General features: G+C 69.6%; 106 protein-coding genes, 2 tRNA genes and 1 pseudogene (1 of these 109 only partly in view). 43 read left to right on the top strand and 66 right to left on the bottom strand.

All coding sequences use genetic code 11. From position 1 onward, the window contains the following. Together ACLQ2O_RS28520 and ACLQ2O_RS28515 are read right to left on the bottom strand one after the other, a co-directional pair. Nucleotides 1–256, bottom strand: partial view of a MerR family transcriptional regulator gene (locus ACLQ2O_RS28520; RefSeq protein WP_425837822.1) — the 5' portion only. The gene continues 104 nt to the left of window position 1, outside the view; only the first 256 of its 360 coding nucleotides appear in the window; its start codon is at nt 254–256; the stop codon falls past the left edge of the window. Between the two features lie 41 nt (nt 257–297). Beyond that, complete coding sequence (locus ACLQ2O_RS28515; protein WP_425837046.1) at nt 298–1,071, bottom strand: SDR family NAD(P)-dependent oxidoreductase; 774 nt, start codon at nt 1,069–1,071, stop codon at nt 298–300. An 87-nt stretch (nt 1,072–1,158) separates the two neighbouring features. Here ACLQ2O_RS28515 and ACLQ2O_RS28510 point away from each other — a divergent pair, with 87 nt between their 5' ends. Continuing rightward, nucleotides 1,159–2,349 (top strand): mandelate racemase/muconate lactonizing enzyme family protein, encoded by a 1,191-nt coding sequence (locus ACLQ2O_RS28510; RefSeq protein ID WP_425837043.1) that lies wholly within the window; start codon nt 1,159–1,161, stop codon nt 2,347–2,349. Between the two features lie 158 nt (nt 2,350–2,507). Beyond that, nucleotides 2,508–4,730, top strand: coding sequence for a bifunctional SulP family inorganic anion transporter/carbonic anhydrase (locus tag ACLQ2O_RS28505; RefSeq protein ID WP_425837040.1), 2,223 nt, complete (start codon nt 2,508–2,510; stop codon nt 4,728–4,730). A 264-nt stretch (nt 4,731–4,994) separates the two neighbouring features. Here ACLQ2O_RS28505 and ACLQ2O_RS28500 read toward each other — a convergent pair whose 3' ends face one another. After that, on the bottom strand, nt 4,995–6,962 hold the full coding sequence (locus ACLQ2O_RS28500; RefSeq protein ID WP_425837037.1) for a S41 family peptidase: 1,968 nt from the start codon (nt 6,960–6,962) through the stop codon (nt 4,995–4,997). Between the two features lie 141 nt (nt 6,963–7,103). On the opposite strand from ACLQ2O_RS28500, the gene ACLQ2O_RS28495 reads away from it, so the two are divergent. The 3 genes from ACLQ2O_RS28495 (at nt 7,104) to ACLQ2O_RS28485 (ending at nt 9,608) form a co-directional block, all read left to right on the top strand. Next, the gene (locus tag ACLQ2O_RS28495; protein WP_425837034.1) at nt 7,104–8,297 is read left to right on the top strand and encodes a hypothetical protein; all 1,194 of its coding nucleotides are present in this window, start codon (nt 7,104–7,106) and stop codon (nt 8,295–8,297) included. A 9-nt stretch (nt 8,298–8,306) separates the two neighbouring features. After that, the gene (locus ACLQ2O_RS28490) at nt 8,307–8,702 is read left to right on the top strand and encodes a hypothetical protein (RefSeq protein ID WP_425837032.1); all 396 of its coding nucleotides are present in this window, start codon (nt 8,307–8,309) and stop codon (nt 8,700–8,702) included. 201 nt (nt 8,703–8,903) lie between these two features. Next, a complete protein-coding gene (locus ACLQ2O_RS28485; protein WP_425837030.1) occupies nt 8,904–9,608 on the top strand; it encodes a M50 family metallopeptidase in 705 nt (234 codons plus the stop codon). A 112-nt stretch (nt 9,609–9,720) separates the two neighbouring features. Here ACLQ2O_RS28485 and ACLQ2O_RS28480 read toward each other — a convergent pair whose 3' ends face one another. Beyond that, on the bottom strand, nt 9,721–10,752 hold the full coding sequence (locus ACLQ2O_RS28480; protein WP_425837028.1) for an aldo/keto reductase: 1,032 nt from the start codon (nt 10,750–10,752) through the stop codon (nt 9,721–9,723). A gap of 116 nt (nt 10,753–10,868) precedes the next feature. Here ACLQ2O_RS28480 and ACLQ2O_RS28475 point away from each other — a divergent pair, with 116 nt between their 5' ends. Then, nucleotides 10,869–11,369, top strand: coding sequence for a mycothiol transferase (locus ACLQ2O_RS28475; protein WP_425837025.1), 501 nt, complete (start codon nt 10,869–10,871; stop codon nt 11,367–11,369). Here the strand turns inward: ACLQ2O_RS28475 and ACLQ2O_RS28470 are convergent. The 3 genes from ACLQ2O_RS28470 to ACLQ2O_RS28460 all read right to left on the bottom strand — a co-directional run bounded on the left by ACLQ2O_RS28470 (nt 11,358) and on the right by ACLQ2O_RS28460 (nt 14,137). Next, complete coding sequence (locus ACLQ2O_RS28470) at nt 11,358–12,458, bottom strand: hypothetical protein (RefSeq protein WP_425837022.1); 1,101 nt, start codon at nt 12,456–12,458, stop codon at nt 11,358–11,360. The two genes, ACLQ2O_RS28475 and ACLQ2O_RS28470, sit on opposite strands and share 12 nt — an antisense overlap. After that, nucleotides 12,458–13,336 carry an exodeoxyribonuclease III gene (locus ACLQ2O_RS28465; RefSeq protein WP_425837019.1) on the bottom strand — a complete coding sequence of 293 codons (879 nt, stop codon included), beginning with the start codon at nt 13,334–13,336 and terminating at the stop codon, nt 12,458–12,460. Before ACLQ2O_RS28465 ends, ACLQ2O_RS28470 begins: the two co-directional genes overlap by 1 nt. A 78-nt stretch (nt 13,337–13,414) precedes the next feature. Continuing rightward, complete coding sequence (locus ACLQ2O_RS28460) at nt 13,415–14,137, bottom strand: class I SAM-dependent methyltransferase (protein ID WP_425837016.1); 723 nt, start codon at nt 14,135–14,137, stop codon at nt 13,415–13,417. A gap of 325 nt (nt 14,138–14,462) precedes the next feature. Between ACLQ2O_RS28460 and ACLQ2O_RS28455 the strand changes: the two genes are divergently transcribed. Further along, nucleotides 14,463–15,725, top strand: coding sequence for an alpha/beta fold hydrolase (locus tag ACLQ2O_RS28455; RefSeq protein ID WP_425837013.1), 1,263 nt, complete (start codon nt 14,463–14,465; stop codon nt 15,723–15,725). A gap of 1 nt (nt 15,726) precedes the next feature. Here the strand turns inward: ACLQ2O_RS28455 and aac(3) are convergent, their stop codons facing one another. Next, nucleotides 15,727–16,527 carry an aminoglycoside 3-N-acetyltransferase gene (aac(3), locus tag ACLQ2O_RS28450; RefSeq protein ID WP_425837819.1) on the bottom strand — a complete coding sequence of 267 codons (801 nt, stop codon included), beginning with the start codon at nt 16,525–16,527 and terminating at the stop codon, nt 15,727–15,729. A 73-nt stretch (nt 16,528–16,600) separates the two neighbouring features. On the opposite strand from aac(3), the gene ACLQ2O_RS28445 reads away from it, so the two are divergent. From ACLQ2O_RS28445 to argG, 3 genes are all read left to right on the top strand, one after another. Continuing rightward, nucleotides 16,601–17,485, top strand: coding sequence for an alpha/beta hydrolase (locus ACLQ2O_RS28445; RefSeq protein WP_425837010.1), 885 nt, complete (start codon nt 16,601–16,603; stop codon nt 17,483–17,485). Nucleotides 17,486–17,550: 65 nt separating this feature from the next. Continuing rightward, a complete protein-coding gene (locus tag ACLQ2O_RS28440) occupies nt 17,551–18,099 on the top strand; it encodes a GNAT family N-acetyltransferase (RefSeq protein ID WP_425837007.1) in 549 nt (182 codons plus the stop codon). A gap of 64 nt (nt 18,100–18,163) precedes the next feature. Further along, on the top strand, nt 18,164–19,603 hold the full coding sequence (argG, locus tag ACLQ2O_RS28435; protein ID WP_425837004.1) for an argininosuccinate synthase: 1,440 nt from the start codon (nt 18,164–18,166) through the stop codon (nt 19,601–19,603). 39 nt (nt 19,604–19,642) lie between these two features. On the opposite strand, the gene ACLQ2O_RS28430 is transcribed toward argG, so the two are convergent. Both ACLQ2O_RS28430 and ACLQ2O_RS28425 read right to left on the bottom strand, forming a co-directional pair. Further along, complete coding sequence (locus ACLQ2O_RS28430) at nt 19,643–19,984, bottom strand: hypothetical protein (protein WP_425837001.1); 342 nt, start codon at nt 19,982–19,984, stop codon at nt 19,643–19,645. A 222-nt stretch (nt 19,985–20,206) separates the two neighbouring features. Continuing rightward, the gene (locus tag ACLQ2O_RS28425; RefSeq protein ID WP_425836998.1) at nt 20,207–20,890 is read right to left on the bottom strand and encodes a uridine kinase family protein; all 684 of its coding nucleotides are present in this window, start codon (nt 20,888–20,890) and stop codon (nt 20,207–20,209) included. A 17-nt stretch (nt 20,891–20,907) separates the two neighbouring features. On the opposite strand from ACLQ2O_RS28425, the gene ACLQ2O_RS28420 reads away from it, so the two are divergent. From ACLQ2O_RS28420 to ACLQ2O_RS28410, 3 genes are all read left to right on the top strand, one after another. Continuing rightward, complete coding sequence (locus ACLQ2O_RS28420) at nt 20,908–21,588, top strand: nucleotidyltransferase domain-containing protein (RefSeq protein ID WP_425836995.1); 681 nt, start codon at nt 20,908–20,910, stop codon at nt 21,586–21,588. 43 nt (nt 21,589–21,631) lie between these two features. Continuing rightward, nucleotides 21,632–22,207, top strand: coding sequence for an ArsR/SmtB family transcription factor (locus ACLQ2O_RS28415; RefSeq protein WP_425836992.1), 576 nt, complete (start codon nt 21,632–21,634; stop codon nt 22,205–22,207). 87 nt (nt 22,208–22,294) lie between these two features. Then, nucleotides 22,295–23,239, top strand: coding sequence for an AraC family transcriptional regulator N-terminal domain-containing protein (locus tag ACLQ2O_RS28410; protein ID WP_425836989.1), 945 nt, complete (start codon nt 22,295–22,297; stop codon nt 23,237–23,239). On the opposite strand, the gene ACLQ2O_RS28405 is transcribed toward ACLQ2O_RS28410, so the two are convergent. Genes ACLQ2O_RS28405 through ACLQ2O_RS28395 form a run of 3 tightly spaced genes read right to left on the bottom strand, consistent with a single transcriptional unit; the run spans nt 23,236 to nt 25,579 of the window. After that, nucleotides 23,236–23,997: an ABC transporter permease gene (locus ACLQ2O_RS28405; RefSeq protein WP_425836986.1), complete on the bottom strand. Its 762-nt coding sequence runs from the start codon at nt 23,995–23,997 to the stop codon at nt 23,236–23,238. The genes ACLQ2O_RS28410 and ACLQ2O_RS28405 overlap by 4 nt on opposite strands. A 2-nt stretch (nt 23,998–23,999) precedes the next feature. Next, a complete protein-coding gene (locus ACLQ2O_RS28400) occupies nt 24,000–24,773 on the bottom strand; it encodes an ABC-2 family transporter protein (protein WP_425836983.1) in 774 nt (257 codons plus the stop codon). Beyond that, a complete protein-coding gene (locus tag ACLQ2O_RS28395) occupies nt 24,770–25,579 on the bottom strand; it encodes an ABC transporter ATP-binding protein (protein WP_425836980.1) in 810 nt (269 codons plus the stop codon). Before ACLQ2O_RS28395 ends, ACLQ2O_RS28400 begins: the two co-directional genes overlap by 4 nt. 131 nt (nt 25,580–25,710) lie before the next feature. Between ACLQ2O_RS28395 and ACLQ2O_RS28390 the strand changes: the two genes are divergently transcribed. Next, nucleotides 25,711–26,271 carry a dihydrofolate reductase family protein gene (locus ACLQ2O_RS28390; RefSeq protein ID WP_425836977.1) on the top strand — a complete coding sequence of 187 codons (561 nt, stop codon included), beginning with the start codon at nt 25,711–25,713 and terminating at the stop codon, nt 26,269–26,271. Here the strand turns inward: ACLQ2O_RS28390 and ACLQ2O_RS28385 are convergent. Further along, nucleotides 26,241–27,419: an MFS transporter gene (locus tag ACLQ2O_RS28385; RefSeq protein ID WP_425836974.1), complete on the bottom strand. Its 1,179-nt coding sequence runs from the start codon at nt 27,417–27,419 to the stop codon at nt 26,241–26,243. The two genes, ACLQ2O_RS28390 and ACLQ2O_RS28385, sit on opposite strands and share 31 nt — an antisense overlap. A gap of 153 nt (nt 27,420–27,572) precedes the next feature. Here ACLQ2O_RS28385 and smpB point away from each other — a divergent pair, with 153 nt between their 5' ends. The 3 genes from smpB (at nt 27,573) to ACLQ2O_RS28370 (ending at nt 30,208) form a co-directional block, all read left to right on the top strand. Next, nucleotides 27,573–28,052: an SsrA-binding protein SmpB gene (smpB, locus tag ACLQ2O_RS28380; RefSeq protein WP_425836971.1), complete on the top strand. Its 480-nt coding sequence runs from the start codon at nt 27,573–27,575 to the stop codon at nt 28,050–28,052. Between the two features lie 91 nt (nt 28,053–28,143). Beyond that, nucleotides 28,144–29,082 (top strand): aldo/keto reductase, encoded by a 939-nt coding sequence (locus ACLQ2O_RS28375; protein ID WP_425836968.1) that lies wholly within the window; start codon nt 28,144–28,146, stop codon nt 29,080–29,082. 901 nt (nt 29,083–29,983) lie between these two features. Further along, a complete protein-coding gene (locus ACLQ2O_RS28370; RefSeq protein ID WP_425836965.1) occupies nt 29,984–30,208 on the top strand; it encodes a hypothetical protein in 225 nt (74 codons plus the stop codon). On the opposite strand, the gene ACLQ2O_RS28365 is transcribed toward ACLQ2O_RS28370, so the two are convergent. The 4 genes from ACLQ2O_RS28365 to ACLQ2O_RS28350 all read right to left on the bottom strand — a co-directional run bounded on the left by ACLQ2O_RS28365 (nt 30,188) and on the right by ACLQ2O_RS28350 (nt 32,833). After that, entirely contained in the window at nt 30,188–31,186 is a 999-nt protein-coding gene (locus ACLQ2O_RS28365) for a hypothetical protein (RefSeq protein ID WP_425836962.1), read from the bottom strand. The genes ACLQ2O_RS28370 and ACLQ2O_RS28365 overlap by 21 nt on opposite strands. Next, a complete protein-coding gene (locus tag ACLQ2O_RS28360; protein WP_425836959.1) occupies nt 31,168–31,905 on the bottom strand; it encodes a hypothetical protein in 738 nt (245 codons plus the stop codon). Before ACLQ2O_RS28360 ends, ACLQ2O_RS28365 begins: the two co-directional genes overlap by 19 nt. Beyond that, the gene (locus tag ACLQ2O_RS28355; RefSeq protein WP_425836956.1) at nt 31,869–32,435 is read right to left on the bottom strand and encodes a hypothetical protein; all 567 of its coding nucleotides are present in this window, start codon (nt 32,433–32,435) and stop codon (nt 31,869–31,871) included. The genes ACLQ2O_RS28360 and ACLQ2O_RS28355 overlap by 37 nt, the downstream gene beginning before the upstream one ends. A gap of 324 nt (nt 32,436–32,759) precedes the next feature. Further along, nucleotides 32,760–32,833 (bottom strand) — tRNA-Ile (locus tag ACLQ2O_RS28350). Between the two features lie 217 nt (nt 32,834–33,050). Between ACLQ2O_RS28350 and ACLQ2O_RS28345 the strand changes: the two genes are divergently transcribed. Further along, on the top strand, nt 33,051–33,953 hold the full coding sequence (locus ACLQ2O_RS28345) for a sigma-70 family RNA polymerase sigma factor (protein WP_425836953.1): 903 nt from the start codon (nt 33,051–33,053) through the stop codon (nt 33,951–33,953). Nucleotides 33,954–33,959: 6 nt separating this feature from the next. On the opposite strand, the gene ACLQ2O_RS28340 is transcribed toward ACLQ2O_RS28345, so the two are convergent. Next, on the bottom strand, nt 33,960–34,706 hold the full coding sequence (locus ACLQ2O_RS28340) for a hypothetical protein (protein ID WP_425836950.1): 747 nt from the start codon (nt 34,704–34,706) through the stop codon (nt 33,960–33,962). A 1,384-nt stretch (nt 34,707–36,090) separates the two neighbouring features. Between ACLQ2O_RS28340 and ACLQ2O_RS28335 the strand changes: the two genes are divergently transcribed. Together ACLQ2O_RS28335 and ACLQ2O_RS28330 are read left to right on the top strand one after the other, a co-directional pair. Then, nucleotides 36,091–36,390, top strand: coding sequence for a hypothetical protein (locus ACLQ2O_RS28335; protein ID WP_425836947.1), 300 nt, complete (start codon nt 36,091–36,093; stop codon nt 36,388–36,390). 116 nt (nt 36,391–36,506) lie between these two features. After that, nucleotides 36,507–36,579, top strand: a tRNA-Asn gene (locus ACLQ2O_RS28330). 776 nt (nt 36,580–37,355) lie between these two features. On the opposite strand, the gene ACLQ2O_RS28325 is transcribed toward ACLQ2O_RS28330, so the two are convergent. Beyond that, the gene (locus ACLQ2O_RS28325) at nt 37,356–37,496 is read right to left on the bottom strand and encodes a hypothetical protein (protein WP_425836944.1); all 141 of its coding nucleotides are present in this window, start codon (nt 37,494–37,496) and stop codon (nt 37,356–37,358) included. Between the two features lie 763 nt (nt 37,497–38,259). Further along, nucleotides 38,260–40,167 carry a DNA primase gene (dnaG, locus tag ACLQ2O_RS28320; RefSeq protein ID WP_425836941.1) on the bottom strand — a complete coding sequence of 636 codons (1,908 nt, stop codon included), beginning with the start codon at nt 40,165–40,167 and terminating at the stop codon, nt 38,260–38,262. A 475-nt stretch (nt 40,168–40,642) separates the two neighbouring features. On the opposite strand from dnaG, the gene ACLQ2O_RS28315 reads away from it, so the two are divergent. Next, a complete protein-coding gene (locus ACLQ2O_RS28315; RefSeq protein ID WP_425836938.1) occupies nt 40,643–41,080 on the top strand; it encodes a GNAT family N-acetyltransferase in 438 nt (145 codons plus the stop codon). A 14-nt stretch (nt 41,081–41,094) separates the two neighbouring features. On the opposite strand, the gene ACLQ2O_RS28310 is transcribed toward ACLQ2O_RS28315, so the two are convergent. Genes ACLQ2O_RS28310 through ACLQ2O_RS28300 form a run of 3 tightly spaced genes read right to left on the bottom strand, consistent with a single transcriptional unit; the run spans nt 41,095 to nt 43,437 of the window. Further along, nucleotides 41,095–42,324, bottom strand: coding sequence for a deoxyguanosinetriphosphate triphosphohydrolase (locus tag ACLQ2O_RS28310; RefSeq protein ID WP_425836935.1), 1,230 nt, complete (start codon nt 42,322–42,324; stop codon nt 41,095–41,097). 41 nt (nt 42,325–42,365) lie between these two features. Next, nucleotides 42,366–42,767, bottom strand: a complete 402-nt coding sequence (locus ACLQ2O_RS28305) for a nuclear transport factor 2 family protein (protein ID WP_425836932.1) — start codon at nt 42,765–42,767, stop codon at nt 42,366–42,368. 58 nt (nt 42,768–42,825) lie between these two features. Further along, nucleotides 42,826–43,437: a dihydrofolate reductase family protein gene (locus tag ACLQ2O_RS28300; protein WP_425836929.1), complete on the bottom strand. Its 612-nt coding sequence runs from the start codon at nt 43,435–43,437 to the stop codon at nt 42,826–42,828. 73 nt (nt 43,438–43,510) lie between these two features. Between ACLQ2O_RS28300 and ACLQ2O_RS28295 the strand changes: the two genes are divergently transcribed. Beyond that, nucleotides 43,511–44,053 (top strand): ArsR/SmtB family transcription factor, encoded by a 543-nt coding sequence (locus ACLQ2O_RS28295; RefSeq protein ID WP_425836926.1) that lies wholly within the window; start codon nt 43,511–43,513, stop codon nt 44,051–44,053. Beyond that, a complete protein-coding gene (locus ACLQ2O_RS28290) occupies nt 44,050–45,312 on the top strand; it encodes an MFS transporter (RefSeq protein ID WP_425836923.1) in 1,263 nt (420 codons plus the stop codon). Before ACLQ2O_RS28295 ends, ACLQ2O_RS28290 begins: the two co-directional genes overlap by 4 nt. Nucleotides 45,313–45,461: 149 nt before the next feature. Here ACLQ2O_RS28290 and ACLQ2O_RS28285 read toward each other — a convergent pair whose 3' ends face one another. Further along, entirely contained in the window at nt 45,462–46,988 is a 1,527-nt protein-coding gene (locus tag ACLQ2O_RS28285) for a helix-turn-helix domain-containing protein (protein ID WP_425836920.1), read from the bottom strand. Between the two features lie 155 nt (nt 46,989–47,143). On the opposite strand from ACLQ2O_RS28285, the gene ACLQ2O_RS28280 reads away from it, so the two are divergent. Then, complete coding sequence (locus tag ACLQ2O_RS28280) at nt 47,144–48,367, top strand: hypothetical protein (RefSeq protein ID WP_425836917.1); 1,224 nt, start codon at nt 47,144–47,146, stop codon at nt 48,365–48,367. Here the strand turns inward: ACLQ2O_RS28280 and ACLQ2O_RS28275 are convergent. The 8 genes from ACLQ2O_RS28275 to ACLQ2O_RS28240 all read right to left on the bottom strand — a co-directional run bounded on the left by ACLQ2O_RS28275 (nt 48,364) and on the right by ACLQ2O_RS28240 (nt 59,231). Further along, nucleotides 48,364–48,639, bottom strand: a complete 276-nt coding sequence (locus tag ACLQ2O_RS28275) for a YciI family protein (protein WP_425836914.1) — start codon at nt 48,637–48,639, stop codon at nt 48,364–48,366. The genes ACLQ2O_RS28280 and ACLQ2O_RS28275 overlap by 4 nt on opposite strands. Nucleotides 48,640–48,791: 152 nt before the next feature. After that, nucleotides 48,792–49,583, bottom strand: a complete 792-nt coding sequence (locus ACLQ2O_RS28270; RefSeq protein WP_425836911.1) for a class I SAM-dependent methyltransferase — start codon at nt 49,581–49,583, stop codon at nt 48,792–48,794. A 576-nt stretch (nt 49,584–50,159) separates the two neighbouring features. Beyond that, nucleotides 50,160–52,937, bottom strand: a complete 2,778-nt coding sequence (gene ppdK / locus ACLQ2O_RS28265) for a pyruvate, phosphate dikinase (protein WP_425836907.1) — start codon at nt 52,935–52,937, stop codon at nt 50,160–50,162. Nucleotides 52,938–53,084: 147 nt separating this feature from the next. Further along, nucleotides 53,085–55,046 carry a vWA domain-containing protein gene (locus ACLQ2O_RS28260; protein ID WP_425836904.1) on the bottom strand — a complete coding sequence of 654 codons (1,962 nt, stop codon included), beginning with the start codon at nt 55,044–55,046 and terminating at the stop codon, nt 53,085–53,087. Between the two features lie 30 nt (nt 55,047–55,076). Beyond that, nucleotides 55,077–56,474 (bottom strand): ATP-binding protein, encoded by a 1,398-nt coding sequence (locus tag ACLQ2O_RS28255; protein ID WP_425836901.1) that lies wholly within the window; start codon nt 56,472–56,474, stop codon nt 55,077–55,079. Between the two features lie 43 nt (nt 56,475–56,517). Further along, complete coding sequence (locus ACLQ2O_RS28250; RefSeq protein WP_425836898.1) at nt 56,518–57,213, bottom strand: MerR family transcriptional regulator; 696 nt, start codon at nt 57,211–57,213, stop codon at nt 56,518–56,520. Further along, entirely contained in the window at nt 57,210–58,508 is a 1,299-nt protein-coding gene (locus ACLQ2O_RS28245; RefSeq protein ID WP_425836895.1) for a serine hydrolase domain-containing protein, read from the bottom strand. Before ACLQ2O_RS28245 ends, ACLQ2O_RS28250 begins: the two co-directional genes overlap by 4 nt. A 9-nt stretch (nt 58,509–58,517) precedes the next feature. Next, nucleotides 58,518–59,231: a Clp protease N-terminal domain-containing protein gene (locus ACLQ2O_RS28240; RefSeq protein WP_425836892.1), complete on the bottom strand. Its 714-nt coding sequence runs from the start codon at nt 59,229–59,231 to the stop codon at nt 58,518–58,520. 96 nt (nt 59,232–59,327) lie between these two features. On the opposite strand from ACLQ2O_RS28240, the gene mug reads away from it, so the two are divergent. Next, on the top strand, nt 59,328–59,879 hold the full coding sequence (mug, locus tag ACLQ2O_RS28235) for a G/U mismatch-specific DNA glycosylase (protein ID WP_425836889.1): 552 nt from the start codon (nt 59,328–59,330) through the stop codon (nt 59,877–59,879). 36 nt (nt 59,880–59,915) lie between these two features. Here mug and ACLQ2O_RS28230 read toward each other — a convergent pair whose 3' ends face one another. Next, nucleotides 59,916–60,497 (bottom strand): alpha/beta hydrolase, encoded by a 582-nt coding sequence (locus tag ACLQ2O_RS28230; protein WP_425837816.1) that lies wholly within the window; start codon nt 60,495–60,497, stop codon nt 59,916–59,918. A gap of 144 nt (nt 60,498–60,641) precedes the next feature. Here ACLQ2O_RS28230 and ACLQ2O_RS28225 point away from each other — a divergent pair, with 144 nt between their 5' ends. Next, nucleotides 60,642–61,616 carry a small ribosomal subunit Rsm22 family protein gene (locus ACLQ2O_RS28225; protein ID WP_425836886.1) on the top strand — a complete coding sequence of 325 codons (975 nt, stop codon included), beginning with the start codon at nt 60,642–60,644 and terminating at the stop codon, nt 61,614–61,616. A 26-nt stretch (nt 61,617–61,642) separates the two neighbouring features. Next, nucleotides 61,643–65,047: a HEAT repeat domain-containing protein gene (locus ACLQ2O_RS28220; RefSeq protein WP_425836883.1), complete on the top strand. Its 3,405-nt coding sequence runs from the start codon at nt 61,643–61,645 to the stop codon at nt 65,045–65,047. Nucleotides 65,048–65,081: 34 nt separating this feature from the next. On the opposite strand, the gene ligD is transcribed toward ACLQ2O_RS28220, so the two are convergent. Beyond that, a complete protein-coding gene (ligD, locus tag ACLQ2O_RS28215; protein WP_425836880.1) occupies nt 65,082–66,053 on the bottom strand; it encodes a non-homologous end-joining DNA ligase in 972 nt (323 codons plus the stop codon). A 52-nt stretch (nt 66,054–66,105) separates the two neighbouring features. Here ligD and ACLQ2O_RS28210 point away from each other — a divergent pair. Next, nucleotides 66,106–66,635, top strand: a pseudogene (locus tag ACLQ2O_RS28210) (DUF1028 domain-containing protein); the annotation flags it as partial. A 147-nt stretch (nt 66,636–66,782) separates the two neighbouring features. Continuing rightward, the gene (locus tag ACLQ2O_RS28205) at nt 66,783–66,935 is read left to right on the top strand and encodes a putative peptidoglycan binding domain-containing protein (RefSeq protein ID WP_425837813.1); all 153 of its coding nucleotides are present in this window, start codon (nt 66,783–66,785) and stop codon (nt 66,933–66,935) included. Nucleotides 66,936–66,942: 7 nt separating this feature from the next. On the opposite strand, the gene dusB is transcribed toward ACLQ2O_RS28205, so the two are convergent. From dusB to ACLQ2O_RS28175, 6 genes are all read right to left on the bottom strand, one after another. Beyond that, nucleotides 66,943–68,064: a tRNA dihydrouridine synthase DusB gene (dusB, locus tag ACLQ2O_RS28200; RefSeq protein ID WP_425836877.1), complete on the bottom strand. Its 1,122-nt coding sequence runs from the start codon at nt 68,062–68,064 to the stop codon at nt 66,943–66,945. Nucleotides 68,065–68,067: 3 nt separating this feature from the next. Further along, complete coding sequence (locus tag ACLQ2O_RS28195) at nt 68,068–68,766, bottom strand: hypothetical protein (protein WP_425836874.1); 699 nt, start codon at nt 68,764–68,766, stop codon at nt 68,068–68,070. A gap of 2 nt (nt 68,767–68,768) precedes the next feature. Continuing rightward, nucleotides 68,769–70,154, bottom strand: a complete 1,386-nt coding sequence (locus ACLQ2O_RS28190; protein WP_425836871.1) for a glycine--tRNA ligase — start codon at nt 70,152–70,154, stop codon at nt 68,769–68,771. Nucleotides 70,155–70,245: 91 nt separating this feature from the next. Beyond that, a complete protein-coding gene (locus ACLQ2O_RS28185) occupies nt 70,246–70,545 on the bottom strand; it encodes an antibiotic biosynthesis monooxygenase family protein (RefSeq protein ID WP_425836868.1) in 300 nt (99 codons plus the stop codon). Between the two features lie 453 nt (nt 70,546–70,998). After that, nucleotides 70,999–71,721 (bottom strand): hypothetical protein, encoded by a 723-nt coding sequence (locus ACLQ2O_RS28180; protein ID WP_425836866.1) that lies wholly within the window; start codon nt 71,719–71,721, stop codon nt 70,999–71,001. A gap of 13 nt (nt 71,722–71,734) precedes the next feature. Further along, nucleotides 71,735–72,232 (bottom strand): hypothetical protein, encoded by a 498-nt coding sequence (locus ACLQ2O_RS28175; RefSeq protein ID WP_425836863.1) that lies wholly within the window; start codon nt 72,230–72,232, stop codon nt 71,735–71,737. Between the two features lie 76 nt (nt 72,233–72,308). On the opposite strand from ACLQ2O_RS28175, the gene ACLQ2O_RS28170 reads away from it, so the two are divergent. Continuing rightward, on the top strand, nt 72,309–72,617 hold the full coding sequence (locus ACLQ2O_RS28170) for a DUF6703 family protein (RefSeq protein WP_425836860.1): 309 nt from the start codon (nt 72,309–72,311) through the stop codon (nt 72,615–72,617). Nucleotides 72,618–72,788: 171 nt separating this feature from the next. On the opposite strand, the gene ACLQ2O_RS28165 is transcribed toward ACLQ2O_RS28170, so the two are convergent. The 3 genes from ACLQ2O_RS28165 to ACLQ2O_RS28155 all read right to left on the bottom strand — a co-directional run bounded on the left by ACLQ2O_RS28165 (nt 72,789) and on the right by ACLQ2O_RS28155 (nt 76,514). Continuing rightward, nucleotides 72,789–73,370, bottom strand: a complete 582-nt coding sequence (locus ACLQ2O_RS28165; protein WP_425836857.1) for a DUF305 domain-containing protein — start codon at nt 73,368–73,370, stop codon at nt 72,789–72,791. A gap of 148 nt (nt 73,371–73,518) precedes the next feature. Beyond that, nucleotides 73,519–74,781 carry a DUF1996 domain-containing protein gene (locus ACLQ2O_RS28160; RefSeq protein WP_425836854.1) on the bottom strand — a complete coding sequence of 421 codons (1,263 nt, stop codon included), beginning with the start codon at nt 74,779–74,781 and terminating at the stop codon, nt 73,519–73,521. Continuing rightward, on the bottom strand, nt 74,778–76,514 hold the full coding sequence (locus tag ACLQ2O_RS28155) for a discoidin domain-containing protein (protein WP_425836851.1): 1,737 nt from the start codon (nt 76,512–76,514) through the stop codon (nt 74,778–74,780). Before ACLQ2O_RS28155 ends, ACLQ2O_RS28160 begins: the two co-directional genes overlap by 4 nt. Before the next feature lie 205 nt (nt 76,515–76,719). On the opposite strand from ACLQ2O_RS28155, the gene ACLQ2O_RS28150 reads away from it, so the two are divergent. Further along, a complete protein-coding gene (locus ACLQ2O_RS28150) occupies nt 76,720–77,715 on the top strand; it encodes a LacI family DNA-binding transcriptional regulator (protein WP_425836848.1) in 996 nt (331 codons plus the stop codon). On the opposite strand, the gene ACLQ2O_RS28145 is transcribed toward ACLQ2O_RS28150, so the two are convergent. The 8 genes from ACLQ2O_RS28145 to ACLQ2O_RS28110 all read right to left on the bottom strand — a co-directional run bounded on the left by ACLQ2O_RS28145 (nt 77,707) and on the right by ACLQ2O_RS28110 (nt 85,951). Then, on the bottom strand, nt 77,707–79,077 hold the full coding sequence (locus ACLQ2O_RS28145) for an alkaline phosphatase family protein (protein ID WP_425836845.1): 1,371 nt from the start codon (nt 79,075–79,077) through the stop codon (nt 77,707–77,709). The two genes, ACLQ2O_RS28150 and ACLQ2O_RS28145, sit on opposite strands and share 9 nt — an antisense overlap. After that, nucleotides 79,074–80,222 carry a metabolite traffic protein EboE gene (eboE, locus tag ACLQ2O_RS28140; RefSeq protein WP_425836842.1) on the bottom strand — a complete coding sequence of 383 codons (1,149 nt, stop codon included), beginning with the start codon at nt 80,220–80,222 and terminating at the stop codon, nt 79,074–79,076. Before eboE ends, ACLQ2O_RS28145 begins: the two co-directional genes overlap by 4 nt. Further along, nucleotides 80,219–81,070: a TatD family hydrolase gene (locus ACLQ2O_RS28135; protein WP_425836839.1), complete on the bottom strand. Its 852-nt coding sequence runs from the start codon at nt 81,068–81,070 to the stop codon at nt 80,219–80,221. The genes eboE and ACLQ2O_RS28135 overlap by 4 nt, the downstream gene beginning before the upstream one ends. Nucleotide 81,071: 1 nt before the next feature. Continuing rightward, nucleotides 81,072–81,584, bottom strand: a complete 513-nt coding sequence (locus ACLQ2O_RS28130; protein ID WP_425836836.1) for an EboA domain-containing protein — start codon at nt 81,582–81,584, stop codon at nt 81,072–81,074. 17 nt (nt 81,585–81,601) lie between these two features. Beyond that, nucleotides 81,602–82,417 carry a sugar phosphate isomerase/epimerase family protein gene (locus ACLQ2O_RS28125; RefSeq protein WP_425836833.1) on the bottom strand — a complete coding sequence of 272 codons (816 nt, stop codon included), beginning with the start codon at nt 82,415–82,417 and terminating at the stop codon, nt 81,602–81,604. Next, entirely contained in the window at nt 82,414–83,253 is an 840-nt protein-coding gene (locus ACLQ2O_RS28120) for an SCO3242 family prenyltransferase (RefSeq protein WP_425836830.1), read from the bottom strand. Before ACLQ2O_RS28120 ends, ACLQ2O_RS28125 begins: the two co-directional genes overlap by 4 nt. After that, on the bottom strand, nt 83,247–84,461 hold the full coding sequence (locus ACLQ2O_RS28115; RefSeq protein WP_425836827.1) for an inositol-3-phosphate synthase: 1,215 nt from the start codon (nt 84,459–84,461) through the stop codon (nt 83,247–83,249). Before ACLQ2O_RS28115 ends, ACLQ2O_RS28120 begins: the two co-directional genes overlap by 7 nt. 143 nt (nt 84,462–84,604) lie before the next feature. Beyond that, nucleotides 84,605–85,951 (bottom strand): YibE/F family protein, encoded by a 1,347-nt coding sequence (locus tag ACLQ2O_RS28110; RefSeq protein WP_425836824.1) that lies wholly within the window; start codon nt 85,949–85,951, stop codon nt 84,605–84,607. Nucleotides 85,952–86,003: 52 nt separating this feature from the next. On the opposite strand from ACLQ2O_RS28110, the gene ACLQ2O_RS28105 reads away from it, so the two are divergent. The 4 genes from ACLQ2O_RS28105 (at nt 86,004) to ACLQ2O_RS28090 (ending at nt 89,271) form a co-directional block, all read left to right on the top strand. Continuing rightward, on the top strand, nt 86,004–86,993 hold the full coding sequence (locus ACLQ2O_RS28105; RefSeq protein ID WP_425836821.1) for a metal ABC transporter substrate-binding protein: 990 nt from the start codon (nt 86,004–86,006) through the stop codon (nt 86,991–86,993). Continuing rightward, nucleotides 86,990–87,748, top strand: coding sequence for a metal ABC transporter ATP-binding protein (locus ACLQ2O_RS28100; protein WP_425836818.1), 759 nt, complete (start codon nt 86,990–86,992; stop codon nt 87,746–87,748). Before ACLQ2O_RS28105 ends, ACLQ2O_RS28100 begins: the two co-directional genes overlap by 4 nt. After that, a complete protein-coding gene (locus tag ACLQ2O_RS28095; RefSeq protein ID WP_425836815.1) occupies nt 87,745–88,749 on the top strand; it encodes a metal ABC transporter permease in 1,005 nt (334 codons plus the stop codon). Before ACLQ2O_RS28100 ends, ACLQ2O_RS28095 begins: the two co-directional genes overlap by 4 nt. 129 nt (nt 88,750–88,878) lie before the next feature. Then, entirely contained in the window at nt 88,879–89,271 is a 393-nt protein-coding gene (locus ACLQ2O_RS28090) for a Fur family transcriptional regulator (RefSeq protein WP_425836812.1), read from the top strand. A 47-nt stretch (nt 89,272–89,318) separates the two neighbouring features. On the opposite strand, the gene ACLQ2O_RS28085 is transcribed toward ACLQ2O_RS28090, so the two are convergent. Then, on the bottom strand, nt 89,319–90,098 hold the full coding sequence (locus ACLQ2O_RS28085; RefSeq protein WP_425836809.1) for a class I SAM-dependent methyltransferase: 780 nt from the start codon (nt 90,096–90,098) through the stop codon (nt 89,319–89,321). A gap of 150 nt (nt 90,099–90,248) precedes the next feature. Here ACLQ2O_RS28085 and ACLQ2O_RS28080 point away from each other — a divergent pair, with 150 nt between their 5' ends. Continuing rightward, nucleotides 90,249–91,508 (top strand): DUF222 domain-containing protein, encoded by a 1,260-nt coding sequence (locus ACLQ2O_RS28080; protein ID WP_425836806.1) that lies wholly within the window; start codon nt 90,249–90,251, stop codon nt 91,506–91,508. A gap of 656 nt (nt 91,509–92,164) precedes the next feature. Then, on the top strand, nt 92,165–92,854 hold the full coding sequence (locus tag ACLQ2O_RS28075; protein ID WP_425836803.1) for a hypothetical protein: 690 nt from the start codon (nt 92,165–92,167) through the stop codon (nt 92,852–92,854). A 9-nt stretch (nt 92,855–92,863) separates the two neighbouring features. Here the strand turns inward: ACLQ2O_RS28075 and ACLQ2O_RS28070 are convergent, their stop codons facing one another. The 10 genes from ACLQ2O_RS28070 to ACLQ2O_RS28025 all read right to left on the bottom strand — a co-directional run bounded on the left by ACLQ2O_RS28070 (nt 92,864) and on the right by ACLQ2O_RS28025 (nt 103,085). Beyond that, nucleotides 92,864–93,646, bottom strand: a complete 783-nt coding sequence (locus ACLQ2O_RS28070) for an aminoglycoside 6-adenylyltransferase (protein WP_425836800.1) — start codon at nt 93,644–93,646, stop codon at nt 92,864–92,866. 87 nt (nt 93,647–93,733) lie between these two features. Then, nucleotides 93,734–94,924, bottom strand: coding sequence for an MFS transporter (locus ACLQ2O_RS28065; protein WP_425836797.1), 1,191 nt, complete (start codon nt 94,922–94,924; stop codon nt 93,734–93,736). Next, nucleotides 94,921–95,556, bottom strand: coding sequence for a GntR family transcriptional regulator (locus ACLQ2O_RS28060; protein ID WP_425836794.1), 636 nt, complete (start codon nt 95,554–95,556; stop codon nt 94,921–94,923). The genes ACLQ2O_RS28065 and ACLQ2O_RS28060 overlap by 4 nt, the downstream gene beginning before the upstream one ends. 75 nt (nt 95,557–95,631) lie before the next feature. Then, nucleotides 95,632–96,651 carry a LacI family DNA-binding transcriptional regulator gene (locus tag ACLQ2O_RS28055; protein ID WP_425836791.1) on the bottom strand — a complete coding sequence of 340 codons (1,020 nt, stop codon included), beginning with the start codon at nt 96,649–96,651 and terminating at the stop codon, nt 95,632–95,634. Nucleotides 96,652–96,699: 48 nt separating this feature from the next. Continuing rightward, nucleotides 96,700–97,575, bottom strand: a complete 876-nt coding sequence (locus ACLQ2O_RS28050; protein ID WP_425836788.1) for a carbohydrate ABC transporter permease — start codon at nt 97,573–97,575, stop codon at nt 96,700–96,702. Further along, nucleotides 97,572–98,483 carry a carbohydrate ABC transporter permease gene (locus ACLQ2O_RS28045; protein ID WP_425836785.1) on the bottom strand — a complete coding sequence of 304 codons (912 nt, stop codon included), beginning with the start codon at nt 98,481–98,483 and terminating at the stop codon, nt 97,572–97,574. Before ACLQ2O_RS28045 ends, ACLQ2O_RS28050 begins: the two co-directional genes overlap by 4 nt. After that, nucleotides 98,480–99,736 (bottom strand): ABC transporter substrate-binding protein, encoded by a 1,257-nt coding sequence (locus tag ACLQ2O_RS28040; protein ID WP_425836783.1) that lies wholly within the window; start codon nt 99,734–99,736, stop codon nt 98,480–98,482. Before ACLQ2O_RS28040 ends, ACLQ2O_RS28045 begins: the two co-directional genes overlap by 4 nt. Before the next feature lie 30 nt (nt 99,737–99,766). Then, a complete protein-coding gene (locus ACLQ2O_RS28035) occupies nt 99,767–101,236 on the bottom strand; it encodes a sulfatase-like hydrolase/transferase (protein WP_425836780.1) in 1,470 nt (489 codons plus the stop codon). Between the two features lie 149 nt (nt 101,237–101,385). Beyond that, entirely contained in the window at nt 101,386–101,991 is a 606-nt protein-coding gene (locus tag ACLQ2O_RS28030) for an MBL fold metallo-hydrolase (RefSeq protein WP_425836777.1), read from the bottom strand. Then, nucleotides 101,991–103,085 (bottom strand): S-(hydroxymethyl)mycothiol dehydrogenase, encoded by a 1,095-nt coding sequence (locus ACLQ2O_RS28025; protein ID WP_425836775.1) that lies wholly within the window; start codon nt 103,083–103,085, stop codon nt 101,991–101,993. The genes ACLQ2O_RS28030 and ACLQ2O_RS28025 overlap by 1 nt, the downstream gene beginning before the upstream one ends. Nucleotides 103,086–103,236: 151 nt before the next feature. On the opposite strand from ACLQ2O_RS28025, the gene ACLQ2O_RS28020 reads away from it, so the two are divergent. From ACLQ2O_RS28020 to ACLQ2O_RS28005, 4 genes are all read left to right on the top strand, one after another. Next, nucleotides 103,237–104,115, top strand: a complete 879-nt coding sequence (locus tag ACLQ2O_RS28020) for an ABC transporter ATP-binding protein (RefSeq protein WP_425836772.1) — start codon at nt 103,237–103,239, stop codon at nt 104,113–104,115. Continuing rightward, a complete protein-coding gene (locus ACLQ2O_RS28015; protein ID WP_425836769.1) occupies nt 104,112–104,936 on the top strand; it encodes an ABC transporter permease in 825 nt (274 codons plus the stop codon). Before ACLQ2O_RS28020 ends, ACLQ2O_RS28015 begins: the two co-directional genes overlap by 4 nt. A gap of 40 nt (nt 104,937–104,976) precedes the next feature. Next, nucleotides 104,977–106,197, top strand: coding sequence for a sensor histidine kinase (locus tag ACLQ2O_RS28010; protein WP_425836766.1), 1,221 nt, complete (start codon nt 104,977–104,979; stop codon nt 106,195–106,197). Nucleotides 106,198–106,303: 106 nt separating this feature from the next. Next, complete coding sequence (locus tag ACLQ2O_RS28005) at nt 106,304–106,951, top strand: response regulator transcription factor (RefSeq protein WP_425836764.1); 648 nt, start codon at nt 106,304–106,306, stop codon at nt 106,949–106,951. A gap of 96 nt (nt 106,952–107,047) precedes the next feature. On the opposite strand, the gene ACLQ2O_RS28000 is transcribed toward ACLQ2O_RS28005, so the two are convergent. Beyond that, nucleotides 107,048–107,884: an isoprenyl transferase gene (locus ACLQ2O_RS28000; protein WP_425836761.1), complete on the bottom strand. Its 837-nt coding sequence runs from the start codon at nt 107,882–107,884 to the stop codon at nt 107,048–107,050. A 190-nt stretch (nt 107,885–108,074) separates the two neighbouring features. Here ACLQ2O_RS28000 and ACLQ2O_RS27995 point away from each other — a divergent pair, with 190 nt between their 5' ends. Together ACLQ2O_RS27995 and ACLQ2O_RS27990 are read left to right on the top strand one after the other, a co-directional pair. Continuing rightward, a complete protein-coding gene (locus ACLQ2O_RS27995) occupies nt 108,075–108,680 on the top strand; it encodes a hypothetical protein (RefSeq protein ID WP_425836759.1) in 606 nt (201 codons plus the stop codon). A gap of 284 nt (nt 108,681–108,964) precedes the next feature. Next, entirely contained in the window at nt 108,965–109,654 is a 690-nt protein-coding gene (locus ACLQ2O_RS27990) for a hypothetical protein (protein ID WP_425836756.1), read from the top strand. A gap of 134 nt (nt 109,655–109,788) precedes the next feature. On the opposite strand, the gene recO is transcribed toward ACLQ2O_RS27990, so the two are convergent. Both recO and ACLQ2O_RS27980 read right to left on the bottom strand, forming a co-directional pair. Beyond that, nucleotides 109,789–110,556 carry a DNA repair protein RecO gene (gene recO / locus ACLQ2O_RS27985; protein ID WP_425836753.1) on the bottom strand — a complete coding sequence of 256 codons (768 nt, stop codon included), beginning with the start codon at nt 110,554–110,556 and terminating at the stop codon, nt 109,789–109,791. Between the two features lie 29 nt (nt 110,557–110,585). Further along, a partial coding sequence (locus ACLQ2O_RS27980) for an SDR family oxidoreductase (RefSeq protein WP_425836751.1) occupies nt 110,586–111,587 on the bottom strand: 1,002 nt, incomplete at its 5' end.

Below are 111,587 nucleotides of genomic sequence, written 5' to 3'. Positions count from 1 at the left end.
GCCGGATCTGCTCGTCGAGGCGAGCGTGCTGCTCGGCCAGTACGGCGCGCCGCGCGGGCCCGTCGGGCGCTTCGAGCATCTCGCGGAGGCGAGCCAGCGACAGCCCGGCGGCCTTGCCGCGGCGGATCATCACCACCCGCGCGACGTGCGAGTCGTCGTACCGGCGGCGGCCGGAGACGCGCGTCGTCGGCGTGAGCAGGCCGGCGTCCTCCCAGTGCCGCAGGACGTGCGTGGCGACACCGCAGCGAGCACCCAGCTCGCCGATGCTCAGCAGTCTCTCCGGAGGCCTGGCCGACGTCAGATCGCGGATGTCGCGCCACCGTCCATCGGGACGACGGCGCCGGTGACGTAGCTGGCTCGGGGCGACGCGAGGAAGACAGCCAGGTTCGCGATCTCGGCCGGCTCCGCCGCGCGGGCCAGCGGGATCTCGGCGACCATCTCGCTGAGCAGCTCGTCCTTGGGGCGACCGGTCGCCCGTACGGCGGCCTCGAGGCCCTCGTCGACGCGGCCGGTGCGGGTCAGGCCGGGATTGATCACGTTCACCCGGACGCCGCGCCCGGCGTACGCCTTCGCGTAGCCGACCGACGCGAGCATCAGCGCCGCGTTGGCCGCGCCGCCGCCGATGTGCAGCGGGTTCGCCTGCCGGCCGCCCTGGCCGACGATGTTGACGACCGTGCCGCTGCCGCGCTCGGCCATCCCGCGGATCACGGCCTCGGTGGCGTGCATGTACGTGAAGTACTTGGCCTCCATCGCCGCGTGCAGCGTCGTGCTGTCGAGCTCGTCGACCGGCGTACGGCGCGCCGCGCCCGCGCAGTTGATCAGGATGTCCGGTACGCCGATCCGCGCGAAGACGGCGGTGGTCGCGTCGGCGTCGGTCAGGTCCACGGCCTCCACGGCGTACTCGAGGCCCTTCGCCTTCAGCTCGGCCTGCGCCTTCGCGAGGTTGCCCGGGTCGCGGGAGATGCCGGTGACGCGCACCCCTTCCCAGGCCAGCGCCTCGGCGCAGGCCAGCCCGATTCCCTTGCTGGCCCCGGTGACGACCGCGGTCTTGCCCGACAACTGAAGATCCATCGACTCTCTCCTGACTCGGCTGCCTCGATCGTAGTTTCCGGACGGCCGGGAACAGGTAAGGGACCAGCTGACGAGAAGGGACCTGCGATGAGGATCACTGCGGTCGAGACGGTCAGGCCGAGCATCCAGCCGAACCTGGTGTTCGTGCTGCTGCACACCGACGACGGGCGGACCGGTCTGGGTGAGGCGTTCTTCGGCGGCCGCACGGTCGAGTCGTACCTGCACGAGTCGGCCGCCGAGGTCCTGCTCGGCGCGGTCGACCCGACGCCGGAGTCGATGGCCCGCGCGCTCGCGTCGTACACGGGCTTCGCCGGGGCCGGGGTCGAGACGCGCGGGAACGGCGCGGTCGACCTCGCGCTGTGGGACCTGGTCGGGCAGGAGGCCGGGCTGCCGCTGGTCCGGCTGTTCGGCGGGCCGGTGCAGGAGTCGGTGCCGACGTACAACACGTGCGCGGGACCGGGCTACATCAGTACGAGTACGAGGCAACGATCGGACAACTGGGGTGTGCCGGCAACGACTCCGGATCGCTGGGACGATCTCGAGGCCTTCCTCAACCGTCCGGCCGCGCTCGCGCGCGACCTGTGGGACGAGGGCATCACCGGGATGAAGGTCTGGCCGTTCGACCGCGCCGCCGAGGCGACCGGCGGGACGGACATCTCGCCGGCCGAGCTGAGCCGCGGGCTGGCGGTGATCGACGCCATCCGCTCGGAAGTCGGCTTCGACCTGAAGCTGATGGTCGAGCTGCACGGCCTGTGGAACCGACGGGGTGCGACGACGATCCTGCAGGCGCTGACCGAGTACCGGCCGTACTGGGTCGAGGACCCGATGCGCCCCGACGCCGTCGACGCCTTGGCCGCGCTTTCGGCCGACGTCGACGTCCCGATCGCGACCGGCGAGACGCTCGTCGGCCGGCGCGGCTTCCTGCCTCTGCTGGACAGAGGAGCCGTCGACGTCGTCACGGTCGACGTCCAGTGGACCGGCGGACTGACCGAGGCCCGCAAGGTCGCGGCGCTCGCCGACACGTACGGCGTACCGGTCGCTCCACACGACTGCACCGGCCCGGCGACGCTGGCCGCGTGCGTACACCTGACCCAGTCGGTGCCGAACGGCCTGATCCAAGAGACCGTTCGCGCCTTCCTGCGGACCTGGTACGCCGAGCTGGTGGACGGTCTGCCGCCGATCGTCGACGGCCGGATCGCCGCGACCGATGCCCCGGGCCACGGTGTCGTGCTGAAAGCCGGCGTGGCCGCCGAGCGCCGGGTCTCAACGCTGCCTTAGGCAACGATTTCGGCACTACTCCGGGCGATCTGAGCCCAGGGCAACAAATCGAGGGTCGTCGGCCCTTGAACGGCTGGGTACTATGAGTAACGAGATCGACACTCTTTGTTTCGACGCCTGATGCACTCGCACCGACGCCGGAGGGACCCGTGCCGACCATGTCCACAACGCAGTCCAAATCCCATTCCCCGCCTTCGCGCGAGCCTGCTGTCGAACAGGCCGCGTGGAGGTCCATCGTCCGTCATGACCTACCGGCCTCGCTGGTGGTCTTCCTGATCGCAATCCCTTTGTCCTTGGGGATTGCCGCAGCATCCGGGGCGCCGCTGATCGCGGGCCTCGTCGCTGCCGTCGTCGGCGGCGTGGTCGCCGGCGCGCTCGGCGGCTCCCCTCTCCAGGTCAGCGGCCCGGCCGCCGGCCTCACTGTTGTCGTCGCCGGACTGGTCAGCCAGTTCGGCTGGGCCGCCACCGCGGGCATCACCTGCGCGGCCGGCCTGGTGCAGATCCTGCTCGGTGTCACCCGCGTCGGCCGGCTCGCGCTCTCCCTTTCTCCCGCGGTCGTGCACGGCATGCTCGCGGGCATCGGTGTCACGATCGCCGTTCAGCAGCTCCACGTCGTTCTCGGTGGACGGGCGCAGAGCTCGCTGATCGCCAACCTGGCCGGGCTTCCCGACCAACTGCTCGCACACCACGCCGGGTCGGTCCTCGTCGGTGTGCTGACAGTCGTGATCCTGCTGGTGTGGCCGCGGATCCCGAAGGTGAAGGTCGTTCCGGCTCCGCTGGTCGCGGTGGTCGCGGTCACCGCCCTGGCCGCTCTGTTCATGGTCGACGTCACCCGCGTCAACCTGCCGGACAACCCGTTGCAGGAGCTGATCCTGCCGGTGATGCCGTCCGGCAGCGTGCTCGACATCGGGACCGCGGTGCTGACCGTTGCCCTGGTCGCCAGTGTCGAGTCATTGCTCTCGGCCGTTGCCGTGGACAAGCTTCATCGCGGCAAGCGCAGCAACCTTGACCGCGAGCTGATCGGCCAGGGGGCCGCGAACGCGGTCTCCGGAGCGCTCGGCGGGATGCCGGTCACCGGCGTCATCGTCCGCAGCTCGACCAACGTCGCGGCCGGCGCGAAGTCCCGCGCCTCGGCGATCATGCACGGCCTGTGGATCGCGGTCTTCGTGCTCGCGGCCGGGGCCATGCTGGAGCTCATCCCGATGGCCGCTCTCGCGGGCGTGCTGCTCGTCACCGGGCTCCGGCTGGTCCAGCTCGCCCACATCCGCACGTTGCGCCGCCACGACGAACTGCTCGTGTACGTCGTGACCGCCGCCGGTGTTGCCGCGCTCGGCCTCGCCGAAGGTGTGCTCGCCGGACTGCTGCTCGCGCTCGGCCGGGTGCTCTACCGGTTGGCCAGAGCCACCGTCACGGCCACCGAGGACGGCGGCGTCTGGACCGTGCGCATCCAAGGGACGTTGGTGTTCCTTGGCGTCGCATCACTGGTCCGGACGCTGCGCACGGTCCCGGCCGGCGCCGACGTCCGCGTGAAGCTCCAGGTCGATCACCTGGACCACGCGGCGTACGAGGCGATCGAGGACTGGCGGCGCGGACACATCGCGCGCGGCGGCACGGTCGAGCTCAACCGGTCGGCATTCCGGGCGGCCCTGCAGGGTGACGCCAAGCGCCGGCTGCCCTGGCAGAACGAGCTGGTCGTACCCGCGCCGGACCAGCGCGCCTCGATGCTGGACGGGATCCGCGAATTCGAGGAGTCGGCCGATCTGATCCGGCCGATGATGGCGCAACTGGCCGCCGACGGGCAGAAGCCGACGCAGCTGTTCATCACCTGCGCGGACTCCCGGATCGTGCCGAACCTGATCACCACTACGGGTCCCGGCGAGCAGTTCTGCGTCCGCAACGTGGGCAACCTGGTCCCGCCGTACGGGTCGAACAGCAACTCGGTCGACGCCGCGGTCGAGTACGCCGTCGACGTGCTCGGCGTCACCTCGATCGTCGTCTGCGGCCACTCCCACTGTGGCGCCGCCGGCGCCGCGCTGGACAGCGTCGACGACGACGGCTCAGGTCTCCGCACCTGGCTACGCCACCTGGAACCGTCCGTACGCCGGGCAGTCGCCCTGCCGGACATCGTCGACCCGGCCACCGGCGTCAAGCTCGGCCCCGCGGACAAGTTGTCGGTGGCAAACGTCGCCGTCCAGCTGGAGAACCTGCGCAGCTTCGCCTGCGTCCGCAAGGCCGAGGAAGAAGGTCGCCTGGAACTGGTCGGCCTCTGGTTCGACATCGGCGCCACAGCAGCCCGCCTCGTCCTCGAACGCGACCCCTACCTGGTCCGAGCCGACGAGGAGCTGGCCACCGCCAGCACCCCGGCCGACGCCGACCGCTGACACCAGCCGCCACCCCGGCCCGGCGGCGAACCCACCGCGGCCTTGCCAGCCGCAACTCCCCGGCCCGGCGACCGGCACCCCACCGTTCGCCGGCGCCTCGGCGGAGTCCACCGGTCCGGCACCGGTGGGCGCGTTGTCCCGACGCGCCCACCGGCTGCCGAGTCCAGCCCCGCGCCCCCACCCCCGGCCTCTACTCTTCCTCTTTCCGGCCGCACCGGCGCCCGGCCCGTACGACCTTTCCGGCCGCATCACGGCGACAGCAAGTCAGACCTGCACCCGTCGAGAAGCGACCAGGTGACCAGCAGAGAAGGCGTCGGCCCGCAGCACCTGACCCGCCGAAACATCGACGATCTCGATCGTCACCGGCGCACCCACCAGATCCTCCGAGCTGATCGGCCGCCCCTCCAAGTACAGGTCGACCCGATCGATCCCCTCCACCTCGATCCCGACCGTCAACGTAGAACCAGCCATCGACGTACTGACGTCCAGCCGCCGCCGAGGCATCCCCGCCAGCAACTCCCCCGCCGCCTCCAGCAGATCCGCATTGCCCGCCAGCAGATCCTCCCGAGTCATCCGATGGACAGCATCCGGCCGCACGCCGACGTCCTCCACCGGCGTCCCCGACAGCTCCCCCACCCGCAGCGTCCGCCGAATCGCCACCCGCAGATTCGCCCCGTTCGGCAGTGCGACGTACGGCGAAGTCGGGTCAGCCGGCGGCGGCTCGTTCAGCAGCGTCGCCAGCAACCCGTGCGTCCACACGTTCGCCCCGCCGGCACCCGTGTTGTCGTCCACGCCAAGGATCATCCCGACCTCATGATCCGCAAACCCGGCAGCGAAGATGTCCGTCGCCGAGTAGCACCGAGCATCCGTCACCAGCACCACCGGCCCGTAGTACGTCTGCCCGACCTCGTTCGCCCCGTCCTCCGGCGTGATCGGCTTGGCCGCCGAGTACGTCGCTCCGGTCTCGGTCGCCAGATCCAACGAGTCGAACCACGGACCGAGGTCGATCCCGGCCGGGTTGTCCTTGTGCCGCCGGCAGATCCGCAGGTTCAGCGCCGTGCTGATGAACTGCACCGGCTCCGGCGCGATCCGCCGCGGCGTCATCGTCTGCAACGTGAACTCACTCGCGTAGATGTGCCCACCACCGTTGTCCCGCACGTCAACGATCAACCCGTCCTGCGGCAACGACGCAGCCAACCGAACGAACTCGTCCCGGAACCCGACCGGATCCGTCACGCTGAACGTGAAGATCCGCAGATGCCCGAACGTCCCACTCGACGTCGCCACCGAACGAGCCCGGAACACCCCCGGCATCGTCGTCGGCAGATCCGCCGCCCCGACCGCGACCGGCGCGGCCAGCGCGGCCGAGCTCTCGCCCCGCTCGAGATCAACCACGTCCCGTACGTACAAGGTCTTTTTCGCCCGCGACTTCTCGTCGGAATCCAGATCAAGCCCCATCGACGCCGACGCCTCGGTGATCGCGTCCAGATCCGTCATCGGCGGCAGGTTCGTGGTCACCTTCCACTGCTCACGCAGCTCCTGCGCCGCCCCGTCCAGACCGGTGTAGGTCAGCGTGACCCAGTCCTCGTCCGGCGGCGCCTGGATCACCAGCGGCCGCAGCGTCAGCGACTCCAGCCCGCGCGCGAGGTTCGCCGCGTCATTGCTCCCCGCGAACACAGTCCCGTTGAGCGCGACGGCCCGCGCGATCGGCGTACCGTTCCAGTGCGTCACCTCCGCACCCGGCCCGAACTGCGGCGCGCTGTACCCAGCAACCACCCGGGTGATCAGGTAGTGCTCGCCGACACTGTCGAAGCACTTCTCGATCGTGAACGGCAGGTACGCGACCTGGCCGGCGAACGGCGCGGGCAGCAGGTAGTTGGTGTGCAGGTCGCGGACCGAGTGGAAGATGCTGGACATCTGCCGGTGGAAGATCCACTCGGCCTCCATCGTCGCGTCGCTCTGGCGTTCCATCCTGGCCCGCAGCACGCGGAGCCGCTGCAACGGGTTGACCGCGTGCATCGCGGCCTTCAACGGCAGGTGCACGTAGTTCTCGCCGAGCAGCAGCAGCGACTGGTCGACCAGCAACTTACGCTGGGCCAGTGTCAGCGTGCCGGCTCCGGCGAGGAACTGCGGCAACGGTACGGCGGCCGCCTGCTGAGCTCGGGTTCCCTTACGGGCAACGGCTTTCCGAGTCGCCGGCTTCTTGGTAACGGTCTTGCGCGGTTCGGTCATGACATCCCCCAACAGGCGCGCCCCTCCCCTGGGCGTCGCGATCTGTCCACCGTCCGCCGCGACCCCTTCCGTGTCAACGCCTCGGATCCCGACCCGTTGTCCTGGTGGCCAACGGCCGTGAAGCCGGTCAGCATCGACAGCATGCGGATCAGTCGTTTGTTGGTCGCGATCGCCCTCGTCACCGGCCTGCTCGGCGTACCGCCGGCCCTGCTCGGCGGACCTCCGGCTCAGGCCGCCGCCACCTTCCCGCGGATCGACGCGTCCGGGTTCCAGCTCGTGCAGGGCAGCACGTTCACGACGTACGGCGCGAGGATCACCGCGCTCGAGACGAAGCCGCAGCTCGCGCCGGTCGGCGTACCGGAGGTGCTCGCGGCGTCGAACCGGACCGGGCGCGCGCTCTGCCACCCGACGTACCTGAACACCGCGCTGACGCCGCAGGGGTTCTGCTGGCAGGACGGCGAGGACGACGACGAGAACGTGTGGATCCCGCAGGGTGTGACCGGGTCGGGCGACGCGCAGCCGGCCGGTGGCGCGCGGCGGGTGATCGCGGCGACCTGGCACAACGCGGACGACACGGCGATCCGGGTCTCGTTCCTGGACGTCGCCACCAACAAGTACCGGCACGTGCTGCTGGTCGAGCCGACGTCGGACACCAACTTCTCCGCGATCACCGGGCACGGGCACGGCCTGTACTGGTCGGGCAACTATCTCGTGGTCGCGACCAGCGGATCCGTGCTGCGCGTCTTCGACCTGCGACACCTGTGGCGCACGGACACCAGCAGCGAGACCGTCGGATTAGGTGCTAACGGCAAGTACCACGCGCGCTGGCACGCGTTCGCGCTGCCGCAGATCGGGGCCTACTGGTACGCCGGTGGCGGAGGCTGCGCCGCGTCGACCGGCAACCGGCCGTGCTTCTCGAGCCTCGCGCTCGACCACACGGGATCGTTCGTCAGCGCCGAGCACACCGCCCGCGGCGGCGGCCGGATCGTCCGCTGGCCGCACGACCCGGCGACCGGGCTGCCGCGGACGAACGCGGCGGGCGTCGTACAGGCTGTGGAGGCACTTGCCTCTCCCGTGTGGGGCATGCAGGGCGCGGTGTCTTCGGGCGACAACTTCGTCATCACCGGGGTCTGTCCCGAGTACGCCGACAACATCGGCGACGGCGTCGACTACCCGAGCTGCCTGCACCGCGGTACGGCGGGCGGAGCGACCAGCGTCTGGACCAAGGCGCCGAAGAACACCGAGAACCTGTCGCACTGGCCGGCGACCAACGAGCTCTGGCTGATCAGTGAGCAACTTCGCGAACGCGTGACCGTGCACATCCCGTGGAGCTAGCCTGCCGGTGTGCAGCCACCCTTTGTCGACGAGCACTCCCTCAGCCTCGCCTGTCCGCGGGACGTGGTCTGGCAAGCGCTCAACCAGCACGCGACCGGTGACCTGCTGATCGGTCCGCGCAACCCGCTGGCGTTGATCCTCGGCACCAAACCGCGCGGAGGCTTCGAGATCGCCGACAGCATCGACGGTCAACGCCTCGATCTGACCGGCCGCCACCACTTCTCCAACTACCTGCTCCGGTTCGAGCTCGAAGGCAGCACCACGCTGAGAGCACTCACGTACGCCGCCTTTCCCGGACCGCACGGACGGATCTACCGACTGCTCGTGATCAGCTCAGGCGCGCACGCGATCGCAACCCGCGGCATCCTCCGCTCGGTCGCGCAGCTCGCCGAGCAAACGAACTGAACAACGCAGTCCCCACCGTCAAGGCAGCAAGTAGTCGCCAAATCCCCACCCAGCTGCCCATCAGCACTCCCCCGCGCCGAGTCCAAAACCCAAACCCACCTCACCTAGCAGCGCGCCCGAACCCCCGCGGCGGCGCCCGCACGGACCTCCCCCCATCCACGCCCCGTCGCCGCATCACCACCTACCTGCAAAGATGTCCCGGTGATTGAGGTTTGGGACAACATCACGTCCGTGCAGGCCGATCCGCCGCTCGAGGTCGTGATCGGCACCGGCATTGTCGCGTTGCTGCTGATCGGGTGGCGACCGGTCTGGAGGCACACCCGCCAGGTGGTGACGATCGCGCACGAGGGCGCGCACGGGCTGATCGCGCTGCTGGCCGGCCGCAAGCTCGCGGGGATCCGGCTGCACTCGGACACGTCCGGCGTCACGGTCTCGCGCGGCAAGCCGGACGGCCTGGGCATGGTCGCGGTCCTGCTGGTCGGTTACCCCGGTCCGGCCTTGTTCGGCCTCGCCGCCGCGTTCGTCCTCAGTCGCGGGTACGCCGTGGGCCTGCTCTGGGGCCTGCTGCTCGCCCTGGTGATTCTGCTGCTCCAGATCCGCAACCTGTTCGGTCTCTGGTCCGTGGTCGCCTTCGGCGCCGTCGTGTTCGGCGTTTCGTGGTGGGGATCGGAGCAGGTGCAGTCCGCGTTCGCCTACCTGCTGACCTGGTTCCTGCTGCTCGCCGCGCCGCGCGCCGTCCTCGAGCTGCAGCGCTCCCGCCGTCACGGCGCCGGCCGCAACTCCGACGCCGACCAGCTGCGGCGGATCACCGGCGTGCCGGCGATCCTTTGGGTCGGCGTCTTCGGCTTGGTCACGCTGGCCTGCCTGGCACTGGGCGTGCTCTGGTCGGACGTCCTGCCGACCTGACCACACCCAGTTCTGAGCTTCGCCTCAACCGACTCGAGCCGGTCGGGGCGGCCCGCCTAGAGCCGCCCCTGCCGTCGCCGCGGTGCGCGTGCTCCCGCCGCCACCTGCCTACTTAGCCGCGGCCGCCGGTGATCGGGCGATCACGCTGGTTCACACCCGGTACGCCGTACGGGTAGTCCGCCGCGCCCGGGTCGCTCGCCTCGTCCAGCTGCTTGGTCTCCTCCTCGGTGAGGTGCAGATCCGCGGCCGCCAGGTTGTCGTCCAGCTGCTCGGTCGTCCGCGCCCCGAGGATCACCGACGTGATCGCGGGCCGGTCCACCAGCCAGGCCAGCGCGATCTGCGCCATCGAGATCCCGCGCGCCTCGGCGATCGCCCGCACCGCGTCGACCACCGCGCGCACCCGCTCGTTCTTGCTCCGCCGGGCCCACGCCTCGACGCCACGATCCGGGTTCTCCCCCAGGCGCGTCGAGCCGGTCGGCGCCTCGTCGAACGAGTACTTCCCGGTGAGCCAGCCACCACCGAGCGGCGACCACGGCAGCAGGCCGAGCCCGTTCTCCTGCGCGGCCGGAACGATCTCCCACTCGATCTCACGAACGAGCAGGTTGTACTGCGGCTGCAGCGTGACCAGCGGCGACCAGCCCTGCCGGTCGATCAGGTCGCATGCCTTCTGCAGTTGCCAGCCGGTGAAGTTCGACAGGCCGCCGTACGCGATCTTGCCGGACCGGACGGCGTCCTCGAGGAAGCTGAGCGTCTCCTGGAGCGGGGTGATCGGGTCCCACGCGTGCAGCTGGTACAGGTCGATGTGGTCGACGCCGAGCCGCTGCAGCGACTCGTCGAGCGCGCGCCGCAGGTGCCGGCGGGACGTGCCGACGTCGTTCTGCCCGTCGCCGGTCGGGAACCGGCCCTTGGTGGCCAGGACGACGTTGTCGCGGGCGGAGCTCTTGGCCAGCCAGGTGCCGACGATCTGCTCGGACACGCCCGCCGAGTACACGTCGGCGGTGTCGATCAGCGTGCCACCGGCCTCGACGTACCGGTCGAGCTGCTGGTGCGCGCCGGCCTCGTCGGTCTCGTTCCCGAACGTTATGGTGCCGAGCGCGTACGTCGAGACGACGGTGCCGCTCGCACCGAGGGTGCGGTATTCCACAGCTGCTCCTTCACGGGTCTGGTAGCGCTCACAGTAGAACGTTTCAGCCCGCCGTGCGCGAGGCTGTCCACAGGCCGGAGTACGGTGTCAGGAGTTCGCGTGACGAAGGGGAAAAGATGAACACCAGCGCAGTTCTGCTCGACGCTTTCGGCCGGATCCAGGAGGTCGTGCACGAGGCCGCCGAGGGTCTGGCGGACGACGTCCTGAGCACCCGCCCGGACGGCAAGGGGAACTCGATCGCCTGGCTGGTCTGGCACCTGACCCGGATCCAGGACGACCACCTGGCCGGTGCCGGCGGCTACGAGCAGGTGATCACCGCCGACGGCTGGCACGACCGCCTCGGCCTCCCCTTCGATCCGTCCGACACCGGCTACGGGCACACCCCCGAGGACGTTGCCGCGGTCAAGGTGTCCGCCGAGCTGCTGATCGGGTACTACGACGCCGTGCACGCCCGCTCACTGGAGTACCTGAAGACCCTGGCCGACGACGACCTCGAACGCGTCGTCGACAAGCACTGGGACCCGCCGGTCACCCTCGGCGTCCGGCTGAACAGCGTGCTGTCCGACGACCTCCAGCACGCCGGCCAGGCGGCGTACGTCCGCGGTCTACTCGGCTGACTTCCAGAGCGTGCTGCCGGCGATCAGGTAGAGCGAGCGGCCGACCAGCCGGGCGTCGGTGACCTCACCGGTCGGACCCTCCGAGGTCTTGACCGTCCAGCTGCCGTCGGTGCCGCGCAGCACCTTCACCTGATTGCCGTCAGCAACTACTTGGACGATCTGGTCGCCGTCCAGGACCGGCGGCGGCACCGGGGTCTTGTCGCCGACGGCGATCTCCGGCAGCCCCTTCAGCCTGTGCGCACTGTCCGGCTTAGCAGGGTCGAACTGCCACAGCGCGAGCTTGCCCTCGACCCATCCCGCGACCGTGCACAGCTGCTCCCCGCAGGCGACCCGCAGGCCCTGGCTGCGCGCACCCACCTCAGGCAGCGCGAACCCCGACCACCCGTCGTTGAGCCGCCGCGACACCCACACCGCAGCCTCTTGCTGTACGACGTCCTTCGCCAGCCGCACCTGCGACCCGGTCTGCACGATCGCATCGCCGTGGACCGTCGCATCGCCTGGACCCACCAGCAGCGACGGCTGGCTCCGCAGCACTGTCCCGGTCGAGTCCTGGCGGGTCCACTTCGTGCCAGTTGGCAGCCAGACCGCTGCGTCCAGCCCGGACGTCTTGCTCGCCCACGCGCCCAGCAGCGCCTGGCCGGCTGGAGCGATCACGGCGGAGTACACCCTGCCCGCATCCGGCCCGCCGAAGGTGGTGAACACCTGCGGCAACTCCTTGAGCGAGGCGGTGTCGCCGGTCCACACCGTCCAGCGCACGTTGGAGTGGGCGCCGCCCGCCGCACCACCGAGTGCGAGGACCTGGCGGCCGTCGTACGCGATGGACTTCCAGACGGCGTGGAACGAGTACGGGCTGCTCGGACTGAGTTTGACCTCGCTCTGCTTGTCCCCCTCGACCAGCAGAAGGCGTGGGACCACCTTGGCGTTGCGGTCGCGCAGTCCGACCAGCAGCTGGTCGTCGTGGCCGGTGAGCACGACCGGCTCGGCCGGCAGCTTCACCTGCGACCAGCTGACCGGCTGAGCCTGCGGCTTGTCCTCACTGCAGGCTGCTGTGAACAACAGCAGGACGACCAGCAGCAGGGCTCTGCGCATCAGCGGTTCTGCGGCAGCTTGGTGGTCCGCTTGCGAGCACCGCGCGGGTTCGACGGCGGCGGTACGACGGGACCGAGGTCGCCGTCCGGTGCGACGTCCAGGTCGATGATCACCGGCGCGTGGTCGCTCGGCCCGGTGCCCTTGCGCGCCTTCCGGTCGATCCAGGCCGCCTTGACCCGCTCGGCGACCGGGTCCGACGCGAGCATCAGGTCGATCCGCATCCCCAGGTCCTGGTGGAACATGCCGGCGCGGTAGTCCCAGTAGCTGAACACGCGCTCCGTCGGCCACCGGTCCCGGACGACGTCGTGCAGCCCGGTCGCCAGCAGCGCGGCCAGAGCCTCGCGCTCCGGCACGGTCACGTGCGTCGAACCGACGAACGCCGCCGGGTCGAACACGTCCGCGTCGGTCGGCGCGATGTTCATGTCACCACACACGATCTGCTCGGCCGGCCCGGACGCCACCACGTCCCTGAGCGCCTTCAGCCACGCCAGCTTGTACACGTAGTGGTCCGAGTCCGGCTCCCGCCCGTTCGGCACGTACAGCGAGTGGATCCGGATCCCGCCACACGTCGCCGCCACCGCCCGAGCCTCCGGCTTCGGGAACCCCGGCGCGCCCGCCACGCCGGTCACCACGTCCTCGATCCCGACCTTCGACAACAGGGCGACACCGTTCCACTGCACCTCGCCGTACAAGGCGGTCTCGTACCCCCGCGCCGCCAGCTCCTTGCCCAGCAAGGCCGTGAACGCGTCGTCGGCCAGCTTCGTCTCCTGCAGGCAGACGACGTCCGGCTCCCGCTCGTCCAGCCAGTCGAGCAACCGAGGCATCCGCTGCTTCACCGAGTTCACATTCCACGTCGCTATCCGGGTCCCGTGCGCCATGCGGTGAGCGTACTCAGGCAGCGTCCTACTGAGCGCCATGGGTCGCAATGAGAACCGACAGTCCGGCCGGCTCTCGGGTCAGTCCGGAGCGCAGACGTAGAGTTGGAGCGCCGCATCTGCGGTGAGTGGCGCACGGGACCAGTCGCCGAAGCGTTCAACAACCCGAAGGCCGCCGAGCGAGAGCAGCAGCGGCAACTCCTGGGGGAAGATGCTTCTCATCTCGAGCGGCGCGACACTGAAGTCGGCCTCGGAATCGGTCGAGAAGTACCACCTGCCGCGAGTCACCTGCGCGGCCGCGTCGTAGGTCTCCGCGACATCGACATGGACCACGCCACGCTCGGGATCCACGAACGACAAGGCGTCGTGCCTGCGTCGAACGCCGTCGGCCTGCGCGAGCATGCGGACGCTCGGGTTGAAGACGTCGAAGATGAGCCGAGCTCCGGGCGCCAGGTGCTTTCGCACCGACCGGAAGCAGTCCACCAAGTCCTCAGCTTCCTGCAGATGGAGCAGTGAATTGGCGGCGATGACCACGAGATCGAACGTTCTTCCCAGGTCGAACTCGCGCATGTCGCCCTGCACCCACTGCACCTCCACGCCACGCTCGTCTGCCTTGCGCTGAGCCTCGGCAAGCATGTCCGGCGAGAGCTCCAGGCCCGTGCACGGATGCCCGTCGGACGCGATCGGGATCAGCTTGTGCCCGGTGCCGCACCCGAGTTCCAAGACAGACCCGCCTTGCCGGTCGGCCTCGGTCTTGTAGAAGTCGACGGCCTTCTCGCCTCCGGGGAACAACCGGTCGTACAACCTCGCGTCCGAGTAGAACTGCTCGCACATGAGACGCACGCTCCTTGCCGGATCTTGGGCAGCCTGCCTTTCGGCCAACAAACACTTGGGCCATTGTCGCGATCAGGCCGAGATCCTTCCAGTGATTATGGCGACACCCCGTATCTCCTTCTCTGCAGAGGGTGCGGGGTGTTGCCTTGCTAGTCCGATGGCACTGTTGGTGCCGTGCGCGCGGCCGACTCGCTGGCATGACCGACTGGCTTTGGTGGCCGAAGTCCGGCCTTGAGCTCGGCGGGCTTGTGGAAAACCATGGGGCTTGCGTGCGCTGATGCGGGACAATGGGCGCGTGGCCAGAATCCCAGGACTTGTGCTGACCGATCACACCTTCACCGTGCCGCTCGACCACGCGCGGCCGGACGGTCCGACGATCGAGGTGTTCGCGCGGGAAGCCGTCGCGCCGACCAAGGTGGTCGACGACCTGCCCTGGCTGGTGTTCCTGCAGGGCGGGCCGGGCGGGGCCTCACCGCGGCCGACCAGCGGCAGCGGCTGGCTCGAGCGCGCGACGCGGGAGTTCCGGGTGCTGCTGCTCGACCAGCGCGGGACCGGTCGCAGTACGCCGGTCACTCGTCGTACGGCCTTGTCGATGGGCGCCGAGGAGCTTGCGGCGTACCTGAAGAACTTCCGCGCCGATTCGATCGTGGCCGACGCCGAGTTCATCCGCGGTCAGCTCAGCCCGGGCAAGCCGTGGTCCACGCTCGGCCAGTCGTACGGCGGCTTCATCACGCTGACCTACCTGTCGAAGGCGCCCGAGGGACTGAAGGCCTGCTACGTCACCGGCGGGCTGGCCGGGATCGACGCGACCGCGGACGACGTCTACACGCGGACGTACCCGCGCGCCAAGGCCAAGACGCTGCGCTACTACCGCCTGTTCCCCGAGGACGTCTCGAAGGTCCGCCGCATCGTGGACCACCTGACGGCGTCCGACGTCCGCCTTCCCAACGGTGACCGCCTGACCGTCGAACGCTTCCAGACGCTCGGCTTCGGCCTCGGCATGAGCGAGTCCGCCGAGTCGCTGCACTGGCTGATCGACGAGGCGTGGGACGGCCCCGAGCTCTCCGACGCCTTCCTGCACGGCGCGATGGCGCGTACCGACCACACGCTCAGCCCGCTGTTCGTCGTACTGCACGAGTCGCTGTACGGCCAGGACGACCGCCCGACCGACTGGGCCGCGTCCCGCGTGATGCCGACCGAGTTCGCGCCGACCGCCGAGCCGTTCCTGTTCACCGGCGAGATGATCTACCCCTGGATGGTCGAGGACCTGGCCGGCCTGCGCCCGTTCGCCGAAGCCGCCAACCTCCTCGCCGCGGCGATCGACTGGACCCCGCTCTACGACCCAGCCGTGCTGGCCGACAACCGCGTTCCCGTCGCCGCCGCGATCTACCACGACGACATGTACGTCGACGCGTCGCTGTCGCTCGACACGGCCTCCCGCGTCGGCAACGTCACCACCTGGATCACCAACGAGTACGAGCACGACGGCGCCCGGGCATCCGGCGGCGGAGTCCTCGACCGCTTGATCAAGCTGGCCAACGACCTGCCCCCGGCCTGAGTCAGAAGTTGGCCTCGATCCACCCCCGAACCGCCCTGACCGTCGCACCCGCGTCGAACACCCAACTCTCCGCCGCCCCGACCCGCCCGCTGCGCCCTGCGCCCGCGGCGACGGCCTGCTGCGCGAGATTGCCCACGGCGCTCTCCACGTCGTACGGCAAAGCGCCGTAGAAGGTGTCGAGCGTCGTGCAGTCCCGCCACACATCGCCTCCGCTGGTCCGAACGGGCATCCGGTAACTGTGGTACCGCTTGCCCTCGACCGCCGCGATCGCCTCCGCGTGATGGCACAACGTCAACGTCTTCAACGGCGCACCGAGCATCAGCACCTTCCCGCCGTACGACGTGAGCCGCCCCAACGTCCCGCCCACTCCCCACGGATCCTCAACGTCCGCGATCAGCTCACCGGCCCGCGCGCCGAGCGCAGCGAAGCTCACCTCCGGATGCGGGCTCCGGACTGCGCCCGGCCAGGTCCGGAGCCGCTCCGGGAACCGCCCGAAGTCCCGCCGCGCCGACGACACCGCCGGGTCGAACCCCGGCAGTTCGTCGTACGCCGTCTGCCACCGCCGCGGCCAGAACGCGACGTGATACGGGCTGTCGTCCCACCCGCAGAACGCCACCAAGGTGCCCTCGGCCCCCACCACGTCCCGCAGCGCCCGCACGACCGTGTCGATCCCGCCAACCACCCATCCCAACGCCGACAACCGCACGTGCACCATCAGCACGTCCCCCGCCCCGACCCCCAAGGCGCCAACGCCCCGCGCGATCTCCCCTCGCGTCACCGGCGAGAACTCCACGTCATCCAGCAACTCAGCCCCAGGAAATGCCATACCTCAGCATCCACCGTTTGTTTCGCTCGGCGACGGCAACCTGGGGTACATGACCGCACCGAGCATCCAGGAGTTCGAGACCCTCACTGTGAGTGTCGACGGGCGGGCGACCAGCTGCGAGGTCGGCGGGACCGGCAGTCCGCTCCTGTTGCTGCACGGCTTCCCCGAGACCCGGCTGACCTGGCGCCAGGTCGCCCCACTCTTGGCCGACGGTTTCCGGGGGATCTGCCCGGACCTTCCCGGGTACGGCGACAGCGATCGCCTCGGCGACGGCCCGGAAGGCTTCGACAAGGCCCGCGTCGCCGCGCACTTCGTCGCGCTGATGCGGGAGCTCGGGCACGACCGGTTCGCCGTCGTCGGGCACGACCGCGGCGGCCTGGTCGCGTTCCGCATGGCCCTCAACCACCCCGGCAGCGTCAGCCACGTCGGCATCCTCGACATCCTGCCTTCGGCCGACAACTGGGCCGCGCTGCAAGGACCGGCCGGCGTCTTCGCCTTCCACCTCTACCTGCTCGCGCAGCCCACCGACCTCCCCGAGCGCCTGATCGCCGCCGATCCCAGCACGTTCTTCGGCCACTTCCTCGACACCTGGACCAAGGTCCCGGACGCGATCCCGGACGCCGTCCGCGCGCACTACCTCGAGGTGTACAGCCGCCCCGAGGTGATCCACGCGGTCTGCGACGACTACCGCGCGAGCGCCTTCGTCGATCCCGCCCAGGACACCGAGAACCAGGAAGCCGGCCACACCCTGTCGATGCCGACCCTGGCCGCCTGGCAGGCCCCCGGCGACACGCCGCTCCCGTTCGATCCCCAGGAGATCTGGTCGAGCTGGGCCGCCGACCTCCGCACCGAGGTCCTGCGCTGCGGCCACTTCCTCCCCGAGGAGAACCCAGCCGCAGTCGCCGCCGCGATCAGGACCCTCGCCACCACCTGACCGCCGGCAGTCCCGTCGGCACAGGCGATCCACAACGCGCACCGCCCGCCCGGCACACTCGCAGTATGTCGACCACCCCAACGGCGCCCGCCATCCTCACGGCCCCCGCCACCGCAACCGGCGCCGCGCTGACGCTGCGCCCCTGGCGGCTGGACGACCTCGCCGCTCTGATCGAGGCCCACCAGGATCCGGCCCTGCACCGCTGGACGCGCTCGGGTCCGCGCCAGGAGTCGGACGGCGAGGAATGGTTCAAGACCCAGCAGGAGAACTGGGCCAGCGGCAAGCGCCTCGCGTTCGCCGTACTGGAGGCCGGCAAGCTGCTCGGCAGCGTCGTACTGAAAGAGGTTGCTCCGGGGAAGCCGACCGCCGAGGTCGGGTACTGGACCGCTGCCGCGGCTCGCGGTCGCGGTGTCGCTCCCCGGGCGCTGGAGTCGCTGACCCAGTGGGCCTTTCGGAGCGTTGGCATCGAGGCGATCGACCTCATCCACCAGGTCGACAACCCCGGGTCCTGCCGCGTGGCCGAGAAGACCGGCTACCCGCTCGACAGCACGCTGCCCGCGTTGCCGCCGGAGTACCCGCTGGCCGGCCATCTTCATCGGCGCCGCGCGGCCTAGGCGTCGGCGCCGCGCTTCCCGCTCCGGCTTGCATGATCATGCAGGAGACTGCATACTTATTCTCATGTCCAAGGTGATCTCTTCTCTGCCCGTCGGCGAACGCGTCGGCATCGCCTTCTCCGGAGGGCTCGACACGTCGGTCGCGGTCGCCTGGATGCGCGACAAGGGCGCCGTCCCCTGCACGTACACCGCCGACATCGGCCAGTACGACGAGCCCGACATCGGCTCGGTCCCGGGCCGGGCCCAGGCGTACGGCGCCGAGATCGCCCGCCTGGTCGACTGCCGGGCGGCGCTGGTCGAGGAGGGCCTGGCCGCGCTGACCTGCGGCGCGTTCCACATCCGCTCCGGCGGCCGGGCGTACTTCAACACGACCCCGCTGGGCCGCGCCGTCACCGGCACGCTGCTGGTCCGCGCGATGCTCGAGGACGACGTCCAGATCTGGGGCGACGGCTCGACGTACAAGGGCAACGACATCGAGCGGTTCTACCGCTACGGCCTGCTCGCCAACCCGAACCTGCGGATCTACAAGCCGTGGCTCGACCCGGCGTTCGTCACCGAGCTCGGCGGCCGCAAGGAGATGAGCGAGTGGCTGCTCGCCCACGAGCTGCCGTACCGCGACAGCACCGAGAAGGCCTACTCCACCGACGCCAACATCTGGGGCGCCACCCACGAGGCGAAGACGCTGGAGCACCTCGACACCGGGATCGAGACCGTGCAGCCGATCATGGGCGTCGCGTTCTGGGACCCCGAGGTCGAGATCCCGGCCGAAGACGTCACGATCGGGTTCGAGCAGGGCCGGCCGGTGACGATCAACGGCAAGGAGTTCGGCTCCGCGGTCGACCTGGTGATGGAGGCCAACGCGATCGGCGGCCGGCACGGCCTGGGCATGTCCGACCAGATCGAGAACCGGATCATCGAGGCGAAGTCCCGCGGCATCTACGAGGCGCCGGGCATGGCGCTGCTGCACGCGGCGTACGAGCGGCTGGTGAACGCGATCCACAACGAGGACACCGTCGCGTCGTACCACAACGAGGGCCGGCGGCTCGGGCGGTTGATGTACGAGGGCCGCTGGCTCGACCCGCAGTCGCTGATGCTGCGGGAGTCCCTGCAGCGCTGGGTCGGCGCCGCGATCACCGGCGAGGTCACGCTGCGGCTGCGGCGCGGCGAGGACTACTCGCTGCTCGACACCACCGGCCCGTCGTTCAGCTACCACCCCGACAAGCTGTCGATGGAGCGCACCGAGGACTCCGCGTTCGGCCCGCTGGACCGGATCGGCCAGCTGACGATGCGCAACCTCGACATCGCCGACTCCCGCGCCAAGCTCGAGCAGTACGCCGGCCTGGGCATGATCGGCACCGCCCACGCCGAACTGATCGGCACCGGCATCCCCCAGCTGATCGGCGAAATGCCCGAAGGCGGCGCCAACCTGATCGCCTCCCGCGGCGAGGTCGACGAAGAGGCGGCCCTGCTCGACCGGGCAGCAATGGAGTCCGGCACCGACTGACTCACGGCCCAGCCGCTTCCCGGAAACGGCTGGGCTGCTTCAGCGCGTGGCGAAAAGTACCTCCGGGCCCCACTGCCAGGTGCCCCGAGGAAGGCGTTCCACGGGCTCGATCGCACTCGACGTCGCATTCCCGGGAACCAGCGCGGCCATTCCCGAGGTCCCCTCCGCGTCGGCCATCAACGGAAACGCCTTGTAGGCGCCCGGCCCATCGAAGGTGATCGCCCGGCAGGACCACTTGTTCCCGTCGACCGCACACGGACCGACCGCCGGGTAGTACCGCCGCGGGACGGGCTCCGTCAGCACGATCCACAGCGTCTCGCCGGGCTGCAGCCCGGTCACCGTGCCCGCGAACTCCACCACTCCCTGCCCTGTCGCGCCCATCCGTGGCTGAGTAATCACCGCGGTCTGCACTGGCCGCTCGGAAGCCGGTACCGGAGTCACCTCGACCGAGTCCCGGCTGCGCACGAGAAGCACCACACCAACGGCCAGTACGGCGAGCGCAACCACCAACGCTCCAACCCGCCGCCTCACAGTCCGCCCTTGCAGCAGGCGCCGAGCAGGATCGGACCTGCTGCAGCACGAACTGGTCCACCAAGGCGCCGCTCACTCATTCCCGACACCGAACCGGTCGGATCCAGCGGACGATGGCTCACCAGAGGCGGCATCGAATGCAACCATCACGGCCGCAGGATCCCCACCGATCCCCGCGACGACGAAGTCCGCCCGGTCCCACGGGCGATCGTGCTGCAGGAACGGGATCTCCGACGCCATCCACTCGTGCCAGAACGCGGTCGTCGTCCGGGCGTCACCGTTCACCCCCGACGCGATGTCCCGTGCGATCCCCCGTCGCTCGGCCTCGGCGAAGTCCGACTGCACCCACACCAGTCCGTCGATCAGCCCGGCCAACTCCCGCCGCCCGGCGCCAACTCCCTCGACGAGCACCAGCGAAGCACCCGCCGGTACGTCGATCGATCCCGCGCGGCCGTGCTCGTCCCAAGCGGGCGGCCGATACGCCACAGCCTCGCCCCGTCGTACGGGCTCCAGTACGCCGTGCGCCAGCAATTCGCTCCACCCGAACATCGGCGCGTTCCACGCCACATCGTCGACCTGGACCACCGCGGCGCCCAGGAGGCCGGCCAGCCGGTCGGTCAGCGTCGACTTGCCGCCGCCGCTCCGCCCGTCGACGGCGACCACGCGCGGGCGCGTGCTCAGCAGCCGCTCGACGAACTCGTCGAGCGGAATCGTCTGCCAGTTGCCGAAAACTGGTTCGCCAGGACCGGGTCGCATGACTGCATGATGTCCTCATGGATCCCCTCGAGACCACCCGCCGCCTGGCCGCGGACCTCTTCCCGACCGCGCTCTGGGTCGTGCTCGGCGGCAGCGTCCTGACCTCGGCGCGGACGCCGGCCTCCGACCTCGACGTCGTCGTCCTGCTGCCCGATGCAACGCCGGGCGCACCCCGTCGCGAGTCGATCCAGTACGACGGCTGGCCCGTCGAGTTGTTCGTGCACGACCGGGCCAGCCTCGCCCACTACCTCGCCGGGGACGGCCGCCGGCCCGCGCTCCACCGGATGGTTGCTCTCGGCACCGCAGCGCTGGGAGATCCGGCCGACGACCAGAAGGCCGCCCGCGAGCACCTCGACGCCGGCCCGCCGCCGCTCGGCCAGGCCGAGAAGGACAGCCTGCGCTACGCCCTCACCGACCTCCTCGACGACCTCGAGCACGCCCCGCCGGACGAGCAGGCTGTCATCGCGACGTACACCTGGATCCGTACCGCCGAGGCGATGCTGCACTTCCGCGACCACTGGGTCGGGACCGGCAAGTGGTTGCTCCGCGAGCTGCGCGATCTCGATCCCGCGTACGCCGACCGCTGGCTGGCCGCGCGGACCAGCACCGCGGCGATCCGCGACCTCGCCGAGCAGGCGCTGACGCTTGCCGGCGGCCCCCTTTTCGCGGGCTACCAGGCGGCCGGCGAGCGGCACTGATCCAGCCGGGCCGAATGATCGGCGGTGCTAGTCTGACCCGATCATGGCCAGTGATTCCGCCGTTCCTGACTACGAGCTCGAGGAGACGATCGAGCTCACCACGGCCGAGCAGGTGCGGGCGATCAGCGACCCGCTGCGGACCACGATCCTCGGCCTGCTGCACGAACGCGCAGCGACCGTCACCGAGCTGGCCGCCGCGGTCAAACGCCCGAAGAGCACCGTCGCGCACCACGTGAAGGTGCTCGCCGACGCCGGCATCCTGCGCGTGGTCCGGACCCGGAAGGTGCGCGCGATCGACGAGCGGTTCTACGGCCGCGCGGCCCGGATGTTCTACGTCGGCCTCGGCCGCCGCGTCGACGGCGTCGAGCTGCCGCCGGACTTCAACGACTTCGAGGTCGCGATGACGGAGTCGGCCGGCGCGTACGACGCCGGCCAGTTGCGCTCGTTCATCCGGCACGCGCGGATCCCCGACGAGCGGGTCGGCGAGTTCTGGGACCGCGTCGAGCAGTTGGTGCACGAGTTCGACACGCTGCCCCGCTCGGGCGACACGACGTACGGGTTCGTCACCGGGGTCTATCCAATCTTCGACTACCCGGCACTGCCGCCGCGCAAGGACTAAGACCGATCCGCTCGGGGTCTTGCCTGTTCCTCTCAGCCGTTCACGGATCGGGTTGTCCTGGTTTCGCGGTCGTGCTTGGCTGAGGAGGTGCCCCGAGACCAGCTGACCGAGCTCCGCGACCGCATCGCGGCTCACGCGCGTCCCGACCTGAGGACGGCCGTCGACGGCTTGACGCTGTCGAAGGTCGAGTCCTCGGCGCCGGACTACTCGCTGACCGAACCGCTGCTGGTCGTGATGGCCCAGGGCGCCAAGCGCCTGCTGCTCGGCGACGAGATCTTCGACTACCACGCGGGCGACCTGTTCATCGTCACCACCGATCTCCCGGTCTCCGGGCACTTCGTCGGCGCGAGCGTCGAGAAGCCCGCGCTGGGGATGGGCATCACGCTGCGCGCGGAAGCGATCGCCCCACTGCTGCTCCAGGCTCCGCCTGTACGCCGTACGAGCGCGCCGGACCGCCGCGCCGACACCGCCAGCGCCGGCGCCAACGCCGGCGATTCGCCCGTACGCCGTACCGGCGCCCCGCCCGCGATCGCCACCGGCCCGGCCGGCCCGGAGATCCTCGACGCCGCCCTCCGTCTGCTGCGCCTGCTCGACACCCCGGCCGACCTCCCCGTCCTCGCGCCGCTGATCGAGCGCGAGATCCTCTGGCGCCTGCTCACCGGCCCGCACGCCGACGTGATCCGGCAGATCGGTCTCGCCGACAGCAGCCTCACCCACGTCAACCGCGCCATCCACTGGATCCGCGACAACTACGCCGAACCGCTCCGCGTCGCCGACCTGGCGAGCCTGGCCGGCATGAGCCCGGCCGCCTTCCACCGGCACTTCCGCGGCATCACCAACCTCAGCCCCCTGCAGTTCCAGAAACGCATCCGTCTCCAGGAGGCCCGATCGCTGCTCGCCGCGCACCCGCGCGACATCGCGGGCGTCGGCCACCTGGTCGGCTACGACAGCCCGTCCCAGTTCAACCGCGAGTACCGGCGTCTCTTCGGCACTCCACCCGGCGCCGACGCCGCGCGCCTTCGTACGGGTTAACTCGTCGCGCTGGTGTAGCGCCGCAGCCCTCTCCGCCACACCACCCACGCCACCACACTGGTGCCCACGGCAACAACAACCGGGACCACCGGCAGCAGCTCACCCCTGAGCGCCTCCACCGGCACGGTCGCGATCAACGCCACAGGAACGACGTAGGTGAACACGCTCTGAAGCCCCGGCCCGTAGACCTGCACCGGGTACCGCCCAAACTGCCACACCGCGTCGTACAGCACGTCCAGGCTCAGCCCGAGCGCCCAGAACACGACCGACGCGACGATCGTCCGCGTCGCCCACATCGTCACGGTCGCCGCGACGACCACGATCAACCACGCCGCCACGCCACCCGCCGTCACCGCGAGGTTGGCCCGAACGGCCCCCGTGACAGCAACCCCGACACCGAGCCCCACCTGGATCAACGCGGTCGGCGCGCACGACCCGAGACTCGCGAGCAGGATGCTCGGCGCCGGCTGCAACAGGATCGCGTCCAGCCGTCCACTCCTCACCTGCTCGCCGAAGAACTGCAGGTTGGGCTCGACGAACGTGCTGCGCAGGCCGCTCACGACCTGGAACGTCCCGAGCAGAGCGATCGCCTCGCCCGGCCCCCATCCGCCCAACGTGTCCGTCCGGGTGTAGACGACGAGCAGCGCCGCGACCGACGCACCGGCGCCGACGATCGTCACGACCAGCTCGAACAACAGGTCCGCCCGGAAGGCCACCGCCCGTCGTACGGACAGCGAGAACAGCACAGCGAACAACATCCCTAACCTCCGAAGGCGGTGAATCGACGAACGGCCCGCCGCCACACCAGTACGGCGACCAGCACGGCCCCGGCCAGCCAGCCGGCCTGAACGGCGTACACCTCGAGCACGTCCTCGACGTTGCCTGCAGCAACCTCTGCCGGTGCCCCGAGCATCGACCAGAACGGCAGCACCGCGCCCACCGCACGGAAGGGCTCGGGCAGGAACGTCAACGGTGCCGCCGTACCGCCGAGCAGGAAGATCAGCGCCTCGCCCATCCCGACCGCGCCGTGCGCCCGTTGCGTCCAGACCGCCGTCAGGGCGAGCGTGTAGGTGAAGGCGAAGCGAAGCCCCGCCGCGAGCACGAGCGCCGGCAACGCGAGCAGCAGGTCGGTGCCGTCAACGCTGATGTTCGCGAGCAGCCCCACCGCGACGATCACCGGCGCCCCGAAGATCAGATGCCAGCACCGCAGCGCCAGATTGGTCCCGAGGAAGTCGAGCACGACCGGCCGCGGCTTCACCAGCTCGTCGGCGAAGTCACCGGCGTAGATGCTGCCGGCCAACGTGTGGTGCTCGTACGAGACCGTCATCAGCTGTACGGCGAGCAGCACTACGTAGTACGTCGAGATGCCGCTGTCGCCGGGCACCGCCGCCGTCCACACGAACAACCCGAGCAACGGTGTCACGACCTGCCCGGCCACCAGCGTGATCACGAACGACCGGAAGCTCCACCACTCCACCGAGCTGCGCCAGAACCCCATCCCGAGCAGCACCGCCGTACGACCGACTGTCGTCACGACGGCATCCCGTCGCGGTAGAACCGGTCCATCACGACCTCGAGCGACGGGTTCTCGAGATCCGAGAACTTCGCGGCCAGGGTCGCCAGCTGGCCGTCGTACCGGATGCGGCTCTGGTCGATCAGAATGACGCGTTTACACAACGTCTCCACGTCCGCCATGTAGTGGCTGGTCAGCAGGATCGTCGCGCCGGTGCGGGCGGCGTACTCGGCGACGAAGCGGCGCAACGCGCCGGCCGCGACCACGTCGAGCCCGAGCGTCGGCTCGTCGAGGAACAGCACCTTCGGCTGGTACAGCAGGGCCATCGCGAGCCCGGCGCGCATCCGCTCGCCCAGGCTGAGGGCCCGGATCTGACGGTGCAGGAGGTTCCCGAGGTCGAGCAGCTCGACCAGGTCGTCGATCGTCCGGTCGCCGCGGGGTACGTCGTACAGGACGCGCTGGTACTTGAACGAGTCCATCACGGTCAGCTCCGCCGGGCCGCCGATCGGCTGGCTGCCGCGGATCAGCGCGATCCGGCGCAGGTACTCGCGGCGGCGCTGCCAGGGGACGAACCCGAGCACCGTCGCCCGGCCCTCGGTCGGGTGCAGGATCCCGGACAGGATCTTCATCGTGGTCGTCTTGCCCGCGCCGTTCGGCCCGAGGAACCCGACGACCTCCCCTTCGTCGAGCCCGAACGAGAGATCGGTGACCGCCTCGATCCGGCGGTACTCGCGGTGCGTGACCGCCTTCAGCGCGGCCCGCAGACCGGCTTCCCGGACGGGCGCCGTGAACGTCATCGTCAATCCGTCGACCTGAACAACAACCATGAACCTCAAGCTAGAACTGCGATGCAAGATTTTAAGGTTGCCCGCGAGGGGCAGGTGGCGGCCCGCGCTGGAGACCCTCCATCTACCGTTGAAGGTATTCGTGACACCTGACTTGCGGTCTACTGGGACCCATGATCAGGCTCTACATGTCGATGTCACTCGACGGATTCGTGACCGGACCGGACGACCGCGCGGGCCAGGAGCTCGGCCAGGGCGGCTTCCGGCTGTTCAACTGGCTCGACGACCGGATGGGGACCGGCGTCAACGGACAGGTGTACGCCGAGGCGACGGCGACCGGGGCGGTGATCGCTGGACGCCGGACGTTCGAACTGGCCGGGCAGTGGAACGGCGACCACCACGACGGCGTACCGATCAACATCCTCACGCGCCGGACGGACCTCGACCCGCCGCTCGGCAGTGCCCGGTACTACGGCGACGTCGCCGCCTGTGCTGCCGATGCACGCGCCGCGGCCGGAGACCGCGACGTCATGGTGCACGGAGCCGGCGCCGCTCAGGCCCTGCTCGCCGCTGGTGAGCTGGACGAGCTGGAGATCCACCTGGTCCCAGTACTCCTCGGAGCCGGCCGCAGCCTGTTCAACGGCCAGTACGTCGAGCTGGAGCCGATTCGTCAGCTCCAGGGCCGCGACGTCACCCACCTGCGCTACCGGGTGCTCCGCACCGGCGAGAAGTAGGCCAGCACGACTCCTGCCAGCATGCCGAGGCTGCTGATCACCAGGGCCGCTCGCAGGTCCAGCAACGTCCCCACCAGTCCACCGACCAGGGCGCCGACCGTCTGACCGCCGATCACCAGCGTGCGCCAGGCGGCCGTCGTACGGCCTAGCAGGTGGTCAGGCATGCGGGCCTGCCTGAGCGCACGCTGCGGTACGCCGTACAGGGTCATGCCTAGCCCGGCCATCACCTGCCCCACAAAGACGAACGGCCACCACGCAAGCGCCAACGCGAACCCGGCCCCCGCCGCCACGCTCTGGCCGATCAGGTACGCCCGGCCCGTGCCCAACCGCCTGCTGTACGCCGGTGCGACGAGTGCGCCGACGACCGACGCGACGCCCAGCGCAGTGACCGCCAGTCCCAGCTGAACCGCCGACCAACCCAGGTCACGCACCAGGTACAACACGACCAGCGGCCCCTGCATGGCCCCCGCCACCGCCGCCACAGTCGCCGACCGGACCAGCGGGTTGAGCACCGGATCCCCGAACAGCTCCTTCACCCCGAGCGTCTGCTTCTGCGTCCGCGGCTGCTCACCCCGCGGCGGCTCCTTGATCAGGTACGTCGCAACCGCCGACCCGACGTACGAGACCGCATCCACCGCAATCGCGAACGGCGCACTCACCGCCTGCACCAGCACTCCCGCGGCCGAGGGCCCAGCCGTCGACGCCAGCGTCTGACTCAGCATCGACGCGCTGTTCGCCTCCACCAGCTCCTCCCGCCGTACCAGCGCCGGCAGCAACGCCAACGACGCGGTGTCGGACACGACCGTCAGCGCCCCCACCAGCGCCGCGGCGACGTACAGGTACCCCATCCCGAGGTCACCCGTTGCCGCCAGCAACGGAATTGCCCCCAGCAACCCCGCCCGCCCCAGATCGGCGCCGACCATCAACCCCTTCCGGCTCACCCGGTCGACCCACACGCCCACCGCCAGCCCCAGCACCAGGTGCGGCACCACCCGCAGCGCGGCCAGCACCCCCATCTCCCCCGCCGAAGCCCCCAGCCCCACCACCGCCACCAACGGCAGCGCGACCCCCGACACCGCCGACCCCGCCGCCGAAATCCCGATCGCCGTCCACAACTTCAGGAACTCCGGACTCCGGCGCCATCGCATCCCCACACCCTGTCGACGACTGTCCCCGACCACCACCCCCGTTCACCCGCAGCGAACCGATTTCACCTTCAGCAGAAGGCGATACCTCGAGCACGTCGTGAACCTGTTCCGCCCGCTGGCCCGCGGGTTGAGCTGTCAGGGCAGAATCGTCCTGTGAAGAAGCCCGAGGCCAACCCCGTGATCGCGCGTAACCGCAAGGCTGGCCACGAGTACGAGCTGGGCGAGTCCTGGGAGGCCGGGATCGTGCTGCAGGGCATGGAGGTGAAGGGCCTCCGGGCCGGGCGGGCGTCGCTGGTCGGCGGCTTCGCGCAGATCGAGGACCGGGAGATCTGGCTGCACGGCGTCCACATCCCGCAGTACTCCCAGGCGCGCTGGTTCGAAGGTGGCTCCCGTCGCAAGCGCAAGCTGCTGCTGCACCGCGCCCAGATCGACAAGATCGAACGCAAGGCCAACGAGAGCGGCCTGACGATCGTCCCGATCACCCTCTACTTCAAGGACGGCCGCGCGAAGGTCGAGATCGCCCTGGCCCGCGGCAAGAAGACCTGGGACAAGCGCCACGCCCTCGCCGAACGCGAAGCGAACCGCGAAACCGAGCGCGCCGTCAGCCGCCGTCTGAAGGGCCGCCCGGACTGATCAGTACTCGTGGTGCTGCATCCACCTCATCGTCGGCCTTCGGGAACTCACGACTTGACCTGGAGCGCGCTCCAGCTACGAGGCTGGAGCGATGAACACACCCACGATGGCCCTCGGGACGATGTACTTCGGCACCCGGGTGGACGAACGAACCGCTTTCTCGATCCTCGACCGGTACGCCGAACTGGGCGGAACCTTCATCGACACCTCCGACAACTACAGCTTCTGGACCTCCGACACAGGCTTCGGCGGCCAGAGCGAGGCGCTGCTCGGCCGTTGGCTGGCCTCCAACTCCGGGGTCCGCGTCCGCCTCAGCACCAAGGTAGGCGCCCAGCCCACGCGGCTCGGCGGGTTTCCCGACCACGTCGAGGGACTGCGCGAGGACGTCGTACGCGACGCCATGGCGAAGAGCTTGGAACGGCTGGGCGTGGACGGTGTGGACCTGTACTGGGCGCACGTCGAAGACCCGACTGTTCCGGTGGAGGACTTGGCCGAGACGTTCGGCGGCCTGGTCCGTGACGGCCTGACCGCTCGCTGGGGCGTGTCGAACCACCCGTCCTGGCTGCTCGAACGGATCCGGGCCACCGCCGAACGTGACGGCCACGCGCAACCGGTCGCCTACCAGGAGCGCTACTCCTACCTCCAGCCCGCCGGCGGCATGGACGTCGAGGGCCAGCCGATCCCGCTGGGAATGCTGTCCCCGGACGGCCTCGACTTCCTGCGACGCAACCCGTCGTTCGAGGGCTGGGTCTACACCGCCACCCTCCAGGGCCGGTACGACCGCAACGACCGCCCACTCGAGATCGAGTACCACCACCCCGGCACCGAACGACGGCTGGAGGCGCTGACCCGTGTCGCCAAGGCACGCGGACTCCGACCGGGCCAGGTGGTGCTCGCATGGCTGGCCTCCGGGAGCCCGACGCTGACCCCGATCGTCGGAGCCAGCAGCGTCGAACAACTCGAGCAGGCCGTCGAAGGCGCGTCCACCATCCTCACCGAGGACGAACTGGCAACGCTCGACGGCGCCTAGGCGACGACGAGCTTGATACCGGGCGTGGGTCGAGCCTGCAGTTTTCTCGTGTGGGGCGGGTGGGGCTCGAACCCACGACCCAGGGATTATGAGTGCCTGGCTCTCGTCAACAGTGGGTCCATCTAGGCTGCACGGTTTCACGATTCAGCCCCTTGAGTCGCCTCTAGCAACCCTGTTTGCCTCAGTTTCGCACCACAAGTGGCACCACGCCGGGTCCGGGGCAGAGTGAGGCGATCGCTCCGCGCGACGGCTTACTGCACTGCGCTTGCTCCGCACGCCTTCGTCGAACAGTCGCCCCGGGACGGCTACCTGACGTCAGTCGCCAGAGCGCAGCCTGACGCCCTCAGGAGCCAGCTCAACGCTTCTCTGGGGTGCCGCCACCTGGTTCACCCGCTGGAGAGTCCAGCGCCGCGAATCGCTCGGCAGAACCTCCCCAGCTCGTCGGACCCGCGCCGCAGAAGGGAAGATTCCGGGTCGACGTCGAGTCCGATCCGAGCGACGTCCACCAGGTGGTGGCGTCGCTTGTTCATCTCCTTCACGAGTGCTGCCAGCCGGTTTGCTGTCGCGTCACCAGCGCTATGGCATCGCCCAGATCGACGACCGCGTCGGCACGCAGGTCGGGTTCGCGGTATCGCCGTGTACGTCGGCGTGGTCGACGCCGGCCCGCAGCAGCGCGTCGATCTGGTGGTCGGGTTCTGCTCGGCGGTCGAGACTCGCGCTTAGCCGAAGAGCATGTTGCCGGAAACTAGCATCCGCGACCGTTGGACGGCATCGTTTCCCGACACGAGTTGCCGACATATTCTTGAGCGGTAGGTGATTGCCGCGGCCGGAATGTCGGCAACGACCGTATCCCGCCACGTCGTGGGCGGTCAGCCGCCGACGGGAGCGATAGTGTGGGTTCATGTCAGATAGAGGACTCGGCTTCCTCGTGTGGGTCGCAGCAGGCTTCCTTGGTGCGGTGCTTGGTGCTGCGATCGTTGCCAGCTGGGCTGTGATCTATGTCGACACCGATGCTTCGGATATCGCGCTGTACATGGCTCCGCTCGCGGCCATCGCTGGAGGGTTGATCGGATTTGTGAGTTCGGCGTTGACGTGGCTGATCTGCTCAGCGCGACGCGCTCGGTGACCAACGCCGAATCCGCAAGACGAACAAGATGCCAGCGAGAGCCAGGAACAGCACTGCTAGCGTCACGCGTGTTTCAGCCCCGGACTCGAGGTTCGGTTGGTCGACTTGCACTGCGATGAGTCGGGTTTGATCGTTATAGCCTCCTTGCATGGTCACCTGGATGTAGTAGGTGCCTGGCTGGTCCGATCGGGCTCGGAGCACACCCTGGATACCGTCGCCGATGCCGGAGAACTTGGCGTCGGCGACGATGGTCAGGGAGGACGGTGACTTGTTCATCGCTCCAGCGGCCACGGTGACCGGCTTGTCCGGGCGTTCGCATCTGCGTGCGAGTTGGAACGGGATGGTGAACTCCGTACCCGCCGGCACCCGCATCGTCTCGGGTGTGGTGAGCGTCAATTGTTGGGGCGCGGCTGTCGTGTACGCGACGCTTGACCGTTCGCTGACCACCGCCGAATCGACAACTCCGGCGTCGTCCAGGACGACGCTGAGAACGTTACGCCCTGCCTTCACAGCGCCGAGTTGCCCGTAGTTCTCGAACCCCAAGCGGGTGACTACGGATTTGCTCATCCCTCGCTGTGCGCCGGTCAGTAGGCCAACGAAGGTATAGGCGATCCGATCGCGGTCGCCGGTCAGTTCGATAAGGTTCGAGACCCGATCATTGATGGCGAGCCGGATGCGAGCCGACGACTCTTGCGGGCCTTGCGACAGTGGCTGCCTTCGGCGAACGACGATCTCGAGGCGCGAAGTGAAGCGCTCCTGGGCCAGGCCGACGGTGCTCGGCACGACAAAGTGTGACGAGAGCACTTTTCGGGTCGGCGTCAACGTCCGCTCGGCCTGGGTCATGCGGCTCAAGTCCTGCAGGACGCGCGTCTTGGCGACCTGCGATCCGCTGCACTGAAAGCTCTGCGCAGTTTGCCCCGCTACTGGGGTGACGGCCACCAGCAGCGGGACTGCGACAATCAGCGCAGCGAACGGCATGCTGCACAGGAGACATCGATGTAGGTGACCAGCCCGTTGCTGTTCCAGGTGTGGTTGCCCTCGACCCGGTACGGTTCCGGATTAGACCAGGACACTAAGTCATTGTGGACTGTATATCCTGCGTTCGCCCAGATTGCAGCTATGTTCTCCTCAACCTCCTCGCTGTCATAGAAGCGCTTCCCGATCGGGGGGCATTCGTCAGCATCCTTGTGCGTGGTCGCAGCCACCCAATACCCGATGTCTTGGCTGTAGATGCTGTCGCCGTAGCCACCGTAGATACGGTAGTGGCGAGTCCATCGGCCGGTTGTTGGACAGGCGACACCTTTCTTGCCTGCATCTTCGTCCCAGTGGTTCTCTCCCCCATAGTAAGTGACTGGGATGTGCATCCGGTTTGTGCTGTTTGCCCCGTATGAATTTTCCAGCGCGAACTTTATATTGTCTACCGATGCGCCGTTGTAGAAAACCACGTTGATCGGCCAGTCGACATTAGTATTCACTGCATTGGTCGACTGAAAATCGTAGTTGACCAAACCAGAGTTGTCGTGAACCACATACTGCACGGTGTTTGGTGTAGATGCGGCGATTGCCGCGCCGCCGGAAAGCCCATCCGCGAGAAGCGCTACCCCAAAGAAGGCCACGACGCCAGTAAGTCCCGAGAGAACGCGTGAGCGGACGATCATGATCAATGCCCCCCTTCCTTCGGCAAGGAATCGATCCATTTGTTGCCGGGTCCTTTGATGGTTACAGCACCCTCGCCCGGCGTGATGGCCACGAGCCCTTTTTCATTGTCGAGGTAGATAACGGCGCTCGACACCTTCTTATACTGGGCGTTGAACGCGTACTGGTCGTAGTCATTCTTGTCGGTACGCCAGACAATGACCGGCCAATGACGCATGCTGGTATCAACGGGCCTGGCGAGCGAAATCTCGCGAACTAGCCCGATCGGCGTGCGCGATCCCTGTCGCGTCCAGTACCCCTGGTTTTTGATCGTGTAAGAGGTTCCCTGCAGGAAAGCATTGAAAGGCTCACTGGACGACATCTGCTGCTCTGCCCGCTCGATCGCCGCACTCGCGATCTGAGGAGGCGGAATTGGTTGCTGATTCCCTCCGGACTTCCCCATAGGCAACTTACTGATGATCACCGCAGGAATCGGCTGCGGCCCGGGGCCGGCTTCTGAATGACTGAAGGCAACGGGCGTTAATGCCGCCACTGCTGTCACAATCAGTCCAGCGACAACGATTCGATACATGAAACCCCCATGGTGCGCGCCCCTAGGCGGAGGGCGGTCGGCTGGAGTCGGCCGAGCGATCGTCACTTGTTGTGACGGCGCGTACGCACGCTGGAAACGGTAGTCCTGTCAAATGTCCGCCGCAAGGCTCATTGCATCAGGTTGCAATACCTGCGGTCCCGTCTCGCGCGTCAGGCTGGGGGACGCCTCGGGGCCCGACTCCAAACATCGACACCCCGCCTAGCGTCAATCCTGTTCGGATCCTCCTCGACCCCGTGCTCCGCCCCACAGATTCTGACAATCAGGAGTAGGTGACTACCCCGATCAGACCTCGGGTTTGCTGTGTGGGGCGGGTGGGGCTCGAACCCACGACCCAGGGATTATGAGTCCCCTGCTCTGACCGGCTGAGCTACCGCCCCCGGCGCCTGGTCGGGCGCTTGTCCGGAGATCGTATCTGGTGGGTCAGGGCTTGTCGGCGCCGGAGGATACCCCGGCGAGGCCCCGAGCTGTCGACGGTTTTCCACAGACTCTCGGTTACTGCACAGTTACTTGGCGTAGTTGTCCACCGATTGCAGATCGGCCCGTTCCGGCGGGGTGTTTCGCGGCACCATCCCTTCAAGAGAGAGGGGAGCAACGATGGCCGAGATCGATTGTGATGCCGCTGATGTGACCGGGCTGGTCGCCTACCTGCGCGACCTCGGGCGGCACGAGCTGCTGAGCCCGGAAGAAGTGCACGAGTTGTCGTCCTGGATCGAGGCCGGCGTGCTCGCCGCCGACCAACTGGCGCGAGGTGCGCCGACAACCGACCGCGCCGAGCTCGCGCGCCGTGCCGAGCTGGCCGCGGTCGCCGAGCTCGGCCGGGCGGCTCGCCTGCGCATGATCGAGGGCAACCTCCGCCTCGTCGTGGCCCTGGCCAAGCGGTACGGCGGAAAGGGTCTGTCGATGCTCGACCTGATCCAGGAGGGCAACATCGGCCTGATCCGCGCGGTCGAACGCTTCGACCACAAGCTCGGCCACCGCTTCTCGTCGTACGCGATCTGGTGGATCCGGCAGTCGCTGGGCCGGGCGATCTCCGACCGCTCGCGCCTGATCCGGATGCCCGCCCAGGCGTACGTCGACGCCGGCCGCGTGGCGGCCGTCCACCGCGACCTGATCCAGCGTCTGGAACGAGAACCCACCACCGAGGAGCTGGCCAAAGCCGCGTCCCTCACCGTCGCCCGGGTCGAGCGCGCCCGCGCCTGGAGACACCGCCCTGCTCCCCTGGACCTCAACGAGGCCGATCAACTCATCGACGACGAGGAGCTACTCCACCGAGCCGCCCTGATCCGGGACCTGCACTGCCAGCTCGAACACCTCGACGACCTGGCGCAGGACGTCCTCCGCCTGCGCTTCGGCCTGCACAACACGCCACTGTCCACCTTGGAGGAGACCGCCGAACAGCTCCGACTCCCGCCCGCCAAGGTCCGGGCCCTGGAGCTGGAAGCGCTGCGTTACCTCCGCAAGTCCCCCGGCCTGAGGGAGTACTCGAACGCGAGGTGATCCCCGTCAGATGTCGTAGATCCCCTTGATGTCGCGCCCGAAGGTGCCGTCCGGGGTCTCCACCTCGAGGTAGTAGAACTCCTCGGTCACCGGGTGGGCGTTGAGGTAGGCGAGCGCCTGCGCACGATCGTCGGCCCGGTAGGCCTCGTACGTCGCCATCTGCCCGTCGCCGGCCTGCCGCTGCACCTTCTCGATGAACTCGAGCGACAGGCCGGTGTCAGCCTCCACCGAATCAGGAAGGACCACATGCTCGTCGATCAAAGCCTGCAGCCGCGCGTGCGCATCATCGTCCGGCGCCGAAGCCAGCAGCGTCTGCAACGCCTGCTCAGCAGGCTCCCGCCCCAACCGCAACGACTCGGTGCTCGGCCTCCCGTAGGTCATCGTGTGCCCACGGATCTCGTCCCGAAGAATGCGAACCACCCCCTCGCAGTCGGAATCGGCCTCGAAGTCCCACAGCGCCGCCCCCGCCGCAGCCCGCACTGCCGGATCCAGGTCGGCCAGCCGATCAACCAACTCCTGAAACTCAGCCACCGTCGCCGTACTGGGATCCGACCCCTGCTGCACCGCGGCCAGCCGCACCGCCGGATCCGGATGATTCAGGTACCCCACGATCATCCGAGTCCGATCGCCGGCCGCCACCCCACCGAACAAATCCCCCACATCAGGCCGAGCCGGCACCTCGATCGTCGTCCCGCTACTCAGCCCGTAATGGTCCGGCACAGAAACGGTCTTGGCCCGCCGGAAAAGTCGCATACCCACCAACCTAGGCAATCCACCTCTCCCAACACCAACCCATGACCGCATCCTGCCGCCCCCACCAGCCCCCATCTCGCCAGCCCATACCAACAACCGCCCCGCCCCACCGACCCCAAACCCGGCACGCACCTGCTCCCCGGCACACTCGAACCGGGCACGCACGTGCCGCACCCACCGAAGCGAGCCCCGCACACACCCGGACCCCCACACCAACCAAACCCCGCGTACCTGAACCAGGCACACACCTGGACCCCGCACACACCAAGCCCGGCACACGCCGAACCGGGCACGCACGCGCCCCCACACCGAACCCGGCCCACACCCGACCGGGTCCACCACGGATCCCCGGGCCGCGGGACGCGGGCCCGGGACGCGAGGGCCTGGGATGCGGGGCCCGGGACGGGGGACGCGGGGACGCGGGAGCGCGGGAGCGCGGGAGCGCGGGAGCGCGGGGAGGCGGGGACGCGGCAGCCCGGGAACGCGAGGACGCGGGAGCGCGAGGACGCGGGAGCGCGGGGACGCGAGGACGCGTGCCCGGAACGCGGGGCGTCGGATGCGGGGCCCGGGACGGGGGACGCGGGGCCCGGGACGCGGGGACGTGGGGACGTGGCGCCCGGGGCCCGGGGGCGCGGGACCGCAGCCCCACACCCGGCCCCCGCCAACCTCCCGGCCGCATCGCCGCCGACCTTAGGTGGCAGACCCCGTCAGACGCGGAGATCCTGCTCGCTGGACGGGGTGCGTGAGGACCCCGCCGGGGTCGGCGTGGACAGGGCCGGCGTCGGCCAGGTCCGGGCGTGGGCCGGGTCCGGCGCGGGCCGGGGCGCCAGGGGCGGCGTGGGCCGGCATTGGCGTGGGCCGGGGGGCGGCGTGGGCCGGGGGCCGGGGGCCAGGTGCTCGACGCCGTCGCGACGACGCTCGGCCTGAGCGAGGCCAGGGTCGGCGTGGGCCGGCATTGGCGTGGGCCGGGGGCGGCGTTGGCCGAGGGCCGGGGGGGCCAGCGGCCAGGTGCTCGACGCCGTCGCGGCGACGCTCGGCCTGAGCGAGGCCAGGGGCGGCGTGGGCCAGGGGCGGCGTGGCCGGCGTCGGGCGTGCGCCGGGGCCGGCGTGGGTTGGGGTGGGCAAGAGCCGGGTTGGAGCGGGCTGGGACGATGGGGGTGTGTTGAGACTTCGGCGTTCGGTGTGGCCCTCTGAGTTGGTTGAGGGGGTTCGGGTTGCTGCGGGTAAGCGGGATGACATCTTGGCCGCGGTGCAGTTGACGGGCGGGGAGTGGGTGGCGGGGACCCGGTCTGCGGTTTACCTGCCGGAGGGGGACAAGGTTCGGCGGGTCGGCTGGGAAGCGATCGAGCGGGCGGCTTGGGACTCTGAGGGGTCGGTGTTGCGGGTGTTCGAGACGACCGCGTTCGGGACGCCGTTGCGGTCGACCGACCTGGCGGTGGACGACCCGGGACGGTTCGGGCAGCTGCTGCGGGAGCGGGTGGACGCGAGCATCGTCGTACAGCGGCACGTGCCGTTGGTCGGCAAGAAGGGTGTCCGGATCGTCGGGCGGCGCAATCCTGCGACGACCGATGCGCCGGTGGCGTGGAACTTCGTTCTGGACAAGGGATTGGAGCCGGATCGCCCGGGGCTGATCGAGCAGGCCGAGACGGCGCTGCAGGCGGTCCGGGACGAGTTCGGAATCTGACGCGAAAGGCAGTTCGGACGGGCCGTCGCGGACGGCGAATCCCGTTTTTGTAGTTCGGCCCGATCCTGCTAACCTAATCCGGTCCTCGGGGATCGGGGGCAGGGAAACACAAACGATCCCGCGTAGCTCAATTGGCAGAGCAGCCGGCTGTTAACCGGCAGGTTACTGGTTCGAGTCCAGTCGCGGGAGCAACAAACGATCGACCGGTTCCGACCTTGGAACCGGTCTTTTTGTTTGGCCGTACGACGGGGTGGCGGACGCCCCGCCAGCACGGTCGCCGAGGCGGCTGAGTCGCCGCCGCGATGGTGAGCTGGCGCACTCGCTGTCGAGTGACACCATGGAACGCTCACCCAGCTGAAGCCGGAGGTGGCGCGCGGTTGCCGCGGACGCTGGAGAAGCCAGAGGTGGGCAGACACGGGTCCTGTGATTCCTGCGGCCGCCGAGGCAGCGCCGTCGCTGCAGTTGCGCAGTCGCTGTAGCGGGCTGGCGGGCTGGCGGGCTGGCGGGCTGGCGGGCTGGCGGGCTGGCGGGCTGGCGGGCTGCACATCGTACGTCGCCACGCTGTTCGCCGTACCGATGCTGCCGAGCCCGGGCCAGTCTGCTTGCCGTGCTGACGCTGCCCCGCAATGCCGGCCTGCTTGCCGTGCAAGCGTGGATCTCGGCAGCTCTCACGTGATCTTGTTGCTGCGCGACGACCGTCGGCGTCAGACCCGGAGGCGGAAGATGGAGAACGGGAGCCCGCGGCAGGCGCGCATACGTCCGTAGGCGAGGGGCCGGGCCGGACGGAGGATGCCTAGGTTTCAGGCGACGGCTGCGGTCCGGTCCTGTCGGGTTAGGGCCTTGAGCGCGTCGGCGTACGGGACCTCTGGTGGCCGTTGTTTGTGCCGGCCGGTCGGCCTTGCTTGATTGGTGGGCGTGAGTTGGGGCGCCCCGTCGCTGGTGCGACGGGGCGGTAGCTGGGTGGGTCAGCTCTTGTTCTTGCGGCGTTCCAGGGCGCGCTGGACGCGGTGTTGAGGTTGCCCGGTCAGCTTGGCGATCAGGGGGACGCGGTACTTGAATGCCGCGACGGCGCCCACAATCAGCACCAGCAGAATGAACCAGCCCATCGAACTTCTCCTTCGGTCGGACCTGGACTCCATCATCCCCTGCCGGTGGTGAGAAGCACTGGGTCAAACCCCTGAGCCAGCCCTGGTTTCCGTCGGAAAGGGGCCGATTCAGGCCGGTAGATGGTTGAAGGCGCAGGGTTGTGGCGGAGGTCAGTAGCCCTGCGGCCGGGAAGGTGTCGCGGGGGCTGAGGCCGCAGCGGCCGAAAGGAGTTGGAGGGCGGCCAGCAGCGGGTCGGCGGGTGGTCGGGAGCAGGCCGACGGCAGGCCGGGACCGGAGCGGTGGCTGACCGGGCGCAGGGACCACTTCGGGCGGGAACTCGGCTGGCACCTCGAGCTCACGCCGGCTTCCCGCCTACCGCACCGAGCACCTGCTCGCTACGGCGGGAATCGGGTCGGCGGGTGGCCGGGCGCAGATCGGCGGCTGACCGGACGCACACCGACGGGAGGTCGGACACAGGTCGATGGCTGACCGACGCCAGACCAGCCGCTGATCAGGAGCAAGCCGACGGCTGGTGGTCACGAGCAGGTCGGCGGGTGGACGGGCGCAGGTCGGCGCGGGCTGGGCGGCTCGGCTGCGCGGCCCGGACTGGAGGGCAGGGCAGGCGAGGCGGAGCGGATGGTTCAGAGCGGTCCGGCGGCACCGTAAGGGGCGGTCCGCCGGCAGGCGGTTGGGAAGCCAGGCCGACCTCGGAGTGGGCGGAGTGGCCGGGAGTTGCAGCAGCCCGGGTGGGCACCCGCTGGAACTCGGCCGCCGCCGCGTGGCCTACAGCGCCCCGGAGATTGCCTGTTCTCTGAGTTCGGTGCGGTACTGCTCCAGCGCGATCAGTTCGCCGAACATTCGGTTGTACTCGTCGGCCTTGTCGATGGGGTTGGTGCGTTGGAGCTTCGACTTGAGGTCGGTGATTCGGCGGAGGCAGGTGAGTTCCTGGAGGCGCGCCAGGTGTGCGCGGGCGGAGCGTTCGTCGGGGTCGCGGCCGAGGCGGAGGCCCTCTACGGCGAGGGCGCCGACGATCGCTGCGGCGGGGTCGTTGCCCATGGCATCGCGGACGGCTACTACCCAGGCCTCGCCGGGGGCAGCTTGGGAGGGGCCGCCGACCTTGGCCATGGCGGCACGGACGGCGGCGAGCCAGGGGTGGGTGAAGTCGTGGTCGTCGAGCTCGTCGAAGGCGACGCCGACCAGGGCCGGGTACTGCATCGCGAGCTTGAGGACGTCCCACTCCATCAGGAAGCGGGGCTCGCGGGGCGACGGGAGGTTCTGCCGTGGGGGCGGCGGAGCCTCGGTCTGTACGACGACCGGCGCGCGATCCCCGGACCCGGCCCGAGGAGCCGGAGCAGGGCGGGACGCAGCACGGTGGACCTCGGAACGGACCTGGTCGACCTCCATGCCAAGCAGCCCTGCGAGCTCACGCGTGAACGCGTCGACCTTCGACCGGTCCCGGATGCTCACCACGAGGTGCGCGGCGTCGCGCAACGCGTCGATCCGCGTGTCCGCGCGGTCCAGGTCGTACTTCGACAGCCGGTCCGTCAGCACGAAGCGGTACAGCGGCACCCGCCGCCCGATCAGCTCCCGAACGGCCGCGTCCCCCTTCTGCAGCCGCAGATCGCAGGGATCCAACCCGTCCGGCTCGACCGCGACGTATGTCTGTGCCGCAAAAGCCTGGTCCCCCTCGAACGCCTTCACCGCAGCCCGCTGCCCGGCCGAGTCGCCGTCGAAGGTGAAGATCACCTCGCCCCGGAACTGGTCGTGATCCAGCAGCAGCTGCCGCAGCACCCGCGCGTGGTCGTCACCGAACGACGTCCCGCACGTCGCCACAGCAGTCTGTACGCCGGACAAGTGGCACGCCATCACGTCGGTGTACCCCTCGACGACCACCGCCTGCTTGCCCTTCGCGATCTCGCGCCGAGCCAGGTCCACGCCGTACAGGACCTTGGACTTCTTGTAGATCGCCGTCTCCGGCGTGTTCAGGTACTTGGCCTCGATCTTGTCGTCGTCGAACAGCCGGCGCGCGCCGAAGCCGATGGTGTCCGAGCTCGCGTCCCGGATCGGCCACATCAGCCGGCCGCGGAACCGGTCGTACAGCCCGCGCGCGCCCTCGGCGCACAGCCCGGACGCGACCAGCTCGCCGTTCGAGAACCCACGGCCCCGCAGGTGCGCGACCAGCTGCTCCCCACCCCGCGGCGAGAACCCCACCCCGAAGTGCGCCGCGGCGTCGCGGTCGAACCCGCGCTTGTCCAGGAACTGGCGGCCCAGCGTCGCCTCGGGCGCCCCGAAGAGCAGCTCGGAGTAGAACTCACCGGCCACCTTGTGCGCCTCGACCAGCCGTGGCCGCTGGTTGCTCTGCGACTTCGGGATCGGCGCGCCGGAGTCGTCGTACCGCAGCTGGATGCCGACCTTGGCGGCCAGCGTCTCGACCGCCTCACCGAACGTGATCTGGTCGATCTTCTGGATGAAGTCGATGACGTCGCCGCCCTCTTGGCAGCCGAAGCAGTAGAAGAACCCGCGCGCCGGGGTCACGTTGAACGACGGCGACTTCTCGTCGTGGAACGGGCACAGCCCCTTCAGCGAACCACCGCCGGCGTTCTTCAAGGTCACGTACGAGCCGACCACGTCGTCGATCCGCGCCCGCTCGCGCACCAGCGCGATGTCCTCTTCCTTGATCCTGCCTGCCACGCCGTGAGTCTACGGTCATCCCGAAGCCGCCCGCTGCCCCGCCCGGTTGCCGGCTTCAAGCGGTCTGTACCAGAAGCCCGCGAAGGAGTCAGCCCAGGCGACCCCGGCCGGCCTGAGCCTCTTCAATTTCCACTGGTACCGGCCTGGGCCAGGACACCACCCTGCGAACCAACGACAGCCGCGGTTCCCGATCGAGACGCCGGACGTGCAGGCAATCCGGTGGATGCCGGGCCAGTCGTTCGACGGGTATCGGCAGGCGGTGCGCAAACTGAAAGCCGACATGGCAGCGTGATCGAGCCGAACGAGCGCGACGGGTGCGCCCACCTCGACATCCCGCGCATCGAGCTGAAGCTTGCCGGTGGCAACGGCTGCGTGGCGGCGCCGAAGTGACGTACGGCCCGGTCCGGGCCGACCGGCTCAGACCTCTGTGAGCTCGACCGACGCGAGGGCGGTCGCGCCACGACAAACTAGGCGAATGCCCGACAACCCCGTACTGATCCGCCCGGCCCGCAGCGACGACCAGGAGAAGGTCTGGCCGCTCGCGCGGGACTTCGCCACCTCGTTCAGCCCGCGACGCGACGCCTTCGACGCCAACTGGCCGCGGCTGGTCGACGCCCCGCAAACGATCCTGCTGGTCGCAGAGGCCCCTCGGGGCGAGGTCGTCGGCTACCTTCTCGGGAGCAGCCACCTGACATTCCTCGCCAACGGGCCGGTCGCCTGGGTCGAGGAGGTCATGGTCGATCAGAACCAGCGGGAGACCGGTGTCGGGCGGAGTCTGATGGAGTACGCCGAGAGCTGGGCGACGTCGATCGGCGCCGCCTACCTGGCACTGGCCAGCCGCCGGGCCGGGCCCTTCTACCTCGCGCTCGGCTACGAGGACTCTGCGACCTTCTTCAAGAAAGCACTGATCTGAACCGAGATCCGGGCTCAGGTGGTCAGTGCGGTGTGCCAGGCCTGGGCCGACGGATCAGTGAGGGACGCGACCTGGTCGACCAGGACGCGGAGGCGGGCGGCGTCGTCGGTGGCCTCGCGGTGGTCGGCGGCGAAGGGGAGGTCGAGGTTGTCGGGGGCGGTCTTCGCCAGCGCCTCGACGAGCTCGGTGAGGAGCTCGCGCTGGATGGCGCGGCGGCGCTGGCGTTCGGGTGAGTTGAGGACGTGGAACATCCCGATGCCCTTGAGCAGCGCGATCTCGGCGCGGGTGCCGTCGGGGACGAGCAGGTCGGCGTCGTACCGGACCAGGCGTGAGCGGCGGCCGAAGCGGGCGTGGGTGGACTGCTCGGCGGCCGTGCAGAAGCGTCCGATCAGCTGGCTGGTCAGGTCCTTGAGGCCGCCGAGCGCGCGGCGGCTGTCGTCGAACGGGCCGGTCGGCCAGTACGGCAGCGCGGTGAGCCGCTCCCAGGCTTCGTCGAGCTGGGCGTCCTCGCCGTCGGGCAGGTAGGCCTCGCGGACGGTTTCCCAGTACGGCGCGCGCTCGGCCCCGACCCGGTCCAGGTCGATGCTGTGGGCAACGATCCCGTCCTCGACGTCGTGCACCGAGTAGGCGACGTCGTCGGCGAAGTCCATCACCTGGGCCTCCAGGCAGCGCTCGTCGCCGAGCCCCTGCCGCAACCACTCGAAGACGGCCAGGTCGTCGTCGTACACGCCGAACTTCGCCACACCCTCACGCCGCGGCCAGGGGTACTTGGTCGCGGCGTCGAGGGTCGCGCGGCTCAGGTTGAGCCCCGCGCTGCGGCCGTCGGCGGTGAAGGCCTTGGACTCCAGCCGGGTGAGCAGGCGCAGGGTCTGCGCGTTGCCCTCGAACCCGCCGATGTCCGCCGCGATCTGGTCCAGCGCCCGCTCGCCGTTGTGCCCGAACGGCGGGTGGCCGAGGTCGTGGGACAGGCACGCGGCGTCGACGATGTCGGGATCGCACCCGAGCGTGCCGGCCAACTCGCGGCCGATCTGCGCGACCTCGAGGCTGTGCGTCAGCCGGTTGCGGACGAAGTCGTCACTGCCCGCTGTCGCCACCTGGGTCTTGGCCGCCAGCCGACGCAGGCCCGCGCTGTGCAGCACGCGCGCCCGGTCGCGCGCGAACGCCGTCCGCCCGGGCCGTTTGACCGGCTCGGGCACCCAGCGCTCGGCGTCGTGCTCGTCGTACCCCTCCGACTGCTTCCTCATCACGCCCAAACTACTGGGCGGCACCGACATTCAGGCGAACATCAGCCCCACCCACCCTGAACCATGGTCTGGAACTTCCACCCGCCGTCGGTCTTCAGCAGCAGGTCGCCGTACCGGATCGGGGTCGTCTGCCCCTGGTAGGTCATCGTCCCGTCGCTGATCACGAAGACCAGCGCGTCGGACAGGAAGTGCGGAGTGCGCACAGTCTCCATCGTGACGTCGTCCGCGCCGCCCATCACCTGCGCCATCTGCTCCACGTACGCCGAGCGGCCGGTCTGGGTGGCCGAGCCGGCGCCCTTGCCGTCGTCGGTCACCTCGTTCAGCGGGAAGACGGCCAGGTCGGCCATCCCCTCGTAGTCCTTGGCCGCCGCCAAGGCGTCGTACTGCTCGAACCAGACCAGCACGCTCGCGACGTCCTGCTCGCTGGGGACAAAACCCGTCATCAAACCCCTCCTCGGATTAACTTCGTACACTGTACCCAGTTTATCCGGGGCTTCAAACCTAAGTCGTGCAGTAGCGCAGCCACACGACTCCCCCTTCGAAGACCTCGACGTTGGCCAGGCCGAGGTCGAGCCGGTCGGTGAACCCGCCCTGCCAGCGCGGACCCGAGCCGACAACCACCGGGTGCACGAGCAGACTCAGCTCGTCGATCAGGCCTTGCTCGAGCAGTACGCCGAACAGCCCGCCGCCCCCGTCGACGCGAACCACGCGCGCCTCGTGATGCTTGCCGAGCAGTTGCAGCGTCTCGTCGAGATCCACCCGCTCGTAGCCGGTGATCAGCTCGCGGGTGCGACTGTCGGGCGGACGGGCCGGCGTCTGATCGGCGTACAGAGCCAGTACGTCGGACCAGTGGCCGACGGCGCGCAGGCGATCCCACTCGCGAACCCGGGCGCGACTGTCGACGACGGCGAGCAGCGGGCCCTTCTCGCGAGGCCCCGGCTGCGGAGCGGTCCGCAGCGCCGACTCCTGGGCGAGGATCGTGTCCGCGCCGAGCAGCGTCACGTCCTCCTGCCACAGGGTCGCCATCGCGTAGAACCGCGCGAGATCCACGGCGAAGCCGGCCGTCACGCCGTCGAGCGAGACCGCCAGATGACCCACCACATGTGGCCGCATGCTTCAGACCGTAGGTGGCGCCACCGACACTTCAGCACTTGCAGAGACTCCTTTGCAGAGTATCCTCTGCAACATGCGGAAGATCGATGCGCGCAGCCTGCGCGGCCTGGCCCACCCCCTGCGAATGACGATCCTGGAGGCGCTCGAGCTGGATGGACCGGCGACGTCGAGCACGCTCTCGCAGCGGCTCGGCGAGAACACCGGCACGATCAGCTGGCACCTGCGGCTGCTGGCCGAGCACGGCTACATCGAGGAGGACACCGAGCGCGGCACCCGGCGCGAGCGGTGGTGGCGGGTGCCGCAGGGGCAGACCGTGCTGAACCCGGCCGAGTTCCGCGACGACCCGGAGACGAGTGGAGCGCTGCGCGTCTACCTCCAGCATCTGGTGCAGCGGTACTACGCCCGCGTCCAGACGTACGTCGAGGAGAACTGGCCCGGCGAGTGGCAGCACGCGGCCGCCCTCTCCGACTGGCGCGACCTACGCCTGTCCCCTGAGCAGCTCACGGCGATGAACGACGAGCTCGCCGCCGTCATCGAGCGCTACACGTCGGTCGAGCCCGGCGAGAACGCGAAGCCGGTCATCGTCCAGCTCCAGTCCTTCCCGAGGGACCGATGAGCCTCCTCCGCAGGCACCGCGACTTCCGGCTGCTCTGGACCGGCGAGACCCTGAGCAGATTCGGTACGGCGGTCTCCGGCGTCGCGATCCCACTGGTCGCGATCTCGGTGCTCGACGCAACGACTTTCCAGGTCGGCCTGCTGACCGCGTTCGCCTGGCTGCCCTGGCTCGTGATCGGCCTTCCGGTCGGCGCCTGGGTCGACCGGCTCCCCCGCCGCCCGATCATGCTGATCGCCGCCGCATCCTCGTTCGCCCTGCTCGCCGCCGTCCCGCTGATCTCTGCGGCAGGCTTGCTGACGACGCGGCTCCTCCTGGCGATCGTCGTACTGACCGGCGTCGCGGCCGTCCTCTTCCAGACCGCCTACACGGCGTACCTGCCCACGCTGATCGACCCGGCCGACCATGCCGAGGGCAACGCCAAGCTCCACGGCAGCGCCTCGGCCGCCCAGATCGCCGGCGCCGCCTGCGGTGGCCTGGTCATCCAGCTGGCCGGCCCGATCAACGGCCTGCTCATCGACGCCGCGACCTTCCTCATCGCCCTGGTCTGCCTCGCCGCGATCCGCCACCGCGAACCACGCCGTACGCCGGTACGCCGCCCCGCGATCACCACCGAGATCGCCGACGGCCTCCGCCTCGTCGCGCGCGACGTCTGGCTCCGCACCCTGACCCTCTTCGGCGCCGTCTCGAACCTCGCTCTGATGGGCTACCAGTCCATCGCCGTCGTCTTCCTCGTCCGCGAGGTCGGCCTCACCCCTGGCACCGTCGGCGCCCTCATCGCCGCAGCCGGCAGCGGCGGCATCGTCGGCGCCTTCGCGGCCCGCCGCCTGATGACCCGCTTCGGCACCGCCCGCATCATCCTGCTCGCCGAACTGGGCCTGCCGACGCTCGCGCTGCTCATCCCCCTGAGCACGATCAGCCCCTGGTTCTACCTGGCCGGCGCGTTCTCGATCGGCGTCGGCGTAGTCGCCGGAAACGTCGTCAAGGCGACCTTCTACCAGTCCTACTGCCCACCAGATCTCCTGGGCCGCCTGACCGCCACGTCGGCCTTCGTCAACTACGGCACCATCCCCCTGGGCGCCCTGCTGGGCGGCATCCTCGGCCAGTACCTCGGCCTGACCCCAGCCCTCTGGATCACCACCGCCGGCATCCCCCTGGCCGGCCTGGTCCTGCTCTGCTCCCCCATCCGGAGCAACCGCGATCTCCCCAAGCACCAGTACGACGTACTACCAGGGCCGCGGGACCTCAGCAGGAGCAGCTGAGTCCAAGCGGGTCCGGATCGACTCCCGGGCCAGCGCGTAGATCGGTTCGTGGTCGGTACGCAGGAGGGACGCCTGGTCGGCCGGGCAGGAATGACGAACGGCCTTGGCCGCCACCGGATCGCGGGTGGTGGCCGAGGCCGTCGTACGACTCAGATGTCGCGGAAGGTCTCGATCTGGGCGCCCAGCGAGTTGAGCCGGGTGGCCAGGTCCTCGTACCCGCGGTTGATCACGTAGACCGAGCGCAGCACCGACGTGCCCTTCGCCGCCATCATCGCGATCAGCGTGACGACCGCGGGCCGGAGCGCCGGCGGGCACATGATCTCGGCGCCGGAGAAGTGTGTCGGGCCCTCGACCATCACGCGGTGCGGGTCGAGCAGCTTGACCCGGCCGCCGAGCTTGTTCAGGTCGGTCAGGTAGATCGCGCGGTTCTCGTAGACCCAGTCGTGGATCAGGGTCTGGCCGGTCGCCGTCGCCGCGATCACCGCGAAGAACGGCAGGTTGTCGATGTTCAGGCCCGGGAACGGCATCGGGTGGATCTTGTCGATCGGCGCGTGCAGCGTCGACGGGCGCGTGGTCAGGTCGACCAGCCGGGTCCGGCCGTTCTCGGCCAGGTACTCCTCGGAGCGGCTGTAGTCGAGGCCCATCTCCTCCAGCAGCGCCAGCTCGATCTCCAGGAACTCCACCGGCGCGCGCCGGATGGTGATCTCCGAGCTGGTGACGATCGCCGCGGTGAGCAGGCTCATCGCCTCGATCGGGTCCTCCGACGGCGCGTAGTCGACGTCGACGTCGATCTCCGGCCGGCCGTGCACGGTCAGCGTGGTCGAGCCGACGCCGTCGATCTTCACGCCGAGCAGGTCGAGGTAGAAGCACAGGTCCTGGACCATGTAGTTGGACGAGGCGTTGCGGATCACCGTCACCCCGTCGTACCGGGCGGCGGCCATGATCGCGTTCTCGGTCACGGTGTCACCGCGCTCGGTCAGCACGATCGGCTTGCCCGGCGTGATCGCCCGGTTGACCACCGCGTGGTACTCCCCCGCGGTCGCCTTGATCTCCAGGCCGAACGGGCGCAGCGCCGACATGTGCGGCTCGACGGTCCGGGTGCCGAGGTCGCAGCCACCGGCGTACGGGAGGGCGAAGGTGTCCTCACGGTGCAGCAGCGGGCCGAGGAACATGATGATGGAGCGCGTACGACGGGCTGCCTCGGCGTCCATGCCGCCGAGGTCGAGGTGCTCCGGCGGGACGATCTCCAGGTCGCCGGCGTCGTTCAGCCAGGTGGTCTTCACGCCGATCGAGTTCAGCACCTCGAGCAGCCGGTTGACCTCCTCGATCCGCGCGACCTTGCGCAGCGTGGTGCGGCCCTTGTTCAGCAGGCTGGCGCACAGCAGCGCGACACCGGCGTTCTTCGACGACTTGACGTCGATCGATCCGGACAGCTGGCGTCCACCCACCACGCGGAGGTGGACCGGACCGCCACCGAGAGAGACAATTTCGGAGTCGAGTGCCTCGCCGATCCGGGCGAGCATCTCGAGAGTGAGGTTCTGATGACCCTTTTCGATCCGGTTCACAGCACTCTGGCTCGTGCCGAGCACGTCGGCGAGCTGGGTCTGCGTCCAGCCGCGGTGCTTGCGGGCGTCCCGGATCAGGTTTCCGATCCGGCTCAGGTAGTCATCGGTCATGCGCCGGACCTTATCTCACATGTGAGATACCGCTGCACCGACCCGCCGCTCACAGCGTAGCCAACATCACGCCGCACCGACCGGCCACCCCCGGTGCGACCGTCGCCCCTTACAGTTACAGCCACCCCGCCGCCGCCATCGGAGAGGACCAGCAGATGCCCGACGACGTCAGCACCGCCGCCGGTGTGACCGAGTTCGAGGCCGAGTCCTGGCCTCTCGAAGCAGCCGCCGACGGCCTCGCGCAGGTGATCGAGGGCTTCCACAACGGTGACACCCGCCCGTTGGTGATCGGCGACGGCGACCAGCCGGTGCTGGTCGTGCTGGCGGTCGCGGACCTGGCCGACTTCCGCGCCCGGATCGCCGAGCTGCTCGGCAACCCGGTCGACGCCGGCTGGCTGCGGTACTACCTGCGCTCGAACTTCGACATGAGCTCGGAGACCCTGGTCGAGCAGCTCGGTGTCGACACCGACCACGGGCTCAGCTCGCTGGCCAGCCAGGTGAACGTCGAGCAGGCCGCCGTCCTGCTGCCCGACCACCTACGCCGTACCGAAGCCGGCGGGAACCCGCTGATGCTGATCGGTGACGGCATGCTCGCGACCGCCGCGCTGATCGCGTTCCCGGCCTTCTCGGTCCTGCTCGCGATGGAGGGCGGCGGCACCGAGGAGGACGACTCCTGCGCGCACGACGAGGAGGAGAAGCCGACCACCCCGCTGGAGGTGCTGGCCGAGCGGCTCGGCCCGATCTCGACGCAGCTGGTCGCGCAGATCAACGCCGGGCGGGAGCCGGGCCTGCCGAAGTACGACCTGCACTTCGAGGACGACCTGATCGAGCACCTGCGCGGACTCGAGGAGCGCGCGCAGAAGGCCCCGAACGGCGGCGCCCACGAGGAGCTGTCAGAGCTGCTGCACCAGTTCGACCAGATGCGCAGCGGGCTGATGAGCGACGACGAGGACGAAGAGCTGAGCGAGGCGCCGTACCTGGAGATCGGTGACCTGGCGGCCGCCCTGCCCCAGGTGCGCGACAGCTTCCGCGGCGGCGCCGACGACCCGTACCTGATCGGCGTCGACGGGCACCCGCTGGCCGGGCTGATCTCCTACGACCTGTACGAGATGCTGCAGCAGGTGTCGGTCGACATGGACGGCACCGACGACGCGCCGGTGCTGCCGCTGCCGAAGCCGCGGTGGGAGAGCGGGCCGGAGCTGGTCCCGTTCGAGGCCGCGCTCGAGGTGTGCGGTGCCGTCCTCGAGGACATCAAGGGCGGCACCGGCACGCTGCTGTTCATCGAGGACGACGGCGGCGAGCCGGAGCTGGTGCTCGGCCCGCTCAGCTGGTTCTGGGCGTACGTCGACTACCTGGACCTGGAAGCCGCTGAGGCCTAGGCCGTGAAGACCTGGTTCCACTCCTTGAGGGTGGCCAGCTCGTACACCCCGGCCGGGGTGTACGGGTCCTTGGCCAGGATGTCGCGCATCTCCGCCTCGTCGGCGACGTCGTAGATCAGGAGCGCGCCGGACTCGTCCGCGAACGGTCCGGCCTCGACGAGCTTGCCGGCTTCCTTCAGGGACGCCAGGTAGTCCCGGTGGGCCGGACGGACCTGCATCCGCGCCTCGGAGTCGGACACGTCGAACGTCAGCTGCACAGCGAAGATGGCCATGCCCGCAACTCTACAAGAGCGCGCGAGAACCCAACCGAACAAGGGGATTTGGTGCGGGAAGGGAGTCACGAGCCGCCACAGCGGCTGGTTCGAGTCAGACCCGAAAGTCGACGTGTGATGCCCTTCCCGCCCGGCTATCTTGGACTGCCGGATCAGCCCAACGCAAGAGGTTGGTGAAGACGATTTGCTGCGGTCAGCAGCGTCAGGTAACGCTTGGTGACCGAACCCCCGGCCGCCTCGATCAGGCCCCGGATACAGTTGTACAGACCGTCACGCGCCTGCTCTGTCAAGACCCGGTGACCCGAGTACGACGACAACAGTGCGAGGTACTCGGCGGCCGTGTAGGTCAGCTCCCACTCGTACCGCCACACCCGCGCCGGACCGAACCGGCCCGACGCCGCGATTTCCTCCTCGTCCCCCGTCACCGAGTCCGCCGCCGGCATCCCCCGGGGATCGGCATCGTCGGTGAACCGGTCGTAGCAGTCCTGGACGTCGACCCAGAACTGCTCGCTCCCGCCGGCGACATGATGCGTCGACACCACAGCCAGTACGCCGCCCGGCCGCAACGCGTCGGCCGCCTTGCCGACCCGCGTCGCCGGGTCGAGCCAGTGGAACGCCGTCGCCGACAGCACCACGTCGAACCGCTCGGCCGGCAGCGCCCAGGTGTCGAAGTCCGCGACGATCACCTCGAGCTCGGGCAACTTGTCTCGCGCGATCCCACCGAGCGCCGGACTCAGCTCGACCGCCTTGACCGACCACCCACGCCGCACCATCGGCGCGGTCGCCTGCCCGGTCCCGCACCCGATCTCCAGCACCCGCGGCCGCGCCACCGGTCCAACCATCCGCCCGACCTCGTCGAACACGCGCCCCGGGTACGAAGGCCGCACGCGGTCGTACAGCTCCGCGTCGTCTCCGAACGTCCCCCGCAACTCCAACCGCCCCATGCGAGCAGGCTAGCTGTACTCGGTCTGACGTCGGTGACATCGCGGCGCGGCCTGTCGCCGAGTCCCCAATGCTCCAGGCCCGCCGCCCGCCTTTGAGCACAGCCGTTCGCAGGCCTTCGGGATGGCTGGCCGGTGCACAAGGTGGATCTGGGGATGGTGGGAGCGCGGCTGGTCAGCGGGCTGGCGGCCCCGGGGCCGGCCCGCGGGGTGGGGCGTAGAGGACCGACCGACAGGAGGTCTCCTGCGCGGGTTGCGTGGGTGAGCGGGGGTCAGGCGTAGGTCGGCGTAGTCGTGGACCGGTTTGCCGGAGACATCCTGTCGGTCGGTACCTCGTGGCCGAGTACACCTAGGTCCCGCGCTGCCGCAGGCGCTGCCCTGAACGCAAGAGCGCCGGCAGCAGCAACGGGGCGAACGCGGTCGCCAGGCCGATCAGGACGGCGGCCAGGAAGCCTGTCCGGGCCGCGTCCCGCAGGCGTTCGTTCCTCAGGTTTCATTGCCCGAGGCAAGTAGCTTCCACCGCAAGGAGATCTCCCCGTTTCCCCTCACGACAGCCCTGCCCCGGGCGTGCGGGCAGCGTCAGTCCAGGGTGGCGCGGCCCGCTTCCAGGCGGGCGACCGGGATGCGGAACGGGGAGCAGCTGACGTAGTCCAGGCCGACCTCGTGGAAGAAGTGGATGCTGTCCGGGTCGCCGCCGTGCTCGCCGCAGATGCCGAGCTTGAGGTCCGGGCGGGTCGCGCGGCCGCGCTCGACGCCGGTGCGGACCAGACTGCCGACGCCTTCGCGGTCGATCGACTCGAACGGCGAGACCGCGAAGATGCCCTTCTCCAGGTAGCGGGAGAAGAACGAGCCCTCGACGTCGTCGCGGCTGAAGCCCCAGGTGGTCTGGGTCAGGTCGTTGGTCCCGAAGGAGAAGAAGTCCGCGGCTTCAGCGATCTGGTCCGCGATCACCGCGGCCCGCGGCAACTCGATCATGGTGCCGATGGGCGTCGCCCACTCCACACCGTCTGCTGCGGCGGAGCCGCTCGCAACCGCGCCACCCTCTGGAGTAACCGTCGCGCCCGCAGGTGTCGCGTCGGCCGCGACCTCGGCCAGGACCCGTTCGACCTCGTCGCGCGCCAGCTGCAGTTCCTGGATCGCGCCGACGAGCGGGATCATGATCTCCGGCCGCGGGTCCTTGCCGGCCTTCCGCAGCTCGGCCGCCGCCGAGGCGATCGCGCGGACCTGCATCGCGAACAGACCAGGAATCATCAGCCCCAGCCGTACGCCGCGCAGCCCGAGCATCGGGTTCTGCTCGTGCAGCCGCTCGACCGCGGCCAGCAGCTTGACGTCGTGCCCCGGCTCCTCGCCGCGCTCCTTGGCCAGCGCGACCTTCACCGCGAGGTCCTCCATCGACGGCAGGAACTCGTGCAGCGGCGGATCGATCAGCCGGATCGTCACCGGCAGCCCGTCCATCGCGTCGAGCAGCTCCAGGAAGTCCCCACGCTGCAAGGGCTCCAGCTCCGCCAGCGCGGCATCGCGCTCGGCGTCGTCCTCGGCCAGGATCAGCCGCTCGACCGACTCCCGCCGCTCACCGAGGAACATGTGCTCGGTCCGGCACAGACCGATGCCCTGGGCACCGAACCGTCGAGCGCGCGCGGCATCGTCCGCGGTGTCCGCGTTCGTCCGTACGCCGAGCCGCCGGATCTCGTCGGCGTGCGTCATCAGCCGGTGCACCGCGGCCACCAGCTCGTCACCGGCGTCCGGCGCCAGCGAGCCCTCGAAGTACTGCACGACCGGCGACGGAACGACCGGCACCTCACCGAGGAACACCTCACCGGTGGTGCCGTCGATCGAGATCAGCTCACCCGGCCCGAACGTCGTACCGTTCACGGTGATCGTCTCGGCCGCGACGTTGACGTCGAGCTCGTCGGCGCCGCACACACAGGTCTTGCCCATCCCCCGCGCGACCACGGCCGCGTGCGACGTCTTGCCGCCCCGGCTGGTCAGGATGCCCTGCGCGGCGATCATCCCGTGCAGGTCGTCGGGGTTCGTCTCCCGCCGTACGAGGACGACCTTCTCGCCGCGATCAGCAGCAGCGACGGCGGCCGCCGACGTGAACACGACCTTCCCGGAAGCAGCACCCGGCGAAGCCCCGATCGCCTTGGTGACCAGCTCCTTCGACGCATCGGCGTCGAACCGCGGGAACATCAGCTGCGCGAGCTGCGCGCCCTTGACCCGCTTGAGCGCCTCGTCGGTGTCGATCATGCCCTCGTCGACGAGGCTGGTCGCGATCCGGAACGCGGCGGCCGCGGTCCGCTTGCCGACGCGGGTCTGCAGCATCCACAGCTTGCCGCGCTCGACCGTGAACTCGATGTCGCACAGGTCCTTGTAGTGGCCTTCGAGCGTCGCCATGATCTCCATCAGCGCGTCGTACGACGTCTTGTCGATCTGCTCCAGGTCGGCCAGCGGGACGGTGTTGCGGATGCCGGCCACGACGTCCTCGCCCTGCGCGTTCTGCAGGTAGTCGCCGTACACGCCGGGTTGGCCGCTGGACGGGTCGCGGGTGAACGCGACGCCGGTGCCGGAGTCCATGCCGAGGTTGCCGAAGACCATCGAGCAGACGCTGACCGCGGTGCCGAGGTCGGCCGCGATGCGCTCCTGGCGGCGGTAGAGGATCGCGCGCTCGGAGTTCCACGAGCCGAACACGGCCTCGGTCGCGAGGTCCATCTGCTCGCGCGGGTCCTGCGGGAAGTCGCGGCCGGTGTGCTCACGGACCGCGGCCTTGAAGGTGCCGACCAGTGCCTCGAGGTCGTCGGCGTCCAGGTCGAGGTCGTTCTTGGTGCCCTTGGCCTGCTTGGCCGCCTCGATCGCGTCCTCGAAGACGTCGCCTTCCATGCCCAGCACGGTCTTGCCGAACATCTGGATCAGCCGCCGGTAGGCGTCCCAGGCGAACCGCGGGTTGCCGGACTGGTGGGCCAGGCCGTTGACCGAGTCGTCGTTCAGGCCGACGTTGAGAACGGTCTCCATCATGCCGGGCATCGACACGGCAGCACCGGACCGCACCGAGACCAGCAACGGGTCGTCGGCCTGGCCGAGCTTCTTGCCCATCTTCTGCTGCAGGACGTCGACGTGGTGGTCGATCTCCTCGGCCAGCTCCGCGGGCACCGAACCGGTGGCCAGGTAGACCTTGCAGGCCTCGGCGGAGATGGTGAAACCGGGCGGCACCGGCAGCCCGATGTTGGTCATCTCGGCCAGGTTCGCCCCCTTGCCGCCGAGGAGCTCCTTCATTTCCTTGTTGCCTTCGGCGAAGTCGTAGACGAGTTTCGGCACAGTCACTCCCAAGGTGGTCGAGCGATGCGGTGTGGGTCGCGGCATGGTGACCGCTGGCCCGTCCGACTCCAATGGCGGGGGCGTCTTTTCAGAGTAAGCCCAGAAACCAGTCCACTTGCACACTGGTCTCACATTGAGATCGTGACCCTGCCCACACGACAAAGGTGGAAAACCCTTACCACCTTGGGATTGTCAGAACTTTCGCCGAGTTCTCAAGTAATCACCGACCACCGCCGCTCCCAGTCCGTCGGCGTCCGGCGCGAGCACGCGTCCGCCGCTGCGCCGCGCGAGCAGGTCGACGAACTTCTCCAGCCGCGGGTCGTCGCCGAGCCGGAAGACGGTCAGCGAAGCGCCGAGCTTGGCCAGCCGGTCCACCTCGAAGATCGTCTTGCGCAGCGTCGCCGGTTCCGGCGGGTACGAGAACTCCGCCGTACCGTCCGGCTCCAGGTGAGCCGTCGGCTCCCCGTCCGTCACCATCAGTACGACGGGCTGCGCGTCCGGGTGCCGGCGTAGGTGCCGGCCCGCGAGCAGCAACGCGTGGTGCGCGTTGGTGCCCTGCTCCCAGGTGCCTTCGAGCCCGATCAGCTGCGGCAGCTCGACCACCCCGGCGTACCGGCCGAAGGTGATCAGCTGGAGCGCGTCGTTGCGGTAGCGGGTCGAGATGAGCTGGTGCAGCGCGAGCGCCGTCCGCTTCATCGGGAGCCAGCGGTTCTCCTGGACCATCGACCAGGAGGTGTCCACCAGCAACGCCACCGCCGCCCGCGCCCGGTGCTCGGTCTCGGCGATCTCCACGTCGGCGACGTCCAGCCGGACGCCCCCACCAACGCTTGCACTGCGCAGTACGGCGTTGCGCACGGTCTTCGGTACGTCCCACGCCTGCGTATCGCCGAACTGCCACTGGCGAGTCGATCCACTCAACTCCCCCGCGGCCCCGGCCGACGCCGACTCCCGCTCACCCGACTGACCGCGAGCAGCCCGCAGTACGTCGGACAGCGCGGTCTGCCCGAGCTGCCGCAGCGCCTTCGGCGACAGCCGCAACGAGCCGTCGGGAGCGCGCTCCAGCAGACCCTGGTTGCGCAGCTCGCGCTCCAGCTCGCTCAACCGGCGGGCATCGACCGTCGCCTCGTCCCCGAGCTGCCGGGTCAGAGCATCCAGATCGATGTCCTCCAACCGCGCGCCCGGGTACGACTGGCTGAGTTGCTCAGCCAGCGCATCCAGCTCGGCCAGGTCGTTCATCGCCTTCGCACCCTCGGCCAGGCCGAGCGGATCGTCGCCGCTCATCTGCTCACCCGAGTACCAGTCTTCGCCGGGCCGCAGCGCCTGCAGCTGTGAATCCAGCTGGGACAGCTGCTGCGACAGCTCAGGACTGCCGAACGCCTGCTGCGAGAGCTGGGCCAACTCGGCCCGCTGCTCCGGGGTCATCGAGTTCATCATCCGTTGCGCCGCGGCTGCTCGCCGGGCCAGCGCGTCGATGAGCTCGTCGACGTTCCGCGGGTTCTCCGGGAAGAACTCGCCGTGCTTGGCCATGAACTGCTCGAACAGCTGGTCCACGTCCGGCCGGTTCTGCGCGTGCGCGGCCAGCAGGGCGTTGAGATCGGCCAGCATCTCGTTGACCCGTGCAACGTCCTCGGGCGTCGTGTTCTGCAACGCCTCCTTCATGCCCTCGAAGCGCGACCCGAGCAGCTCCTTGCCGAGCAGCTCGCGGATCTCCTCGTACTTCTGCCGCGCCTGCGGCGACTGCCAGTCGTACTCCGCCAGCTCCCGTACGGCGGCCGCCGTACCGGACGGCAACGCGTCGAGCTGCGCCTCGCGGAACCGGGCGTCGTCCGACGGGTTCGGGAACAGGTCGTGCCGCTCGGCCTCCAGCGCTTCGTCGAGCAGGCGCTGGACGTCGCGCAGGGTGCCTTCGAGGTTGTGCCGGGACTGGATCTCACGCCGCCGCTCCCAGAGCCGGCGGGTGAGGTCGTCCAGGCCTTGCGTGTTCCGGGTGCCGCGGCGGAGCAGCTCCTCCAGCGCGGACCGCGGCGACGATCCGGCCATCACGTCCTGGCCGAGCTCGTCGAGCGCGTCCCGCAGATCCACCGGCGGCGCCAGCGGATCGGGCCCTTCGTGCCAGGGCCCGTACGACCAGCCTTCGGGTATCGCAGCGGTCATCTCAGCCCTCCTTCCGGGCGTGCCGACATCTCAGGCTCCGTAGACCGTCGTGTCGTCGTCGGCGTCCTTCGCGAGTCGTTTCGACAGGTAGAGCGCCTCCAGCGCGAGCTCCACCGCGGCCGCGATCCGGCCTGGTGAGTCGTTCGGCTCGACGCCCGCCCGTGCGGCGACGTCGTGCAGTACCGGCAGCTCGGGAAGAGCAGACAGTACGTCGCGACCAGGAATCCGCTCGCCCGTCGTCACCAAGTGGCCCTCGGCAACGGCATTCGCCAGCGGCGTCAGGTCCAGCCCGGCGAACCGCTCCCGCGCCGTGTCAGCCACCGATCGACGCAGCAGGTACTCGAGCAACTCGGTCTCGCGGCCCTCTTCGCCAGGCTCGAACTCGAGCTTGCCCCGCAGTACGGCGGGCACCGCGTCGAGATCGACCGGCCTGGCAACGGCCGGTTCCTCGCCGGTGATCGCGCTACGCCGCAGCGCTGCAGCCGCAACGGTCTCAGCAGCAGCAACAGCGAACCGAGCAGACACACCCGACCGCTGATCGATCGCCGTCGACTCGCGCAGGTGCCGGACGAACCGCGCCAGCACCTCGAGCAGCGGCTCCCCGACCTCCGCGGTCAGCTCCGCCTCCTGCCGTACGACCTCCACCTCGGCGTCGACGTCGAGCGGGTAGTGGGTCCGGACCTCGGCGCCGAACCGGTCCTTCAGGGGCGTGATGATCCGGCCGCGGTTGGTGTAGTCCTCGGGGTTGGCCGTTGCCACCAGCAACACGTCGAGCGGCAGCCGCAGCGTGTAACCACGGACCTGGATGTCGCGCTCCTCCATCACGTTCAGCAGCGCGACCTGGATCCGCTCGGCCAGGTCGGGCAGCTCGTTGATCGCGACGATCCCCCGGTGCGCCCGGGGAACCAGGCCGAAGTGGATCGTCTCGGGGTCACCGAGGCTGCGGCCCTCGGCGACCTTGACCGGGTCGACGTCGCCGATCAGGTCACCGACGGAGGTGTCGGGCGTCGCCAGCTTCTCGGCGTACCGCAGGTCGCGGTGCAGCCAGGTCACCGGCAGGTCGTCGCCGAGCTCGGCGGCCCGGCGCTTCGACGCCGGCGTGATCGGGTCGAGCGGGTGCTCGGGCAGCTCCGCTCCCTCGATCACAGGGGTCCATTCGTCGAGCAGCCCGATCAGCGTGCGCAGCAGACGGGTCTTGCCCTGGCCGCGCTCACCGAGCAGGACCACGTCGTGCCCGGCGAGCAGCGCCCGCTCGAGCTGGGGAATCACGGTTCGGGAGAACCCGACGATGCCGGGCCACGGGTCGTCGCCGGCGCGCAGCTTGGTCAGCAGGTTGTCGCGGATCTCGGCTTTGATGGTGCGGGGAAGGTAACCGGCGGCGCGAAGCTCGCCGGCCTTCCGGGGAAGGTCAGCAGGTGCACTAGTCACTCTGACGACGTTAGCTCGCTCACCCCAAGGAAGTCCCGGCGTTTCACCGGTTGAGGTAGGCATCCAACAAGGCTGCACCGTGCAACATCGCTCTCGTTCGCCGATCGTGCGCCGCCCGACGCTCGGCAACGGCTGCTCTGAGCGCCTCCGCGCTGCCCGTACGGCGAAGTCCCTCCAGCACCGGACGGATCTGGTCGAACCCGTACCGGCCCTGGCGCAGCATGTGGATGATCCGCGCGTCCCGGACCTGTCCGGGCTGGTAGCGGCGGTAGTTCGTGCCGCGCTCCCGAGCGGGCGTGAGCAGCCCGGCGGCCTCCCAGACCCGCAGCGCGGACGTTCGGATCCCGAGCTGGTGGGCCAGCTCTCCGACCCGCAGCGGTGGGCCCGAGACCGGCTGGCCGTCGAGGAACTGCTCGGCCGCAGCGCCGAGAGCCTCACTGGCCGTGTCGGTCGCTCGGCGTTGTTCGTGCAGCTCGGCGTGGCTCTGGTCGATCACGCGCAGCGCCAGCTCGATGTCGCCGTCGTGCACCGCGCGCATGATCAGTTGCGCGCTCTCGGCACCGAACCCGGGCGCCAGCGCGCGGTAGGTCAGCAGCGCGTCGAGGTGCTGCTCGTCGTACTGGCGGTAGCCGCTCTCGGTGCGCGGGGCTTCGGGCAGCACACCCGCGGCCTCGTAGTTGCGGATCAACTGGGTCGAGACGCCGACCCGGCGTGCGAGGTCGACCGGGCGCAGGCTCATCCCTGGACCCGGGGCGTGACGCGGCCGGAGGTGAACAGGTACGCCGGCCGGAAGGTGACCGGCGTCCACGGCTGGTCGTCGGAGCTGCGGACGACGAAGTGGTCGCCGTCCAGCGGCTCGGTCGGCAGCAGCTCGAACTCCTGCACCGGCTCCTCCGCGAACGCCAGCCGATCGCCGGTCGCCTGGTAGGTGAGCATGAGCTTGCCGTCCCGCCGCAGCACCTCCATCGCCACGCTCGCCCGCTCGTACCGGCCGAGCTGCGCCTCCCCCCATCCCTCCTCTTCCCTCCGATCCCTCAGTTCGGCAGGTCGAGGCGCCGCCGGAAGTTCGACCTCCGCGTAGTGCGCGAACACTTCGGTCGCCAGCTCCTCGAACAGCCCCGGTGCGTTGCCCGAGTTCGTCAGCAGGCAGAACGCGAGCCGCGCCTCCGGGTCGATCCGCAGGAACGCCAGCTGCGAGATCGTCGCGCCGTCGTGGCCGAACACCCGGCGCCCCGACCAGTCGAACAGCCGCCAGGTCAGGCCGAGCTCGGTCAGCCCGCCGGTCCCGCCCGGGTAGCTGACCTGCGGCTCGCGCATCTCGGCGTACTGGTCGAGGTGCAGCTGCGCGAACTTCAGCACGTCTTCGGCCTTGGCCGTGATCAGCCCCGCGGGCCCGACGCTGCGCGGCAGCTGCCAGGTCGTCACGACCTCGCCGGTGCCCGCGACGTGTCCGGTCGCGGCGCGGTGCAGGATCGCCTCCTCGGGCAGCGTGACCGTCGCGGTCAGGCCGAGCGGCTCGACCAGCCGGGCGCGGAGCGACTCGTCCCAGGTCCGCTCGTCGAGCACCTCGATGATCCGTCCGAGCAGCACGAAGCCGGCGTTGCAGTACGAGTACGCCGTACCGGGCTCGAACAGTTGCGGTACGTCGGCCAGCAGCGCGACGTACCGCTCGACGCAGTCGTCCCCGCGGCCGGTGTCGGTGAACACGTCGCCGTCGATCCCGCTGGTGTGCGTCAGCAGCTGACGGACCGTGATCCGCGCGTCGATCGATGCCTCGGGCAACAGCTTGACCACCGCGTCGTCCAGCGCCAGCCGTCCCTCGGCGGCGAGCTGGACGATCATCGTCGCCGTCCACGGCTTGGTCACCGAGCCGATCTGGAAGACCGAGTCGGCGGTCGTCTCGATCCCGGTCCGCCGGTTGAGCACGCCGTACGGCGCGATCGTCTGCTCACCGTCGACCCACACACCGAGCACCGCGCCCGGTACGTCGTACTTCGCGGCCAGGTGCGTCAGTCTCGCGGTCCAGTCAGGCACGAGGCCAAACTACTTGCCCTTGGTCAGCTCCTCCAGCGCGGCCCGGACGCCGTCGCGCGCCTCCTCCTCGGTCAGGCCGAGCTGGTTCAGCACCTTGGCCGCGACACCGCTCGGGTAGTGGTAGAAGGCGAGCAGCAGGTGCTCGGTGCCGACGTAGTTGTGGCCGAGCAGGAAGGCCTCCTCGGCCGCATGGCCGATCACGTGCGACGCCCGCGGCGTCATCGGCAGACCTTCGGCCGGGATGGATTCGAGCGGCACGGCCGGCTCGACCGCCAGGTCGACCGAGGCCACGACCTCGGTCTCGGTGATGTCGGCGTTCTCGAGCAGCTTGGTGGCCAGCGAGTACGGCTCGGTGAACAGCGCGAGCAGCAGGTGCTCGGTCTCGACGAAGCCCTGACCACGATCGCGGGCGACCTCGGAGGCGGCCTTCACAACCGCCAGGGTCCGCGGGGTGAACCTGTTGAGATCGAGCTTGGCCGGCCAGGAGTCGTTGAACCGCTTGTGCGCGGCCTGCTTGCTGACACCGAGCACGGAACTGATCTCGACCCACGACTTGCCGGCGCCGCGGGCGCGGTCGACGAAGTAGCCGAGCGCGGCGTCGGAGGTCGCGGTCAGGTCACTGATCGTGCCGGCCGCGACCGCGAGCTGCGCGAGCTCGTCATCGCTGCCGGTGTCGGTCCGGATGGTGTCGATGAGCTGCTGAAGATCTGGTCCGGGAGTCATGCCGTCAACCCTAGGTTGACAATCTCAATACGTCAACCCTGGGTTGACATCAACACTCGTGCCGAACGAAGTCGGTGAGCGCCTTAGGGTGTGGGGATGCAGGAGTTGGCGGATCTGATCAGACCTGGGCTGAAGGTCTTGTTCTCTGGCATCAACCCCGGGTTGCTCTCGGCCCGAACCGGCCACCACTTCGCCCGCCCCGGCAACCGCTTCTGGCCCGCACTCCACCAGGCAGGCTTCACTCCCCGTCAGCTCAAACCCGCCGAGCAGACCGAACTGCTCGATCTCGGCCTCGGCATCACCAACGTCGTCGACCGCCCGTCGGCCCGCGCCGACGAACTGACCAAGGCCGAGTTCCGCGCCGGCGGCGAGAACCTCGAGCGCAAGGTGCTCGAGTTCGCCCCCGACTGGCTCGCCGTCGTCGGCGTCACCGCCTACCGCGACGCCTTCGGCCTTCCGAAGGCCGCCATCGGCCGGCAGAACCGCACGATCGGCCCGACCCAGGTCTGGATCCTCCCGAACCCCAGCGGACTGAACGCGCACTACACCCTGCCGAAACTCGCCATCGCGTACGCAGAGCTCCGCACCGCCGCCGGCCTGCCGGACCTCGCGCCCGCGCCGGATCAGGTCGACCCGGCTGCTAGCTGAGCGCCGCCGGACCTCGCCCGGCGCCTGGACGAACTGCTAGCTGAGCGCCTTCAGGATGAAGTCGGCTACCGCCTCCGGCTGCGACACCGCGACCGAGTGCGACCCTTCGACCTCGACCGTTGTACCGCCCGCGCGCTCGGCCATGAAGCGCTGGGCCTCCGGGTGGATCGCCTGGTCCTGGGTCGAGATCAGCGTCCAGCTCGGCAGCTTCTTCCACCCCGGCTCACCGGTGAACTCCTCCTCGAGCCCCTGAGCCGCGACCGGACGCTGGCTGGCCGCGAGCACCCGGCTCACCTCGATCGGGAGATCCGCCGCGAACACCTCCGGGTACGCCGCCGCATCGAGCCGCAGCTCCGGCGCCTGGGTCCCGTCCGCCTGCGGGAACAGCGCCGGCCGCACCGCCGCCCCGAACGGCGTCTCCGGGAACTTCCCCGAGATCCCCGCCGGGCTCTCCCCTTCGTCCGGCACGAACGCCGCCACGTGGACGAGCCCGACCACGTTCTCCAGCTCCTGCGCCGCCTTGTTGATCACCGCACCGCCGTACGAGTGACCGACGAGCAGCACCGGCCCGCCGATCTGCCGGACCGCGCTGGCGACGTACGCCGCATCAGGAGTCAGCCCGCGCAGCGGGTTCGCGACCGCGACGTCGATGCGGGTGTCGCTGCCCGCCGAGTAGGCCGCGCCACTCCCCGTGTCGAGGCCGCAGGCCTCGGCGGGGGCGTTAGGATCTGCGGGTTCGTAGGTGCTGACGGAGGACGGAAGATGGCGGACCTGCCGCAGGACCTGCGGAATGCATTGGACGTGGCGCTGGCCAGCGTCCCGGCGGCGCAGTTGACCAGCACCTTCCAGCGGCTCAGCACGCGCTACCGCGAGGAGCAGGCGGCGACCTCGCCCATCATGGCGTCGCCGGCCGACGTGATCACCTACTCGGCGTACCGCATGCCGGCGACGTTCGCCGCCGTCCGGTCGACGCTCGAGCAGGCCGCCCTGCAACTACCCGACTTCGCACCGGCCAAGCAGCTCGACATCGGCGGCGGTACCGGCTCCGCGGTCTGGGCAGCAACCGACGTCTGGCCGTCACTCGCACAAGTGACCGTGCTCGAACAGGTCCCCGAAGCGATTGCCCTAGGCAAGAAACTCGCCGCGAACGCCGAGTCCCCCGCCGTCCGTGCCACGACCTGGACCACCGGCCGCCTCGACCAGTCCACCTTCGACTCCGCCGACCTGGTCACCGTCTCCTACGTCCTCAGCGAACTCTCCCCGACCCAGCAACAAGATCTCGTCAAACAACTAGCCGCCCAGCAAGGCCTGGTCGCCCTGATCGAGCCCGGCACCCCCGGCGGTTACGAACGCATCGTCGCCGCCCGCGACCAGCTCATCGCCGCCGGCCACAGCGTGATCGCCCCTTGCCCGCACGATCTCGCCTGCCCGATCCCGCGCGGCCGCGACTGGTGCCACTTCACCAGCCGCGTCAACCGCAGCGCCGTGCACCGCCGTACGAAGGGCGCCGAACTCGGCTTCGAGGACGAGAAGTTCTCGTACGTCGTCACCAGCCCGACGCTCCGCGGCCAAGCCGCCAACCGCGTCCTCCGCCACCCGCAGCAGCGCAAGGGCCTGGTCTCCCTCCGCCTCTGCACCGACACCGGCGAACTGCGCGAGGAGATCGTCTCCAAGCGCCAAGGCCCCCTCTACCGCGCCGCCCGCAACACCGACTTCGGCGACCCCTGGCCGACCTGACACCCGAGGTGGGCAGGATGGGCGCCATGCGAGCCGCTGACCTCCTCCGGTCGATCGATCCCCTCCCGTACGGCGAACGCGTGCGCGCGATCGCCGAGCAGGCCCTGCGACTCCGCGGCACCCCGGCCCTGGACGAGCTCCTCACCGACCTCGCCGCCGGCCCCGCCGACCACCGCGTCATCGGCCTCCACATCGCCCAGATCACCGGCGACGCCGCCTACGTCACACGCCTCCTCCACGACCCCGAACCCACCGTCCAGTCCCAGGCCCTGGCAGCCGTCGGCCACTGGCCCCGCCGCCCCACCCCCAGCCCGGCGGGCCCGGCCGCAGTCTCCGACGACGAGTTGCGCATCCTCCACGACGACGCCCCCGCGGCCCTCCGCCCGCGCCTCCTGCAGGTGATCCGTCGTACCGGCCGCCAGCTCCTCGCGGCCCGCCTGATCGACGAGCAGCGCGACCGCTGGGGCGACCAGTACGCCGCGGCGCTCCTCGACAGCACCGATGACCAGACCGTCCGGCGTCTCCTCCCCGAGCTCGCCTACTGCCTAGCCCCCGGCCAGTGGGAACGCCTCACCCGTCGGCACCCGCAGCCAGTCCTCGACCATGCGACGGAAACCCTCCCCACCGGATCCGACCGCGACGAGTGGTGGCAAGGCGTCGGCTACGGCGTCACCGCCGCCCTCGACCACGACGCACCACGAGCCTTCACCCTGATCAAGGCAGCCATCGCCCCCGACAACCTCCCCTGGGCAGTCGTCAAGGTCCTCGGCCGCCTGATCGACCTGGACCCCACCGGCGTACTCACCCTCCTCCTCTCCCCCGACCGAGCAAGCACCCTCCCCAGAGCCCTCACCCCAGCAGTCCGCCGCCGCCTCCACCGCTACTCCGACGAAGACCTCACCGCCCTCGGCCGCGCACTCTGGGGCGGGAGCGCCGGACTCGCCGGCCTGCTCAGCGACCTCCCACCGTCCCGCCGAGCCGGCGTCTTCACCGCGGTCACCGCCGACGTCGAGCTGCAACAGCTCCCCGGCGACCTGCTCGACGTACTGCCACAAGCAACGCGCACCGAGCAAGCCCGCCGTATGCTCACCCTCCCCGACATCGCCGAGGAATCGCACCGCCGCTGGGACATCACCTCCTACCTCCCCTACGACGAAGCATCAGCCCTGCTCGAACCCGAGATCACCCGACCCGAAGCCGCCGACCGCGCCGCCGTCTACCGCGCCGTCGTCCACGCCGCGGGCCGATCCCGGCAGCCGGCGTCAGTCCACCAGGCCCTCACCTGGGCAACCCGCGTCCGCAACGACCGTGACCCGGTCCGCCAGTCAGTCCTCGAAGCAGCCGCCGCGCTCCCACCCTCCGTACTCAACGACGACCTCGTCGAGCCGCTCCAGACCCTGCTCACCGACGCACTCGAGGCCCGCGACACCTCTTGGCCGAGCCGCGCAGCGCTGACGCAGCTCGCCCGCCAGGCGATCCACCAAGGGGCCCAGCGCAACCAATCGGCCCTGCTCGGCTGGGGCCTCGACGCCCACGCCGCGCTCACCCAGAACCGCGGCCGGGTCGACCTCGACGGTATCGTCGACGGACTCCCGCGCGGCCGCGAGGCCGCCGTGTACGACGCGCTCCGCCCGTACCTGGACAGCGCCGCCGAGCGCACCGAGTTCCAGCTGCTGTTCGCCGTCTCCACCGCGTTCGACAAACGGGCCTGGAGCAACGATCACCTGCAGGGACTGCTCGAGGTGGCGCTCTGGTCCAACCAGGAGTTCACCGTCGGCACCGCCGCCTCGCACTGGCTCCAGCCGACGGCGACCCGCGCCGAACGTGTCGGCCGGATCATCGACCGCGACCTCGGCATGGCCCAGTGGGACGCCGTGTGGTCGGCGATCGTGACGGTCCGCACGGATCTCCTCGACGCCGTCCTCGCCGATCCCGCCCGCAGCCAGCTCTTCACCAAGAACCACGCCCCCTGGCGAGTCGGCGGCTCGACGCTCCGCCGCTGGCTCCCCCGTCAGCACCGCCGGTACGCCGAAGTGGTCGCCGCCGTCGCCGATGACTCCCGCCTCCCCGAATGGACCCGAGCCGAGGCCATCCTCATGCTCGGCCAACTCCCGACCATCGGCCCAGCCGCCGTCCAGCCCTACCTCCCCAACGCGACCACACCCGAGGCAGAAGCGAGCGCTGCCGAGCCCGGCGCCGTCCTCCTCCAGGAAGCCGCCCTCCGCGCCCTCTCCTGGTCCGACCAGCCACAGCTCGCCCTGCCCGTCCTCCTCCAGTACGCCGGCACCGACCGCGCCCGCGTAGCGGTCTACGCCGCCACCCGAGTAGCCCGCTTCGTCCGCCCGAGCACCCTCCCCGCCCTCCTCCACCCGGTCCTGACCGGCGACGGCGTCAAAGTCACCTCCCGTAAGGAAGCCGCCCGTCTCCTCGGCGAACTCCGCGCCCCCGGAGCGGCCGCCGTACTGACCGACGCCTGGAGCAACGCCCACCGTGACGTCCGGGCCGCAATCACCAGCGCCGCGTCGCAGTACCTCCTGCACGAGCCGGCCAGCTGGGCCCTGCTCCAGCAGGCCGTCCACGACAGCGCCGCCACGGCAACGGTCCTGACGCAGCGCACGCCGTACGGGCTCGCCGGCAAGTACCGCTCCCGGTACGCCGACCTGCTGATCGCCGTGACCAACCGGGCCGAGCCCGAGGTCACCCGCGCCGCCGTACTGGCGCTGCAGCACTGGGCCAGCTGGAACAACGCTGCTGCTCCCGTCATTGCGGCCTTCATCACGGACCTCAGCTCCCGCACCTGGACCAGCGCCACCTCCGCTCTCGTCGGTGTCGTCGCCACCAATCCCGACCGCGGTCTCGACGAGCTCGTCGGCTCGGTCCGGCTGCTCGTCCGCCTGGAGAACAACCCCGAGGTCTTCAACGCCCTCCCCGATCGCGATCACCCCGCCCGCCAACGCCTCACCACACTCGTCGATCGGCTCGTCAGCAACCTGGCCCATCGATCGATCGAAGCCCGCCAGTCGCTGCGCCCCGTCGCCGACGAGCTCACCGACCCGCCGTACCTGCAGCTCCGCCTGAAGCTCCTGACCACAGCCCTCTACTGGCCTACGCTCGCCCAGGACCTAGATGCCCTCGGCAACGAGGTCGCCACCAGACCGTTGGCCGCGGCAACAGCCGCCGACCTCGTCGCAGCCAGACTCTCCACCGACTCTGCCCACTGGACCCCACAGGACGTGGTCGCCGTGGCCGTCGATTTGTCGACCCGAACCGATCTCACCGCCGGCCTGTTCCTGCAGAGCCTGATCGCCACCGCCGGCCCCCGCTCCGGCTGGCAACCGGCCTGGCGCAACCTACTAGTTGCCCTCCGCAACCACCCTGCCCCGGACGTCCGCGAGCGCGCCCTGGACCTCACCACCAGCCCGGAGAACTAGCGAGACTGCCGACCAACCCCACCAGGCACAGGAGTCAGCCTTCCTCGGCCTCCCGTCGCGCCTTGGCCCGCCGCTTGCCCTCGTGCATGGCGACGACGCGAGCGATCGGGATCGCCCGCCCTTCCTCGAGCAGGTCCTCCGGGAGGGCCTGCGGCGCGGGCAGCTCCTCGGCCCAGTGATCGGCCGACGCGAGCAGGCCCGGCACGCTTCGTACGGTGAAATCGCGGGGTGAGACGTTGTCCAGCTCGTCCCACCCGACCGGGAACGACACCGGCGTACCGGGCCGGATCCGCGGACTGTACGCCGCGACGACCGTCGCGCCGCCGGCGCGGGTCGAGTCGACGAAGACCTTTCCGCCGCGGTCCTCCTTGATGTACGCCGTGGTCGCGACGGCCGGGTCGACGCGCTCGGCGCGGGCCGCGATCGCGCGGGTGGCCGCGGCGGCGTCCTCGATCGAGATCTGGTCGTCGATCGGGACGTAGACGTGCACGCCCTTCGCGCCGCTCGTCTTCACCGCGCCCTTCAGCCCGGAGTCGGTCAGCGCCTGGCGGACCAGGTGCGCGGCCTGGACCGCGAGCCCGAACGTCTCGTCGCCCTCCGGCGGGTCGAGGTCGAGCACGAGGTGGGTGACCCGGTCCCAGCGGTCGGCGCGCATCAGCGTCGGGTGGTACTCGACGGCCCGCTGGTTCGCGAACCAGAGCAGCGTCCGGCGGTCGTCGCAGAGCGCGTACGACACCTCGCGCTTGGAAGCCTCCGCCCACAGCGTCACGGTCTTCACCCACTCCGGCGTGTACTTGGGAACGTTCTTCTGCATGAACGGCTGCTGCCGCGGCCGCACCCGCTTCACGGTCAGCGGCCGGTCGCGCAGCTCGGGCAGCATCCGTTCGTGCACCGCGTCGAGGTAGTCGACGAGATCCCGCTTGGTCGCCTCCGCGCCGTCGAACAACGGCTGATCGAGGTTGGTCAGGTCGACCCCGTCACGCGTCTCGTCCGGTGTGCTCGCCATGGGCCGAGCCTAAACTGCTCCCGGCCCGTTCAGACCTGGAAGGAACCGGCGAATGACGTTCTCGATCGTGGCGTACGACGTGGGGTCGGCGTCGTGGGGTGTGGCAGTGGCCTCGAAGTTCCTGGCCGTCGGGGCGGTCGTGCCCTGGGCCGGGCAGACGCCGGTGCGGTGGCGACTCAGGCGTCGGCGAACCTGTCGTACGGGCCGGACGGGCTCGATCTGCTGGCCGACGGGCTCTCGGCCTCGGACGTGGTTGAGCGACTGACCGCGGCGGACGACGGGCGGGACAGCCGGCAGGTCGGCATCGTCGACGCCGCGGGCCGGGGTGCGACCTACACCGGGCCGGAGTGCATGGACTGGGCCGGTGGCATCGCGGGCAACGGTTTCGCTGTTCAGGGCAATATCCTCGCCGGTCCGCACGTCGTCCAAGCGATGGCGGACACCTGGCGCGACCTCTCCGACGAGCCCTTCGCCCACCGCCTCCTGCAGTCCCTCGCCGCCGGGGACCAGGCCGGTGGCGACCGCCGCGGCCGGCAGGGCGCTGCCCTCCGCGTCTGGCGCGCCGGCGCGGCGTACGGCGGTCAGCTCGACATCGCGATCGACCTTCGCGTCGACGACCACCGCACTCCGGTCGAGGAGCTCGGCCGCCTGCTCACCCTCCACGACCTGTACTTCGGCAAGCCCGACCCGGCCGCACTGCTACCGCTGGAAGGCAAGCTCGCCGACGAGGTGGCCGACCTGCTGGCCCAGCTCGGGTTCACCACTCCGGATGCCCTCGAGGCCTGGGCCGGTACGGAGAACTTCGAGGAACGCCTCGTCCCCGGGCACCTCGACCCTGTCGTCCTCGATCAGCTCCGCGCCCAGGCCGACTTGTTGCTGTAGGCAGCGATCAGCCGCCGGAGACGCCGATCTCGGCGTCGGCCAGGTCGGTGTTGAGGCCGTCGGTGTCGTCGAGCCAGCCGTGGGGCAGGACGACGTGGTCGCGCGGCGAGCCCTGGCGGCCGCGGGGGGCGCCCAGCTCGGCGACGGGGAAAGGCGCGCTCGGGTCGAGCTGGGTGAGCAGTTCGTCCAGGCGGGCCAGTGAGTCGACCATGCCGAGGGCGGCGCGGAGCTCGCCGCCGGCGGGGAAGCCCTTCAGGTACCACGGGACGTGCTTGCGGAAGTCGCGCAGCCCGCGCTGCTCGCCCATCAGCCCCGCGAGCAGCTCACCGTGGCGGCGCATCACGGTCGACACCTCGCCGAGGGTCGGCAGGTTGAGCGCTTCTCCACCGGCGAAGGCGACCGCGAGATCCCGGAACAACCACGGCCGCCCGAGGCAGCCGCGCCCGACGATCACGCCGGCGCACCCGGTCTCGGCGACCATCCGCAGCGCGTCGGAGGCCTCCCAGATGTCGCCGTTGCCGAGCACGGGGATGTTCACGTGCTCGACCAGCTCGGCGATCTTCGTCCAGTCGGCCTGACCCGAGTACGCCTGCGCGGCGGTCCGGCCGTGCAGCCCGATCGCGGCCGCGCCCGACTCCTCGGCGATCCGGCCGGCGTCCAGGTAGGTCTGGTGCGCGGAGTCGATGCCGATCCGGGTCTTCATCGTCACCGGTACGTCGTACCGCGTGGCCGCCTTCACCGCGGACTGCAGGATCGCGCCGAGCAGGTTCCGCTTCCACGGCAGCGCGGCGCCGCCGCCCTTGCGGGTCACCTTCGGGACCGGGCAGCCGAAGTTCAGGTCGACGTGCGCGACGCCGTACTCGGAGCACAGCAGCTCGACCGCGCGCCCGACGTACACCGGGTCGACGCCGTACAGCTGCACCGAACGCACGGTCTCGCGCTCGTCGAAGGTCAGCATGTCGAGCGACTTCTGGTCGCCCTCGACGATGCCACGCGACGTGATCATCTCGCACACGTACAGCCCGGCGCCCTGCTCCGCGCACAGCCGGCGGTACGCCGCGTTGGTGATCCCGGCCATCGGCGCGAGCACGACGGGGGTGTCGATGGTGAGGTTGCCGAGCTTGAGCATGACCTAGGCCTTGGCGACGAGGATCTGGCCGTTGCCGGAGATCTGCGCCCGGTACGGCACGACGGCGTTGTCGACGGTCGTCACGTCGCAGGCGATGCCCTGGGCGGTGCGCTTGACGACGGTCACGTCATCCATTGTGCAGGTCACCTTCGCCGCGCCCGACGCCGCCCGCTGCACCGCGTCGACGACCTTCGCCTTCACGACCGCGACCGACTCCGAGGTGAACTTGTACGTCGCCGTGTACTGCTTGGCCTCGACGGTCAGCTGACCGGTGAAGGCCTTGCCGGCGTAGTTCACCGTGCAGGTCAGGCTGTGCTTGCCCGGGGTGTCGGCGTCGTCGATGCCCGGACACGTCACCTTGGTGGTCGCGGAGCGGCCGGCGCCGACCTGGACCTGCCGGGAGATCGCGAACCGGATCCGGTCGGCGAGCGGGGCGTCGGAGTCCGGCGTACCGGTCACCTTCGGCGTGGGCCACGGCTTCGACGGACTCGGCAGCGGGGTGAGCGACGGCGTCGACGCGGTCGGGATCGGTGCGCTGGTCGGCGCGCTGTTGGGCGCGGACGAGGGAGCCGACGGGGGCGGCGTGCTGCCCGCGTCGGGTGTGGGGTCGTCGGAGCACCCGGCGAGCAGCAGTCCGGCGGCCGCGCCGACCGCGAGCACACGCGCGGCACCGAGCCACGCGGACGTCGTACGGAAGGACATGGTCAGCAACCCACCAGGCGCTGGGCGAGATACCCGGTGACCTCGGTCAGGGCGACGCGCTCCTGCTTCATCGAGTCGCGCTCGCGGATCGTCACCGCGTGGTCCTCGAGGGTGTCGAAGTCGACGGTGATGCAGTACGGCGTACCGATCTCGTCCTGGCGACGGTAACGGCGGCCGATCGCGCCGGCGTCGTCGAAGTCGACGTTCCAGGCCTGGCGCAGCTCGGCGGCCAGGTCCTTGGCCTTCGGGGACAGGTCAGCGTTGCGCGACAGCGGCAGCACGGCGGCCTTGACCGGCGCGAGCCGCGGGTCGAAGCGCAGCACGGTCCGCTTGTCGACACCGCCCTTCGCGTTCGGCGCCTCGTCCTCGGTGTAGGCGTCGAGCAGGAAGGCCAGCACGTTGCGGGTCAGGCCCGCGGCCGGCTCGATCACGTACGGCGTCCAGCGCTCGCCCTTCTCCTGGTCGAAGTACGACAGGTCGGCGCCGGAGTGCTTCGAGTGCGTGGACAGGTCGAAGTCGGTCCGGTTCGCGATGCCCTCGAGCTCGTCAAAGTCCTTGCCGCCGAAGTTGAACTTGTACTCGATGTCGACCGTGCGCTTGCTGTAGTGGCTGAGCTTCTCCTTCGGGTGCTCGTAGAAGCGCATGTTGTCCGGGTTGAGCCCGAGGCCGGTGTACCAGTCCCAGCGGGCCTTCAACCAGTACTCGTGCCAGTCCTCGTCCGAGCCCGGCGCGACGAAGAACTCCATCTCCATCTGCTCGAACTCGCGCGTGCGGAAGATGAAGTTGCCCGGGGTGATCTCGTTGCGGAAGCTCTTGCCGACCTGGGCGATACCGAACGGCGGCTTCTTGCGCGCCGTACCCATCACGTTCGCGAAGTTGACGAAGATGCCCTGGGCGGTCTCGGGGCGCAGGTAGTGCAGCCCCTCCTCGGACTCGACCGGGCCGAGGTAGGTCTTCAGCAGCCCGTTGAACATCCGCGGCTCGGTGAACGTCGCCTTGTTGCCGCAGTTCGGGCAGGCGATCTCGTCGAGCTTGACCTCGTCGGCGTCCTTGTTCTTCCGCCGCGCGTAGTCCTCGCGCAGGTGGTCGTCACGGAACCGCTTGTGGCACGACTGGCACTCGGTCAACGGGTCGACGAACTCCTGCAGGTGGCCCGAGGCCTCCCACACCTTCGTCGGCAGGATCACCGAGGAGTCCAGGCCGACGACGTCGTCGCGGCTCGTCACCATCGCCCGCCACCACTGGTTGCGGACGTTGTTCTTCAGCTCGACACCGAGCGGTCCGTAGTCCCACGCCGACCGGGTACCGCCGTAGATCTCGCCGCACGGGTAGACGAAGCCCCTCCGCTTGCTGAGGCTGACGACGGCATCGACGGTATCCACGGGCACTTTTCGACTCCAGTAACTGACACGAGTGGTAGAACGGAAGGGTCCAGGCTAACGGGCCGGGGTCCTCCGCGTCGCATCCGCAAGGTACCTGCTACAACAGCAGGTCAACCCCGCCAGACCCGTCCTCGAGCAGCTCGTACGCCGACGGCTCGTCGAGCGCCTCCGACAGCAACGGCACCGCCACCAGCTTCACCTCGTACGGCGACAACGCCCGCCGGTAACTCCCGACGTTCACCCACTCCATACTCAACGCCAGCAGCTCCGGATCGTCCACGTTCCGCCCGGTCCGCGCCGCCACGAACCCCTTCTGCCGCGACAACACCTCCACAGCAGCCGCCAGCCGCTCCCCGAACTCCACCTGAGCACCCTCGGCCACCCTGAACCTGATCACGACAAACACCTGCTCACCTTATGCGGGCTTGGTGTGGTTCCCCCACGCGCGGCCTTCCGCTCGCTGGCGCTCGCTCCACGCCGTGCTCCCACCCGCCCTTCTTTTTGCGCGTGTGCGGGCTGGCGCCCGCCGGGTGCGCGTGCTGTCGCCCGCTTCAGGGCGAAAACAGGTAGGCCCGGGCAGCGGCCGTCGGTTGCCTGCAGGTGTTCACCCACGCGCGGCCCTCCGCTCGCTGGCGCTCGCTGCGTGCCGTGCTCCCGCCCGCCCTTTGCGAGCCGCATGCGGGCTGCCGCCCGCCGGGTGCGCGTGCTGTCGCCCGCTTCAAGTGGAACAGGTGAGCGCGCGGGGGTGTTGCCGGTTGCGCGCACGTGTTCACCCCATGCGCGCCGAGTGCGCGTGCTGTGGCGCGAAACAGGTGAGCGCCCGGAGGGGTAGTCGGTTGTGCGCAGGTGATCACCTCCGCTCCGGCCAGCCCGTCCCGCTCGGCGAACCGATCGACTGCCCCACTTTCGGCCCACGTCCAGGCGCCCGCGCCTGGATGGGCGTTCCACGCAACGGACGCGAAGTCGCCAGCGGCTTCTGCCCGGCCCACGCGTGGGCAATCGCGCGCTTGGTGTCCAGCTCGGCTTGGCGTCCGGACTCGCTGTCACGCCGCCCGGGCAGCCGGTTCCCGAAGCGGTTCAGTCCAGGCTGCCGATCAGAGGGATGTCGCTTCAGCCGAGCGCAGACGTGAGCGTAGGCGTCGGTCGCCCCGCGCCGAGGCCTGATCGCCAGCAACTCGCGCCGAGGCTTGCCGCCTGCGTTCTCGGCGCCAATCTCCCGGAACACCAGCCGGTAGTCGGCCTTCGACTCGCGGCCCGAGCGCACGTAGGCGGTCACGCAGTCCCGCAGATCGCCCTTGCCCGGCTCGTACCCCAGGCAGTGGTGCCCGTCGGTCCGTCCCTCCGCGAGCTGTTTCACCAGGCCGATCACCGCGATCTGCAGGCGGGACCCGGTCCGCTGGTCTTCGTCCGCCAGTCGCCGCAGGTCCGCCTCGAAGTCGGGTGCGAGCAGGATTGCGTACGTCGGTCCGGACGCGCCGGCGGCGTCGGGACCAACCCCCGAGTTGTGGACATCGATCGCCTGGGTCGCACCTGGCCGGGAGCTCGGGAACCCACCTTGGGCCTCGCTGTTCACAGCCGCTCGCTGCTCACGGTGCTTCGCGGTCCTCGCGGCGGAGCCGCTCGAGCTCCTCGATCGCCTCCGGGCCCATGAGGGCTGCGATCTCGTCCATCGTCATCGGCACGCTGCCGGGCAGCGGCTCGGTGGTGTACGTGCGCTGCGTCGGGTCGTCCACGACCCCAGCCGGGGGCTCGTCGTCGCCGCGGAGCTTTCGGTAGTCGGGTGTCGACAGCAGCACAGCCTCCGGCTCGCCCTCCTCGCCCCAGACGGTTGGAGCTGCTGTCCCGGCGCGGAGGTCGGCGATCAGACCGGGCAGGCGCGTGGCAAGAGCGCTGGGCTCGACGACCTCGTCACCGACGGGGAACTTCCCCTCGCCGCCCAGGTCCTCGAACTCGTCGTACGTCAGCACAACCATGTCGGGTACGCCGTCGCCGACGCTGAAGGCACGGGTCTGGCCGCCGCGGAACCTGGCCAGGACGGCAGGCAGGTCGGCGGCGAAACTGGGCACGGAGAGCAAGCCGGTCATGCCATAAAGGTATCCGGGACCGCCGCGCGGGGACGGAGTTTTCCACAGGAGTGGGGTGTGCTGGAACAATGGGGAAATGAGTTCCTCCAGCAGTCAGTCGGTGAGCCCGCTTCGGCAGCGGGTGACGAAGGCCAGCTACCCGGTCGTGGCGAAGCTGCACGCGATGCCGAAGCTGACGCTGCCTGCCATCACCTTGGTGCTCGCCCTGGTCGGAGTCTTCGCTCCGGTCCCGGCGGCGAGTCCCGCCCTGATCCTGCTGGCGCTGCTGCTGAGCTGGCTCGGGTTCTTGTCCTGGCCGGTGGTGACGACCGGTCAGCGCGCGATCCGGGTGTTCTCGGTGCTGGTGATCCTGCTGTTCGCGGTCTCCCGCGTCGCCGGAAGCTGATCGAGGGCGCAGTCAGCGGAAGACCCGCGGTCGGCGGTGCCGACCGTCATCGCCGCGATTGCCTGTCCTCACGCGAGCGGCAGCAATGCACGCCCGAAGGACGCCAGCCCGCACACGCTCGCAAAAGGGCGGGCGGGAGCACGGCGCGGAAAGCCGCGTGGGAGAAAACACTCACCCAACAGCAGCCAGCTGCTTCACCTGAGCGGCGCGGGTGGACTGGATCGAGACGGCCAGCTTCTTGGCCGCCGGGGACTTGCCGGCCCCTCGGGTGATGCTGGCGGCCAGGATGATCGTCTGGTCCAGGTGCTCCTTCAGGTTCTTCCGGAAGGAGTCGTCGAAGGACGCACCGGTCGCCTGGGTGAGGGTCTCGATCTCGGGCTCGGTCATCATGCCGGGCATGTCGTGGCCCTCGTGCGGGTTGCGGACCGGCAGGCCGGACGTCGTACGGAGCGCGGTGAACTTCGCGACCTCCGCGCGGTGGCCGGCGGCGACCTTCCCGGCGAACTCACGCAGCGCCGGAGCGGAGGCCTGCTTCTGGCCGAGGTCCAGCACGCGCAGCAGCTGGTCGTCCATCGGGATCATCAGCTCGATCCACGCCAGGTCGGTGGCGTTGAAGGACGGGTCGATGTTCCACTCCGACTCCGTGACCGTCGGGGTGGGCGCCGGCGCCGGCGTACCGGGCGGTGCGGCGGCGACGGAGGAACCACAACCGGTCAGAGCGACGAGCAGGGCGAGACAGGCAAGAGCCTTCATAGGAGAGCTCCTCGAGATCCAGCGGGGGCGGTTGTGGTGAGAGTACAGACGGCGACCGCCGCGGTACAGAGGGTAAAGAAAGGTTCTTTGCAAAAGAGTGGCCGGGCGGGTCCCTGGGACGGGGAGACCCGCCCGGCAGTCGGAGGGTCTACGGGTGCCCGTTGGCCCCGCACTTGATGATCGGACGGATGCAGTCGTTGACGCGCCGCGCCATCTCCGCCACCGGCCAGGCGTTGAAGAAGTCGCCGTGCATCGTGAACCCGCCGCCGGACGCCAGCCGGAACCCGGCCGTCGGGCCGTTCACCGGGTAGCGCAGCACCTGCCGAAGCTTCGGCACCGGCACCGGGTGCGTCGAGGGGCAGTCACCGTTCACCGGGTAGGACATGTGGCTCTTGTGGTCCGGTGAGTCGAGGTCGCGCCCGTTCCAGCACTGCGGGAAGTCCAGGTACGACTCCAGCATCGACCCGGCCGGGCAGTTGACGAAGTCGTGCCCCGCACCCGCGTCACCGGCGTGCAGGCAGGACCAGCGGGAGATGGTGTTGTCACTCGGCCCGGTCGCCTTCGCGTTGCCCGCGACGATCCGCAGCCCGAACGGCAGCGGCTGGGTCCGCGCGATCACGTCGTCCCGGACGCCTTCGCCCAGGTAGTAGAAGGTGGTCCCGGTCGGCTCGACCGGCTGGTTGTTGTTGTACAGCGTCGGCACCCAGTACGACGACTTGTCCTCGGCCGGGTTGCACGACGTCGGCGAGTTCACCAGGTCGTCCACGGTGGTGTTCGCGTTCGTCACGGTCGCACCGAAGAAGCTGTGCATGTGCGACGCCCCAGGCATGTTCGGGAACACGATCGGGTCGTCGGGCAGCCGGTGCGTGTACGGGCAGTCCGCGAGGAACTCGGCGACCCGCACGATCGGACCGCCGGCCGGCGTCCCGCCGTACACCTGGAACTCGTACAGCGACGCACCCCACTGAGTGGCCCGCTGGGTGATCAGCACCCGCACGTACCGGCCGGTGCCGGTCACGTTCAGGCTCTGCTCGCCACCGGTGCCGTTGGTGGTCGTGTGCACCGTGGTCCAGTTGGTCGCGTTGGCCGACGTCTGGACCTGGAAACCGCGCGCGAACGCCGCCTCCCACGTCAGTACGACGCGGTTGAACGTCTGGCTCGACCCGAGATCGATCTGCAGCCACTGGTTGTCCGTGAACCCGGACGCCCAGCGCGTTCCACCGTCACCGTCGACGGCGGCAGCGGCCGGGAAAGCACCGCTTTCCACCGACGACGCGACAACCGGCCGGCCCTGCGACAGCAGCGTCTCCGCGGCGGCCGCGGGACGACTCGTCGAGACCAGGTACGCCCCGAGCAGCGCCAGCAGCCCGACAGCGACCAGGCCGAGCCGGAGACTCCGCCGGGCGATCACTTGTACACCCGCACGTAGTCGACCAGCATCCGCGCCGGGAACGGGGTCTGCGCGTTGGGCGGACCGGGGAAGTCGCCGCCGATCGCGAGGTTGAGGATCAGGTAGAACGGGTGGTCGAAGATCCACGGCCCGCGGGTCGCCTCGAGCTGTGCCTTGTCGACGACGAAGACCGTGGTGCCGTCGACCTGGTAGGTGATGCCCTTGCTGTTCCAGAGCATCGTCCAGGTGTGGAAGTCGTTCGAGAAGTCGGCACCACCGGGCAGGCCGTACGTACCGCCGTACCCGCCGGCCCCGTTGTACGCCGGGGCGTGCAGCGTCGAGTAGCCCTTGGTGGTCTCGCGGCCGAGGATCTCGACGATGTCGATCTCACCGTTGTAGGGCCAGGGGCGACCGGTCAGGAAGTCCGCGCCCATCATCCAGAACGCCGGCCACAGGCCGTTGCCCTTGGGCACCTTGATCCGGGCCTCGACCTTGCCGTACGTCGTACTGAACTTGCCGCCGCTGTTCATCCGCGCCGACGTGTACTGACACGTTCCGCTGCCGGTGACCGGGTCGATCGGGCAGGCCGATCCGGGCGTCACCTCGCGACGGGCCTCGAGCACCAGGTTGCCCTGGCCGTCCATCTGGGTGTTGTTGTGGTTGGTGTAGACCTGCAGCTCGTTGTTCTGGCCGGTGCCGGGGTCGGCCGACCACTTCGCGGCGTCGGGCTTGGCGCCGTTCGCGCCGTTGAACTCGTCGGACCAGATCAGCTGCGGGTTCGCCGACGGGTCGGCCGGCGGGGTCGGCGGGGTGTTCGGTGCGCCACCGGTGCCGTAGACCTGGAACTCCCACAGCGAGTACCCGTACGGCGTGTTGCGCTGCGTGCCGTACATCCGGACGTAGCGGCCGGTGCCCGTGACGTTCAAGGTTTCCTTGAAGCCCGGGCCGGCGGCCGTGGTGTAGATCGGCGTCCAGTTGTTCCCGTCGTTCGAGACCTGGATCTGGTACGCCTTGGCCGAGGCCGGATCCCACTGCAGCACGACCTTGTCGATCTGCGCGGGGGCGCCGAGGTCGACCGAGATCCAGCCCGGGTCGACCCAGCCGGAGTCGGTCGCGGTGGCCCAGCGGCTGGCCGGGTCGAGGTCGAACGCGCGGGCCGGCGTGCACTCCCAGCAGTTCGGGTCGTGCTGCTGGGTCGAGGCCGCGCCGGTCTTGCCGTACGACAGCAGACCGCTGCCCGGACCGGGGCCGGGACCACCACCAGTGGTCCCGAACACCTTGAACTCCCACAGCGACACACCCCACTGGGTGGCGCGGGCCGTGCTGAGCAGCCGGACGTAGCGGCCGCTGCCGCTGACGTTCAGCGTTTGGTTGCCTCCGGCACCGGTCGTGGTGCTGTAGACCGACGACCAGTTGGTGCCGTCGGCGGACGTCTCCAGCCGGAAGCCGGTCGCGTACGCCGCCTCCCAGCTGAGCGCGACCTGGGTGATGGTGGCGGTCTGGCCGAGGTCGACCCGGAGCCACTGCGGGTCGCCGACGGCGCTCGACCAGCGGGTACCGGGGTCGCCGTCGACGGCGGCGGAGGCGGGGAAGGCGACGTTCTCGGCGGACGACGCGGTGGCGGTCTTGCCTTGGGACAGCAGCGGGTCGGCGGCCTCGGCGGGCGGTGCGACCAGCAGGGCGGCCACGAAACTGGTCGCGACGGCGACCAGGGCGGCGGCTTTCAGACGCGATGGTCTACGGGACAAACGCATGGGCATCTCCAGGGGCGGGCAGGAGGTCGGGGAACGTTCCCCGAGTTTGAGAGTTGCCTGCTGAGGGAACGGTGTCAATACTTCGGTGCTATTTGGCGTCGCCTCCGGCGCCGCGGGTGCAGTCGCGTATTGCTTGACAACGTTCCGGACCCCCCGGGATGCTCGTCTGGGGGAACGTTCCCCTGAAGTTACCGAGGGGGTGCCCGTGAGACGACCGACCCTGCACGCCGTCGCGGCCCGGGCCGGGGTGTCCAAGTCGAGCGTGTCCCGGGTGATCAACGGCGAGCCGACGGTCGCGCCGGAGATCCGGCAGATCGTGATGGCCGCGGTCAACGAGCTCGGCTACGTGCCGAACGGCGCGGCCCGCAACCTGGTCACCCAGAAGACCAACACGATCGCGATCATCGTCTCCGATCCGCCGGCCGGCCTGGTCTCCGACGACCCGATGTTCGCGATGGTCGTGCGCGCCGCGAGCCGGGCGTTGGAGGCCGCGGGCAAGCAGGTCTCGTTGGTGCTGGCCGGGTCCGACGAGAGCCGCCGGCGCGTCGAGCAGTACCTGGCCGCGGGCCACGTCGACGGCGCGATGCTGGTCTCGATGGACGGCGCCGACCCGCTGCCCGCCGTACTGGCGCGGACCGGGTTGCCGATCGTGTCGCACGGCCGGCTGGCGACGCCGGGGCTGATGCCGTGGGTCGACAACGACAACCTCGGCGGCGCGACCAAGGCGGTGCAGCACCTGCTCGACCAGGGCCGGCAACGGATCGCGACGATCTCCGGGCCGCTCGACATGACCGCGGCGCAGGACCGGTTGACGGCGTACCGGGAGACCTTGAAGGACACCGGCCGGCGGTCGATCGTTGCCCTGGGCGACTTCACCCGGATCTCGGGCGCGGAGGCGATGCGGCAGTTGCTGGCCGACGATCCGCAGCTGGACGCGGTGTTCGCGGCCAACGACCTGATGGCGATCGGCGCCCTGCGCACCCTGCGCGAGGCGGGCCGGCGGGTGCCCGAGGACGTCGCGGTGATCGGCTTCGACGACATCGAGGCCGCGCTCTACACCGCGCCCGCGCTCACGACGGTCCGCAGCCCGATGGGCGAGCAGGCGGCGCAGACCACCCGCCTCCTGCTCGACCTGATCACGCACGGCTCGGCCGACTCGGTCACTCTGCCCACGGAGATCGTGGTCCGCGAGTCAGCCTAGGTCTGCTGCCTTCAGCAGCAGGTCTCGCACAGCAGTCGCCGCGACCGGACCATCGCCTTCCACCAGCGTCGGATCGCTGCTCAGGAAGACCGGCCCGTCCTCAGCCGACGCCGGCAACCGCCCGTGCGACCCCCGCACGATCGACGGGTCCAACGGCACCACCGACATCGCGTACCGCAGCCCCAGCTTCTTCTTCAGCAGGTACGACGCCGCCCGCGGCTTCACGAACCGGTCGGCCGGATCGAAGAACAACTCCGCCGGGTCGTACCCGGGCTTGCGATGGATCTCCACCCCGCGCGCGAAGTCCGGCGCCCGCGCATCGTCGAGCCAGTAGTAGTACGTGAACCAGGCGTCCGTCTCAGCCACGACCACCAGCTCACCGGACCGCTCGTGATCCAGCCCGTACCGCTTCTTCCCTTCGCTGTCGAGCACCTCGGCGACCCCTGAGATCCCGGCGAGCAGCTTCGCGACCGCCTCCAAGTCCGCCGGATCCTTCACGTACACGTGCGCGACCTGATGGTCAGCCACCGCGAAAGCCCGCGACGCCCAGGGATCCAAGTACTCCATCCCGTCCTGCGTGTGCACCTCCAGCAGCCCCTCGGCCCGCAGCACCCGATTGACGTCCACCGGCCGCGCGACGTCCGTGATCCCGTACTCCGACAGCACGATCACCGTCGCACCCCGCGCCTCGGCGTCGTCGAGCAGCGGAGCCAGTACGGCGTCCAGCTCGATCGCGGCCCGCGTCGCCTGCACCGACGACGCGCCGTACCGCTGGAGGTCGTAGTCCAGATGCGGCACGTAGGTCAGCAGCAGATCGGGGTTGTCCTCGGCAAGGATCTGGCGCGATGCAGCAACGATCCATTTGCTCGACTTGATCCCGGCCGTCGGTCCCCAGTAGTTGAACAGCGGGAAGTCCCCGAGCTTCGCGGTCAGCCGGTCGTGCAGCTCGACCGGCCGCGTGTAGCAGTCCGGCGCCTTCCGCCCGTCCGCGTAGTAGATCGGCCGCGGCGTGACGAGCAGATCCGTCTCGGCTCCCATCGCGTACCACCAGCAGACGTTCGCCACCTTGTACGACGGGTTGCTGCGCCGGGCGACGTCCCACACCTTGTCCCCCTGCACCAGCCGGTTGTGCTGCCGCCACAGGAACACTTCCCCGAGATCCCGGAAGTACCAGCCGTTGCCCACGACACCGTGCTCCGACGGCATCTCCCCGGTCAGGAAGGTCGCCTGAGCGGAGCAGGTCACCGCGGGAAGCACGGTCTCCAGGTTCTTGGCCAATGGCAACGACCGCAGCCGCGGCATCTTCCGCAGCAACCGAGGCGTCAGCCCGACCACGTCGAGAACGACTACCTGCCTGGTCATTTGACCTCCTCCAGTCCCAGCGCGGTGATCCGGTCGCGCAGCCAACCCAGCTCGGCGGCGATGCCCTCGGCAAGCTCCTGCTGATTCTTCGGCCCGTTGGGAAGCACCGACCAGGTGTACGTCTCCGACTCCAGGTGCTGGGTCAGCGGGTGCTCACCGCCGACCAAGTGCTGGAGGCAGTCCTCCAGGACGCCGGTCGTACTGGTCAGCGGCGCTCGTGGAGCCGCGTGCACCGGAACATGGAAATGCACTCGCCAGGCCGCACGCCCCGACAACTGATCAACTGAGTCCAGGTTGTCGACGCCGGGACCACCCCACTCCCGCGTCTGGTGCAGGAACTTCGGCTCGGCGAACTCCTCCAGCAGCCTGGATGCCTCGGGGTCGCGCGGATCGGGCACGTGCAGCGCCGCCGACACCTGACTCTTCACGACCTCGACGCCGGCGGCGGCCATCGTCGCGAACGTCTCGGCGGGGTCCTCGAACTGGACCGCCAGGTGACAGGTGTCCAGGCACAACCCGATCCGCGCCGGACCGGCGTACGGGGTGAGCCAGTGGGTGGCCTGCGGGACCATCTCGAGGATGCAGCCCGGTTCGGGCTCGACCGCGACCCGGATCCGGCGGCCGGTGTTCGTCTCGACCTGGGCGAGGCGGACCTGGATCCGGTCGAACGCCTTGCGCGCTTCGGCGTCACGTTCCCGCGACCACGGCGTACGCCAGGCCAGCGGAAGTGTCGAGATCGACCCGTACGCCGCGTCGGCGGGCATCAGCTTGGCCAGCACGTCGATCAGGTCGAGGGTGTAGCGCAGCCGCTCGGGCTCGGTCCAGTCGGGCTTGTAGACCTTCTTGCCGACGACGCGGTCGTGGAACCCGGCGTACGGGAAACCGTTCAGCGTCACGACCTCGAGGCCGTTGCGGTCCAGGGCCTGCTTGAGGCGGTTGAGCGCGACCGTGGAGTTCGCGAGGCGGTCCGCGAGCGCGTGCGCGAGCCAAAGGCCGACGCCGAGCACCGGGACGTCGAGCTCCTTGCGGACCAGCGACGAGCAGCCGTCGAGCTGGGCGATCACGCCGTCCAGGTCCTCGGCAGGATGGACGTTCGTGCAGTACGCGAGGTGGACGAGGGAGCCGTCGGCGTGCCGGAACCTCATGACCGCGCTCCCCTCAGGATCGAGTTGCCCGCGAACGTGTCCTCAGCGGCCGGGGCGCTTAGGTCGAGCCGCCCGGACTGGCCGTAGAACGCGACCGGGTTGCGCCACAGCACCTGGTCGACGTCGTCGTCGGTGAACCCGGCCGCGAGCATCGCCCGGCCGGTCGCGTACGTGCGCAGCGGATCGGACTTGCCCCAGTCGGCAGCGGAGTTCACCAGGATCCGCTCGGTGCCGAACTGCTGCAGGATCACGACCATCCGGTCCGGGTCCATCTTCGTGTCCGGGTAGATCGAGAAGCCCATCCAGCAACCGGAGTCGGCGACCTCCTTGACCGTGACCTCGTTCAGGTGGTCGACGACGACCCGCTCGGCCGGTACGCCGGACTCGCGTACGACGTCGAGCGTTCGCGTCGTACCGGCAGCCTTGTCGCGGTGCGGGGTGTGCACGAGCACGGGGAGCTCGAAGCGCTTGGCCAGTTCGAGCTGGGTGGCGAAGACCTCGTCCTCCTCCGGTGTCATCGAGTCGTAGCCGACCTCGCCGACCGCGACGACGCCGTCCTTGGCCAGGTACCGCGGCAGGACGTCGAGCACCTCGCGGCAGCGCGGGTCGTTGGCCTCCTTCGGGTTCAGCGCGATCGTGCAGTGGTGCCGGATGCCGTACTGCGACGCCCGGAACGGCTCCCAGCCGATCAGCGCGTCGAAGTAGTCGACGAACGAGCCGACGCTGGTCCGCGGCTGGCCGAGCCAGAAGGCCGGTTCGACCAGCGCCTGGACGCCGTGCGCGGCCATCGCGGCGTAGTCGTCGGTGGTCCGGGACGTCATATGGATGTGCGGGTCGAAGATGCGCATGTCACCCCTCCAGATAGGGCTGAAGATCCTGGGGAACGGACCGGCCGGCCGCACGCCGCTCGGCGGCGAAGTCGGCCATCATCCGTCGCAGCTCGTCGTCGGCGCGCTCCGGCAGCCCGTCGACAGCAGCCAGCGGTACGCCGGCGAACACGCACTTGAGCACGGCCTGCCGGAACGCTGTACTGGTCAGGTGCCGGGTCGCGTACGGTCCGAGCGCGGCGGCCAGCAGCCGCTGGTCGTTGGTCCGGATCGCGTCGTCGAGCAGCACTGTGCCTTCGTCGCCGACGAGCTGCTCGACGTCCTCCAGCTCCAGCGCCTTGAGGATCGCAAGCTTCTCGGTCGTGTCGCCGTAGCGATAAAGCTCCGCGATCTCAGCTGCCGAAGCTGTCGCCAGAAGCTTGGCCCGCGCGGCCTCGTCCGCCGACCATCCGTTGCCTAAGGCCCCTTTCCCGGTCGCTCGCGCGACTGCGGGAAAGACCTCAGCCAAAGGACCGACGAACGCACTGACGTCCACGGGCAACTCGGTGGCCTTCACAAGTGGTTCCGGAGAAAGGCCAGCGACTCCCGAGCGACAGTCGGGGCAGCATGCGAGTGTCTCGGCAGCTCGACAGCGACCAAGCCCTCGTACTCGGCCTCCTTCAACGCTTTGAAGACCTCCGCGAAGTCGACCTCGCCCGTACCGAACTCCAGGTGCTCGTGGACTCCCTTGCGCATGTCGTCGATCTGCACGTTGACCACATGCGGAGCCCCCAGCCGGATGCACTCTTCCGGAGGCAGCGGCTCGTTGCAGACCAGATGACCGATGTCGAGGGTGAGCCCGAGCGAGTCCACCTCTTCGTGCAGCTTGAAGAACCCCGCGAGGTCGTCGAGCAGCATCCCGGGCTCCGGCTCGACCCCGAGCAGGACGCCACGATCGGCCGCGTACTCCGCGAGCTGCTGGCAGCTCGCGATCAGCCGCTCCCAACCGACCTCAGCGGACACATCAGCAGGCAGTACGCCGGACCAGAACGACACCGCCTCGGCGCCGAGCTCCGCGGCGATGTCGATCGCGCGTTCCAGCAGCAGCATCCGCCACTCGGCGCCGTCGGTGTGCAGCAGCGTCGGCTCGTGCTTGCGGTACGGGTCGAGCACGTAGCGCGCGCCGGTCTCGATCACCACCGCGAGGTCCAGCCGGGTCAGCAACCGCCCGACCTCGGCCGTCCGCTCCTTCAGGTCCGGGCCGAACGGGTCGAGGTGGTTGTGATCGAGCGTCAGCGCGACGCCCTCGTAGCCAAGGTCCGCAATGACCGCCAGTGCCTCGGGCAACCGATGGTTGGCGAACCCGTTGGTCCCGTAGCCGAGCCTCATGTCGGTGACACCTTCCGCGCCAGCGCCTTCGCCAACGGCAACGCCACAGCCAGCGCCGCACCGAGTTTCGGAGCACCGGCCCGAGCGCACCAGGCCGCCTGCAACGGAACCAGCCCGTGGATGCCTGCACCGACCGCTCGCCGGAGCTTCGGCCCGCTGGGCTCCTGCGCGGCTGCCATCTGGGCTGGTCCGACCGCTTGAACGAAGAGTCCAGTAAGTACTGCTGTTGCTGCATGTTCTGGTCGGCTCATGGTCGCCGCGGTGATCGCCGACGTCGCGACCAGCGCACCACGCGCCGGCAACGGCGTACTGCCGTGCACCTCACCGCGCGACATCGCCGTCACGCCGAGGATGTGCGTGCCGACAGCCAGCGCCGGAGCCCACGCACGCCGACGCTGGTCTCCAGCACCAACCAGTACGTCGAGCGCCCGGGCCGCCGCCATGAACACCGGCCCGGCCACCGTGTTCTTGGCCTTCAGGTCGTAGCTCCACGCAGTAGCGGCGAGCACTGCCGAGGTCGCGAAGGCGGAGCGACCTCCAGCTCGGCCGGCCAACGCCAGCCCGGCAGCAGTGAGTCCAGCCGCCAGGCCGAGCGCCGTACTGGCAGGGACCCGGCCCGACGGGATCGGCCGCTCAGGTCGCTCGACGGCGTCGATCTCCCGGTCTGCCCAGTCGTTGAGAGCCATGCCGCCCCAGTAGATGCACACCGACGCTGCTGACAGTCCAGCCATCCGGCCCGGACGCAGGTCTCCAGCAGCCACAGCACCAGCCAGTACGTCGCCCGGCACGGTCAGCGCAGCAGGAGCCCGGACGAGTTCCACCAGGTCCTTCAGCATTCCTGCACCCACCGCACCAGCTCGTCGTACTGTCTGGTGAGGGCGTGCTCGGTCGACTCGATCGGGTCCTTGAAGTAGAAGCCCAGGAACGGCATCGCCCCGACATGACCTCGCTGCAGCGCCAGTGCGGACAGCCGGGCCAGGTCCAGCACGAGCGGAGCGGCCAGAGCCGAGTCACAGCCTTGCCAGGTGAACTGCAGCGTCATCCGTACGCCGAGGAACCCGGAGAACATCACGTGGTCCCAGGCGGTCTTCCAGTCGCCCAGCGGGTCCACGTAGTCGATGTGGACCTCTCCAGGCACCTCACCGCCGAGCAGCTCGGTCAGTACGCGCTCCTTGGACACACTTTTCGACTCGGCCGCGTGCGGGTCGGCCAGCGTCGCGCCGTCGCCACCACCGAGCAGGTTCGTCCCGGACCAGGCGTGCACGGGCAGCGCCCGAGCGGTGAACATCGGCGCGAGCACGCTCTTCACCAGGGTCTCCCCGGTCTTGGCGTCCTGCCCGCCGTACGGCAGCTGCCGCTCGACCGCCCAGTCGCGGACCACCTGCGGCCGGATCGACGTCGACGGCGTGAAGTCCACGTACGCCGCCCCGGCTTCGAACGCAGCCAACGCCGCGATCGAGCTGGGCGGCAGGGCCTGCGCAGTTGCCCCACGCCCGGTTCTCGCGTCGCCGGCCAGCTCCCGCCCGGCCTCCGCGACATCACTCACCTTCCCCCCACTCACGACCCGGGTGGCCTTCAGGGCCTCTCGGAGCTCGGCGAGGTCGGCGTACCGGACCTCAGCGGGCGGCTCGGTGGACGCGACGTTGATCGCGACCACGTTCTCCAGGTCGTTCCGCAGCCGGAAGGCGTTGATGTCCTCCGCCATCCTCCGGACCAGCTCGTCCTGCGTGCCCGCGACCGGGAGGACCACCAGGTTCCGCTCGGTCTCGGCCAGCTCGGCGGCGATCAGGCCGTCCAGCCCGGGTGGAAGGACGCCACCGGCAACCAACCGCTCCACCTGTTTGCTCAGCGGGGTCTCGGACGGGTCGTGCCCGCCGAAGACCAGCCGATCGATCGGGGCCAGCCCGGCACCGGCGAACGCCGGTTGCTCGGTGACGACTCCGGCGGGCGGGGCGCCGTGGGCCAGTGCGGCCGCTCCGGCGACGGTCGTGGTCGCGACCGAACCCCTTGCCCCGAACAACCACACACCCACGCGTCGTTCCATCCGCGGCTCCTCAGGCTCGCTGCCACGGAAGGTAGTCTTGGGCGGACGATCCGTGACAGATCGGAACTCTAGATCGGCAACGCGCGCGACGGAAGAGACGGCCGGACGGAATTCCGGAAGATCACACCGCGATCAGAGCAAGATCAGGATTCCGGGGTTTTCGCCACTCGACCGGCGTTTTCCGACTCAGGACCGACGTGCTCGACGTCGGCGACCAGGTCGCGGGAGCGGTCGGCGACGGCCATCGCGGCCAGCGCGGTGGTCAACGGGACGGCCGCGATGATGCCCAAACTACCGACGAGACCTCGGACGACTTCGATCGCCACCTGCTCGGTCGAGATCAGGTAGTTCGACTGTGTCCCGCTGATCGCGAACACCATCAGGATCGGCAGCGCCGCCCCGGCGTACGCGAGGACGAGCGTGTTGACCACCGAGGCGACGTGCGCCCGGCCGATCCGCAGCCCGGCGCCGAACAGTGCCGCGCGACCGGCGGCCGGGTTGGCCGCCGAGAGCTCCCAGACCGCGCTCGCCTGGGTCACCGTCACGTCGTCCAGCACGCCGAGCGCGCCGATCACGATCCCGGCCACGAGCAGCCCGGCCAGGTCGATGTCGGGGACGTACGCCTTGAGCGCGGACGCGCCGTCCGACGCGATCCCGGACAGGTCGCAGAACTTCACGAACGCCCAGCCGAGGAACGCGGTCAGGCCCAGCGCCGCGATCGTGCCGGCCAGCGCGACCGAGGACTGCGCGTTGATGCCGTGGGTCAGGTATAAGGCGACCACCATGATCACCGAGCCGCCGACCACCGCCACGAGCAGCGGGTTCGACCCCTTGAGGATCGCCGGCAGGATGAACTGGGTCAGCGTGATCCCGGTGACCACGAGCGCGCCGAGCGCCGCGAGCCCCCGCCAGCGCGACAGGACGACGACCGCGACGGCGAAGATCGCCGCGAGGATCAGCAGTGGACGGCCGCGGTCGTGGTCGACGTACTGATACCGCCCCTCGATCGGAGCGGTGGCGTCGACGCCCAGCAGGATCTTGTCGCCGGCCTTGATCGGGATCGAGGTCTGCGCGCCCTTCGGGACCTCGACCGGAACCTCCACGCCGACGTCGCTCTTACCCGAGTCGATCCGGACCGTTGCCTCGTCGCAGTCGGCCGGATGCTCCGGGCAGGGTACGAGCTTGGTGACCGTGCCGCCGGCGCCGGTGGACTTGGCCGACTCGACGACCACGTCACCGCCCGGCCACATCACCACCATCGCGATGATCGCGGCCGCGATCAGCGGGATCAGCAGCGCCGCGACCACCACCCGGACCCGGCGGGCGACCACCGCGTCGGAGTCCACGACCGAGGTGTCGACCACGTGCTCGTCACCCCAGCCGCCGTGCCCGTGACCGTGTCCGTGCCCGGAACCACGGGGAATTTCGACCCGGCGGCGCCGGTTGGGTTTGCTGTCGGCCCGCCTGCGCCCGACCGTCCGCCTTGCCATCGGTGTACTCCCTGTTTTGACAACCAGTTCCGTTTAAATGAAAATGATTGTCATGAGATCTAGTCTTCGTCCTGTCACCGCCGGCCTCGCCGCCCTGACCCTGCTCACTCTCGCAGGTTGCGGCAGCAACGCTGCCGACGGCTCCGGCGGCAGCGGGGACAAGCTCGACGTGGTGGCATCCTTCTACCCCCTGGAGTTCATCGCCAAGTCGGTGGGCGGCGACGCGGTGAACGTGACCACGCTGACCGCGCCGGGGGTCGAGCCGCACGACCTCGAGCTGACCCCGAAGCAGGTCGGCACGATCGCCGACGCCAAGCTGGTCGTCTTCGAGAAGGGCCTGCAGCCCGCCGTCGACGAGGCCGTCGAGCAGAACGCCAAGAGCGCCGGCTTCGACGTCGCCCCGGCGGCTCAGCTGGAGGCGACCGGCGCGGACTTCGAGGAGCACGAGGAGGGCGGCGCGGCCACCCCGACCGGGACTGTACAGCGCCCGACCGTGAAGGCTGCCGCGTTCACCGAGGACGCGCTCGACCCGCACTTCTGGCTCGACCCGGTCCGCTACGCGGGCGTCGTACAGGCTGTCACCGACAAGCTGGTCGAGGTCGACGCCGCGCACGCCGACGGGTACCAGGAACGCGCCAAGACGCTGCTCGGTGAGGTGAACAAGCTCGACACCGAGTTCAGGACCGGGCTGGCCTCGTGCAAGCTCAAGACGTTCGTGACGAGCCACGAGGCGTTCGCGTACCTGGCGAAGCGGTACGGTCTGCAGATGGTCGGAATCGCCGGATTCGCCCCGGACGCCGAGCCGACCCCCCAGCGGATCAGGGAGGTCCAGGACATCGTGCGCAGCCAGCACGTCACCACGATCTTCTCCGAGGAGCTCGTCAGCCCCAAGGTGGCCGAGTCGATCGCCCGCGACGTCCACGTCAAGACCGCGGTCCTCAGCCCGATCGAGGGGTTGTCGGACGCGAACTCGCAGGAGACCTACCTCTCGCTGATGCGCGAGAACCTGCAGGAGCTCCGGAAAGCGAACAGCTGCGCGTGACCCCCTCTCCCTCCGACACCCCGAAGGCCGTCCAGGTCACCGATCTCTCGGTGGACCTGGGCGGTCGTCTCGTGCTGCGGGGCATCGACCTGCAGATCCGCCCGGGTGAGGTCGTCGCCGTACTGGGCACCAACGGCTCCGGCAAGTCCACGCTGGTCCGGACGATCGTCGGCCTGCTCCCGGCCGCGCGCGGCGAGGTCCGGCTGTTCGGTACGCCGGTGCCGCGGTTCCGCCAGTGGAGCCGGATCGGCTACGTGCCGCAGCGGATCACCGCAGCCGGCGGCGTACCGGCGACCGTGCACGAAGTGGTGTCGTCGGGCCTGCTCTCGAAGCGGCGCTTCTTCCGGCCGTTGTCGGCCGACCAGAAGGCATCGGTCGGCCGGGTGCTCGAGCTGGTCGACATGGCCGACCGGCACAAGGACGCCGTGGCCGAGCTGTCCGGGGGCCAGCAGCAACGAGTCCTGATCGCCCGTGCGCTGGTGTCGGACCCGGAGCTGCTCGTGCTCGACGAACCGACCGCCGGCGTCGACCTGGCCAGCCAGGACATCTTCGCCGAGGCGATCCGCGAACGCGTCGCCCGCGGGACGACCGTCGTCATGGTCAGCCACGACCTCGGCCCGATGGACGCGCTGATCGACCGCTCGATCGTGCTCCGCCGCGGCCGCGTCGTGTACGACGGCCCGCCGCACGCCTCACAGACACATGCCCACGTCCACCCGCACGTCGTGGACCCCGAGTCCGGGTGGTTGTCGTGACCCTTTTCCAGCTCGAGTTCATGCAGCGCGCGCTGATCGCCGGGCTGCTGACCGGTCTGTCCGCGCCGGCCATCGGCACCTACCTGGTGCAGCGCCGGCTGGCGCTGATGGGCGACGGGATCGGGCATATCGCGATCACCGGCGTCGCGCTCGGTCTGCTGACCGGGACCGCGCCGGTGCTGACCGCGATCCTGGTCGCGGTCGTCGGCGCGAGCGCGATCGAGCTGATCCGGGCGCGGGGGAAGACCAGCGGGGACGTCGCGCTGTCGTTGCTGTTCTACGGCGGGATCGCGGGTGGTGTGCTGTTGATCGGCCTGGCGGGGCAGGGCGCGGCGACCTTGAACACTTACCTGTTCGGCTCGTTGACCACGGTCTCGCCGTCCGACCTGTACGTCGTGGTGGGGCTTGCCGTCGTCGTACTGGTGGTCGCGATCGGCCTCGGGCCGCAGCTGTTCGCGGTCTGCCAGGACGAGGAGTTCGCGCGGGTCACCGGGCTGCGCGTGCGGCTGCTCAACCTGCTGATCGCGGTGATGGCCGCGGTGACCGTGACCGTCGCGATGCGGACCGTCGGGTTGCTGCTGGTCAGCGCGCTGATGGTGGTTCCGGTCGCGACGGCGCAGCAGGTGACGCGGTCGTTCCGGTCGACGTTCGTGACGGCCTGCGGGATCGGTGTGCTGGTGTGCCTCGCCGGGATCATCACGTCGTACAACGCGAATGTGGCACCCGGTGCGACGATCGTCGTCCTGGCGCTGGCGTGCTTCGTCGCGGCGGCGGCCGCGGGTGCACTCGTCCGCCGGCGGCGCGCCGTACAGGCTCCGCTGGCTGATGAGGAGCCGGAGGTCGGGGTCCCGGGGCCGGAGCCGCACGTCGTCGACGACGAGCACGAGCACGCGCACGGCCAGAAGTGCGGGCACCCGAAGGTCGAGCACGGCGACCACGTCGACTACGTGCACGACGGGCACCTGCACGCGGCCCACGGCGACCACTGGGACGAGCACTGACTTGGCAGGCGTTGACTTGGCAGGCGTTGACTTGGCGGGGACCGGCTTGGTGACAGGCGCCGACTTGGTGACGTCTGCCAGAATGGCGAGTTGCCGGGGAGAATCGGTGATCTCATGACAGGAGGAACGGTGGCGATCGGAACGAGGTCCACCCGCCAGCGCGCGGCGGTGGCGTCGGTGCTGGACAACCTGGACGACTTCCGGACAGCCCAGGAGATCCACCAGGAGCTCCGGACCTCCGGCGAGGCCGTCGGCCTGACCACGGTCTACCGCACGCTGCAGGCCCTGGCCGACTCCCGCGAGGTCGACGTCCTCCGCACCGCGGACGGCGAAACGGCGTACCGGCGCTGCTCGAAGGGTCACCACCACCACCTCGTCTGCCGCAACTGCGGCCGCACCGTCGAGGTCGAAGGCCCCGCCGTCGAACGCTGGGCCGACAAGGTCGCCGCCGAGCACGGCTACGCCGACATCAGCCACACCCTGGAAATCTTCGGCACCTGCGCGGAGTGCCAGAAAACCTGATCTTCCCGCCCCCACGGCAGTCGGTGGCGGGCCTGGTCCGGGTCCGCTCAGGTCAGGCGGGCTTCCGGGCGGTCGACGCTGCGTAGGGCCGTGATCAGGTAGGTCGCCGGGAGGTGGCCGGCTTCTTCGCCGAGGTCGGCGTACATCTCCGGGGCCGGGAACTCCTGCAGTGAGCCGAGGGTCAGCCCGGCCTCCAGTACGGCGGTGACGACAGCGCCGATGCTCCACACGAAGCTGCGGCTGGTGATCGGTGTCTTGAACTCGCGCGTGATCTGCGGCGCCTTGAGGGGATCGGCGGTGCCCACACGCGCCGGTGTGAAGTAGTCGCCGTTGACCCGCATCGGAGCGGTGACGGTGAGGACCTCCCAGATCGGGTGGTGCTCGCTGATCACGAGCTTGCCACCGGCGGCGAGCCGCGCGGCCAGGTCGGCGGCCCAGCGGTTCACGTCGGGGACCCAGCAGATGCCGCCCCACGAGATGAAGATCAGGTCGAAGCCGGTCAGCTCGGGATCCAGCGCCATCATGTCCTGCTCCCGGAAGTCCACAGCGAGGCCGAGCGCCTCGGCCTTGGCCCGGCCGGTCGCGAGGTGGGTCGGTGCGAGATCGACCGCCACGACGTCCGCGCCGAGCCGCGCGAAGCTCAGCGCTTCGTCGCCCACCGAGCAGGCCAGCTGCAGCACCCGCCGCCCACGGACGTCGCCGACCGCGGCCAGCTCGTCCTCGTTGAGCGCCGTCCCGCCGGACCGGAAGAACTCGACCGACTCCCCCGGCCGGTGGGGCGCCAGCGCCTCCCAGTACTGCCGGTTCTGGGCAACCACGCTCTCCATGCCGGCGATCGTACGAGACCGGACGTCGTATCGCAGCGAGGTTTTCCACAGGGGCTCGGACCTGGCCGGATCCGGTCAATCGTCAGATCCCTTGTGCACAAGGGCTTCTGGACCCGAAAACTGTCGGCGACGTACTGCAGACTGGTCGGCATGGAACAGTTCGGGCAGCGACCTGTGTGGACGATGAGCGGCGGCGAGATGCTGACCGCTCTGGACGACGTGCAGGCCCAGCTCGACCACCTGCAGACGTACCGTCTCGAGCTGCTCGCCGCGATCGAGGCCAACGGTCACGCCGCTGAGATCGGCGCCCGGGACACCGTTCAGCTGATCTCGACCCGGCATCGTCTCGACCACAGCGACGTACGCCGTGATCTCCGGCTGGCACTCGCACTGCCGAAGTACGAGCAGGTCCGCGCCGCGTTGAGCGATCCGGAACCGCCTGCGCGGCGTCATCCCGGGCAGAGCGGACACGACGAAGCTGCTCGCGTTCACCCCGGTCAGGCTGCTGCCATCGTCACCGCTCTGGAACGGATCCCAGCCTCCGCCCGGATCCCCGTGGACGACCTCGAGGTCGCCGAGCGCGCGCTCGTCACCGCCGCCGAGGTGCTGTGCCCGGCCGACCTCCGCGTCCTGGGCAAGCGCGTCCGGGACACCCTCGACACCGACGGGGTCGAGCCCGCCGAGACCCGGGCTCTGGCGTCCGAGAATCTCTGGCTGAAGCGCGGAGACCTCGGCATCGAGTTCGGTGGCTACCTCGCGGGTGAGCACGCCGAGCTGCTGCAGACGCTCGTCTTCGCCGGCGCCAAGCCCCGCAAGACGCTCGACGGCCGACGCGACCCGCGCAGCCGAGGCCGCCGTCAGGCCGACGCCCTCACCGCCGTGCTGGCGACCGCCGCCGCGACCGGCACCGCCGCGCCGGCCCACGGCGGCATCAAGCCTCACATCACCGTCACCATTGGCCTGGACGCCCTCACCACCGGTTCGGGCACGGGCTCGCTCGCGTCTGGTGCCGCCCTGTCAGCAGCCACGGTCCGCCGCCTCGCCTGCGACGCCGGAGTCATCCCGATGGTGCTCGGCACGGCCTCCGAGCCCCTCGATGTCGGCGCCGAGCACCGCTTCGTCACCCCAGCCATCCGCCACGCGCTGAACGTCCGCGACCAAGGCTGCATCGTCTGCAGCGCCCCACCGGCGATGTGCGAAGCCCACCACCTCGTCCACTGGGCCAACGGCGGCGAGACCCGCCTCACCAACCTCGCCCTGCTCTGCAAACGACACCACATCGACGTCCACCAGGGCCACTGGACCCTCACCACCCACACCGGCCGCCCCACAACGGCTCGCCCCTCCTGGAGTTCCCCCGCCCCTTCCCCACCCCGACCACCGCCGGCCGACCACACCCCCAGCCGGTGATGCCGCGCGGGCCGAGCTCGAGGGCCGCGGCGGCACCACCGCGGACACCCCAGCAGGCAGGAGCGCGGGGCCCGGAGCACCCAGGGATGCTCCAGGCCCCATCCCCGGTCAGCGGTCGCCAGCCCCAGATCGCAACCTGTCGCTGGTCGCCGTACAGAGCGAGCTCGCTGCTCGCCTGGCGGAATCGGCGGCGAGCACCCGGACCAGGTTGACGACGGTCTGGCCCTTCAGCTCGGCGGCGGCGGGCAACTGGCGGCACGGTGAAGGTTTCGACGTCCAGGTCGTTGGTCCGACCCGGCCGTCGCCGACCGGCTGAGCTTCGAGGTCGCCGATCTCTTGGACCGGTCGGTCCCGCCCGGCCGGCGACAGACCTCCGCGCTGCTCAGCTGATGGGCCGCGAAACCCACCGGACCCCGCGGCCAGGTCGTCCTCGTTGAGCGCTGTTCCACCGGCCCGGAAGAACTAGACCCGACTCCCCGGCCGGTGGGGCGCCAGCGCCTCCCAGCACCGCCGGTTCTGGGCAACCACGCTCTCCCTGCCGGCGATCGTACGGCGGCCACGCCGCCACCGCGCCGCAAATAGACGGCGGCCCTTGCCATCCCGGCCGATCACGTCGAGTATCCACGGCAAGGGGAAACAACTACTGGGGGATCAACATGCGCAAGAAGACCACCGCAGCCGTGACCGCCGCTCTGATGATCGCGGCGGCAGCCGTCACCGCGACGCCGGCGAGCGCCAGAACCACCGCGGCCACCGCGGCCACCGCGACCTGCAACCTCACCGCGCCGTACCGGGTCGTCATCGGGCAGCCGTACAAGGAGTTCAAGCTGTACGCCTCCGGTGTCTGCTCCCTCGGCGAGGCCTTCTCGTCCTGGAATCTGATCCACCCGAGCCAGGGCGACCAGGGCAGCGCCTACTTCAGCGGAAGCAACCAGGACATCTGGGGCGTGTACGACTTCCACACCATCGGGATCCACACCTGGCGGCCGTCGATCGCCTACGACAGCGGGACCACCCAGCTGTCGCAGAACACCCTGCAATCCGATATCCGCCTGGCGACCGCGGCCTGGATCACCAGCAAGCGCACCAAGGACGTCGTCACGCTCACCGGGACCTCGTTGCTGTACTCAACCGGTTCCGACAGCTACTTCAAGCGGTCCGCGAAAGGCGCGTTCCAGTTCAAGGAGCGCGGTACGACGACCTGGAAGGGCCTGAAGGCGGTCACCACCAACTCCGCCGGCGTGGCCACGATGGCCTACCGCTACAGCAAGACCCGCGACTACCGCTTCGTCCTCTACACGACGCCGGTCTCCTGGGACCAGGCCAGCGCAACCACCACCCGCTGACCGAGAGGCTCAGGCCGGGAAGCCGTCCAGATATCCAAGGACGGCCTTCTCGGCCTCGGTCTGCTGTACGACGTCATCGCCGCGAACCTCGACGTACAGCTCGACCGCGGCCCGCAACGCCCGCAAGCAGTCCGCCCGATCAGGCATGGCAACAGTCCGCGCCAGCGCCGGAACCATCTCGGGCGCCAACTGCTCGATCCTCCGTACGCCGGTCGGCCGGTCGGTGCGTCGGGCAACGATCGACGGCACGAGCGCCGCGCTCCGGATCATCCCGAGCCCGTCGACCGCCTCGAACAGCTCACCGCGCCCGATCTTCGCGGCGACGTAGTGGATCCAGACCCAGAACCGGTCCTCGATCCACTGCGCGTCCGGCTGCGGCCACGCGGCCGATGTCGCGTCGAGCTGCTGCTGGACGCTGTCGTGGCGCTGCCACAGGACGAGCCCGTCCTCGACCCGCTCCCCGAGGTCGCCGAGCCCCATGAACTTGAGGTCGACGTGAATCACCGGCGGCCCGTACAGAGCAATCAGCAACCGCGGTTCGCCGACGTGCTCCCCCGTGAACGCAACCAGCAACGGCCCGGCCGCCGCGGCAAAGTCCTTGCCCTGCGCAACTACCTCGGACCGGTACGGATCGGCGCACACGACCACCAGGTCGAGGTCCGACCACTCGTCCGGCTGCCCGTTCGCGACCGAGCCGTTGACGATCACGGCCAGGAACCGCGGATCCGCCGCGGCGACGGCCACCACGCCGTCCGCCACCCCACGAAACTGCGCCGGCACCCGATCGATCATCAAACACGTCCCTTCGATCTCAGAGCCGCCACAACAGCAACTCCTCAACCATGGTCCCAGCCGACCGCGACAGCAGCGACCGGATTTTCACGCCGGCAGGTGCCGGCGTGACGACGCGAGCACCACCGCCGTACAGGCCAGCGTCACCAGAGCCACAACACCCAGCAGCACGACGTACGGCGCCAGCCCAGCTACGGCAGCGAGCACAGTCGGCAGTAGGAAGCCTGTGTACGCAGCGGCGTAGTACACCCCGGTCAGCCCAGCCAGGTCGGCTCCGCCGCTCAAGGCGGCGATCCGCTGGATCTCCAGCAGCCCGGAGACCACCGCGATCCCGTACGCCGCCCCCAGCAGCACCCCGTCGAGCAGGCCGAGCCACGGCGAGCCCACGTCGGCCACCACGGCGCTGAGGCCGACCCCGGCCGACATGAGCACCATCGCGACGACGATGGCTCGCGCTGTCGACACGGAGTCGAGTCTCTTGGCCAGCGGCTGCACCAGCGCCCCCGTGCCGAGGGTGCAGACCGTGAGCAGGGTGGCGTAGGCCAGTCCCCAGTTGCCGAGCCGATCGCCGACGAGCTGCGGCGTCACGGCGTACGCGATGCCGGCCGAGCCGAAGACCCACGGCGCCATCGGCAGCACCACGCGCAGGAAGCGGCGGTGCGCGACGGCCGGGACCTTCAGCAACGACCAGAGCGACCCGGCTGCCGGCGCGGTCCGACTCTCAGGCACCGCACGCAGCAGGGACAGCGCAGCCAGTGCCAGCACGACATGCACGACGTACGGCGTCACCGTCGGGTGCGGCCCCCACTGAGCCAGTACGCCGGCCACTCCGGCCCCCAGCCCGAAGCCAAGAGTCAGCCCCATCGCAGCACGCCGCGCACCGGCGCTGACATCGGCCGCAGGATCGAACGGCGGCTGCGAGAGCTCCTTGACCCAGCTGGTGCCGACGGCCATCGCGATGCCCACGGCAACCCCGGTGAGCAGCCGCCCGCCGTACAGCGCCCAGGTCTGCCCAACCATCAGGAACAGGCTGGACACCACCGAGAGTGCCGTCCCCACCAACATCAGCGGCTTCCGGCCGTGCCGGTCCGACAGCGCGCCGGCGACGAGCAACCCGGGGACCAGACCGACGACGTACGTCCCCAGGAACAGGTCGACCTCAACAGTCGAGTAGCCGCCCGTACGCCGGTACAGCAGGAGCAGCGGCGTGAACTGGTTGCCACCCCAGCCGCAGCAGAACATCGCGAAGACGGCCGGCAGCCACGTGCGGCGGTTCATGACCGATGGTGGCGGTCCAGGTGGTCCGCAAGAGCACGGGCGAAGCCGTCAGGGTCCCGCCGCTCGACGTGGTCGGCCAATGCGCGGTGCTCCACCAGGAGTTCGTCGAGGCGGTTCGCCCGCGGTCTGGTGACGTGGAGGCTCATCCGCCGTTGCCGCTCGGCCAGCGACCGGTAGAACCGGATCGCGAGCGCGTTGCCGGAGGCTTCGACGAAGTTGGTGTGGAAGGCGTCGTCGGCCACCGCGAACCCGTCCGGGTCCTTGGCGGCCGCGCACCGCGTCTGCTCGGCCAGTGCCCGCGTCCACCCCTCCGTGGCCGCGGTCATCAGCTCCTCGCGCCCCACCAGACGGCGTACGGCGGCCGTCTCCAGCGCCTCCCGGAGGTCGAGCACGTCCTCGAGCTCGGTCGGCGACACCGGTACGACGACGGCGCCGCGCTTGGGGACGAGCCGCAGGAGCTGCTCGGCCTCCAGCCGCAGGAACGCCTCGCGCACCGGGGTCCGGCTGATCGACAGGTCCTGCGCGATCTCGCCCTCGCTGGTCAGCTGTCCACCGGCGAGCGCGCCGCTGAGGATCAGCTCCTTGGTGTGCCGGTAGGCGCGATCACCCGCCGGGCTCTTCTCGTCGGCCACAGCCTCAATCTACCGCATAGATGCATGCATAGATGCAAGGCGTCCGCAGTGACGCCTTGCGCACTGCGCAACCGCTCAGCCGCCGGAGCTTTCCCGCACGACGAGCTGGAACGCCGCCTGCTGCTCGCCCACGTCGTACGCCGTACCGGCCGCGGCCGCCTCGAACTGCGCCTGCAGCGACTCCACCGCCAGCCGCGCGATCGCCGACCGGTCCGGCGAGATCGTGGACAGCGTCGGCGTCGCCGTACGCCCGTACGGAATGTCGTCGAAGCCGACCACGGCAACGTCCTCAGGCACCCGGAACCCCCGCGTCCGCAGCGCCCGGACGACGCCCAGTGCCACCCAGTCGGTCACGCAGAACACCGCGTCCGGCGGATCGCCCGCGTGCTCGGTGAGCAGCGCGGCCATCTGCTGCTCGCCCTCCTCGCCCAGGTTGTTCCGGACCGGCTTGATCAGGCTGTCGTCGATCGGCAGCCCGGCGGCCTTCAGCGCGAGCCGGTAGCCGACCAGCCGCGGATGCTTCCGGTCGCCCGGGCTCGACCCGATCATCGCGATCCGCCGCCGCCCGAGCTCGGCCAGGTGCGTGACCGCCGCCGCCGCGGCCGTGACGTTGTCGATGGCAACATGCTGCGCGGCGCCCTGGTAGTTGCGGTCGCCGAGCATCACCAGCGGCGTCCGGTCGGTCCGCCTGCGCAGCTCCGCCGGGCCGACCGCGGTCGAGCTGAGGATCAGCCCGTCGATGCGCTGCGGGAACCGCCCGGCCAACGCGTCACGCTCGACCGCGAGGTCGCCGCCGGTCTGCTGGATCAGCACCACCCAGCCGTGCCGCGCCGCGGCCTGCAGGACCTGCCCGGCGAGCGCCGCGAAGTACGGCATGTCCAGCTGCGGTACGACGAGCGCGATCAGCCCGGCCCGGCCGAGCGCGAGGTTGCGCGCCGACAGGTTCGGCCGGTACCCGATCTCGTCGATCGCGGCCTGCACCCGCGCCCGGGTCTCGGCCGACACGTGCTGGAAGTCGTTGATCACGTTGGACACGGTCTTCATCGACACCCCGGCCCGGGCCGCGACGTCGGCCAGCCGTGGTCTGCTCGTCACGCGCCCCACCCTCCACCCATCACGTCCGTCAGGCTACCGGCCGGCACCTCACTTGAGCCCGGACGTCGCGACACCCTCGACGATCCGTCGCTGGAACAGCACGAACGCCACCAGCACCGGCACCATCGTGACCAGGCTCATCGCGAACATCTGTCCCCACTCGGACTGCCCGGACGAGTCCAGGAACGTCCGCAGTGCCAGCGGCACGGTCAGCTTGTCCGGGTCGGAGAGGTAGATCAGCGCGGTGAAGAAGTCGTTGTAGCTCCAGATGAACGAGAAGATCGCCGTCGTCACCAGCGCCGGGCGCAGCAGCGGCAGCACGATCCGCAGGTAGATCTGGAACACCCCGCACCCGTCGATCCGGGCCGCCTCGTCCAGCTCGCGCGGCAGGCCGCGGATGAACTGCACCATCAAGAAGATGAAGAACGCCTCGGTGCCGAGGAACTTCGGCACCACCAGCGGCAGGTAGGTGTCGATCCAGTCGAGGTCGCGAAAGATCGAGTACTGCGCGATCAGCGTGACGTGCTGCGGCAGCATGATCGTGCCGAGCATCAGCCCGAACAGCAGCCGCCGCCCGACGAAAGACAGCCGCGCGAACGCGTACGCCGCCAGCGAGCACGACAGCACGTTGCCGACGATCGTCAGCACGCAGATCAGCAACGAGTTGAACAGGTACAGCGAGAACGGCTTGCCCGTTCCCGACCACCCGTTGACGTAGTTGTCAAGGCTCGGCGACGTCGGCAGCACCGACGACGAGCCGAAGATTTCGGAGTTCGGCTCGAACGAGCTGCTCAGCATCCAGATCAGCGGGTAGAGCATCACCAGCCCGACCAGGATGATCACCGCGTGCGCGACCGTACGGCGCGACAGCAGCCCGGCCGGCCGGTTCGGCGCCGAGGCCCTGCCAGGTACGGAGCTGCTCATCGGGCCTCCCGGTCGTCGGCGTAGAAGACCCAGCGCCGGCTCATCGCGAAGTTGGCCGCGGTGAAACCGGCGATGATCAGCAGCAGCACCCAGGCCATCGCGGCCGCGTAGCCCATCTCGAAGCTGCCGAACGCCTTCTGGTACAGGTACAACGTGTAGAACAAGGTGGAGTCGGACGGTCCGCCGCTGCCACCGGAGATGATGAACGCCGGCGTGAACGCCTGGAACGCGCCGATGATCTGCAGCACCAGGTTGAAGAACACGATCGGCGACAGCAGCGGCAACGTGATGTGGAAGAACCGCCGCACCCGCCCGGCGCCGTCGACCTCGGCCGCTTCCAGGACGTCGGCCGGGATCTGCCGCAGCCCGGCCAGGAAGATCACCATCGGCGCCCCGAACTGCCAGACCCGCAGCAGCACCAGCGTGAACAGCGACGTGTCCGGCGACGAGATCCAGCCGGGCCCGTCCAGGCCGACCAGCCCGAGCACCTGGTTCACCAGTCCGTCCGCGCCGAAGATCTGCCGCCACAGGATCGCGATCGCGACACTGCCGCCGAGCAGGCTCGGCACGTAGTACACGGCCCGGTAGAACGACACCGCGCGCAGACCTTGGTTCAGTACGACGGCAACCGCCAGCGCGAACACCAGCTCCAGCGGCACCGACAGCAGCACGTACGTGAAGGTGACCACGAGCGAGTGCTGGAACCGGTCGTCGGAGAACATCCGCTCGTAGTTCGCGAGCCCCTCCCACACCGGCGGACTGAGCAGGCTGTAGTCGGTGAACGAGTAGTACAGCGACAGCACCATCGGCACGAGGGTCAGGCCGACCAGCCCGACCAGCCACGGCGCGAGGAACGCGTACGCCGGAAGGCTCTCCCGCAGCCGGCCGCGCAGGGTGCCGCTGATCATGCGCCGAGGACCCGCGCCGACTCCGCGACGAACTTGTCCGCGGCGGCCTTCGGGTCGGTCTTGCCGAACCCGATGTCCTGGTTGAGCCGGCTGAACACGCTGTTCAGCTCGCCGTACCCCTTGGGCCACGGCTGCGGCGACGGGCCGACCTGCTGCTCGATCTTCTCGACGTACGCGATCGCCTGACCGGCCGGCGTCCTGGGCTGCGCGGCGAGCAGGTCGCGCGACTTCTTTGACGGCGGTACGCCGAGCGTCAGCCCGATCGCCTTGACCGCGCGCTCGTCGTTGACCAGGAAGTCGATCAGCTGGGCGGCGGCGTCGGGGTTCTTGGTCTCGGCCGACACCGACCAGAAGTCGAGCGCCTTGACGAACTGCCCACGCAGCGACCCTGCCGTCCGGCCCGGTACGGCGCCGACCGCCAGCTCGGCGTTCTTGACCAGCGGCTGGTAGAACGTCAACTGCTGCACCCAGCCGAACTCGACCGGTGCCGCGCCCTTGGACAGCTGCGAGGTCTCGAACGACCCGCCCTCGGCGGAGACGTCCGCGGCCGGAGCCGCCTTGGCCTTGCGCAGGTCGTCCCAGTACGCGAACCAGCCCTCGATGACCTCCTTGCCAGCGGCAAGCTTGCGGTCGCCGAACACCTCGGATCCGTACTCGCGGGACCAGACCTCGAAGATCTGGATGTTGCCGCCGACATCGGTCGTCCCGTACTTGCCCGGCCCGGCGTCGGCCGCGAAGTCCTTGGCGAACGTCGCGAAGCTGTCCCAGCTCCAGGTCGCGGGCAGCTTGCCGCCGCGGGACTCGACCAGCGCGGGGTTGCGGAACGTCGCGTGCGTGATCGACGACTGGCCGATGCCCATCAGCTTGCCGTCGATCTTGCCGCTGTCCGCGACGTCCTGGTCGAGGGCGTCGAGCTTGATCTCCTTGCCCGTGAGGTCGAGCAGCGCCTTCCGCTGCGCGTACTCGGCGAAGTACGTCATCGACATCCGCAGGACGTCCGGGCCCTTGCGGCCGGCGGTCTGCGTGGCCAGCTTGTCCCAGTAGTCGGCGAACGCGGCGCGTTCGGTGCTGACCGTCAGACCGGAGTCCTTCAGCGCGGCATCCATCGCCTTGTGCACGGGGTCGCCGCCGTACCAGGCGACGCGCAGCCCGTCCGACGAGCCTTCGTCGCTGCCGCCGCAGCCGGGGAGAGTCAGTGCCGCCGCGGTCGCGGCGCCGAACCCGAGAAAGGTCCGGCGGGTGAGTCCTGTCATGGTGCGCCTCCAGGTCAGCGCGAACGGGTTTTACGCCCAGCGCCAGTTGTGCTTGACGGTTTTGGGGGTGTACGCCCCTGCCGGCAGGTCGTCGGCGACGCGGATCAGCCAGCGCAGCAAGGCGGCCTGGAGCGCGTCGTGGACGGCGTGGTGGGCGGGGTCGTCGGCCAGGTCGGCCAGTTCGGCCGGATCGGCGCTCAGGTCGTACAGGCGGTGCTGACCGCGGTCGTCGACGATCAGCTTGTGGTTGCCGCTGACAAGCATCCGTTCGCCGCCGCTCTGGGTGACGGAGTTCAGCTCGTCGTAGTTGCGTCCCGGGTACGGGAAGTGCAGCGGCGGGCGGTCGTGCTCGTCGTACGAGACACCGCCGTACCCGAGCTCGGCGTAGATGCTGCCGAACTCGGCCTCGGGGCCGGTCTCGCCCGCGAGCAGCGGCGCGAGACTGCGGCCTTGGACGCCGGGCGGGATCTCCGCGCCGACCAGCTCGCAGAGCGTCGGGAACAGATCGACCATCGAGACCAGCTCGTCGCGCGGACCGGCCGAGATGCCAGGACCGCTGACCACGAACGGGATCCGCATCAGGAAGTCGGACATACCCGCACCCTTGCGTTGCAGGCCGTACTCCCCCACGTAGTCGCCGTGGTCGCTGACGAACACCACGATCGTGTCGTCCAGCCGGTCGCCGAGCTGGTCCAGCAGCCGCGCGATCTGGTCGTCGATCAGGCGCAGCATGCCGAGGTAGTTGGCGCGGTAGCGCCGCCAGGCGTCGTCGTACCCGGGCCTCTTGGTCGTTGTCAGCTCGTGCAGCCAGCGGTAACGCCAGCCCAGGTCGGGGATCGACTCGGGACCGGCGAGTCGCTCGGGCACGTCCTCCTCGGCGAACAGGCTGAAGTACGGCTCGGGCACCTGGTACGGGTTGTGCGGCTCGGGGAACGAGACCCACAGGAAGAACGGGTCGTCCTCGCTGGTCGCTTGCAACGCGTCGATCGCCCCGTCGACGATCCGGTACGGCAGCTGCGCCTCGACCGGGTACGGCGTGGGCTCGTCGGCGACGCCATGGTCGAGCTCGTGCAGCCACTGGTCGAACGCGGCGTCGGTCTCGCTGACCTCCGGACCGCGGTCGTGCATGAACGGGCCGTGGTAGGTGTCGAAGTCCTGCTCGGACCGGTGCATGTGCGGCTTGCCCGAGAAGTGCAGCGAGTAACCCGCCGCCCGCAGTACGTCGAGCAGGTCCTCGGAGTAGTAGGCGTGCTCGGCATTGCTGTTCTGCCGGACGTGGTGCGCGGTCGGGAAGCGGCCGGTGAGCAGGCTCGTCCGCGCCGGCACGCACGCCGGGTAGCTCGTGTAGGCGCGACCGAACGCGGCGCCCGCGGCCGCGACCTGGTCCAGGCGCGGCATCGTGTCCAGGCTCAGCCCGGAGCCGGCGGTCCAGTGCCGACGGGTCAGGCCGGCCCGGTGCTGGTCGGTCATCAGCAGCAGGATGTTCGGGCGGGTGGGCATCCTCGACAGTCCCCTCTCGGCGGTGGCTTGCGAGGGACCTTACAGCGCTGTAAATTGTGTGTCCAGAGGGCTGTGGCCCCATGGAACGGGCAGACGAAAGACCGGCCCTGCAGTTGCCGTGAGCAACTACAGGGCCGGTCTTCGGGTGCTTACGCGACCGTGGTCAGCTCCGCCGCGATCGTGGTGGTGTCACCGTGGCCGGTGTGCACGACCGTGCTCTCCGGCAGGGTGAGCAGCCGCTCGCGGATCGACTTCAGGATCGTCGGCTTGTCGCTGTACGACCGGCCGGTCGCGCCCGGACCACCCTGGAAGAGCGTGTCGCCGGTGAAGACGGCGTCCAGGTCGGCGGCGTACAGGCAGGTCGAGCCGGGGCTGTGGCCCGGGGTCGCCACGGCCTTGAGCGTCGTACCGGCGACGTCGAAGGTCGTGCCCTCCTTCAGGTCGTGGTCCGGCAGGTCGTCGTACAGGGCGGACCAGAGCATCTGATCCGCGGAGCTGATCCAGACCGGGCACTTCAGCACGGCCTGGACGCCGCCGACGGCGTTGATGTGGTCGTTGTGCCCGTGCGTGGCGACCAGCCCGACCACTCGCCGGTCCCCCACCGCCTGCACGATCCGCTCGGCGTCGTGCGCGGCGTCGATCACCAGCACCTCGTGGTCGTCGCCGACCAGCCAGATGTTGTTGTCGACGTCCCACGTCCCGCCGTCCAGGCTGAACGTTCCGGACGTAACGAGCCGCTCGATTCTCGCCGCCATCAGAAGACCACTACCGAGCGCAGCACGTCGCCGTGGTGCATCTTCGCGAACGCGGCCTCGACCTCATCCAGCGCGATCGTCTCCGACACGAACCGGTCGAGCGGCAGCCGGCCCTGCAGGTGCAGGTCGATCAGCAGCGGGAAGTCGCGGCTCGGCAGGCAGTCGCCGTACCAGCTGGACTTGAGCGAACCACCGCGGCCGAAGAAGTCGAGCAGCGGCATCTCGAGCTGCATCTCGGGCGTCGGTACGCCGACCAGCACGACCGTTCCGGCCAGGTCGCGGGCGTAGAACGCCTGCTTCCAGGTCTCCGGACGGCCGACCGCGTCGATCACGACGTCCGCGCCGAACCCGCCGGTCAGCTCCTGGACCGCCTCGACGACCCCGTCGTGGTCCAGGCCCTTGGAGTTGATCGTGTGCGTCGCGCCGAGTTCCTGCGCGACGTCGAGCTTGCGCTGGTCGATGTCGAGCGCGATCACCTTCGCCGCACCCGCCAGCCGGGCGCCGACGACGGCCGCCGTACCGACGCCGCCGCAGCCGATCACCGCGACGGTGTCACCGCGGCCGACGGTGCCGGTGTTGACCGCGGCACCGATACCAGCCATCACGCCGCAGCCGAGCAGCCCGGCGACCTCGGCCTTCGCGGCCGGGTCGACCTTCGTGCACTGACCGGCCGCGACCAGGGTCTTCTCCGCGAACGCGCCGATACCGAGCGCGGGCGACAGCTCGGTGCCGTCGGCCAGCGTCATCTTCTGCTTCGCGTTGTGGGTGTTGAAGCAGTACCACGGGCGGCCGCGCAGGCAGGCCCGGCAGCTGCCGCAAACCGCGCGCCAGTTCAGGACGACGAAGTCGCCCGGCGCGACATCGGTGACACCCTCGCCGACGCTCTCCACGATCCCGGCCGCCTCGTGGCCGAGCAGGAACGGGAACTCGTCGTTGATCCCACCCTCCCGGTAGTGCAGGTCGGTGTGGCAGACGCCACATGCCTGGACCTGCACCACCGCCTCGCCCGGACCGGGATCGGGGATCGTGATCTGCTCGATCGTGACCGGGGCACCTTTGCTCAGGGCTACGACTCCACGCACTGTCTGACTCATGGGCCCGACGCTAACCAACGCGGGCTGCTCCCGTCAGCCCCCGTCCGCGCGTCGGGCCGGGGATTTTCGGCGTCCTGTCCACCGGATGGGGGACAGCAGGTACGTCGTACGGGTCTCATCGGGCAGGCACCTGAGCGGCCAGGCTGGAGCCATGACCGACAACGACTTGGCAGTGCGGGTCCGCGGACTCGTCAAGCGGTACCCGGACAAGGTCGCCGTCGCGGGCGTCGACCTGGACATCCGGCACGGCGAGGTGTTCGCCCTGCTCGGCCCGAACGGCGCCGGCAAGACGACGACCACGGAGATCCTGGAGGGGTACCGCCGGGCCGACGAGGGCGACGTACAGGTCCTCGGCATCGATCCGGCGCACGCGGACCGGCACTGGCGGGCCCGCGTCGGGATCGTGGCGCAGTCGTCGCGCGACGAGGCCGAGCTGTCGGTCGCCGAGCTGGTCGAGCACTTCGCCCGCTACTACCCGAACCCGCGCGACCCCGCCGAGGTGATCGCGTCGGTCGGGCTGCAGGAGAAGGCCAAGACCCGGACCCGGAAACTGTCCGGCGGTCAGCGCCGGCGACTCGACGTCGCGCTCGGCGTGATCGGCAACCCGGACCTGCTGTTCCTCGACGAGCCGACCACCGGCTTCGACCCCGAGGCGCGGCGCCAGTTCTGGACCCTGATCGAGAACCTGCGCACCAGCGGGACCACGATCCTGCTCACCACCCACTACCTGGACGAGGCCGAGCACCTGGCCGACCGGGTCGGCGTGATCGCCGACGGGCGGATGCTCGAGGTCGCGACCCCGGACACGCTCGGCGGTCGCGGCGCCCGGACCGCGCGGGTCTCGTGGCTGGACGCCGACGGCGCGCACGAGCTCCGCACCGACGAGCCGACCGCGGAGGTCGCGCGGCTGATGGCCCGGTTCGGCGGCGAGGTGCCCGAGCTGCAGGTCCGCCGGCCGAGCCTCGAAGACATCTACCTGGACCTGATCGGCGCCGTACAGCCGGCCGCCCTCGAAGGAGCAACCCGATGAGCACCACCGCCCCGAGCCGGCCGCTGCCGTCCGTCGTACAGGTCGGGCTTTCCAGGACCGGGCTGGAGGTGAAGCAGTTCTTCCGCGAGAAGGAGCAGCTGATCTTCACCTTCTTCTTCCCGATCATCTTCCTCGCCATCTTCTCGGCCGTCTTCAGCGGGACCGACTTCGCCGACGGCGTCGACGCCGCGACGTACTTCACGCCCGGGATGATCGCCTCGGGCATCTTCCTGACCAGTTTCCAGTCGCTGGCGATCACGATCGCGATGGAACGCGACGAGGACCTGCTCAAACGCCTGCGCGGTACGCCGATGTCGCCGCAGTCGTACTTCATCGGCAAGATCGGGCTGGTCCTGGTCACCTCGATCGCCCAGTTCGGGCTGCTGCTGGCGATCGCCGGCCTGCTGCTCGGCGTGGACATCCCGTCGTCGCCCGACCGGTGGCTGAACTTCCTGTGGATCTTCGTGCTCGGTACGGCGTCCGGCTCGGTGCTGGGGATCGCGTTCTCCGTCGTACCGAAGTCGGGCAAGGCGGCCTCGGCCGTGGTCACCCCGGTCGTCCTGCTGCTGCAGTTCATCTCCGGCGTCTACTTCGTCTACAGCAGCCTGCCGGCCTGGATGCGCTCCGTGTCCGAGGTGTTCCCGCTCAAGTGGCTCGCCCAGGGCATGCGGTCGGTGTTCCTGCCGGACGGCTTCGAGGCGTCCGAGCCCGGCGGCTCGTGGCAGCTCGGCACCGGCGCGATCGTGCTCTCGGTCTGGCTCGTGGTCGGCCTCGTCGTCGCCCAGCGCGTGTTCCGCTGGACCCGCCGGGACGCGGGCTGAAATGCTCCGGTCACGCCCGTCGTGGGTGAAGATGGACGGTATGGAACTCGGCAGCGGGCCCTATGCGGAGCCGGTCTGGACCAGGACGTTGCTGGCCTGGCACATCGTGTTCTGGGCGCTGCTCACTGTCACCGCCGTCGTCTCCCTCCTCCCGAACGAGCTGACCGGCCGCGAGCACGTCGTCCTGCTGGCACTGCTCGCGGTCCTCGGTACGGCGTACGCGCTGATCGGCAGCCCCGCGATGACAACGCGACGGCGGCCGCCGTCGCACGGCTACCGGGTGATCGCGATCCTGTGCGTCGCCGCGGTGGTGGCGATCTACCCGCAGGCCGTGTTCCTGATGTTCATCGCGTCACCGCAGATCTGGCTGCTCGCCGACCGCGCACGCGACGGCGTGCTGTTCAGCCTGCTGCTGCTGGTCGGCGTCGGGACCGGCCAGCTGTACGGCGCCGGCTGGACGCTCAGCGCGTTCTGGAACATCCTGCCCTGGATGATCATCAGCCTGGTCGTCAGCATGCTGCTGGGCATCTGGATCGACCGGGTGATCGCGCAGAGCCAGCAGCGCGCCGACCTGATCGAGGAACTGGAGTCGACCCGCGACGAACTGGCCGGCGCGCACCACTCGGCCGGCGTGATGGCCGAGCGGGAACGGATGGCGCGGGAGATCCACGACACCTTGGCGCAGGGCATGACCAGCATCGTGATGCTCGCGCAGACCGCGTCGGTCGAGCTCTCCCGCGGCGGCGCCACGGCGGTGGCCGGCCGGTTGAGCGCGATCGAGGACACGGCACGGGAGAACCTGGCCGAGGCGCGAGCCCTCGTGGCCGCGTTCACCCCGGTCGCGTTGTCGGAGGCAACGTTGACCGAGGTGCTGCGGCGCCAGGCCGAACGGTTCGCCGCCGAGACCGGCGTCGACGTACAGGTGACGCTGGACATGCCTGATGACGAGGTCGCGTCCCTGCCGCAGGGCCAGCAGGTGGTGCTGCTGCGGGCGGCGCAGGAGTCGCTGGCGAACGTCCGCAAGCACGCGGGGGCCACGTCGGTGCTGATCACGCTGACGATGTCGGCGGACGGGGTGGGGATCTCGGTGTCCGACGACGGGACGGGCTTCGAGCCGTCGGCGGCTGCCGCCGGGTACGGGCTCGCCGCGATGCGCGGGCGGGTCGAGGAGTCCGGGGGCAGCGTGCAGGTGGAGAGCGCCCCGGGGCGTGGGACGCGGGTGCAGGTGCTCATTCCTTCGGCCGGCCAGGAGAGTTCGTGACCGTGCTGGTGGTCGGCGGGTCAGGAGGACCCGAGACCGTGCCGGTGGTCGGCGGGTCAGGAGGACCCGAGACCGTGCTCATCGTTCCTAAGACTCAGGAGTATTCGTGACCGTGCGGGTCCTGGTGGTCGACGACCACCCCATCGTGCGCTCCGGGCTGACCGGCATGCTCGCCGTCACCGAGGACATCGAGGTGGTCGGCGAGGCCGGCGACGGCGAGGAAGCACTCGCACTCGTCGAGGCGACCCGGCCGGACGTCGTACTGATGGACCTGCGGATGCCACGCCGCGACGGGGTCTCGGCGACCGGCGCGATCGTGTCGGGCTACCCGACGACGAAGGTCCTGGTGCTGACGACGTACGACACGGACACCGACATCCTGCACGCCGTCGAGGCCGGGGCCGCCGGGTACCTGCTGAAGGACACCCCGCACGCCGAACTGCTCGACGGGATCCGCGCCGCTTCACGCGGCGAAACCGTCCTCGCACCGCCGGTCGCCGCGCGGTTGATGTCCCGGCTCCGTACGCCGGCGCCCGCGCCCGCCGTACAGCCGTCACCTCGGGAGCTCCAGGTCCTCGCCGCGGTCGCCCGCGGCCTGAGCAACGCGGAGATCGGCCGGGAGCTCTTCATCGGCGAGGCCACCGTGAAGACGCACCTGCAGCGCCTGTTCACCAAGCTCGACGTCGACGACCGCACCCACGCGGTGACGGTCGCGATCGAGCGGGGCTTGTTGCCCTCACCCCGCAACCGCTGAGGTCTAGGCCGTGTCTTTTAGTTCCCGCCGTAGCGAGCAGGTGCTCCGAGGTGCCGTGCCGAGTGCCGCGCAGTAGGCGGGAATAGGAGACACGCCCTAGCCCGGCGTCTGCCCAGGGACCTCGTTCGGGATCGCCCCGCCGTACCGGCGGTCGCGCTGCGCGTAGATCTCGATCGCCCGCCACAGGTCCCGCCGGTCGAAGTCGGGCCAGAGCGTGTCCAGGAACACCATCTCGGCGTACGCCAGCTGCCAGACCAGGAAGTTCGACGTGCGCTGCTCCCCCGACGACCGCACGAACAGGTCCACCTCCGGCACCTCCGGGTGGTAGAGGTGCCGGGCGATCGTCTTCTCCGTGATCCGGTCCGGCCGAAGCTTGCCCGCGGCAACCTCGTGCGCGATCGCCTTCATGGCGTCGGTGATCTCCGCCTGCCCGCCGTAGTTCACGCAGAACTGCAGCGTGATCACGTCGTTGTCCTTGGTCCGCTCCCGCGCGTCCTCGAGCTCGTCGATCACGCTCTTCCACAACCGCGGCCGGCGCCCCGACCACACGACCCGCACCCCCATCGCGTCCAGCTCGTCGCGCCGCCGCCGGATCACCTCCCGGTTGAACCCCATCAGGAACCGGATCTCCTCAGGCGACCGGCTCCAGTTCTCGGTCGAGAACGCGTACACCGAGACGTACTTCACCCCGATCTCGATCCCACCCTTGATCACGTCCAGCAGCGAGGCCTCCCCCGCCTTGTGCCCCTCGGTCCGCGCCAGTCCCCGCTGCTTGGCCCACCGCCCGTTCCCGTCCATCACGATCGCGACGTGCCGAGGCACCAGCTCCCCCGGCACCCCCGGCACCCGAGCCCCCGAAGGATGCGGCTCCGGAGCCACCACTTCCCCCCGACGCACGCTCTCCACAACCCGACGACGACCCAGTGGCGACATACCTGCGATTTTCCCCCATCCGCCTGGAGCGCCCGCCACCAACCCCGCCCCCTTACTTGAACCGGCGACTTCCCGCCAGCCCCCACCCCCGCAACAACCTGCAACCTGTGGATAACCCCAACCACCAACACACCCCGTATGAAACCCTTGCACTGTCCGCAACCCCCGTTCACTCAGGAGCCGTCCCCGCATGACCCGCCGAGTCACCACCGCAGCCGCAGCCCTGTGCCTAGCCACCCTGGCCGCCGCCTGCACCAACTCCCCCGAAGCGGGCCGCCCGGACACCACCCCGCCCAGCAGCACGCCAACCACCGCGAGCCCCGGTACGCCGTCAGCACCCCGATGGACCGAGGAGGAGCAGTCGGCCATCAACGCCGCCAAGGTGCGGTACGCAAGCGCGCGGCGAGCCGTTGATGCGACCCTCCACGACCCACGGAAGTCGGACCGTGCAGCGCTGACAAGAGCAGGCAACGGTGGCACATGGCTGATCGATGTGCTCGGCGAGATCAAGTTCCAGCGGGAGAACGGCTGGTATCAGACAGGATTCGTGCAGATCGGCTCTACCTCGGTCGAATCGGTCAAGTTGACACTGGAGCAGCCTGAGGTTCGGCTGACCGCCTGTATCGACAGCTCGAAAGTGACCACCAACCTTCAGTCCACACGCAAACCGATTCCCGACACCGGCAACGACGGCGACCGTCACATGGCCAAGGCGAAATTGGTCTTTGCGAAAGCGCTCAACGAGAAGAGCAAGGCCTGGTTCCTCGTCGAAGAGAAGGGAGGTGGCGCATGCTGAAGCGACTGGCCGTGGCGGCGTTGGCCATCTGCCTCTCAAGCCTGATGATTCCGTCGGCAGCCCTGGCCGATCCACCCGGCTACGTCACGAAGTGTTCGTCGATCACCCGCAAATGCATAACCGTCCTCTCATCGACTATCCCCGTACCCGGCGGTAGCAACGAGGAGACGACAAAGCCGGTCAAGAAGGCGACGAAACCCGTCTGCAACTTCGGCGGGAGACCCCAGACTTGCACCTCCGAGCTTGGCAACTGGTCCAACACTCATCAGTGCTACCTGCAGCGAATGAATCCTCCGCCGCCGTACGACGACCCGATCTGGACAGGAAAGGATCCGACCAAGGGAGGAGTCTGGGCTTGTCTGCGGGAGCAGGGTTACGACGAGGGGCGTCACCTGGTCACCCGGTTCGTGTGGATCGAGGGTGAGCCCGATATCGAGGTCGTCGATCCGTTGACCCTCGTTTACCGGGCAATCGCCGAGATGAAGCTCGGGAAGCCGCAAGTCGGTACCACCCCAGGCGCCGGTCAGATCGGGCTCGTCAACATGCCGGTCTGGTTGTGGGTGACCAAGTCCGAGAACACCTGGGGCCCCATCACTCGCTCCGCCAGCGTGCCTGGCCTCACGGTGAACGTGAAGGCCCAGGTCAACGCCGTCGACTGGTCCCTCGGCGACGGCAAGACCCTTCGCTGCGAGACCTCCGGTACGCCGTACGACAAGTCCTTCGGCATCAAGGACTCCCCCGACTGCGGCCACCGCTACCTGAAGACCTCCCGCGACCAACCGAGCTGCAAGTACGACGTCACCGCCACCACCCACTGGGACATCACCTGGGAAAGCACCCTGGGTGACACCGGCCAGATCCCGATGACGCAGTCAGCAGCAACCCAGCTGCAGATCGGCGAGGCGGTACCAGTACTGGTCGATCCGGACGGGTCGGAGACGACTCCGAGCACGCCGAAGGTCGGAGCTTGTTGATCGGTGCGGGTCGCTAGCTCCTGGCTTGCGCAGGATCCACGTTGCTGGTCACCGGCTGCGGGCAATCCAGCCCGGAAATACCTCTCACGACGTGCATGGCAGTAAGTGCTGTTGGGACAGCCGTCGTCGGCCGATCAACTGCTTTCTGCAAGTGGGAGCTTGGGCTCGGGTCCCGTTGACAGGTCCAAATGCCGGAGGGAGCGGAGGCGGTCCAGGTGCCAGGCTACGAAGGCAGCTACTAGCGTGTCGGCTTCTCGGCGGGTTCTGGGGTCGGTGCGTTCTGCGGTGGGCCAGTCGCCGGTGAGGAGGGCGGCGAGGAGCGTGATGGTGGCGGGGGCGGGCATGGCGGAGGCGGGTGGGCGGCAGGAGCTGCAGACCACGCCGCCGGCCGCGGGGTTGAAGGCTCGGTGGGGGCCTGGTTCGCCGCACTTGGCGCAGTCGCCGAAGGAGGGGGCGTAGCCGGAGATGGCCAGAGAGCGGAGGAGGAAGGAGTCGAGGATGAGGCGGGGTTCTCGTTCGCCGTTCGAGAGGACGCGCAGGGCTCCGGCCAGCAGGAGGTGTTGCTGGGTGGCTGGTTCTTTTTCCTCTACCACCAGGCGGTCGACGGTTTCCAGGAGGACCGTGCCGGTGGTGTAGCGGGCGTAGTCGCTGACGATGCCTTCGCCGTACGCCGCGATCGAGACGGCCTGGGTGACCACGTCGAGGGTGCGGCCGGTGGCGAGCTGGAGGTCGACGTGGCTGAAGGGTTCCAGGCGGGCGCCCCAGCGGGACGTCGTACGGCGGACGCCCTTGGCGACGGCGCGAATCTTGCCGTGCTGGCGGGTCAGGAGCGTGGCGATGCGGTCGGCTTCGCCCAGTTTCTGGGTTCGGAGCACGATGGCTTCGTCACGGTAGAGCGGCACGGGGACAGTGTCTCAAACAGCTCCGACAGTCAGAGCGTCGCGACGTACTCGGTCAGGCCGGTGGGCTTGCGGCCGGTGAGCTGCTCGACCGCGGGGCTGACGGTGCCGAGCTCGCCGCTGGCGATCGCGGCGTACGACGTGACCCAGCCGGCGACCTCCCAAGCGGGGGCGCCGAAGCGTTCGCGCGAGCGGTAGGCCTCGTCGAGGGTCTCCGGCTCGTACCGGATCTTGCGGCCGTGGGTCTCGCTGAGGAGGGCCGCGGCTTCGGTGAGGGTGAAGGCGGTCGGGCCGGTGAGGTCGTACGTCGTACCGGTGTGTGCCGCGGGGTCGAGCAGGACCTGCGTGGCGACTGCGGCGACGTCGTCGCGCAGTACGGCGGCGACGCGGCCGTCGCCAGCCGGGCCGCGGATGGTGTCGTCCTCGCCGACGAAGCCGGGGACGAAGTCGAGGTACAGGTTGTCGCGGAGGAAGGTGAAGTCGACGCCGGTCGAGCGGAGGTGCTGCTCGGTGTGCCAGTGGTCGCGGGCGAAGGTGAACGTCGCGTTCGGTGCTGCGCCGACGAAGGAGGTGTAGACGATGTGCTGTACGCCGGCGGCGACGGCCGCGTCGATCGTTGCCTTGTGCAAGGAGACGCGGTCGGCGGACTCGGTGGCGCTGAGCAGGAGCAGCGTGTGGACGCCGTCGAGCGCGTCGAGGAGGGCGTCGTGCTCGCCATAGGCCGCTTGGGCTACTTCGGCGTTTCGCAGCTCGGGGGCTCTCGCCGGGTCCCGGACCAGCAGGCGCTGGCGTACGCCGGCGTCGGCCAGTTGGCGGGCGACCTTGGAGCCGAGCTTGCCGGTGGACCCGGTGACGGCGATCAGTGGTTGCTCGCCGCTGAGGGCGCCGGGCGCGTCGCTGGAGGTGCTCGCCGCGGCGGCGCCAGTTGGAGCAGAGGGGTTGGCGCCGGGAGTGGGCGCGCCGGAGGCGGGCGCACCGGAGCTGGATGCGCCGGGGGCGGACGCACCGGAGGTGGACGCACCGGAGGTGGGACC

The organism is Kribbella sp. DT2 (assembly GCF_049844575.1).
Lineage (GTDB): Bacteria > Actinomycetota > Actinomycetes > Propionibacteriales > Kribbellaceae > Kribbella.
Note: the sequence above shows the minus strand (reverse complement) of the source record. Positions and strands in the feature narration are given on the sequence as shown.

Bases quoted from the DNA above. Each gene is read 5' to 3' on its own strand.
- ACLQ2O_RS28515 (WP_425837046.1), bottom strand. From the start codon at position 1,071: ATGGATCTTCAGTTGTCGGGCAAGACCGCGGTCGTCACCGGGGCCAGC.
- ACLQ2O_RS28510 (WP_425837043.1), top strand. From the start codon at position 1,159: ATGAGGATCACTGCGGTCGAGACGGTCAGGCCGAGCATCCAGCCGAAC.
- ACLQ2O_RS28505 (WP_425837040.1), top strand. From the start codon at position 2,508: ATGTCCACAACGCAGTCCAAATCCCATTCCCCGCCTTCGCGCGAGCCT.
- ACLQ2O_RS28500 (WP_425837037.1), bottom strand. From the start codon at position 6,962: ATGACCGAACCGCGCAAGACCGTTACCAAGAAGCCGGCGACTCGGAAA.
- ACLQ2O_RS28495 (WP_425837034.1), top strand. From the start codon at position 7,104: ATGCGGATCAGTCGTTTGTTGGTCGCGATCGCCCTCGTCACCGGCCTG.
- ACLQ2O_RS28475 (WP_425837025.1), top strand. From the start codon at position 10,869: ATGAACACCAGCGCAGTTCTGCTCGACGCTTTCGGCCGGATCCAGGAG.
- ACLQ2O_RS28470 (WP_425837022.1), bottom strand. From the start codon at position 12,458: ATGCGCAGAGCCCTGCTGCTGGTCGTCCTGCTGTTGTTCACAGCAGCC.
- ACLQ2O_RS28465 (WP_425837019.1), bottom strand. From the start codon at position 13,336: ATGGCGCACGGGACCCGGATAGCGACGTGGAATGTGAACTCGGTGAAG.
- ACLQ2O_RS28445 (WP_425837010.1), top strand. From the start codon at position 16,601: ATGACCGCACCGAGCATCCAGGAGTTCGAGACCCTCACTGTGAGTGTC.
- ACLQ2O_RS28440 (WP_425837007.1), top strand. From the start codon at position 17,551: ATGTCGACCACCCCAACGGCGCCCGCCATCCTCACGGCCCCCGCCACC.
- argG (WP_425837004.1), top strand. From the start codon at position 18,164: ATGTCCAAGGTGATCTCTTCTCTGCCCGTCGGCGAACGCGTCGGCATC.
- ACLQ2O_RS28430 (WP_425837001.1), bottom strand. From the start codon at position 19,984: ATGGGCGCGACAGGGCAGGGAGTGGTGGAGTTCGCGGGCACGGTGACC.
- ACLQ2O_RS28425 (WP_425836998.1), bottom strand. From the start codon at position 20,890: ATGCGACCCGGTCCTGGCGAACCAGTTTTCGGCAACTGGCAGACGATT.
- ACLQ2O_RS28420 (WP_425836995.1), top strand. From the start codon at position 20,908: ATGGATCCCCTCGAGACCACCCGCCGCCTGGCCGCGGACCTCTTCCCG.
- ACLQ2O_RS28415 (WP_425836992.1), top strand. From the start codon at position 21,632: ATGGCCAGTGATTCCGCCGTTCCTGACTACGAGCTCGAGGAGACGATC.
- ACLQ2O_RS28405 (WP_425836986.1), bottom strand. From the start codon at position 23,997: ATGTTGTTCGCTGTGCTGTTCTCGCTGTCCGTACGACGGGCGGTGGCC.
- ACLQ2O_RS28395 (WP_425836980.1), bottom strand. From the start codon at position 25,579: ATGGTTGTTGTTCAGGTCGACGGATTGACGATGACGTTCACGGCGCCC.
- ACLQ2O_RS28390 (WP_425836977.1), top strand. From the start codon at position 25,711: ATGATCAGGCTCTACATGTCGATGTCACTCGACGGATTCGTGACCGGA.
- ACLQ2O_RS28385 (WP_425836974.1), bottom strand. From the start codon at position 27,419: ATGCGATGGCGCCGGAGTCCGGAGTTCCTGAAGTTGTGGACGGCGATC.
- ACLQ2O_RS28375 (WP_425836968.1), top strand. From the start codon at position 28,144: ATGAACACACCCACGATGGCCCTCGGGACGATGTACTTCGGCACCCGG.
- ACLQ2O_RS28370 (WP_425836965.1), top strand. From the start codon at position 29,984: ATGTCAGATAGAGGACTCGGCTTCCTCGTGTGGGTCGCAGCAGGCTTC.
- ACLQ2O_RS28365 (WP_425836962.1), bottom strand. From the start codon at position 31,186: ATGCCGTTCGCTGCGCTGATTGTCGCAGTCCCGCTGCTGGTGGCCGTC.
- ACLQ2O_RS28360 (WP_425836959.1), bottom strand. From the start codon at position 31,905: ATGGATCGATTCCTTGCCGAAGGAAGGGGGGCATTGATCATGATCGTC.
- ACLQ2O_RS28355 (WP_425836956.1), bottom strand. From the start codon at position 32,435: ATGTATCGAATCGTTGTCGCTGGACTGATTGTGACAGCAGTGGCGGCA.
- ACLQ2O_RS28345 (WP_425836953.1), top strand. From the start codon at position 33,051: ATGGCCGAGATCGATTGTGATGCCGCTGATGTGACCGGGCTGGTCGCC.
- ACLQ2O_RS28340 (WP_425836950.1), bottom strand. From the start codon at position 34,706: ATGCGACTTTTCCGGCGGGCCAAGACCGTTTCTGTGCCGGACCATTAC.
- ACLQ2O_RS28325 (WP_425836944.1), bottom strand. From the start codon at position 37,496: ATGGGCTGGTTCATTCTGCTGGTGCTGATTGTGGGCGCCGTCGCGGCA.
- ACLQ2O_RS28315 (WP_425836938.1), top strand. From the start codon at position 40,643: ATGCCCGACAACCCCGTACTGATCCGCCCGGCCCGCAGCGACGACCAG.
- ACLQ2O_RS28310 (WP_425836935.1), bottom strand. From the start codon at position 42,324: ATGAGGAAGCAGTCGGAGGGGTACGACGAGCACGACGCCGAGCGCTGG.
- ACLQ2O_RS28305 (WP_425836932.1), bottom strand. From the start codon at position 42,767: ATGACGGGTTTTGTCCCCAGCGAGCAGGACGTCGCGAGCGTGCTGGTC.
- ACLQ2O_RS28300 (WP_425836929.1), bottom strand. From the start codon at position 43,437: ATGCGGCCACATGTGGTGGGTCATCTGGCGGTCTCGCTCGACGGCGTG.
- ACLQ2O_RS28295 (WP_425836926.1), top strand. From the start codon at position 43,511: ATGCGGAAGATCGATGCGCGCAGCCTGCGCGGCCTGGCCCACCCCCTG.
- ACLQ2O_RS28290 (WP_425836923.1), top strand. From the start codon at position 44,050: ATGAGCCTCCTCCGCAGGCACCGCGACTTCCGGCTGCTCTGGACCGGC.
- ACLQ2O_RS28285 (WP_425836920.1), bottom strand. From the start codon at position 46,988: ATGACCGATGACTACCTGAGCCGGATCGGAAACCTGATCCGGGACGCC.
- ACLQ2O_RS28280 (WP_425836917.1), top strand. From the start codon at position 47,144: ATGCCCGACGACGTCAGCACCGCCGCCGGTGTGACCGAGTTCGAGGCC.
- ACLQ2O_RS28275 (WP_425836914.1), bottom strand. From the start codon at position 48,639: ATGGCCATCTTCGCTGTGCAGCTGACGTTCGACGTGTCCGACTCCGAG.
- ACLQ2O_RS28270 (WP_425836911.1), bottom strand. From the start codon at position 49,583: ATGGGGCGGTTGGAGTTGCGGGGGACGTTCGGAGACGACGCGGAGCTG.
- ppdK (WP_425836907.1), bottom strand. From the start codon at position 52,937: ATGCCGCGACCCACACCGCATCGCTCGACCACCTTGGGAGTGACTGTG.
- ACLQ2O_RS28260 (WP_425836904.1), bottom strand. From the start codon at position 55,046: ATGACCGCTGCGATACCCGAAGGCTGGTCGTACGGGCCCTGGCACGAA.
- ACLQ2O_RS28250 (WP_425836898.1), bottom strand. From the start codon at position 57,213: ATGAGCCTGCGCCCGGTCGACCTCGCACGCCGGGTCGGCGTCTCGACC.
- ACLQ2O_RS28240 (WP_425836892.1), bottom strand. From the start codon at position 59,231: ATGACTCCCGGACCAGATCTTCAGCAGCTCATCGACACCATCCGGACC.
- mug (WP_425836889.1), top strand. From the start codon at position 59,328: ATGCAGGAGTTGGCGGATCTGATCAGACCTGGGCTGAAGGTCTTGTTC.
- ACLQ2O_RS28225 (WP_425836886.1), top strand. From the start codon at position 60,642: ATGGCGGACCTGCCGCAGGACCTGCGGAATGCATTGGACGTGGCGCTG.
- ACLQ2O_RS28220 (WP_425836883.1), top strand. From the start codon at position 61,643: ATGCGAGCCGCTGACCTCCTCCGGTCGATCGATCCCCTCCCGTACGGC.
- ligD (WP_425836880.1), bottom strand. From the start codon at position 66,053: ATGGCGAGCACACCGGACGAGACGCGTGACGGGGTCGACCTGACCAAC.
- dusB (WP_425836877.1), bottom strand. From the start codon at position 68,064: ATGCTCAAGCTCGGCAACCTCACCATCGACACCCCCGTCGTGCTCGCG.
- ACLQ2O_RS28195 (WP_425836874.1), bottom strand. From the start codon at position 68,766: ATGTCCTTCCGTACGACGTCCGCGTGGCTCGGTGCCGCGCGTGTGCTC.
- ACLQ2O_RS28175 (WP_425836863.1), bottom strand. From the start codon at position 72,232: ATGACCGGCTTGCTCTCCGTGCCCAGTTTCGCCGCCGACCTGCCTGCC.
- ACLQ2O_RS28170 (WP_425836860.1), top strand. From the start codon at position 72,309: ATGAGTTCCTCCAGCAGTCAGTCGGTGAGCCCGCTTCGGCAGCGGGTG.
- ACLQ2O_RS28165 (WP_425836857.1), bottom strand. From the start codon at position 73,370: ATGAAGGCTCTTGCCTGTCTCGCCCTGCTCGTCGCTCTGACCGGTTGT.
- ACLQ2O_RS28155 (WP_425836851.1), bottom strand. From the start codon at position 76,514: ATGCGTTTGTCCCGTAGACCATCGCGTCTGAAAGCCGCCGCCCTGGTC.
- ACLQ2O_RS28145 (WP_425836845.1), bottom strand. From the start codon at position 79,077: ATGACCAGGCAGGTAGTCGTTCTCGACGTGGTCGGGCTGACGCCTCGG.
- eboE (WP_425836842.1), bottom strand. From the start codon at position 80,222: ATGAGGTTCCGGCACGCCGACGGCTCCCTCGTCCACCTCGCGTACTGC.
- ACLQ2O_RS28135 (WP_425836839.1), bottom strand. From the start codon at position 81,070: ATGCGCATCTTCGACCCGCACATCCATATGACGTCCCGGACCACCGAC.
- ACLQ2O_RS28125 (WP_425836833.1), bottom strand. From the start codon at position 82,417: ATGAGGCTCGGCTACGGGACCAACGGGTTCGCCAACCATCGGTTGCCC.
- ACLQ2O_RS28120 (WP_425836830.1), bottom strand. From the start codon at position 83,253: ATGCTGAAGGACCTGGTGGAACTCGTCCGGGCTCCTGCTGCGCTGACC.
- ACLQ2O_RS28115 (WP_425836827.1), bottom strand. From the start codon at position 84,461: ATGGAACGACGCGTGGGTGTGTGGTTGTTCGGGGCAAGGGGTTCGGTC.
- ACLQ2O_RS28110 (WP_425836824.1), bottom strand. From the start codon at position 85,951: ATGGCAAGGCGGACGGTCGGGCGCAGGCGGGCCGACAGCAAACCCAAC.
- ACLQ2O_RS28105 (WP_425836821.1), top strand. From the start codon at position 86,004: ATGAGATCTAGTCTTCGTCCTGTCACCGCCGGCCTCGCCGCCCTGACC.
- ACLQ2O_RS28085 (WP_425836809.1), bottom strand. From the start codon at position 90,098: ATGGAGAGCGTGGTTGCCCAGAACCGGCAGTACTGGGAGGCGCTGGCG.
- ACLQ2O_RS28080 (WP_425836806.1), top strand. From the start codon at position 90,249: ATGGAACAGTTCGGGCAGCGACCTGTGTGGACGATGAGCGGCGGCGAG.
- ACLQ2O_RS28075 (WP_425836803.1), top strand. From the start codon at position 92,165: ATGCGCAAGAAGACCACCGCAGCCGTGACCGCCGCTCTGATGATCGCG.
- ACLQ2O_RS28070 (WP_425836800.1), bottom strand. From the start codon at position 93,646: ATGATCGATCGGGTGCCGGCGCAGTTTCGTGGGGTGGCGGACGGCGTG.
- ACLQ2O_RS28065 (WP_425836797.1), bottom strand. From the start codon at position 94,924: ATGAACCGCCGCACGTGGCTGCCGGCCGTCTTCGCGATGTTCTGCTGC.
- ACLQ2O_RS28050 (WP_425836788.1), bottom strand. From the start codon at position 97,575: ATGAGCAGCTCCGTACCTGGCAGGGCCTCGGCGCCGAACCGGCCGGCC.
- ACLQ2O_RS28045 (WP_425836785.1), bottom strand. From the start codon at position 98,483: ATGATCAGCGGCACCCTGCGCGGCCGGCTGCGGGAGAGCCTTCCGGCG.
- ACLQ2O_RS28040 (WP_425836783.1), bottom strand. From the start codon at position 99,736: ATGACAGGACTCACCCGCCGGACCTTTCTCGGGTTCGGCGCCGCGACC.
- ACLQ2O_RS28035 (WP_425836780.1), bottom strand. From the start codon at position 101,236: ATGCCCACCCGCCCGAACATCCTGCTGCTGATGACCGACCAGCACCGG.
- ACLQ2O_RS28030 (WP_425836777.1), bottom strand. From the start codon at position 101,991: ATGGCGGCGAGAATCGAGCGGCTCGTTACGTCCGGAACGTTCAGCCTG.
- ACLQ2O_RS28025 (WP_425836775.1), bottom strand. From the start codon at position 103,085: ATGAGTCAGACAGTGCGTGGAGTCGTAGCCCTGAGCAAAGGTGCCCCG.
- ACLQ2O_RS28020 (WP_425836772.1), top strand. From the start codon at position 103,237: ATGACCGACAACGACTTGGCAGTGCGGGTCCGCGGACTCGTCAAGCGG.
- ACLQ2O_RS28015 (WP_425836769.1), top strand. From the start codon at position 104,112: ATGAGCACCACCGCCCCGAGCCGGCCGCTGCCGTCCGTCGTACAGGTC.
- ACLQ2O_RS28010 (WP_425836766.1), top strand. From the start codon at position 104,977: ATGGAACTCGGCAGCGGGCCCTATGCGGAGCCGGTCTGGACCAGGACG.
- ACLQ2O_RS28000 (WP_425836761.1), bottom strand. From the start codon at position 107,884: ATGTCGCCACTGGGTCGTCGTCGGGTTGTGGAGAGCGTGCGTCGGGGG.
- ACLQ2O_RS27995 (WP_425836759.1), top strand. From the start codon at position 108,075: ATGACCCGCCGAGTCACCACCGCAGCCGCAGCCCTGTGCCTAGCCACC.
- ACLQ2O_RS27990 (WP_425836756.1), top strand. From the start codon at position 108,965: ATGAATCCTCCGCCGCCGTACGACGACCCGATCTGGACAGGAAAGGAT.